The 114499-nt window shown below is 61.1% G+C and carries 116 protein-coding genes and 1 tRNA gene (2 of these 117 only partly in view); 29 read left to right on the top strand and 88 right to left on the bottom strand.

Features of this window, described 5'->3' with window-relative positions:
- From EYW45_RS24230 to EYW45_RS24210, 5 genes are all read left to right on the top strand, one after another.
- Positions 1–2997: the end of a VCBS domain-containing protein gene (locus EYW45_RS24230; RefSeq protein ID WP_235939201.1), read on the top strand. 9432 nt of this gene lie to the left of the window's left edge; only the last 2997 of its 12429 coding nucleotides appear in the window; the start codon falls outside the window, past its left edge; its stop codon occupies positions 2995–2997.
- 140 nt (positions 2998–3137) lie between these two features.
- Positions 3138–3818: a transglutaminase-like cysteine peptidase gene (locus EYW45_RS24225; RefSeq protein WP_161137973.1), complete on the top strand. Its 681-nt coding sequence runs from the start codon at positions 3138–3140 to the stop codon at positions 3816–3818.
- A gap of 18 nt (positions 3819–3836) precedes the next feature.
- Positions 3837–5789, top strand: coding sequence for a bifunctional diguanylate cyclase/phosphodiesterase (locus EYW45_RS24220; RefSeq protein ID WP_161137972.1), 1953 nt, complete (start codon positions 3837–3839; stop codon positions 5787–5789).
- On the top strand, positions 5786–7288 hold the full coding sequence (locus EYW45_RS24215; RefSeq protein ID WP_235939200.1) for a sensor histidine kinase: 1503 nt from the start codon (positions 5786–5788) through the stop codon (positions 7286–7288). The genes EYW45_RS24220 and EYW45_RS24215 overlap by 4 nt, the downstream gene beginning before the upstream one ends.
- The gene (locus EYW45_RS24210; protein WP_161137971.1) at positions 7285–8367 is read left to right on the top strand and encodes a GGDEF domain-containing protein; all 1083 of its coding nucleotides are present in this window, start codon (positions 7285–7287) and stop codon (positions 8365–8367) included. The genes EYW45_RS24215 and EYW45_RS24210 overlap by 4 nt, the downstream gene beginning before the upstream one ends.
- Here the strand turns inward: EYW45_RS24210 and EYW45_RS24205 are convergent.
- The 3 genes from EYW45_RS24205 to EYW45_RS24195 form a co-directional block, all read right to left on the bottom strand.
- The gene (locus EYW45_RS24205) at positions 8320–9063 is read right to left on the bottom strand and encodes a response regulator transcription factor (RefSeq protein WP_161137970.1); all 744 of its coding nucleotides are present in this window, start codon (positions 9061–9063) and stop codon (positions 8320–8322) included. The two genes, EYW45_RS24210 and EYW45_RS24205, sit on opposite strands and share 48 nt — an antisense overlap.
- A 209-nt stretch (positions 9064–9272) precedes the next feature.
- On the bottom strand, positions 9273–10766 hold the full coding sequence (locus EYW45_RS24200; protein ID WP_161137969.1) for a protein adenylyltransferase SelO: 1494 nt from the start codon (positions 10764–10766) through the stop codon (positions 9273–9275).
- Positions 10759–11157 (bottom strand): DUF2069 domain-containing protein, encoded by a 399-nt coding sequence (locus tag EYW45_RS24195; protein WP_161137968.1) that lies wholly within the window; start codon positions 11155–11157, stop codon positions 10759–10761. Before EYW45_RS24195 ends, EYW45_RS24200 begins: the two co-directional genes overlap by 8 nt.
- Positions 11158–11174: 17 nt before the next feature.
- Here EYW45_RS24195 and EYW45_RS24190 point away from each other — a divergent pair, with 17 nt between their 5' ends.
- Positions 11175–12533: a YihY family inner membrane protein gene (locus EYW45_RS24190; RefSeq protein WP_161137967.1), complete on the top strand. Its 1359-nt coding sequence runs from the start codon at positions 11175–11177 to the stop codon at positions 12531–12533.
- Entirely contained in the window at positions 12520–12969 is a 450-nt protein-coding gene (locus tag EYW45_RS24185; protein ID WP_161137966.1) for a CBS domain-containing protein, read from the top strand. Before EYW45_RS24190 ends, EYW45_RS24185 begins: the two co-directional genes overlap by 14 nt.
- On the opposite strand, the gene dusA is transcribed toward EYW45_RS24185, so the two are convergent.
- Positions 12933–14024 carry a tRNA dihydrouridine(20/20a) synthase DusA gene (gene dusA, locus EYW45_RS24180; RefSeq protein ID WP_161137965.1) on the bottom strand — a complete coding sequence of 364 codons (1092 nt, stop codon included), beginning with the start codon at positions 14022–14024 and terminating at the stop codon, positions 12933–12935. The two genes, EYW45_RS24185 and dusA, sit on opposite strands and share 37 nt — an antisense overlap.
- A 152-nt stretch (positions 14025–14176) precedes the next feature.
- Here dusA and EYW45_RS24175 point away from each other — a divergent pair, with 152 nt between their 5' ends.
- Positions 14177–15145 (top strand): homoserine kinase, encoded by a 969-nt coding sequence (locus EYW45_RS24175; protein ID WP_161137964.1) that lies wholly within the window; start codon positions 14177–14179, stop codon positions 15143–15145.
- Positions 15146–15204: 59 nt separating this feature from the next.
- The gene (locus EYW45_RS24170) at positions 15205–15999 is read left to right on the top strand and encodes a BPSS1780 family membrane protein (RefSeq protein WP_161137963.1); all 795 of its coding nucleotides are present in this window, start codon (positions 15205–15207) and stop codon (positions 15997–15999) included.
- A 30-nt stretch (positions 16000–16029) separates the two neighbouring features.
- Here EYW45_RS24170 and EYW45_RS24165 read toward each other — a convergent pair whose 3' ends face one another.
- The 11 genes from EYW45_RS24165 to EYW45_RS24115 all read right to left on the bottom strand — a co-directional run bounded on the left by EYW45_RS24165 (position 16030) and on the right by EYW45_RS24115 (position 26445).
- Positions 16030–16356, bottom strand: coding sequence for a hypothetical protein (locus EYW45_RS24165; RefSeq protein WP_161137962.1), 327 nt, complete (start codon positions 16354–16356; stop codon positions 16030–16032).
- Complete coding sequence (locus tag EYW45_RS24160; protein WP_161137961.1) at positions 16340–16747, bottom strand: DUF192 domain-containing protein; 408 nt, start codon at positions 16745–16747, stop codon at positions 16340–16342. Before EYW45_RS24160 ends, EYW45_RS24165 begins: the two co-directional genes overlap by 17 nt.
- Before the next feature lie 22 nt (positions 16748–16769).
- Entirely contained in the window at positions 16770–17684 is a 915-nt protein-coding gene (locus EYW45_RS24155) for a type II secretion system F family protein (RefSeq protein ID WP_235939199.1), read from the bottom strand.
- Positions 17681–18526: a type II secretion system F family protein gene (locus tag EYW45_RS24150; protein ID WP_161137960.1), complete on the bottom strand. Its 846-nt coding sequence runs from the start codon at positions 18524–18526 to the stop codon at positions 17681–17683. Before EYW45_RS24150 ends, EYW45_RS24155 begins: the two co-directional genes overlap by 4 nt.
- Positions 18523–20586 carry an ATPase, T2SS/T4P/T4SS family gene (locus EYW45_RS24145; RefSeq protein WP_161137959.1) on the bottom strand — a complete coding sequence of 688 codons (2064 nt, stop codon included), beginning with the start codon at positions 20584–20586 and terminating at the stop codon, positions 18523–18525. The genes EYW45_RS24150 and EYW45_RS24145 overlap by 4 nt, the downstream gene beginning before the upstream one ends.
- Positions 20583–22145 (bottom strand): type II and III secretion system protein family protein, encoded by a 1563-nt coding sequence (locus EYW45_RS24140; protein WP_161137958.1) that lies wholly within the window; start codon positions 22143–22145, stop codon positions 20583–20585. Before EYW45_RS24140 ends, EYW45_RS24145 begins: the two co-directional genes overlap by 4 nt.
- Entirely contained in the window at positions 22142–23122 is a 981-nt protein-coding gene (gene cpaB / locus EYW45_RS24135; protein ID WP_161137957.1) for a Flp pilus assembly protein CpaB, read from the bottom strand. Before cpaB ends, EYW45_RS24140 begins: the two co-directional genes overlap by 4 nt.
- 2 nt (positions 23123–23124) lie before the next feature.
- The gene (locus tag EYW45_RS24130) at positions 23125–23958 is read right to left on the bottom strand and encodes a hypothetical protein (protein ID WP_161137956.1); all 834 of its coding nucleotides are present in this window, start codon (positions 23956–23958) and stop codon (positions 23125–23127) included.
- Between the two features lie 185 nt (positions 23959–24143).
- Positions 24144–24767, bottom strand: coding sequence for a hypothetical protein (locus tag EYW45_RS24125; protein WP_161137955.1), 624 nt, complete (start codon positions 24765–24767; stop codon positions 24144–24146).
- Entirely contained in the window at positions 24764–26185 is a 1422-nt protein-coding gene (locus EYW45_RS24120; RefSeq protein WP_328703685.1) for a hypothetical protein, read from the bottom strand. Before EYW45_RS24120 ends, EYW45_RS24125 begins: the two co-directional genes overlap by 4 nt.
- Positions 26182–26445 (bottom strand): hypothetical protein, encoded by a 264-nt coding sequence (locus tag EYW45_RS24115; RefSeq protein WP_161137954.1) that lies wholly within the window; start codon positions 26443–26445, stop codon positions 26182–26184. Before EYW45_RS24115 ends, EYW45_RS24120 begins: the two co-directional genes overlap by 4 nt.
- 147 nt (positions 26446–26592) lie before the next feature.
- On the opposite strand from EYW45_RS24115, the gene EYW45_RS24110 reads away from it, so the two are divergent.
- A complete protein-coding gene (locus EYW45_RS24110) occupies positions 26593–26982 on the top strand; it encodes a DoxX family protein (RefSeq protein WP_161137953.1) in 390 nt (129 codons plus the stop codon).
- Positions 26983–27170: 188 nt separating this feature from the next.
- Here the strand turns inward: EYW45_RS24110 and EYW45_RS24105 are convergent, their stop codons facing one another.
- The 12 genes from EYW45_RS24105 to metE form a co-directional block, all read right to left on the bottom strand.
- Positions 27171–27866, bottom strand: coding sequence for a fumarylacetoacetate hydrolase family protein (locus EYW45_RS24105; protein WP_161137952.1), 696 nt, complete (start codon positions 27864–27866; stop codon positions 27171–27173).
- Between the two features lie 108 nt (positions 27867–27974).
- Positions 27975–28508 (bottom strand): inorganic diphosphatase, encoded by a 534-nt coding sequence (gene ppa, locus EYW45_RS24100; protein WP_161137951.1) that lies wholly within the window; start codon positions 28506–28508, stop codon positions 27975–27977.
- Between the two features lie 51 nt (positions 28509–28559).
- Positions 28560–30122, bottom strand: a complete 1563-nt coding sequence (locus EYW45_RS24095) for a heme biosynthesis HemY N-terminal domain-containing protein (protein ID WP_161137950.1) — start codon at positions 30120–30122, stop codon at positions 28560–28562.
- 5 nt (positions 30123–30127) lie between these two features.
- Positions 30128–31270, bottom strand: coding sequence for a uroporphyrinogen-III C-methyltransferase (locus EYW45_RS24660; RefSeq protein WP_407924954.1), 1143 nt, complete (start codon positions 31268–31270; stop codon positions 30128–30130).
- A 688-nt stretch (positions 31271–31958) separates the two neighbouring features.
- Positions 31959–32750: a uroporphyrinogen-III synthase gene (locus EYW45_RS24085; protein WP_161137948.1), complete on the bottom strand. Its 792-nt coding sequence runs from the start codon at positions 32748–32750 to the stop codon at positions 31959–31961.
- Between the two features lie 30 nt (positions 32751–32780).
- Positions 32781–33728 (bottom strand): hydroxymethylbilane synthase, encoded by a 948-nt coding sequence (gene hemC, locus EYW45_RS24080; RefSeq protein WP_161138073.1) that lies wholly within the window; start codon positions 33726–33728, stop codon positions 32781–32783.
- A 121-nt stretch (positions 33729–33849) separates the two neighbouring features.
- The gene (locus EYW45_RS24075) at positions 33850–34560 is read right to left on the bottom strand and encodes a TerC family protein (protein WP_161137947.1); all 711 of its coding nucleotides are present in this window, start codon (positions 34558–34560) and stop codon (positions 33850–33852) included.
- Between the two features lie 112 nt (positions 34561–34672).
- Entirely contained in the window at positions 34673–35377 is a 705-nt protein-coding gene (locus tag EYW45_RS24070; protein ID WP_161137946.1) for a TerC family protein, read from the bottom strand.
- Positions 35378–35622: 245 nt separating this feature from the next.
- On the bottom strand, positions 35623–36504 hold the full coding sequence (gene sucD / locus EYW45_RS24065; protein ID WP_161137945.1) for a succinate--CoA ligase subunit alpha: 882 nt from the start codon (positions 36502–36504) through the stop codon (positions 35623–35625).
- A gap of 131 nt (positions 36505–36635) precedes the next feature.
- A complete protein-coding gene (gene sucC, locus EYW45_RS24060) occupies positions 36636–37796 on the bottom strand; it encodes an ADP-forming succinate--CoA ligase subunit beta (RefSeq protein ID WP_161137944.1) in 1161 nt (386 codons plus the stop codon).
- 10 nt (positions 37797–37806) lie between these two features.
- A complete protein-coding gene (locus tag EYW45_RS24055; RefSeq protein ID WP_161137943.1) occupies positions 37807–38394 on the bottom strand; it encodes a DUF2889 domain-containing protein in 588 nt (195 codons plus the stop codon).
- 245 nt (positions 38395–38639) lie between these two features.
- Entirely contained in the window at positions 38640–40934 is a 2295-nt protein-coding gene (gene metE, locus EYW45_RS24050; protein WP_161137942.1) for a 5-methyltetrahydropteroyltriglutamate--homocysteine S-methyltransferase, read from the bottom strand.
- Positions 40935–41050: 116 nt separating this feature from the next.
- Between metE and EYW45_RS24045 the strand changes: the two genes are divergently transcribed.
- Entirely contained in the window at positions 41051–41968 is a 918-nt protein-coding gene (locus EYW45_RS24045; protein ID WP_161137941.1) for a LysR family transcriptional regulator, read from the top strand.
- Here the strand turns inward: EYW45_RS24045 and recX are convergent.
- Positions 41965–42588, bottom strand: a complete 624-nt coding sequence (recX, locus tag EYW45_RS24040) for a recombination regulator RecX (RefSeq protein WP_161137940.1) — start codon at positions 42586–42588, stop codon at positions 41965–41967. The genes EYW45_RS24045 and recX overlap by 4 nt on opposite strands.
- A gap of 93 nt (positions 42589–42681) precedes the next feature.
- Positions 42682–43749 (bottom strand): recombinase RecA, encoded by a 1068-nt coding sequence (recA, locus tag EYW45_RS24035; protein ID WP_161137939.1) that lies wholly within the window; start codon positions 43747–43749, stop codon positions 42682–42684.
- A 229-nt stretch (positions 43750–43978) separates the two neighbouring features.
- On the opposite strand from recA, the gene EYW45_RS24030 reads away from it, so the two are divergent.
- The 3 genes from EYW45_RS24030 (at position 43979) to EYW45_RS24020 (ending at position 48040) form a co-directional block, all read left to right on the top strand.
- The gene (locus tag EYW45_RS24030) at positions 43979–44659 is read left to right on the top strand and encodes a response regulator transcription factor (RefSeq protein WP_161137938.1); all 681 of its coding nucleotides are present in this window, start codon (positions 43979–43981) and stop codon (positions 44657–44659) included.
- A gap of 121 nt (positions 44660–44780) precedes the next feature.
- On the top strand, positions 44781–46172 hold the full coding sequence (locus EYW45_RS24025; RefSeq protein WP_235939255.1) for a sensor histidine kinase: 1392 nt from the start codon (positions 44781–44783) through the stop codon (positions 46170–46172).
- Between the two features lie 242 nt (positions 46173–46414).
- Positions 46415–48040 (top strand): MFS transporter, encoded by a 1626-nt coding sequence (locus EYW45_RS24020; protein ID WP_161138071.1) that lies wholly within the window; start codon positions 46415–46417, stop codon positions 48038–48040.
- A gap of 462 nt (positions 48041–48502) precedes the next feature.
- Here the strand turns inward: EYW45_RS24020 and EYW45_RS24015 are convergent, their stop codons facing one another.
- The 9 genes from EYW45_RS24015 to EYW45_RS23975 are packed head-to-tail and all read right to left on the bottom strand — an operon-like array spanning position 48503 to position 55972.
- The gene (locus tag EYW45_RS24015) at positions 48503–48919 is read right to left on the bottom strand and encodes a nuclear transport factor 2 family protein (protein WP_161137937.1); all 417 of its coding nucleotides are present in this window, start codon (positions 48917–48919) and stop codon (positions 48503–48505) included.
- The gene (locus EYW45_RS24010; RefSeq protein ID WP_235939198.1) at positions 48916–49695 is read right to left on the bottom strand and encodes an SDR family NAD(P)-dependent oxidoreductase; all 780 of its coding nucleotides are present in this window, start codon (positions 49693–49695) and stop codon (positions 48916–48918) included. The genes EYW45_RS24015 and EYW45_RS24010 overlap by 4 nt, the downstream gene beginning before the upstream one ends.
- Positions 49692–50237, bottom strand: coding sequence for a DUF3833 domain-containing protein (locus EYW45_RS24005; RefSeq protein ID WP_161137936.1), 546 nt, complete (start codon positions 50235–50237; stop codon positions 49692–49694). The genes EYW45_RS24010 and EYW45_RS24005 overlap by 4 nt, the downstream gene beginning before the upstream one ends.
- Complete coding sequence (locus EYW45_RS24000) at positions 50234–51505, bottom strand: MFS transporter (RefSeq protein WP_161137935.1); 1272 nt, start codon at positions 51503–51505, stop codon at positions 50234–50236. Before EYW45_RS24000 ends, EYW45_RS24005 begins: the two co-directional genes overlap by 4 nt.
- Positions 51502–52131 (bottom strand): chalcone isomerase family protein, encoded by a 630-nt coding sequence (locus EYW45_RS23995; protein WP_235939197.1) that lies wholly within the window; start codon positions 52129–52131, stop codon positions 51502–51504. Before EYW45_RS23995 ends, EYW45_RS24000 begins: the two co-directional genes overlap by 4 nt.
- Positions 52131–53345 carry an SAM-dependent methyltransferase gene (locus EYW45_RS23990; protein WP_235939196.1) on the bottom strand — a complete coding sequence of 405 codons (1215 nt, stop codon included), beginning with the start codon at positions 53343–53345 and terminating at the stop codon, positions 52131–52133. Before EYW45_RS23990 ends, EYW45_RS23995 begins: the two co-directional genes overlap by 1 nt.
- Positions 53332–54144, bottom strand: coding sequence for a DUF1365 domain-containing protein (locus tag EYW45_RS23985; protein WP_161137934.1), 813 nt, complete (start codon positions 54142–54144; stop codon positions 53332–53334). Before EYW45_RS23985 ends, EYW45_RS23990 begins: the two co-directional genes overlap by 14 nt.
- The gene (locus tag EYW45_RS23980; protein WP_161138067.1) at positions 54129–55433 is read right to left on the bottom strand and encodes an NAD(P)/FAD-dependent oxidoreductase; all 1305 of its coding nucleotides are present in this window, start codon (positions 55431–55433) and stop codon (positions 54129–54131) included. Before EYW45_RS23980 ends, EYW45_RS23985 begins: the two co-directional genes overlap by 16 nt.
- A gap of 8 nt (positions 55434–55441) precedes the next feature.
- Positions 55442–55972, bottom strand: a complete 531-nt coding sequence (locus EYW45_RS23975; protein ID WP_161137933.1) for a chalcone isomerase family protein — start codon at positions 55970–55972, stop codon at positions 55442–55444.
- 153 nt (positions 55973–56125) lie between these two features.
- Between EYW45_RS23975 and EYW45_RS23970 the strand changes: the two genes are divergently transcribed.
- Positions 56126–56740, top strand: a complete 615-nt coding sequence (locus tag EYW45_RS23970) for a TetR/AcrR family transcriptional regulator (protein ID WP_202444876.1) — start codon at positions 56126–56128, stop codon at positions 56738–56740.
- An 85-nt stretch (positions 56741–56825) separates the two neighbouring features.
- Here the strand turns inward: EYW45_RS23970 and EYW45_RS23965 are convergent, their stop codons facing one another.
- Positions 56826–57044, bottom strand: coding sequence for a hypothetical protein (locus EYW45_RS23965; protein ID WP_161137932.1), 219 nt, complete (start codon positions 57042–57044; stop codon positions 56826–56828).
- A 139-nt stretch (positions 57045–57183) separates the two neighbouring features.
- On the opposite strand from EYW45_RS23965, the gene EYW45_RS23960 reads away from it, so the two are divergent.
- Positions 57184–58086: a recombination-associated protein RdgC gene (locus EYW45_RS23960; RefSeq protein ID WP_161137931.1), complete on the top strand. Its 903-nt coding sequence runs from the start codon at positions 57184–57186 to the stop codon at positions 58084–58086.
- A gap of 141 nt (positions 58087–58227) precedes the next feature.
- Here the strand turns inward: EYW45_RS23960 and EYW45_RS23955 are convergent, their stop codons facing one another.
- From EYW45_RS23955 to EYW45_RS23940, 4 genes are all read right to left on the bottom strand, one after another.
- The gene (locus EYW45_RS23955; protein ID WP_161137930.1) at positions 58228–59010 is read right to left on the bottom strand and encodes a DUF4394 domain-containing protein; all 783 of its coding nucleotides are present in this window, start codon (positions 59008–59010) and stop codon (positions 58228–58230) included.
- 205 nt (positions 59011–59215) lie between these two features.
- On the bottom strand, positions 59216–60064 hold the full coding sequence (locus EYW45_RS23950) for an anti-sigma factor (protein WP_161137929.1): 849 nt from the start codon (positions 60062–60064) through the stop codon (positions 59216–59218).
- Positions 60061–60606, bottom strand: a complete 546-nt coding sequence (locus tag EYW45_RS23945) for a sigma-70 family RNA polymerase sigma factor (protein ID WP_161137928.1) — start codon at positions 60604–60606, stop codon at positions 60061–60063. Before EYW45_RS23945 ends, EYW45_RS23950 begins: the two co-directional genes overlap by 4 nt.
- Positions 60607–60624: 18 nt before the next feature.
- Positions 60625–61917, bottom strand: a complete 1293-nt coding sequence (locus EYW45_RS23940) for an aspartate carbamoyltransferase (RefSeq protein WP_161137927.1) — start codon at positions 61915–61917, stop codon at positions 60625–60627.
- Positions 61918–62143: 226 nt separating this feature from the next.
- On the opposite strand from EYW45_RS23940, the gene EYW45_RS23935 reads away from it, so the two are divergent.
- Both EYW45_RS23935 and EYW45_RS24380 read left to right on the top strand, forming a co-directional pair.
- A complete protein-coding gene (locus tag EYW45_RS23935) occupies positions 62144–62443 on the top strand; it encodes a hypothetical protein (protein WP_161137926.1) in 300 nt (99 codons plus the stop codon).
- Between the two features lie 53 nt (positions 62444–62496).
- The gene (locus EYW45_RS24380) at positions 62497–62763 is read left to right on the top strand and encodes a hypothetical protein (RefSeq protein WP_202444875.1); all 267 of its coding nucleotides are present in this window, start codon (positions 62497–62499) and stop codon (positions 62761–62763) included.
- Positions 62764–62781: 18 nt separating this feature from the next.
- Here EYW45_RS24380 and EYW45_RS23930 read toward each other — a convergent pair whose 3' ends face one another.
- Together EYW45_RS23930 and EYW45_RS23925 are read right to left on the bottom strand one after the other, a co-directional pair.
- The gene (locus tag EYW45_RS23930; protein ID WP_161137925.1) at positions 62782–63222 is read right to left on the bottom strand and encodes a BPTD_2524 family lipoprotein; all 441 of its coding nucleotides are present in this window, start codon (positions 63220–63222) and stop codon (positions 62782–62784) included.
- Between the two features lie 222 nt (positions 63223–63444).
- The gene (locus EYW45_RS23925) at positions 63445–63576 is read right to left on the bottom strand and encodes an entericidin A/B family lipoprotein (RefSeq protein ID WP_161137924.1); all 132 of its coding nucleotides are present in this window, start codon (positions 63574–63576) and stop codon (positions 63445–63447) included.
- A gap of 294 nt (positions 63577–63870) precedes the next feature.
- On the opposite strand from EYW45_RS23925, the gene EYW45_RS23920 reads away from it, so the two are divergent.
- Together EYW45_RS23920 and EYW45_RS23915 are read left to right on the top strand one after the other, a co-directional pair.
- A complete protein-coding gene (locus tag EYW45_RS23920; RefSeq protein WP_161137923.1) occupies positions 63871–64095 on the top strand; it encodes a hypothetical protein in 225 nt (74 codons plus the stop codon).
- 198 nt (positions 64096–64293) lie between these two features.
- Entirely contained in the window at positions 64294–65898 is a 1605-nt protein-coding gene (locus EYW45_RS23915) for an NAD(P)/FAD-dependent oxidoreductase (protein WP_161137922.1), read from the top strand.
- Between the two features lie 16 nt (positions 65899–65914).
- Here EYW45_RS23915 and EYW45_RS23910 read toward each other — a convergent pair whose 3' ends face one another.
- Both EYW45_RS23910 and EYW45_RS23905 read right to left on the bottom strand, forming a co-directional pair.
- Positions 65915–67144 carry a TIGR03862 family flavoprotein gene (locus tag EYW45_RS23910; RefSeq protein WP_161137921.1) on the bottom strand — a complete coding sequence of 410 codons (1230 nt, stop codon included), beginning with the start codon at positions 67142–67144 and terminating at the stop codon, positions 65915–65917.
- 170 nt (positions 67145–67314) lie between these two features.
- Entirely contained in the window at positions 67315–67491 is a 177-nt protein-coding gene (locus EYW45_RS23905; RefSeq protein ID WP_161137920.1) for a CsbD family protein, read from the bottom strand.
- A gap of 238 nt (positions 67492–67729) precedes the next feature.
- Between EYW45_RS23905 and EYW45_RS23900 the strand changes: the two genes are divergently transcribed.
- On the top strand, positions 67730–68047 hold the full coding sequence (locus tag EYW45_RS23900; protein ID WP_161137919.1) for a hypothetical protein: 318 nt from the start codon (positions 67730–67732) through the stop codon (positions 68045–68047).
- A 30-nt stretch (positions 68048–68077) separates the two neighbouring features.
- Here EYW45_RS23900 and EYW45_RS23895 read toward each other — a convergent pair whose 3' ends face one another.
- The 5 genes from EYW45_RS23895 to EYW45_RS23875 all read right to left on the bottom strand — a co-directional run bounded on the left by EYW45_RS23895 (position 68078) and on the right by EYW45_RS23875 (position 70408).
- Positions 68078–68362: a hypothetical protein gene (locus EYW45_RS23895; RefSeq protein ID WP_161137918.1), complete on the bottom strand. Its 285-nt coding sequence runs from the start codon at positions 68360–68362 to the stop codon at positions 68078–68080.
- Positions 68363–68383: 21 nt separating this feature from the next.
- On the bottom strand, positions 68384–68632 hold the full coding sequence (locus tag EYW45_RS23890) for a hypothetical protein (RefSeq protein ID WP_161137917.1): 249 nt from the start codon (positions 68630–68632) through the stop codon (positions 68384–68386).
- 9 nt (positions 68633–68641) lie between these two features.
- The gene (locus tag EYW45_RS23885; RefSeq protein WP_161137916.1) at positions 68642–68887 is read right to left on the bottom strand and encodes a hypothetical protein; all 246 of its coding nucleotides are present in this window, start codon (positions 68885–68887) and stop codon (positions 68642–68644) included.
- A gap of 2 nt (positions 68888–68889) precedes the next feature.
- Positions 68890–69075, bottom strand: coding sequence for a hypothetical protein (locus EYW45_RS23880; protein ID WP_161137915.1), 186 nt, complete (start codon positions 69073–69075; stop codon positions 68890–68892).
- A gap of 190 nt (positions 69076–69265) precedes the next feature.
- Entirely contained in the window at positions 69266–70408 is a 1143-nt protein-coding gene (locus EYW45_RS23875) for a 50S ribosomal protein L11 methyltransferase (RefSeq protein ID WP_161137914.1), read from the bottom strand.
- 124 nt (positions 70409–70532) lie between these two features.
- On the opposite strand from EYW45_RS23875, the gene EYW45_RS23870 reads away from it, so the two are divergent.
- Both EYW45_RS23870 and EYW45_RS23865 read left to right on the top strand, forming a co-directional pair.
- Complete coding sequence (locus tag EYW45_RS23870; RefSeq protein WP_161137913.1) at positions 70533–70868, top strand: hypothetical protein; 336 nt, start codon at positions 70533–70535, stop codon at positions 70866–70868.
- Between the two features lie 131 nt (positions 70869–70999).
- Positions 71000–72088, top strand: a complete 1089-nt coding sequence (locus tag EYW45_RS23865) for a DUF748 domain-containing protein (protein WP_161137912.1) — start codon at positions 71000–71002, stop codon at positions 72086–72088.
- A gap of 65 nt (positions 72089–72153) precedes the next feature.
- Here EYW45_RS23865 and EYW45_RS23860 read toward each other — a convergent pair whose 3' ends face one another.
- The 3 genes from EYW45_RS23860 to EYW45_RS23850 form a co-directional block, all read right to left on the bottom strand.
- Positions 72154–72366 (bottom strand): hypothetical protein, encoded by a 213-nt coding sequence (locus EYW45_RS23860; RefSeq protein WP_161137911.1) that lies wholly within the window; start codon positions 72364–72366, stop codon positions 72154–72156.
- A 159-nt stretch (positions 72367–72525) separates the two neighbouring features.
- Complete coding sequence (locus tag EYW45_RS23855) at positions 72526–72783, bottom strand: hypothetical protein (RefSeq protein ID WP_161137910.1); 258 nt, start codon at positions 72781–72783, stop codon at positions 72526–72528.
- A 131-nt stretch (positions 72784–72914) separates the two neighbouring features.
- Positions 72915–73865 carry an aldo/keto reductase gene (locus EYW45_RS23850; RefSeq protein ID WP_161137909.1) on the bottom strand — a complete coding sequence of 317 codons (951 nt, stop codon included), beginning with the start codon at positions 73863–73865 and terminating at the stop codon, positions 72915–72917.
- Positions 73866–74026: 161 nt separating this feature from the next.
- Between EYW45_RS23850 and EYW45_RS23845 the strand changes: the two genes are divergently transcribed.
- Positions 74027–76564: a glycogen/starch/alpha-glucan phosphorylase gene (locus tag EYW45_RS23845; protein ID WP_161137908.1), complete on the top strand. Its 2538-nt coding sequence runs from the start codon at positions 74027–74029 to the stop codon at positions 76562–76564.
- On the opposite strand, the gene EYW45_RS23840 is transcribed toward EYW45_RS23845, so the two are convergent.
- The 3 genes from EYW45_RS23840 to EYW45_RS23830 form a co-directional block, all read right to left on the bottom strand.
- Positions 76536–76775 (bottom strand): hypothetical protein, encoded by a 240-nt coding sequence (locus EYW45_RS23840; RefSeq protein WP_161137907.1) that lies wholly within the window; start codon positions 76773–76775, stop codon positions 76536–76538. The genes EYW45_RS23845 and EYW45_RS23840 overlap by 29 nt on opposite strands.
- 21 nt (positions 76776–76796) lie before the next feature.
- The gene (locus EYW45_RS23835; protein WP_161137906.1) at positions 76797–77360 is read right to left on the bottom strand and encodes a DUF4142 domain-containing protein; all 564 of its coding nucleotides are present in this window, start codon (positions 77358–77360) and stop codon (positions 76797–76799) included.
- 240 nt (positions 77361–77600) lie between these two features.
- Positions 77601–77975: a hypothetical protein gene (locus EYW45_RS23830; RefSeq protein ID WP_161137905.1), complete on the bottom strand. Its 375-nt coding sequence runs from the start codon at positions 77973–77975 to the stop codon at positions 77601–77603.
- Between the two features lie 202 nt (positions 77976–78177).
- On the opposite strand from EYW45_RS23830, the gene EYW45_RS23825 reads away from it, so the two are divergent.
- Together EYW45_RS23825 and EYW45_RS23820 are read left to right on the top strand one after the other, a co-directional pair.
- Positions 78178–78387: a hypothetical protein gene (locus tag EYW45_RS23825; RefSeq protein WP_161137904.1), complete on the top strand. Its 210-nt coding sequence runs from the start codon at positions 78178–78180 to the stop codon at positions 78385–78387.
- A gap of 327 nt (positions 78388–78714) precedes the next feature.
- Positions 78715–78981, top strand: a complete 267-nt coding sequence (locus EYW45_RS23820) for a hypothetical protein (RefSeq protein WP_161137903.1) — start codon at positions 78715–78717, stop codon at positions 78979–78981.
- A gap of 261 nt (positions 78982–79242) precedes the next feature.
- Here EYW45_RS23820 and EYW45_RS23815 read toward each other — a convergent pair whose 3' ends face one another.
- Both EYW45_RS23815 and EYW45_RS24375 read right to left on the bottom strand, forming a co-directional pair.
- On the bottom strand, positions 79243–80436 hold the full coding sequence (locus tag EYW45_RS23815; protein ID WP_328703684.1) for a GGDEF domain-containing protein: 1194 nt from the start codon (positions 80434–80436) through the stop codon (positions 79243–79245).
- Positions 80437–80896: 460 nt separating this feature from the next.
- Complete coding sequence (locus tag EYW45_RS24375) at positions 80897–81079, bottom strand: hypothetical protein (RefSeq protein WP_202444874.1); 183 nt, start codon at positions 81077–81079, stop codon at positions 80897–80899.
- Positions 81080–81221: 142 nt separating this feature from the next.
- Between EYW45_RS24375 and EYW45_RS24655 the strand changes: the two genes are divergently transcribed.
- The gene (locus EYW45_RS24655) at positions 81222–81536 is read left to right on the top strand and encodes a hypothetical protein (protein ID WP_235939195.1); all 315 of its coding nucleotides are present in this window, start codon (positions 81222–81224) and stop codon (positions 81534–81536) included.
- A gap of 347 nt (positions 81537–81883) precedes the next feature.
- On the opposite strand, the gene EYW45_RS23800 is transcribed toward EYW45_RS24655, so the two are convergent.
- From EYW45_RS23800 to ndk, 21 genes are all read right to left on the bottom strand, one after another.
- Positions 81884–82408 carry a DUF4142 domain-containing protein gene (locus tag EYW45_RS23800; protein WP_161137901.1) on the bottom strand — a complete coding sequence of 175 codons (525 nt, stop codon included), beginning with the start codon at positions 82406–82408 and terminating at the stop codon, positions 81884–81886.
- 311 nt (positions 82409–82719) lie between these two features.
- Positions 82720–82798 (bottom strand) — tRNA-Ile (locus tag EYW45_RS23795).
- A gap of 13 nt (positions 82799–82811) precedes the next feature.
- A complete protein-coding gene (rpoD, locus tag EYW45_RS23790) occupies positions 82812–85073 on the bottom strand; it encodes an RNA polymerase sigma factor RpoD (protein WP_161137900.1) in 2262 nt (753 codons plus the stop codon).
- Between the two features lie 457 nt (positions 85074–85530).
- Positions 85531–87870, bottom strand: a complete 2340-nt coding sequence (gene dnaG, locus EYW45_RS23785; RefSeq protein WP_161137899.1) for a DNA primase — start codon at positions 87868–87870, stop codon at positions 85531–85533.
- 13 nt (positions 87871–87883) lie between these two features.
- Complete coding sequence (gene rpsU / locus EYW45_RS23780) at positions 87884–88096, bottom strand: 30S ribosomal protein S21 (protein ID WP_161137898.1); 213 nt, start codon at positions 88094–88096, stop codon at positions 87884–87886.
- 236 nt (positions 88097–88332) lie between these two features.
- A complete protein-coding gene (locus EYW45_RS23775) occupies positions 88333–88875 on the bottom strand; it encodes a phosphoribosyltransferase (protein ID WP_161137897.1) in 543 nt (180 codons plus the stop codon).
- Positions 88876–88959: 84 nt separating this feature from the next.
- Positions 88960–90258, bottom strand: coding sequence for an adenylosuccinate synthase (locus EYW45_RS23770; RefSeq protein ID WP_161137896.1), 1299 nt, complete (start codon positions 90256–90258; stop codon positions 88960–88962).
- A gap of 70 nt (positions 90259–90328) precedes the next feature.
- Complete coding sequence (locus tag EYW45_RS23765) at positions 90329–91486, bottom strand: ATP phosphoribosyltransferase regulatory subunit (protein ID WP_161138064.1); 1158 nt, start codon at positions 91484–91486, stop codon at positions 90329–90331.
- Positions 91487–91609: 123 nt separating this feature from the next.
- Positions 91610–92602: a protease modulator HflC gene (gene hflC / locus EYW45_RS23760; protein ID WP_161137895.1), complete on the bottom strand. Its 993-nt coding sequence runs from the start codon at positions 92600–92602 to the stop codon at positions 91610–91612.
- Positions 92603–92622: 20 nt separating this feature from the next.
- The gene (gene hflK / locus EYW45_RS23755; protein WP_161137894.1) at positions 92623–93954 is read right to left on the bottom strand and encodes an FtsH protease activity modulator HflK; all 1332 of its coding nucleotides are present in this window, start codon (positions 93952–93954) and stop codon (positions 92623–92625) included.
- Positions 93920–95026 (bottom strand): GTPase HflX, encoded by a 1107-nt coding sequence (gene hflX / locus EYW45_RS23750; protein WP_161137893.1) that lies wholly within the window; start codon positions 95024–95026, stop codon positions 93920–93922. Before hflX ends, hflK begins: the two co-directional genes overlap by 35 nt.
- An 84-nt stretch (positions 95027–95110) precedes the next feature.
- A complete protein-coding gene (hfq, locus tag EYW45_RS23745) occupies positions 95111–95350 on the bottom strand; it encodes an RNA chaperone Hfq (protein ID WP_161137892.1) in 240 nt (79 codons plus the stop codon).
- Positions 95351–95503: 153 nt separating this feature from the next.
- Positions 95504–96574 carry a histidinol-phosphate transaminase gene (gene hisC / locus EYW45_RS23740; protein WP_161137891.1) on the bottom strand — a complete coding sequence of 357 codons (1071 nt, stop codon included), beginning with the start codon at positions 96572–96574 and terminating at the stop codon, positions 95504–95506.
- 12 nt (positions 96575–96586) lie between these two features.
- Positions 96587–97969: a ribosome biogenesis GTPase Der gene (gene der, locus EYW45_RS23735; protein WP_161137890.1), complete on the bottom strand. Its 1383-nt coding sequence runs from the start codon at positions 97967–97969 to the stop codon at positions 96587–96589.
- A gap of 22 nt (positions 97970–97991) precedes the next feature.
- Positions 97992–99155, bottom strand: a complete 1164-nt coding sequence (bamB, locus tag EYW45_RS23730; RefSeq protein WP_161138063.1) for an outer membrane protein assembly factor BamB — start codon at positions 99153–99155, stop codon at positions 97992–97994.
- The gene (locus EYW45_RS23725; protein ID WP_161137889.1) at positions 99155–99793 is read right to left on the bottom strand and encodes a YfgM family protein; all 639 of its coding nucleotides are present in this window, start codon (positions 99791–99793) and stop codon (positions 99155–99157) included. The genes bamB and EYW45_RS23725 overlap by 1 nt, the downstream gene beginning before the upstream one ends.
- Positions 99794–99798: 5 nt before the next feature.
- Positions 99799–101085, bottom strand: a complete 1287-nt coding sequence (gene hisS / locus EYW45_RS23720) for a histidine--tRNA ligase (RefSeq protein WP_202444873.1) — start codon at positions 101083–101085, stop codon at positions 99799–99801.
- 57 nt (positions 101086–101142) lie between these two features.
- Entirely contained in the window at positions 101143–102447 is a 1305-nt protein-coding gene (gene ispG / locus EYW45_RS23715) for a flavodoxin-dependent (E)-4-hydroxy-3-methylbut-2-enyl-diphosphate synthase (protein WP_161137888.1), read from the bottom strand.
- The gene (locus tag EYW45_RS23710; protein ID WP_161137887.1) at positions 102448–102954 is read right to left on the bottom strand and encodes a helix-turn-helix domain-containing protein; all 507 of its coding nucleotides are present in this window, start codon (positions 102952–102954) and stop codon (positions 102448–102450) included. It lies immediately after the preceding gene.
- Entirely contained in the window at positions 102951–104117 is a 1167-nt protein-coding gene (gene rlmN / locus EYW45_RS23705; protein ID WP_161137886.1) for a 23S rRNA (adenine(2503)-C(2))-methyltransferase RlmN, read from the bottom strand. The genes EYW45_RS23710 and rlmN overlap by 4 nt, the downstream gene beginning before the upstream one ends.
- A 45-nt stretch (positions 104118–104162) precedes the next feature.
- Positions 104163–104588, bottom strand: coding sequence for a nucleoside-diphosphate kinase (gene ndk, locus EYW45_RS23700; RefSeq protein ID WP_161137885.1), 426 nt, complete (start codon positions 104586–104588; stop codon positions 104163–104165).
- 205 nt (positions 104589–104793) lie between these two features.
- Between ndk and EYW45_RS23695 the strand changes: the two genes are divergently transcribed.
- Positions 104794–107685, top strand: coding sequence for a valine--tRNA ligase (locus EYW45_RS23695; RefSeq protein ID WP_161137884.1), 2892 nt, complete (start codon positions 104794–104796; stop codon positions 107683–107685).
- 199 nt (positions 107686–107884) lie between these two features.
- On the opposite strand, the gene EYW45_RS23690 is transcribed toward EYW45_RS23695, so the two are convergent.
- Positions 107885–108790 carry an SAM-dependent methyltransferase gene (locus EYW45_RS23690; protein ID WP_161137883.1) on the bottom strand — a complete coding sequence of 302 codons (906 nt, stop codon included), beginning with the start codon at positions 108788–108790 and terminating at the stop codon, positions 107885–107887.
- Between the two features lie 292 nt (positions 108791–109082).
- Here EYW45_RS23690 and EYW45_RS23685 point away from each other — a divergent pair, with 292 nt between their 5' ends.
- Positions 109083–109466: a response regulator gene (locus EYW45_RS23685; RefSeq protein ID WP_161137882.1), complete on the top strand. Its 384-nt coding sequence runs from the start codon at positions 109083–109085 to the stop codon at positions 109464–109466.
- 88 nt (positions 109467–109554) lie between these two features.
- On the opposite strand, the gene trmD is transcribed toward EYW45_RS23685, so the two are convergent.
- The 6 genes from trmD to EYW45_RS23655 all read right to left on the bottom strand — a co-directional run.
- Positions 109555–110382 carry a tRNA (guanosine(37)-N1)-methyltransferase TrmD gene (trmD, locus tag EYW45_RS23680; RefSeq protein ID WP_161137881.1) on the bottom strand — a complete coding sequence of 276 codons (828 nt, stop codon included), beginning with the start codon at positions 110380–110382 and terminating at the stop codon, positions 109555–109557.
- A complete protein-coding gene (gene rimM, locus EYW45_RS23675) occupies positions 110382–111035 on the bottom strand; it encodes a ribosome maturation factor RimM (protein ID WP_161137880.1) in 654 nt (217 codons plus the stop codon). The genes trmD and rimM overlap by 1 nt, the downstream gene beginning before the upstream one ends.
- Before the next feature lie 7 nt (positions 111036–111042).
- A complete protein-coding gene (rpsP, locus tag EYW45_RS23670) occupies positions 111043–111303 on the bottom strand; it encodes a 30S ribosomal protein S16 (RefSeq protein ID WP_161137879.1) in 261 nt (86 codons plus the stop codon).
- Between the two features lie 86 nt (positions 111304–111389).
- Positions 111390–111635, bottom strand: coding sequence for a sulfurtransferase TusA family protein (locus EYW45_RS23665; protein ID WP_161137878.1), 246 nt, complete (start codon positions 111633–111635; stop codon positions 111390–111392).
- Entirely contained in the window at positions 111635–114259 is a 2625-nt protein-coding gene (gene alaS, locus EYW45_RS23660) for an alanine--tRNA ligase (RefSeq protein ID WP_161137877.1), read from the bottom strand. The genes EYW45_RS23665 and alaS overlap by 1 nt, the downstream gene beginning before the upstream one ends.
- Before the next feature lie 90 nt (positions 114260–114349).
- Positions 114350–114499: the 3' portion of a bactofilin family protein gene (locus tag EYW45_RS23655; RefSeq protein WP_161137876.1), read on the bottom strand. Its footprint extends 1203 nt past the window's final position; only the last 150 of its 1353 coding nucleotides appear in the window; its start codon lies off the right edge, out of view; its stop codon occupies positions 114350–114352.

Below are 114499 nucleotides of genomic sequence, written 5' to 3'. Positions count from 1 at the left end.
CAATACCTGAATAGCGATACGACGCGGATCGAGAACTTCACCGTGACGAGCCAGGACGGTACGCAACAGGTCATCAGCGTCACGATCAAGGGCACCAATGACGCCCCCGTATTGACGTCGTCCTCGGCCACCGTTTCCGAGGAAGGTCTCGATGGCGGCTTGAAAGACACCGCCGGCACCAGCGACACGACCGACTCGGCCACCTTCACCGGCAAGATCGGTATCGTGGATGTCGACAACACGACGTTCAAGGTCAGCTTGACCCCGCCGACGACAACGCTCACGTCGGGTGGATTGACCGTGACATGGAAGGTCAGCAGCGACGGCATGACGTTGACCGGCAGCACGACGGCCAAGGATGTGATCAAAGTCGTGATGGACGCCTCGGGCAATTACTCGGTGAACCTGCTCGGCGGCCTCGACCATCCTGTGAAGGGCTCGGAGGACACGCTGTCGTTCAACGTTGGGGTGACCGTGAACGACGGTTCCGCATCGTCCACGACGCAACTGGCGATCACGGTTGAAGACGACTCGCCGATCGCACAATCCTCCACGGCCAATATCTTCCAGCCGACAGCCACGACCAACCTCCTCCTGATGCTGGATACATCGGGCAGCATGGCCGAGAAATTCACCAACTCGGCAGGCGTGACGATGACGCGCCTGGATGCCATGAAGGCCGCCGTCACCAGCATGCTCGACAAGTACGCCGAGCTGGGCGACGTGCGTGTACAAGGGGTGTCGTTCAACAGTACCGCGCAAAACGCCACCTCGTGGATGACGGTGGCCCAGGCCAAGACCTACCTCACCTACCTGACGGCAAACGGCGGCACGAACTACGACGACGCTTTGGCGAAGGCGCAAACGGCGTTCAACACCTCCGGCAAGCTGGCCGGCGGCAACAACGTCGCGTACTTCTTCTCGGACGGCGAGCCGACGATGTCGAACCAGGTCAACAGTGTCAATAATCCGGGCAACACGACGGATCCGACGCTCGGCGACGGGATCGATGCCAAGGAGCAGGCTGCCTGGGAAGCCTTCCTCGTGGCCAACAAGATCAACACATTTGCCGTGGGCATGGGCTCCGACGTGAGCGCCACTTATTTGAACCCGATCAGCTACGACGGCCAGAAGTCGGTCGACAACAACGCGACGGGTACGGTGATCGTGTCGAATCTGAGCCAGTTGACGTCGACGGTGTTGTCCACGGTGCCAACGCGCGAAGTGACGGGTGGATTGGGCTACGACGGCACGGCACAGACCGGCCGCTTCGGTGGCGACGCCGGATCGATCAAGACGATTACCGTATCGGGCCTGACGTACACCTACGACGCCACCAAGAATACCGTTTCCACCACGGGCACCCTGTCTGGCGGCACGAAGGGTACTTTCGACGGCACGAGCTACGCATTGACGATCACGACGGCGTTGGGCGGCAAGTTCGTGATCGATATGGTCGAAGGACGCTATTCCTACACCGCCGCCGTCGACAAGACGGGCAAGGAAACGTTTGGCTATACGCTTACCGACAACGATGGCGATACGGCCAGCAGCACGTTGACGGTCAACGTATACGGCGCCAGTTCGACGACGGCCATTACGGCTGCGCAAGGGCTCACGGGTGAGTTCTACGGCTATAACGACAACAAGGCCGCGACCACGGCGTTGGGCTACCGTGTGCACTCGGACGACGCCAAGTTCGGTAACTTGAGCAGCATTTCGTCGGTCGAGACAATCATCAACGGCCGCGCAGGCGTGTCAGTCACCGGTACGTCGACGACCGTGGCCACCACAGCGACCGATGCATCGTTCATCGCCAAGAATCTGAACTACGGCGGTGTGTCGAACGACCTCGGCTACAACACCAAGACCACGGGCACAACAACAGGCACCGCGGTGGCTGCGGGCACGTCGAGCCGGCCGGCCAACCTTTATACGTTCCTGGATAACGCCAATGCCACCGACGACGAGAAATCGCTGAAGGTTTACCGCTCAAGCGAACTGGGCCGGACCACCGATGCCGCCATCCGGATGGTGGGTGCCGCCTACTTTGCCGACGGCTTCTACGACTTCAAGATCACGGCCGACGACGGTTATCGCCTGGTGATCGATGGGGTTTCTGTATTGGCGTACGACAGCAATACGTCGGTCGCCAGCAAGACGGTGACGGGTGTCGACATCAGTGCCGGCTTTCACACGATCGAACTGCTGTATTGGGACCAAGGCGGCGCTGCCAGCATGAAGGTCGAGTTCAAAGCCACCGACGCAGCCACTTTCGACGTGGTGTCGACCGACAAACTGGCCATGTACTCGTCGGCGATCAGTCTCTCCGCGTTGCAGGACATCGTTCAAAACGATGACGGCACATACTCGATCCGCACCGGTCAGGAACTGACGGGTTCGGAAGCCAACGACATCATTCAGGGCACGGACGGCAAGGATGTCATCACTGGCGGCCTCGGGGACGACACGATCTACGGCGGCAGTGGCGATGACATCATCGACGGTGGCGCCGGTAACGATATGTTGTACGGCGGCACAGGTGCCGACACCCTCAAGGGCGGAGAAGGTAACGATGTGCTGTACGGCAATGAAGGCCGCGACACCTTGATCGGTGGCAAGGGCGACGACATCCTTTACGGCGGGACGGGCAGCGATACCTTCAAGTGGGAGCTCAATGACCAGGGAACGAAGAGCGCCCCGGCCGTGGACACGATCAAAGACTTCTCCACAGCGACCGTTGCCGCGGGCGGCGACGTGCTGGATTTGAAGGATCTTTTGGTCGGCGAGAACGATGGCAACCTCACCCAGTACTTGAACATCAAGAAGGATGGCGCGAATACCGTCATCGATGTGAGTACATCGGGCAACGTGGCGACCCAGGTGGATCAGAAAATCGTGCTGGAAAACGTCGACTTGACCAACAACAACGCGTTGACCAATCAGCAAATCATCAACGACCTGCTTCAGAAAGGAAAACTGCAAACGGATCACTAAGCCATCGGCAAGTTTTTTGCTTACAGCGCCGGACTCGCATTTGAGGCCGGCGCGCAACGACGCTAAAACGACCTGTATTCAATTGTGATTAACGTAACTGTATAGTTAACTTGTATTACTTTTGAATTACACTATGTTTCATGCGCCTACGCCGCCATCGCATCGTTTCGGTTTTTCTGGTCGGCGTCACGCTTCAAGTCCTGGCACTGCTTATTTCGAGCTCCAACGCGATCGAAATCGACACCGGCCAGCTGGAGCGAACCGCCGTTACCCGATATGGGCCGCGCGCAGCGAGCGTGGTGGCGGATTGGCTACGCCTCATGCAGCAGCATGCCAATGCGGCTGAGGGCGAAAAATTGACTCTGGTGAATCGGTTCTGGAACCAGCGCGTTCGCGAAGCGGAAGACCTTGCTGTGTGGGGCCAAGTCGATTATTGGGCAACGCCTCTGGAGTCGCTTGCCCGCGGCGCAGGCGACTGCGAGGATTTTGCCATTGGCAAATACTTTTCGTTGGTCCGCATGGGGGTCGATAGTGCCAAACTTAGATTTATTTACGTGCGTGCGAAATTAAACGACGGCTCGCCGAACGGCATTGCACATATGGTGCTGGGCTATTACGCCACCCCGTCCGCTGTGCCCTTGGTGCTGGATAGTTTGAACAAGGAAATTCTGCCGGCAAACCGTCGGCCTGACCTTACTCCAGTCTTTAGCTTTAATGCCGAAGGCGTATACGTCGCGGGCGCGGCGACCGCGCCGGTCGATCGGGTCAGTCGTTGGCAGGATTTACTCGCGCGCATGCAACAGGAAGGATTCAAGCCGTAGGCTTGGGATACACCGATTATGTCCATACTTCGTCAACTGCTCATCAGCGTCACTCTGGCGATTGGCATCGTGCTGTTGGGTACGCTCGTCCTGAGCGTCACCTCGGCGCGCAGTTATCTGAATGATCAGTTGAAGGTGCAAAGTGAAGACGGCGCCACCTCGCTGGCGCTCACCCTGTCTCAACCGGCCAACAACAACCCGGTTACTCAGGAGTTGCTGATCTCCGCGATCTTCGACAGCGGCCACTTCGAATTGGTGCGTCTCGACGATCCGCAAGGCCGCCCGCTGATCGAGCGCCGCAATACCGACATCCAGGTCAACACCCCCGCATGGTTCCGTCAATTGGTGCCGGTCAGCGTTCAGGCCGCCACGCGCGGCGTGTCCGATGGATGGACGCAACTGGGCTCGGTGACCCTGGTTGCGAACGCAGCCTACGCTTTGGAAACCTTATGGCGAAACAGTCTGCGCCTGGTCATGCTGGCCATCATCGCCGGCCTGCTCTGGGCATTGTTCGCGGTGGCGCTGGTGCGATGGCTCGAGCTGCGTCTCTTGCGCGAAGTGAGCGAGCAGGTGCGCGCGCTGGGCACGGGCGGCTTCCAGGGTGAGGCGCGCCCCCGTGTGCGCGAATTCTCGGCGGTTGCCGAGGCCGTGAACGAAACGCGGGATGTCATCAAGGCAACTGCAGTCGAACACAGCGCCAAGATCGAACTGCTTACGCTTGAACTGAACCGCGACCCGGTCACCGGACTGGCGAACCGCAAGTATTTCGTCAACGAATTTCGGCGCGCGCTGGCCCCAGGCGGAGGCAATCACCACGGCCGCGGCCACTTGATCTTGTTCCGTCAACGCGATCTGGCCGCGATCAATCGGCACATGCCGCGCGACTTTACCGACCAGTGGCTGCGCTCCGTAGGCGAACGGACCACGAAGCTGCTGCAGTGGTTGAATGCCGGACAGCATGTGCTGGCTCGCCTTAACGGTTCCGACTTCGCCGTGCTTTTGCCGGGTACAGAAGCCCCGCAAGCCACGGTGATTGCCGAGCGCATCCGCCTCGAACTGCGATCGGCGCGGATTCCGGTGGGCGAAGGGGCACTTTGCCGCTGGGCGCTGGCCGTTGCGGATTTCACGCCAGAACAATCCGCCGGCAACGTGCTTGCCGAGCTCGACCACGCATTGATGCAGTCTGAAAGCGCCGGTGAGGACGCCATCATCATTACGCAGGATGTGTTCCACGTTCGGCCGGGCACGGGCGAGTACGCGTGGAAGGATGCCATCCTGACGGCACTTGAACAACACCGCTTTTCGTTGACGACCGAGCCGATTCGTTCGATCGATGGTGTAACGGTGCGCGAAGAAGCGACACTGGCTCTGCATAGCGACGGTTCGCCAGAGCCGATTCCGGCGACGCTTTTCATTCCACCGGCCGTGCGCCTCGGTCTTGCCGCCGAATGCGATATCCAGGCGGTGCGCCTGGGATTGGATTGGCTGGTGTCCAACCCTGCGACATCGCTCACGGTTCGCTTGTCACTGCCTTCGTTGGCGCAGCCTCGCTTTCTCGAGCGTCTGGATGCCATGCTGGCCGACCGCCCTGAATTGACGGAACGTCTCTTTCTGGAAGTGGACGCACATGGCCTGGTGGAACAGCACGACCTCGTGTGCCGCCTTGCCACCGACGCGCAGAAGCACGGTGTGCGAATCGGTCTGCGCCGCCTGGCGCAACAGTTTGGTGCGTTGACGCAGTTGCATACCCTGCCGTTGAGCTACTTGAAGATCGGCGGCGGATTCGTGAGCACGATGACGCAAAGTCCAGGTAGCCAATTGCTGACCGCATCGGTGATAGAAACCGCCAAACCATTGGGAATCGAGGTGTACGCGGAGGACGTCCCCGACCGGGAAACGCAGCAGATTCTGACCGCTCTGGGTGTACACGTCATGCGTGGCCCTGGTGTTGCGAACGCCTCGATCACATGACTTCGAACGTGATGTCACAGGTCTTCGACTCGGCGATTCTTGCCGGTGTCCTGGTGCCGATCATGTTTTTCATCGCGTATTTCTGGCATCGCGGCAAGCAACGGATTCATCTCGTTGCCATGGCATTCGTGGTGTTCGAAATGGGCCGTCTGTGGTTGTACTTCGGCAGTCCCTCGTGGGGCCCCCACCCGTTGATGCTGACCTTCCCCGCTGCGGGCCAGGCCGCCACCGCAATCAGCTACGCACTCACGCTTTACGTGGTGCCCATCATTCTCGGGTATGACTCGTCGGGTGCCATCGCCCGGCTCTATCGCATCGGGATGTGGATCCTTGCGGCGTTGGCGACCTATCTGCTGTTCGGGTATTCGATCGCCTCGATGCATGGCTTCATCATGGTCGGCTGTGCGTTGATCGGCATCCTGCTGGTGGTTGCCAGCGCCCTCGCCTTTCTGAGGGCGCCTGAGGGATTCCGCCTGGCACCGCTCTCGTTGGGCCTTGGCTTTTTCGTCACGTCGCTGATGATCTGGCCAATGTGGGACATGATGCAGGGCAATGCGGCACCCAATCCCATCTGGCTGACAGGTTCGATCGCACGCGTGCTCTTCTTCGCTGGAGCGGTTCTCGCCTACACCGGCGCGACGTATTCCGCCGCGGCCGTAAATGGCCGGAACAAAGGTGCACTGCCCCCTGCGCCTACGGTCGGGGCGGCTGTGCCGATCGACGCACCCGACATGCCACCGCTGACCGGCAACGCCGCGCAAGTCGAACAGCGGCTGACGGATACCCTCGCCGAGTTGACCAGCGCATTGGAGATGCAGCGTCAGATGAATGCACTGATGTCGCACGAGCTGCGTGTCCCTGTCTCCACGATCAGCGCTGCCACGCAGTCGCTCGAGATGATTCTTCTGGGAAGCGGCGAGATGGTCGATAGCCGTCTTGCGCGGATTCGCCGGTCCATCACGCGCGTCACCGAATTGCTCGAACAGTTCCTGAGTCCTGACCGTCTGGCCGAAACACAATTTCGATCCCTGAAGCAACAGGTTGATCTTTCGCAGTTGGCTTCCGACGTCGTCGCCAATTTGCAGCCTGACGCGGCGCACGCACTGATCGTCGAGGCGGTTGGCCCCGTCGTGGCGTGGTGCGATCGTCCGTTGACCGCCGTCGTGCTGCGCAATCTGATCCACAACGCAATAAAGTATTCGCCCGCCAATCAGCCGATCGTCGTTCGCTGCACTCTCGTTCGCGAAGAAGGTGTGTGCCAGGCCATGCTGGCGGTAGTGGATCGCGGGCCCGGCATCGGCGCCGAGGATCAGGCACGCATTTTCGAGTCGCAGTTTCGTCGAGCGTCGCATCGCGAAATTACGGGCATGGGCATCGGCCTGTATCTCGCGCGCCGCATTTGCACGCACCAAGGTGGCACATTGAGTGTTGACAGTACCCCGGGGCGCGGCTCCCAATTCATCATCACACTCCCGTGTGTCGACGAAGGCAAAGCATGATGATTGCCGCGATCGCCATCCTTCTGGGTGCACTCGTCGTACTCGTAGGACTGTTCCTGCGAGAGCGCAAACGCACTCGCGAGTTGCTTCTGCGTCATCAGGCCCTGCGCGCGCACTTCGACCTGTATGAAACCATTGCGCATCAGTCGTCCGATATCGTGGCGCTTACCACCGCGACCGGCCATTGGCAGTTTGTCTCGCCCTCGATAGAGAACGTACTGGGATGGACGCCTGACGATCTGAAGGACAGGCGGTGGCAGGACTTGGTGCATCCCGATGATCTGATGCTGCTCCGCTCGGATGACGATACGACGGCAATGGCGCCCAACGTGCCCGTCATCCACGAAAACCGATTCAAGCACAAGGACGGCCAATGGATCTGGATGGAGTCTTACACCACACAGGTGATGCATCCTTCGACGGGTCAGCCGAGCTTGCTGTCCAAGGCGCGCGACATCACTCAGCGAAAAACAGTCGAAATTGCGCAAGCCCTGGCGAACGCCAAGCTCGCCGAGCAGGCGTCAATCGATAGCCTCACCGGTCTTTTCAATCGCCGTCACCTGTTGATGGCGTTCGATCGTGAGTATTCCCGCGCATTGCGCACGTCGCGTCCCATTTGCCTGCTGTTGGTAGACGCCGATCACTTCAAGCCGCTCAACGACCACTATGGGCACCAGGCAGGCGATCTCTGCCTGACGCGCATCTCCGATCAGATCATGCGCTCTTTGCTCAGACCCGGCGATCTGGTGGGCCGGTACGGCGGCGAGGAGTTCATCGTGTTGCTGCCTGAAACGGACGCGGCTGGGATGCTCCACGTGGCGGAGAAAATACGCCGCAACGTGGAAGACCTCAAGCACGAGCACATCCTGTCGCCCTTCAAGGTCGCAACGGTAAGTGTAGGTGCGGTATACATCCCCGCGGGTCTGCGTGAGGATCGCGAAACACTGATCGGCTATGCAGACGAAGCGTTGTATCAAGCCAAGCGGCTGGGACGCAATCGCGTCATCTGCCGATATCTTGAAAACGGTCCGTTACCCCGCGAACACGTAGCCTTGTCCGCGCACGGAAAGCACCGGTAGCTTGATGCCGCTCGATTGCGCCTTCGTACGAAGGCGGCTGACCAGCACATCGATCCGCCGCAGCTCGAAATCGCTGGGATTTTCAGGGCTGAACAATTCGGACAAGCGTTGACGACTGACGACCGAGCCGCTGGCGTTGATGAGCGCCGTGAGAAACGTGCGTTCCTGCGCGCTCAGGTGCAACGACAGTCCGACCGGATCGACCAGAATCCAGCCGCCCTCCTGGAGCGACCACACCTGGCTGCTGACGACCGTTCGCGGCGCGCGCTCCTCCGCGACCACGGGCTGCTCGGCTGCGACGCGACTCAGGCGCATGCGGCGCGCGAGACTGCGAATCACCGAACTCAATTCGAGCAGGTCGACGGGCTTGGTCATATAGATGTCGGCCCCACCCTCGAGGCCACGGACGCGGTCCTCCAGCGCTGTGCGGCCGGTGAGCATCACGATGCCGACTGTATGCAATGCGCGCAATCGAGTGGCGACGGAAAAGCCGTCGTCGCCAGATACGTTCGCGTCGAGGATCACGATATCGACCGGATCCGTCTCGAACAGCCGCAAGAACTGGGCGGAATCACCAGACGTGAACGCCACCTCAAAACCGTAACCACCGAGACCGAGTTCGAGCTCCGTGCGGAAATCGACATCGTCTTCCAGCAGTCCGATGCTCAATACACCTTCTTTATGCTGCGCATGCACGATCCGATACTCCTGTTTTCGTCCCCGCGCGTGCCAATAGATTCTGCAGCGTGCGCGATGGCAGTCCGGATTTCCGAACTGTTAACAGCTTATCATCGACACTAGGGAAAACACCCGAAAGCGTACCAAACTATAACAAATTGCTTCCGGAATATGAAACTATTACGCACCTTTGCAGACTTTATTATTACGGCAGTTCGCGGGCCAACTTAAGAAGAACAGCTCACTTCAATATCATGCGCCCAATCCGGCGGTATTGCGGCAAACCGTTCAGCACCTGAAACGGGCTGAAATGGACTTCTTAGAAGCTTAAACAATTGATCCAGCTCGTGGAAGTCACCCGTTTGTGCGGCTTTGATGGCTCCCTCAGCCAAATGATTGCGTAACACGTACAACGGATTGACGGCGTCCAACTGTTGTGCCGTTTCCACAGATGTTTTTCCGACGCGTCGCAGCCGCCCTTCCAGACGCGAAAGCCACTCGGCGGCCGTTACACGGTCGACAAACAAGTCCTTGAAAGCTGCTGGATTGCCGGCAACCGCTTCAGAGAGTGACCGAAATGTAAGCGTGAAGTCTGCACGATCACGATGCATCAGTTGCAGCAGTGCTTCGAGCAGCGCCTCGTCCTCTTCACCGCCGAAGTCTTCGAGCCCGATCTTTCGCCCCATCTTTGCGTGAAAAGTCGTTGTGAACTGACCTTCGTAGGTTTCGAGCACGGCCCGCAACCCGTCGGCATCGGGCAACAGCGGATGCAACGCGCCTGCCAGCCGATAGAGATTCCACAGGCCCACCGACGGCTGGCGGTTCCAGGCATACCGTCCCTGCGTATCGGTGTGATTGCAGATATGGCCCATGTTGAAGGCATCCATAAAGCCGTAAGGGCCATAATCCAAGGTGAGACCGAGGATCGACATATTGTCGGTATTCATCACGCCGTGGCAGAACCCGACAGATTGCCAATCGGCCATCAATTTCGCCGTGCGTGCGGTGACCTCGGCAAATACACCAAGTGTTGTCTGCACGACGTCGAGTTCGCCTGATATATAGACGCAGCGTTCCGGGTAATAGCGGGTCGCCACGTAAACCAGCAGCTCGCGCAGCCGCTCCGTATCGCGTGCGGCGGCCCAATGCTCGAAGGAGCCAAAGCGCACGAAGCTGGGTGCCAGTCGCGTCACCACGGCGGCGGTTTCGACCGTTTCACGTACCACGGGATCCGGCGACGACACCAACGCCAGCGCTCGCGTGGTCGGAATGCCCAGGCCGTGCATGGCCTCGCTGGCGAGATACTCGCGGATCGACGATCGCAGCACCGCACGCCCATCCCCCATGCGGGAGTACGGGGTCATGCCTGCGCCTTTGAGCTGAATCTCCCAACTGCCTTGAGCACCTGCAACTTCCGCCAGCAGATGCGCACGACCGTCTCCGAGTTGACCCGCCCAGACCCCAAACTGATGACCGCTGTAAACGGCGGCCAACGTGTCGCCCCCCGGCCAGGGCGCACGACCGGACACCACATCCAAAAACGCCTCGGAAGCCAGGGCTGCTGGGCTCAGTCCGATAAGTGCGCCGACCTCGGGATTGACGTGCACAAGCGTGGGTGCGCTCACCGGACGCGTCGGCACCCGGCTGTAGAACGCGTTGGACAAGGCGGCAAAGCCATTGCATGGGGCAATCGCGTCGAGGCGATCGTTCAACTTATCCATGGCGGGCTCCAGTTTGGCCGGCCCGACGCGCCAATCGCGCGGCACGCTTGGCGGGCCGGACATAAAAAATCGCAGAAAGGAAAAATACGCTGGAAAGCACGATCTCGCCCCAAGCCATCATCACCGACATCGTGCCGGGATCGGACATGGCGCGCACCACGCCTTCCATCAGATACAGCAACGCCAGCATGCAGGCCCATTGATAGGTGTACAGGTTGCCGCGGGCAACACCGCGCACGGCGAAGGCCAATGGCAACGCTTTCAGGATCAGCAACGACCCGCCGGGACGGATCGGCGCGACCACGGACTCCCAGGCCACGCAGAGGACGATCAACGCAAAAAGCGAAGCGGTCGCGACGACGCGCAACACCGGGTTGAGTTCAGTTTGCATGCTGCTATTATCACCCGATGAACGATTTAGCAGAGCAAGCGACCGCTGGTGGGGACCCCGGTCGCAAACCCGACGAAGTGCGCGCCTCGTGGGCTGCGCGGGTGCTCAAGGTTTTACGCTTTGCTGGCGCGCAGGCCGAAGAACAAAAACTGATTCAGGTGGCTGCGAGCCTCACGTTCACGACAGTGCTCGCGATCGTGCCCATGCTGGCCGTCGTGCTGTCGCTGTTCACAGCGTTTCCGGTGTTTCAGGAATTTCGCCTGGCGCTGGAGGACTTCCTCACCAATAGCCTGATGCCACCGACCGTGTCGGAAAACATCATGGAGTACCTCAACCAGTTCGCGCGTCAGGCATCGCGGCTGACCGCGATCGGCGGCGGCTTTCTGTTGGTCACATCGATCCTGTTGATCATGACGATCGATCAGACGTTCAACGATATCTGGCATGTCACGCGGCAACGGCCGTTGCCGCAACGCGCGTTGGTCTATTGGGCGATCGTCACATTGGGCCCCGTCGTGGCGGGCGGCAGTCTGTGGGCCACCTCGTACCTTGCGCGCGAATCCATGGGACTGGTGCGCGACGTTCCCGGACCGCTCCAGCTCGCGATCTCGGCTGTGCCCGTGCTGCTGACCGGACTCGGCTTTGCCGCCCTGTTCGTGCTGGTGCCCAACCGGCGGGTGTACTGGCGCGATGCCCTGGCGGGGGGATTCGGCACCGCAATCGTGCTGGAAATCATGAAATCGGGATTTGCTTACTACGTTACCCGCTTTCCCACGTACACCGTGATCTACGGCGCATTCGCCACCCTGCCGATTTTCCTGTTGTGGATTTACCTCTCCTGGTTGGCTATCCTGCTCGGCGCCACGATCGCGGCAAGCCTGCCGCTGATTCGGCTGGGCCGCTGGGATGTCGATCGTCACCCGGGTGCGGCACTCATCGATGGCCTGGGCGCGTTGCGCTTGCTGTACGAGGCCCAGGGAACCGCCATGCCCGATCGCGGCATCGATCAACTTGCGCGCGACCTGCGGCTGCATTACGACGAGTTGAATCGCGTGATGGAAACACTCGAGTCATACAACCTCGTTGCGCGCACGCAGGACAACCGCTGGATTCTCGCCTGCGATCCCCACAAGACGTCGCTCGCGCCGCTCTTCGATGCGCTATTGCTGGATCGGCGCCAGAAGCGCATTCTGGAAGATCCCAGTGCTGTCAGGCTGGCGCAGGCCGCGCTTTCGGGGCAGACCGACGTTACACTAGCGCAGTTGATTGCGACCGACGATGCACCGGATGAAGCGCCCTTGCGCCTCACCGACGCGACGGCCCGGCAGGATGAGGGTGTGACCGCGGAGCGGGAGAGAGACCATGTTAAAAGTTAGCGAAATTCTGCGCGTCAAAGGCGATACGCTGTATACGGCGAGTCCTGACGCATCGGTGGCCGGCGCCATCCAAACCATGAGCGAGCAGGATATCGGTTCGCTGGTCATCATGGAGTCGGGCATGCTGGCGGGCATGCTGACTTTTCGCGAAATCATCCGCGCGCTGGACAAAAATGGCGGCGTGGTGGGTGATACCACGATTCGCGCCATCATGGACGACGCGCCGGTAAGCGTCTCGCCCAACACCAGCGCCGACGAAGTGCAGCGCTTGATGCTCGAAAAGCATGCGCGCTATATGCCGGTGATGGACGGCCCCATGCTGATGGGCGTCATCTCGTTCTATGACATGGCGCAGGCCATCGTGGCTGCTCAGCAATTCGAAAATACGATGCTGAAAGCCTATATCCGAGACTGGCCAACCGACTCGGCCGCCTGAGAAAGAGGCGCCTCGGCGCAATAGCCGTCGTTCCCCTGCAGCACGGTCTCGTTGTGTTCGCCATCCAGAGCGTCAACCGCCTGCCGCCCTCCGGCATCGAGGGCGCGCCAGGCGTCATAGAACACCTGGACACCCTTGGCCAACTGCGCAGGGTCCGATAACACGCGGCGCCACCGCCGTGCCCCCGATTGCCCCGTCACCAACCCGAGCATGGGCCGCGTGATGGCGCGCAACGGCACACCCTTCGAAAGTTGCTGCTCCGCATACGCGGTCATCGCATCGATTACCCGTGCGTCGCTGGGCAACCGGGTCTGCGGCCACAAGGCCATCGATACTTCCGACAACACGCGCGGGCTGTGCCAGGCGGCACGCCCCAGCATGACGCCATCCAGCCCGCGTCCGGCCTCGAGCGCTTGCGCGGCCGTCGCCAGACCGCCGTTCAAGGCGATCGTGGCATCGGGAAAATCGCGCTTGAGCTGTCGCACCGCGTCGTAGCGCAAGGGCGGGATATCCCGGTTGTCCTTGGGCGATAGTCCTTTGAGCACGGCGTTGCGCGCATGAACGACGAAAACGCGGCAGCCGGCATCGTAAAGGGTGCCGACGAAATCACGCACGAACGCATATCGGTCGTCGTAATCGAGGCCAAGGCGATGCTTGACCGTCACGGGCACCGAGACGGCATCCTGCATCGCCTTGATGCAATCGGCCACCAGTTGCGGCTCGGCCATCAGGCACGCGCCGAATGCGCCCCGCTGCACGCGCTCCGAAGGACACCCGCAGTTGAGATTGATCTCGTCGTAACCCCACTCTGCGCCAAGTTTGGCGGCGGCCGCCAACGCATCGGGTTCGCTGCCGCCCAACTGCAAGGCGACGGGATGCTCCGCCTCGTCAAAGTCGAGATGGCGGGGAACATTGCCGTGCATCAGTGCGCCGGTCGTGATCATCTCGGTGTAGAGACGGGCACGCGGCGCCAGCAGGCGGTGAAAGTATCGGCAGTGACGATCGGTCACGTCGATCATCGGCGCAGCGCAAAGCTGCCAGTCATGAGGAGCCAAGAGAATTCCGGAGAACGGGTGGAATAACGCGATTTTATCCTGACCGAGCCGCTCGCTTAAGTAATTCGCGCCGGAGGGGGCGATCACTGGTCTAAAATGCGGGTCGGTCGTGGGACTTCCCGGCTGTTCCTCAACTTACCGCTTCTGCTTTCATGGCCGTCTTCACTTCCGTTACCGACGACGACGCTCGCGCGTTGCTCAAGCACTACAACCTCGGCGAGTTTGTCTCCTTAAGAGGCATTACGGCGGGCATCGAAAACACCAATTTCTTTCTCGCCACCACTCAAGGCGAGTTCGTGCTGACGCTGTTCGAGGTGTTGACTCACGAGCAACTGCCCTTCTATATCGAGTTGATGCATCACTTGTCGGTGCGCGATGCCCAAGTGCCGCAGCCGCAAACCCTGCGCGACGGCACGCGGATCACCACGGTGCATGGCAAGCCCACCGCGATCGTGCAGCGCTTGAATGGGGGTTACGAACCCGCGCCCGGCGTGGCCCATTGCGCCCTGGCAGGCCGGGCGATGGCCCGTATCCACAATGCCGCGCAGGACTTTCCGCTATCGCAGCCCAATCTGCGAGGACTGTCGTGGTGGCTCGAAACCGGGCCCAAAGTGATGCCCTTCCTGGATGCTACACAGGCCAACATGCTGAGCGACGAGCTTCGCACGCAGTCGCAGGCCGCCGCGGGCGACGACTGGCAAGCGCTGCCGGTGGGTCCTGCTCACTGCGACTTTTTCCGCGACAACGTGCTTTTCGACGGTACATTCGAGTCGCCCCAATTGGGCGGGGTCATCGATTTCTATTTCGCGGGTTGCGATCATTGGCTATTCGACGTGGCCGTGGCGGTAAACGATTGGTGCATCGATCGCGCGACCGGCGCCCTCGACGCGCCGCGCGTCGAGGCCTGGCTTGCGGCCTACGCGCAGTTGCGCCCGTTCACGGACGCCGAACGGCGCGCCTGGCCCACGATGCTGCGGGCCGCAGCGTTGCGTTTCTGGGTGTCCCGGCTGTACGACTATTTCATTCCCCGACAGGCGGAAACGCTCAAACCGCACGATCCACGCCACTTCGAACGGCTATTAACACTGCGCCGAAATGTAGCGCCGCCGCCACTGCCCTAATATAGCGGTTCCCGTACTTCCGCCGTCAACCCTCGACATACAAGCCTAGACCGACGTTCATGCAAGCTGCTTCTCTTCCCGCTACCGCCGGCTGGCACTGGGTGCTCGATGGTTTTCGCCTGTTTCGCAAGCAGCCGCTAGCCATGTTCACCTGGGCCATGGCCATCAGCCTCCTCCTCAGCATCGCGCTCAATACGCCGCCGTTCGGTCCGCTGATCGCCCTGCTGCTCATGCCGACCATCACGCTGATGACCCTGTCGGCCTGCAAGCATGTCGAGGCGGATCGCGTGATGCTGCCGTCCATGTGGATCAAGCCGCTTAAGCAACCGGGGGTATTCAAACGGATGTTCTTGATGGGCATCGCCTACGCGAGCGCTGCACTGATTGCGGGCCTGGCTTCGTTTCTCCCGTTCACCCGCGACCTGGTCGAAGGGCTGCGGGCCGCGTCGGTCACGGACAGTCTCGTGCCGTTTCTCGAGGCCGCGCGCGTGCCGCTGGCGATCTTCGCGGTGCTCTACCTGATCATTGCCGCCCTCTTCTGGCACGCGCCGGCGCTCAAAGCGTGGCACGGCACCAAAATGGTTCAGGCGCTGTTCTTCTCCGGTATCGCCTGCTGGCGCAACAAATGGGCATTCCTGGTTTATGGCTTTGCCTGGTTGGCCGTTTTCATGGGTCTGGATCTGATCACCGGGGTATTGGTGTTTGCCGGGGTGCCGCTTACCTTTGCCAGCACGCTGAAGATGCCATTTACGATTGCCGCTGCCGGCGTGATGTACTGCAGCTTTTACCCGGCTTACACCTCGGTATTCGGCGGTGGCGAGTATCCGCGAGGCGCGACCGAACAGCCGGTGTGACACCGGGCGTCACACCAGCGCGTGGCGCGCTCAAGGTGTGGGCGGTGCCCACTCCACAGCCCGTGCGCGGCGCGTTTTGCGATCATAGAGGCACAGCATCGTGCCCGCCTGCCCCTTCATATGCGCTTGCGGATATGTCCCCTTGACCAGCACGGCGGTCAGCGGCGACGTGTCGTCGAAGATCGCAGGCTCACCCACCACTTTCACGTCGCGCAGACCGCTTGCTTTGCCACATGCCGCTTGAGCCTGGGCCGTTGCGGCCTGCCATTCCTTCGTGGTGCTGGCCGTGGCCGTCGCACCGGTTAGCGTCAGCCCGGCAGCAATGAGCGCCAGCACACCATTACGTAAGTTCGTCATCGAGCGGATCTCCTGCCTGTGTTGAGGGAACCAGCATACCCGCCCCGCGCAACGCACGCCGAAACGCAATGTGCCATTCGTGCCATTCGGCAACGGTAATGGGCGCGGCCCCGGCCGCCATTTCGACCACATGGCGGGCCCGGCAACATCCGCTTGCCTGCCAGGGTACGAGTTCGCGTACCACTCGCGTCACGCGCAGCGCTGCGTCGACGAATACGATGTCGATCGGCATACGCATGCCGCAGGTGTGCACACTTCGGCATGGCGTCAGAATCACCCCTGCGCCCGGCAGGAGGGAACGTCGGCCCAGCAAACCACGCAGGCGTTTCCAGGGCGTCTCGAGGACAACGAAACCGTAACGTCGCCGGCATGGCGGGATTGAAGGATGCATGAAGGTATGCCAGGCTGCGGATCTATTCCAGACCCAGAATCGACACGGCCAGCGGAAAGCCAATCATCAGAAACGTGCAGGGGAAGATGCACACTGCCAGCGGCAAGAGCATTTTGACCGGCGCCTCCTGGGCCAGACGTTCGGCTCGCTGGTACTGGTCGGCACGTCGCTGCTCGGCTTGCGCGCGCAACGTGGTACCCAGCGGCAATCCCAGCGATTCCGCTTGTGCCAGCGCGCCGACCCATGCGCGCAACGCCGGCGAGTGGGCTCGCCGCGCCATCTCGCCAAGCGCCTGCATTCGACTCCCGCCCGCTCGAATATCGAGCAAGGCGCGCGCAAGCTCCGCGCGCAGCGGTCCCACGGGGCCATGCTGCGCGGCCTGCACCAGAGCGCCATGCAGGCTCAAGCCACCCTCAACGCACAACACGGTGATGTCGAGATAAAACGGCAACGCGCGTTCGATCGCTGCCGTACGCTCACGCGCACGCCGGTTGAGCCACTGCAGCGGCCATCGGCTGGCGGCGAGCGCTGCCAGCCCACTCAATGCCAATCGCGAGGGCGCTGTCAGCACCTGTATCTGACTATCGACAAGCCATACGCTGACCGCGGCGACGACCGCCATCATCCATGCCCCCGCGCACACGTGGCCGACCGAACATGCCGCAGGAAGATCGGCCTGCACGCGCCTGTCGTCGAGCCGTTGACGAACGCGCCAGGAGACGAAGCGGAGGCACACCGGCGCCAGAATGACCAGCCATGGCCACGCCAGACGCCACAGCCACGGCAACGGTTGTCGTCCGTGCACGCCTGGTGTTGCGGCATCGGCAGGCCCTGCCGCCACTGGGCGCGCCAGGATCAACACCAGCAACATCGCACAGCAACCCCCGCCAAGCATCGCAAGCCACATTGCGAGCGACCCATCAGCATCGTCAGTCATACATCGATCCTGACAATGCGCCGAATCATCAGCACGCCGGCCGTTTCAAGACCGGCAATGATCGCAAGCGTGGCCCATCCCAATGGCGTGTACCAGAGCGGCTGCATGCCGTGCGGGTCGAGGGCCGTGAGCGCCACACCAAGCGCGAGGGGCAAGGAACCCACGATCCATGCCTGCAGTTTGCCCTGCGCCGTGAGCGCTTGCACACGTGCGCGAAGCCGCTGCTGAGCCGTCAAGCTGGCGGCAATGCGATCGAGTGTTTCGGCGAGATTGCCGCCGGTTTGCGCCGCAATGCCAAGCGCCGAAGCAACCAGCGCCGTGGAGGATGACGGCATGCGTGTACAAAGTGCCGCCAGCGCGTCATCGAACGATCGCCCCATGCGCTGTTCGCGAAGCATCAATCCGAACTCTTGTGACAGCGGTGGCTCGGCGTGCGCCACAACATGCGCGAACGCGACCGGCACACTGGCCCCTGCCCGAAGCGCAGCCGCCAGTGTGACCAACGTCACGGGTAGCTGGTGATCGAACTGAGCAAGGCGGCGTCGACGCAGATACTTGACCCACCATACAGGGATGCGTGCCACGCCCAGCGCCATCAACGCAGCCAGCGGCGCGTTGTCCAACACTCCGTACATCACCACGCCAACCACCGCGCAGAGCAAGACCGCGCCTGTCCATAGATGCACTGGATCCACGAACAAGAACAATTCCCCAAGTCGCACACTCGCATCCTGTGTGTAGACGTCGCGATAGCGCTTCATCGCCGCCAGAAAACCCGCATGCAGGAGAAACAGCGTCAAGCCTGCCGCGATCATCGCGCCGATCGTCGCGAGCCAGATCACGGCATCCCTCGCATGCTGTCCGTGCTGGAAAAGAACATTGCGGTATCGATCACATGCCCCTCGTCGCGCCAACGCTGAACGATCCCGGGCAGCACCCCGCCCCATGCGAAGCCGTCGCTTGCCGCAGAGAATCGAAAGAGCGACTGCGACTGAATGCAGCCGCTCTCCATGCCGGTGAGTTCAACGATCTCGGTGACCACGCGCCGACCATTGGCCAGTCGACGCTGCTGCACGATCAGATCGACGCTCGATACGACGTGCTCACGTACAACCGAAAGCGGAAGCCCCATGTTCGCCATCATGATCATGGTTTCCAATCGCGCAAGCGCATCGCGCGGTGTATTGGCATGCAGCGTCGTCATCGACCCCTCGTGCCCGGTGTTCATGGCGGCCAACATATCGAATGCCTCCGCGCCGCGGCATTCGCCCACGACGATCCGGTCCGGACGCATGCGCAGTGCATTGCGTACCAGATCGCGGATCGTGATCAACCCGCGACCTTCCACATTCGGCGGGCGCGCTTCAAGTGCCACCAAATGCATATGACGCAACCTCAGCTCCGCCGAATCCTCAATCGTCACGATCCGCTCATCCGGCGGAATCGCGTCGGCCAGAATATTGAGCAGAGTTGTCTTTCCCGACCCGGTGCCACCCGCAATCACAATGCTGGCGCGATGCTCGACACAAAGTTGCAGGAAGGCCGCCATTGCCGTACTCATCGCACCGGTGCGAACGAGATCGGACATGCCCAGCCTGCTCCGCATGAACTTGCGAATCGTGAGCACCGCGCCATTCAAGGCGATGGGGGGCAGTACCGCATTGACACGCGATCCATCCGAAAGACGCGCGTCGACCATCGGCATGCTTTCATCGACGCGTCGCCCCACACGCGACACGATGCGATCGATAATCCTGCGCAGCGCCTGCTCGGAAGTAAATCGGAGGGCCGCGGCATGCAAACGCCCTGCCCGCTCGACATAGATATCATCGTAGCGGTTGATCATGATCTCGGAAACGCCGTCGTCTTCGAGCAATGACTCGAGCGGCCCGAGCCCCACAACTTCGTCCAGCACACGTCGACACCGTGCCTGCTTCTCCTGAGCGCAAGCCCCACGATCTTCGTCCAGGATCTGCATCAGCAGATCGCCGGCGACATGTCTGAGTGTGGCGTCACTCATCGCGGCCACATCGTGGCGGCGCAGATCGAGCGCTTGCAGCAATGCATCGTGAGCAGATCGGTCGCGCGCATCCTGCGCCCGTCGTGCGGAAGAATCGAGCGGAGCCGTCTTGGCGTGCGGGGTCATGAGGCTTTCCTCTACGTTCCGCGGCGCATGACGAGTCGCCGGACACTGTGCAGCGGGGTCAGCCGCCTCAAGGCGATCGACGGTCACGCCAGAAGCGATCGTTTGATCGTCGAGAAGCGACCGACTTACGCACACATCGTGGGCTACTGCGTTGACGAATACATTGGTTGCCGCGCCGCTGGCTTTGACTGAGATCTCCGCGCTGCCGGCTTCTGCTGCGCGATCGGTGCCGCAACCTGCTACCGCGATATCCACTTCACGACGTGCGAACGCGATATCCACGTCGCCGGATGCCAAGGCGATCGTCGCGTCGCCAGATTCCGCTGCAATGGCAGCGTCGTCGGGTTCCGCCGTGATATCTATGGCGACGTTCGCAGTGCTGTTGGGCGGCGCGCTCGCGTTGCGTGACATTGACGACTGGCTCGATCGGCCGTGCAGGCGGTGGCTCTCCGTGTCGACCTGCGCACCTCCGGTGGCACGCATTTGCATCAGGCAGGGTCCGATCACGACACGATCTGTGGCAAGTAAAGGTGCATGTGTGGCAATGCGTCGATTGTTGACTGCGGTGCCCATCAGCGAACCATGATCCTCGAGGGCCAGCGTGTCGCCGATGACGACAATACTCGCGTGACGTTTGGCTACGCGCCAATGCCGAATGCGGACGGCACATCCAGCGTCGCGACCGATGTGCACCGGCGCGCTCGCACACACTTTGGCCTGCCTGCCGTCTTCGTACTTCAGGAGAATCTCGATCATGGCTCGGGATCGAATGCATATTGGTTCATGCCTTGGCCCGCCGACCCCATCGGTCGAACGGTTCCGATAGGCGCCATCCTCGATGTCGTCTCGACGAACGCCGTGGCATCGGCACGCCATTGCGAGCCGGCGCCAGCGGACGCATGCCAATCTTCACGCTCGCCCGACTGCTCAACGCCTAGCGGCGTGTTCAGACGCGGGGCGTCGTCGAAACTACTGTTCAAGATCGCGTTGCTGCGCGACACGCGATCCGCGAGCGCACGGTTGTCCTGCCCGATCACGTACGGTGTCACGAAAATGGCGAGTTCCGTTTCCTTCACCTCGTTGCGTTGCGAGCCGAAGAGGTAGCCCAATACCGGAATGCGAGACAGCCCGGGAAGCCCATTACGCATATCGTTGCGCTCGCGCGCCAGAAATCCCGCGAGCACCAAGGTTTGACCCGACCGCACGTTGAATTCAGTGGCTGCGCGACGCGTTTTCAGCGCAGGGCCGCTCGGCGAGGGGGTGGTGGCATCGACCGAACTGGCTTCGACCTCGATGCGCGAACGCACCGCGCCGTTGCCGTCCGCCTGGGGTGTGATTTTCAACGCGACGCCGTAAGGCTTGAAGATCGTCGTGGTTTTTCCGTTGGCATCCGTGGTGGCATAAGGCACTTCACCGCCGGCCAGAAACTCCGCCGTCGCGCCGCTGCGCGCCATGAGCTGGGGCTGAGCGAGCACCACCGCTTCGCCCGACTGCGCCATAGCATCGATGCGCGCCGACAGCGCCGCGTTGACGCCAAAGAAACCCAATGCCGGTGCGACCCGCTGCAAGATGCCCGACGAGATGCCGTTGGGATCGTCGCCGCCCTCCATCTCATCGATCCGGCCGCCACTGTTTACAGCCGGCACCAGCGCCGCTTCACCGGGACGCCGTCCGAGGCGATTGATGGCAGCGCTATCCCACACCACACCGGTATTGAAGCCGCCCGTGGTGGCACCATCCCAACGCACGCCCAGCTCACGCACGCGCGAACGCGGCAGTTCGACGACCTGCACGTCGAGCATGATCATGCGCTCCCACCCCATGGGATGCGTGAAATCGATCAGCCCTGGATACGTCGCGGCAAGACTGGCGATCCGATCGCGATCCCGATCCGAGATGTCGCCGCCCTCGATTACGATTTTGTCACCTACCGTCATCGCCTGGGCACCGGGGATCCTGGCGAGCAGCGTATCGATATCGTCTCGGATGCGTTTGAAGTCTGCCGGCACGACGCGAATACGATAGGCCAGCGGACGAGCACGCGCCGTCCAGATATGCAGCGAAGACGTGCCTGCCTGCTTGGCAAATACAATCACTTCACGCGCTTCGGCCGCCGATGCGCTGACGATCTGGCCATTGCCGACGGCGATGCGTTTGACATCGCCAGGGGCCAGCACGCGCGTCTCGCCAACCTGCAGTTCCATCTCGCGCACGTCATCGGCAGCACGCACGTTGCCGGCCAACAATAAGACTGCAAGCACAATCCAGATGAGACGATGGGGCGCTCGATCGAGATGATCGCCGACCGTCGTCATGGCGCACCGACCGTGAATGCCGGCGCGGGTATGCCCGCTTGTACAGGACGCGATCCACCTGCCGCTGCACGACGGCTGGCCAATTGCGGCGGAAGATCGAGTTCGAAGAAACCTGATTCGGCAAAACCGCCGAGCGCAGCAGGCTGCTCGAGCAGGGAGCCAGCGGCGTCGCCACCGTTGCCGTACAGCACGGGAACGTCACGAACCGGCGCAGGCTGATCGGTCTCCAATCCCAACAATGCCGCAAGATCGCCTCGCGTTGCCGCTCCCACCACCCGATCGTCCGAGTCGCGTCTAAGAATGGCCGACATCGTGCCGTTGCGGCGCGCAGCAACCAACTTGAGCGCATCTTCCGGCGACACATCCAGGGTGACCGTGGAGAATGCACCGTGTGCCATGCTGGCGCTTCGGGGCATGCCATCCTCATCTTGCCCGATCGCCAATACCCTGACGCCTTGCAGCAGGGGTGCCGTCACATGACGCCCTTCGTGGTCGAACGACACATACAGGTCGATGAAATCGCCCGACTTGAGCAGCCCGGAAAGTGAGCTCAAATCGTCCACCGGGATCGTCACTGCACGGCGTCCGGACAAAATGCGGGACGCCAATGGCAGTGCCGATCGCGGCTTCAGATGAACCGCCGAAATGGCATCGCCTTGCTTGAGCGGCACCGCCAACAGGGGCTGCGTGAGCTGCGCGAAATCTTCTGGCGTCAGCGTGTCGCTGGCGGCGTAAGCCGCGGGAATCTCGCGCACGGCCACATGCACACCCTCCAACACGGTTGCGGCGTCCAGATCGAATGCAGCCACCACCCGGCTGACCATCGGCACGCGCGCATCCGCATCGATTTGCGCCAGGCGCTGCGTGACCTGTACATGCATGGCCCAGGCAGCCAGTGACCCGGCGCAAAGCGCCGCTGCCCAGACGCCATTGCGACGCGCATGGATGCGGCACCACTCCAGTATGTCCCGCCTCATGTTCATTCCTTGCTGAGATGCATAAAAATCAAGGTGTTGCTACCGTCGGGCCGGCAGTACGTCGTTGCCACCTCCCGATCGCGCCGCCACGACGCCATCGTCGTCGCCAACGTTGCGTCCTGCCGCCATCCCATCTGTTGCAGCGATGCCCCCAGGTCGGCACAAGGTGCCTTCCACGCACCAGGTACACGCCACACTTGCAACGCCGCAGGGAGCGCCGAGTCGGCATCGTCGATCTCGAAGATCAAGCGGGCAGCCGGCGGCATCGGCAGCGCGTCGAACAGCGGCACGATGCGATGAGCCCCTCGGACGCCGCTCGGCACCCACACCGATAGGTAGCCACGAGTCGCCACAGGGCCATCAGGAGCAGTGCTGCCCGTGCCCAGTGACGCCAGCCAATTGACGTCACCTTGTCGACCGGAAAGCAACACCTCGCCGGCCCTCACATTGAGATGACTGACCCAGGGTCGGGCCTGCGTCAGTGCCTTTGCAACGGCCGCCACAGGAGCCCGCACATCGATCGATACCCTGCTTATGCGTCCGCCGAACATCGTCCACACTTCAGGAGCCGACACGGTGGCGGGTCGCGGAAGTGCGTCGGCCCACGTCAACAGGTCTTTGGCGTTGAACTCGGATTGCTCCGCGGATGAATGCGATCGCGAAGCTCGTGCAGGAAATGTGATCGCGTGCCCTTCGAACGTGCGCGATTGGGCAACGGGCGCGTTCTGAATCGAGATGCTCGGCAGGTGCACCGAATGAATCGAGGCAACGGCATCATCGGCGGCGGTATCACTGGCAGCGACAGCATTGGCAGCACAAGCAGCGGTGAGGCTCATGCAACTCACACCGATGAACCGGATGGCGTCGGCGGCGCAGAATCGCTCGGTGACGCAGGCAGTGCAGAGTCGTCCGATCAAACCAGCACCGTGGCCCGAAGTCGAACCGATATTTCCGAGGCCAGAGCCAATCATCGCTCCAGTGTGGCAAATACCATCGAATATGCTATGCACGATAGTAGGGTTCATCGGATTGCCCCTCTGGTCTCAGACCGATAAACGGGTGCGGTTCGCGACTTCACATCCGTGGGCACGATATCGGGCCAGCGCTGCAGCCAATCGACCGTCGATGAAGCGCGCTTCCAGCCCGCGTCGGTGCGCGCCATGCGTGCGCCCACTGTGCGGGCCAGCGAAGACGAGCGATCGTAAACACGGCCCCAGGCAGCACTGGACTGCGCCACGCGATGCTGCGTGGCGGCGTCGTCCGCGGTATGACCGGCATCGGTAAGCAGCGCCGTGCGCGATTGCGCTACTGCCGCGCGCAGTATGCCGGTATCGGCAAGCTGCCATTCGCGGCGCAACGTGCGCGCGGCGGCACCGTGACCGCCCGGCTGCAACCAGCCCATTGCCTGTCGTTCAAGGGCAGCCGATGTGCGTTGCGGCGCCATCGCATCAAAAGAGGCAGAAACATTGGCCTCGCCGCGCGCGGCCCGAAACGCAGCCTCCCGCGACTGCTGTTGTGTATGCGTGAGGTAAGCCAGACCGCTGCCCACGTACGCACTGCCCGCGAGCAACATGGACAACAATGCGAGCACAATCACCGCCTCCGTGGCAGCCTGCCCGGCTTGCCTGCGCCCGATGCCGATCATGGCCGTGCTCCTGGAGATGGCAATCCAGGTTCAGCCTGAGCGAGACGCGCTTGCCAGAAGGGACGAAATGCATTGGCCCACTCATATAGGCCGTCGTCTCGCGCCACGAGTCTTGAGTAGTGGGCCTGCGCGCTGGCGTCGACGCGGACGGCATCTCCGCGCACGAAGCCCGCGTGCCCAAAGCGGGACGCCGCAACACGAACGGCGCTGGCCGCGCCCGTGGTGCGCAGTCGGCTTGCTGGAAGCATCAGTTGGAGGCGAAAACCAAGTAACTCGTCCCGCCGATCGGGGTCGATGTCGAAGGTGGTCGGCAGGCCGCCGAAACGGCCACTGCTGGCGTTCGCCAACCCATACGAATTGGCGAGCGGATTGGCACTGCCGTCAAAAATATCCCAATCGGTTTCGCGCTCCACCCAACGCCAGAAATCGATTTCGCTGAAGTCCGATGGCGGGCGATCGACATGCGGCAGACCGGTACCGGTGGTGCCGGCACGCTCATTGACGATGCCCCAACCCATGGCGTACTCACGGTAGTAGCAACCGATGTATTTGTTCGACCGAAGCGCGTGATAAGACTGGGTATCGGCGCTGCGCCACACGCCGTGCTTGTCGAGCCATGTCGTGCCTCGCCGGCGCAACTCATGACGCCGCATGGGACAGCGGTGACTCACCGGCCATGGATTGCGAGCCGTGTGGTTGCGCGCATCCAGAAATCCGTATCGCTCGACTGCCCGGCGCACCACACTTCCGAAACGGCTCGCTGTGCGATGGGAACGTCGCGCCAGGAAACCAGCGGTGTTGTCACCCACCACCGTGGCGCGAATTGCGTCCCCCTGCATATCCGCCGACGCGTCGACAGCGGCGACCGGAATATCGGGGTAATTGACGCGCAGAACAGCATGGATGGCTTCGTTGCGCGTTTGCGTCAGCTGATCGGCAATCGTCGCGGCAGTCGCGGCGAGCACGTCGTGCACCACCGCATCGTGTGCCGCCATCGACTGCATCAATGCGGAGGCGTCTCCGAGCGCGCCCTGCGGCTGCCGATAGGCCATCGCGTGTTGCGCACCGAAGAACATCGCGATGACCGTCGAGGGCGGGTTGCCGCGCGCACTTTGTTTGGATTGGGTAGCCATGAAATCGGCTGCCGACGCGAGCGTTGCCAGGTGCGCCATCGCAACCTGATGCCCCACTTGAGCACGGTTGATGTACGCCATCATGTTGAGCGCACGCGCCTGCACCAACGCGCCACTGTACGCCGCCGCATCCGCCGCATGCGTCAGCCGTTGACGAGCAAGTATCGTTTGCCCAAGGTCGTACAGCAGCACGAGTGCGAGCGACCCCGCACCGGCAAGCACCAAGCCGAGCGCCAGCGCCTGGCCGCGCTGCACGCTTTCGACACACGCGCCGGCGCACTTCACTTTGCCGCTCCGGCTTGGCCGGTAAACGACTTCAGCGACTTCGCCTTGGCTTGAGCGGCTGCCTTGCCTGCGGCATCCTGTGCCATGCGACTTTGATCGCTGCCGTCTTCGCCTGCCAATTCACGCGCCATCGCAGCGGTCTGCGATCGGACGACTTGCCCAAACAACTGATAGACGCCGATTGCGGCGACCGCGACCAGTGCCACGATCACGATGTACTCCGTCATCCCTTGTCCGCCCTGACGATGCTTGACGTTCATGCTGTGTGCTCCCAATGCGACATCACGGCAATGAGTCTGATCGGACGGCGGCGCGGTCACAATCCGCAAAAACCGAGGTAGCTAAAAACGCAGCGTGATTTACCGCACCGGGCAGCAACGCACTAAGATGGCGACAGGAGGCCCACCATGCATTGGTTCACGCGCACGTTCGTTTTCTTGTGGTTCTTTATCGGCGGCGTCGCGCACTTTGTCGCAGACGACCTTTTCGTGACGGTCGTGCCCCCCGCGATTCCGTGGCAGCTCGCCATGGTGTACATCAGCGGTGTGTTTGAACTCTTGGGCGCCTTTGGCCTGCTGCTGACGCGCACCCGATATGCGGCGGCACTGGGGCTGATCCTGCTGACGATTGCCGTCACGCCGTCAAACGTCTACATGCTGCAGCATGCCGAGAATTTTCCGAATATTCCGCACGCGGTGCTGGTGTGGCGGTTGCCCTTCCAGGTGTTGCTCCTGATCATGATTGCGCATGCCGGCAGCATCATCGGCAAGCGGTCGGCCCGTCCCGCGCGCCCATGAAAAAAGCTGCCCGAGGGCAGCTTTTCGTACGATCACGATGATCGGCCATGCGGCCAGTGTGCAGGATCGGTGATGGGCTTGCAGGCGACATCGTCATTGGTCGCCGCACAACCGGCCAGCACTGTTGTGCCCATGACGAGCGCTACGATGCCGACCAGGCGCCTCAACGATATTCGCACGCCGCGCATTTAAACGATGCGGACGCTGAGTTCGCCCAGGCCTTCGACACCGCCCGTGATGATGTTGCCGCGAACCACCGCGCCTACACCTTCCGGCGTACCGGTAAAGATGAGGTCGCCGGGTTGCAGCTCGAACAATCCCGACAGATACGAGATGCTTTCCGGAATATTCCAGATCATTTGGGACAGGTCGCTGCTCTGCTTGCGTTGACCGTCGACGTCAAGCCAGATCGCGCCTTTATCCAGCACGCCCGTCTTGCTCTTGGGGTGGATCGGACCGATCGGCGCCGACTGATCGAATGCCTTGCCCACTTCCCAGGGACGCCCCTGCTTCTTGGCTTCGCCTTGCAGGTCGCGACGCGTCATGTCCAGGCCCAAGGCATAGCCCCAGACCAGTTCGTTCGCTTGCTCGACCGGCACATCCTTGCCGCCTTTGCCCAACACCACGACCAGTTCCATTTCGTAATGGAGGTTGGCTGTCTTGCTGGGGTACGGCATTTCGCCGGTGTCGCCATCGGCGATTGCCAGAATGGCATCGGCCGGCTTGCAGAAGAAAAACGGATCTTCACGACCCGTGAAGCCCATTTCCTTGGCGTGCTCGGCATAGTTGCGTCCAACGCAATACACTCGGCGCACCGGAAAGCCTTGCTCGCTGCCCACAACCGGCACGGCGACAACGGGTGCCGGCTCAAACACATATTCCATGATCACATCCACCTGAGTTGACCTACGACTTGAATAAGCAATGCCTGACGTGCCGGGCTGTGGCCGAGCGGATTGGAGGCTGAACGCATCAATCCGCCGTTACGGCGCTTACTTGCCCGCGTTGTATCGATCGCGGCTGCGAATGATCTCGGCGCGCGCTTCGTCGGCGCCCTTCCAGCCCTTGACCTTGACCCACTTGCCCTTTTCGAGATCTTTGTAGTGCTCGAAAAAGTGCTGAATGCGAGACAGGTCTTCGACCGGCAGATCTTCAGGCTTGGTGATATTGCGGTACGGGGGATAAAGCTTCTCGACCGGGACGGCCAGCAACTTGGCATCGCCACCTGCTTCATCGTCCATCTCGAGCACGCCGATCGCGCGGCAACGGATGACTGCACCGATCTGAATCGGGAACGGTGTCATGACCAGCACGTCGGCGGGGTCGCCATCGTCCGAAATCGTCTGCGGAATGTAGCCGTAGTTGCACGGATAGTGCATGGCCGTCAGCATGAAGCGATCGACGAAGATGGCGCCCGAATCCTTGTCCACTTCATACTTGACCGGATCGGCGTTCATCGGGATTTCAATAATGACATTGAACTCGTCCGGCAGCTTGGCGCCGGCTTCGACACGATCGAGACTCATCGATAAAACCTTTGGAAAAGAGAAAAATAATCTGAGGGCGACATGCCCGGATCAGTGATTGGAACCACGGCGGTCGGTGCGATCGTCGCTACGCCGTTTGCCGTCCTCCAGCGCCGCTTCATCGATCTCAGCCAGCGGAATCGGGGCGCTATCGAAATACTCTTCGATGTCGACCGATGACGCCGGGGCGATGACGGCATCGGGTGGCGGCGCAGGTGAATCCATGCTGCGTGCGTCCGGATCGAGCACATAGTCCGATGCGGTGGCGGGAACGGGCGCCACGCGCGGCAACTCGGGAGCCTGGAACGCGCCGGACCGCGCGAGTTCGTCGCTACCATCCTCGTCAAAGGCACCTTCGGCATCGAGCCGGTGCGGATCGGCGCGCATATCGGCCGCCGGCAGCGCCGTATCGAAAGCCAGGCTGGGCAGCGCCATTCCTACGGCCGTCGCCAGACGCCAGTGACGCATCGCGTCGTTCGGCCTTTCAAGACGATCGTACAAGCTGCCAAGCAGCGCATGCGCCTGCGCGTCGCTGCGCAGTTGCACACTGCGGCGCAAATAACGCTCGGCAGGCCCCCAGAGCTGACCCGTCAAACACAGCACGCCGAGGGCAGTGAGAATATCCGGGTCGTTCGGGCGGGTCTGCAGCCAACCTTCGGCCTTTTCCAGCCGACGCGGCACTTGTGAAGTGTCGCATCGCGCGTAAGCGGCAACCAGTGCGGGCAGGAATTGACGGCTGATGGCAGCCTCGAGAATGCGCGCCGCTTCATCCGGCTCGCCGGCCGCTTCGAACGACATCGCACCCGCCAAGGCAATCTCAGGCAGCAGCTTCTCGTCCGACTTGAGTTCCTTCCAGAGGAGGCGCCAGTTTTCACCAGAGGCCGCCTGAAGACGTGCGGCGCTAGCCGTTCCGATCAAACGCTCGGCGTCCGCTTTGGACATGGCGTTGCGACGCGACAGCGAACGCGCCAAGGCGAAGACACGTTCATGATTACCCAACTCGCGTTCGGCACGCAGCACCAGACGCAAGGTATTCAAATGGCGCGCACCGCCGTCTTGCAACGGTTCGAGCACAGCCAACGCTTCGCGGGCCTTACCCTCTTCCAGCAGCAGGTCGGCCGTGACAGTCGCAACCGCCTCATTCAGTCCCGCGTCGCCGCCGGCACTCTCGCGCGCGCGATCGAGCATCAGATCTCGGCGCACGCCCTCACCCAAACCGTGCGCGGCACGGGCGGCAGACAACGCGGCCAACACGCGACGGCTTTTGACCTTGGTCTGATCGTAGAGCTTGGCCAGATCCTTCTCGGCGTGCGCAAAGCGGCCTTCGAGCAATTCGGTCCAGCCGCGTTCGAGCAGTTCGTGGTCACGGGCCTGCGCGCGTTGGCCACGCCACGACCGCACACGTGACGGAATGGCAATCAGCCATGCAAAGAAGCGCAGGCCGACATAAACCAGGACGAAAGACGCGATGATGAGCAGGACGGCGAGCGTGAGCGACAGCTCGATACGCCACGGATACACCAGCAGCAATACATTGCCGGCGTGCGATTGCAGCGTCACAGCCAGTGCGACCGCGACCACCGCCAATAGGAGGGTCCAGAACCAGGTGCGCATGGTTTTTAACCTTGTTCGCGTGGCGTTGCGGTTGCGGCCCGCATCGCCGCCACGGCATTCAAACTGTTGGTCACGTCGGGCAACGGATCGGCGATCCGGGTTTGCTCGAGTTCACGCGCCAGCGTCAATGCGGCGGCGGTGTCCGCAGCGCGGGTATCGAAATAGCGCGTGAGCGTCGTGACGACGTTTTGCATTTCACTCTGCCAGATTGCGGGCTGACGCATCAGCAGCGAAAGCTGCACAGCCAACAGCCGCTGACGCACCGTGGCGCGCAATTGATCGGCCTGCTCGGGCGACAGAATCAATGCTTCGGGCTGATCGACACGCTGAACGCGAATCAGATCGCCGAGCTCATGCGCCAAAGACGATCCGGCGCGGCTGGGCCAGGAGGCGATCTCGGCGCGCCAGTGCTGATACCACGGCGCATCGGCGGGTAACGCGGGTTCGACCGCGACCGCTGCGGCCGGCAAGCCGGCGGACAACGGCGTACCGGTGGCCATGCCACCCGGCACGGCGCCATCGGGTACAAGCAACGGAGCACGCATGACCATGGCAGCCAACCGATCGATGCGCGCGGATTGCGCACCGACGTCGACAGTGGCCACGCCGCGCAGACGATCCAGATCGCCGTTGATCGACTCCTGGAGGCTGGCGAAGCGCGGACGATCCGCACGAGCGAGACGGGACTGCGCCGTTTCAAGCGCGACGATTGCGTTATTGACGTTGCCAGCCAACCGCAACTGCTGGCTGGCGATCGTCAACAGGCGATCGATATCGTTGAGCAAAACATCGTCACTGCCGGTGTCGTTGAAGCTTTGCCAGGCTTGCTCAAGTGCGCTGTACTGGCTCTGCGCTTCGCGCAAGGCATTCTCCAGACCCGCGACCTTCCCGGCCTGCGCTTGCGACAGCGCGAGTGATTCGCGTGCGCTGTTTCGCGTCTGCTCGAGTTGCGTGCTCAACCCATCCAGCCTGGACGCGATCTCGCGACCGGCTTTTTCGGATTGCTGACGTTGGAACCAAAGTGCCGACCCCATCGCCAGGCAAAGCAGGACCAGAATGATCACCGTAACGGGCAAGCCGCCGCGCTTGCCCGGCTTGCCAGGGCCTCTGCCGGACGGCGGAGGCGGCGGCGGAATGGTACGACCGATTCCGCCATCGGAAGACTTGTCCAGCTTCACGCCTGCGTCACTGACGCCAGGCTTTTCAGTGGCAAACGGCTTATCGGTCGATGCGCTACTCGACGGTGCTTTGTCGCCGCTTAGTGGTTTGTCGGCGCTGAACGGTTTTTCGATGCTGTTGGACCGATCGAGGCTGAACGGCTTTTCGAGGCTGGACACCTTTTCGCCACGCAACGGCTTGTCGGTGCTGGACGCCTTGCCCGCAGGGCCAATCGACTTATCGGCGCTGAACGCCTTATCCGACGCAGTCGACCTGTCCGCGGCGAGCGGCTTGTCCGCTATGACCGGTTTGTCCGTTATGACCGACTTGTCAGCGCTGAACGGCTTATCGGTCGCAAATGACTTATCCACCGCCGGCGTTCTATCTGCCGCGATCGGGGGCACAGCGCCGGCAACCGGAGGCGTCACTACGGGTGCAGTCCCCGCTTCAGTGGCGGGCCGATCGGCCGACGGCACCGCTTTAGTGGTGACCTGTACCGGCGCAACAGGCTTGTCGCCGCCAGGAGGTACGACAGGCGTCGAAGCGACGCTTGCCGAAGAGGACGCGGCCGAAGCCCCCTCTGACTTGCCGGAGGCGGCGGATGATGCTGCCGGATCGAGATCGGATGTCGTTTTTGTCATGTCGCGATTGTAAGCTGTCGCAGCGCACGCAATGGATTCAAGTCGCAACGAAAGCGTTGAACATTGCGGCATCTGTGGGTAAGCAAGTTTTTACCACTGGCGCGCCTGCCCCGCCAGTCGGCAGAGCGCGCAAATAGGCGGCCAATTTTTCGTGCGTGACTACGCAAGTGCAATGCCGCCACCACTGCAGCGCACCGGCGCGGTTGAGGTTGGCCATGATCGAGTCGATGCTCTCGCGGCTGGTCAGGAGCCACGTCGGCGAAATGCTGCGCGCCGCCCAGCCTTGGACGCGCTCGATTTCGGCGGGTGTCCAGATCACGGCGTGGCGACCGTAGGCCGCATGAATCGTCACCGACGCCCCCGTATCGCGCAGACGCTGGGCAAGCCATTCGCGACCCGTTTCCCCGCGGACGATCAGCACGCTTTTGGGAAAGGGCTGAAGCGCCGCGATGGCGGGCCACAGCGACTCGGAATCGCGGGAGGCGCCAAGCGCGTCGGGCACCACGATTTCATGCTGCCCGACGCCCAATCCAGCCAAGGCAATGGCCTGCGCGGTCGCTTCCCCCACGCCGGCCACTCGCGAAGCGACGGGCCAGCGGCCTGCCGGGTCGCATGCGCGCCACTGTTCGGCGTAGGCGCGCGCCGCCTGGCCGCTGACGAACACGATCAGATCGAACGCACTGGGATGTGGAAACGCAGCCGCATTGGGCGCGAGCCGCTCGATGCGCAGCGCAGGCAAAATCACCGGCGTCCATTGACGGGCCGCAAGCAGTGCCGCCAACGCATCGTTGCGCCCTGCAGGACGCGTCAATACGGCGATCGGAGACATGCCTGCCCCTCCCTTGGATACAGCGGAACGCTAGGACGCGTCGGGTGCGTCGATCAGACGGGCCAGAATCGCCCGCGCGCCACGATCGAGCAGCGCCTGAGCTGCACGTTCGCCGATCTGAGCGGCCTCTGCAACCGGACCGGCGTCGCTGGCACGGACGATGTCGACGCCATCGGGCGACGCCACCAAGGCGTCGATCGACAACTGCCCCGCGCCATCGAGCTGCGCAAATGCCGCGAGCGGTACCTGGCAAGACCCGCCCAGCACTCGCGAGACGGCACGTTCAGCGACGCTGCACGCGGTCGTATCGGCACATGACAACGGTGCCAGCCATTGCCGCAGATCGGCACGATCGGCACGAATCTCGATGCCTAAAGCGCCTTGACCTGCGGCCGGCAGACTTTCGGCAGGCGACAGGTAGCCGCGAATGCGCGCGGCCAGACCGAGTCGCTCGAGGCCCGCGGCAGCCAGAATGATCGCGGCATACTCACCCCGGTCGAGCTTGCCGAGCCGCGTGTCGAGGTTACCGCGCAAAGGCTTGACCACCAGATGGGGAAAGCGCGCACGAATCTGCGACTCGCGCCGCAGGCTCGATGTGCCGACGATCGCGCCGTTTGGCAGCTCTGCGAGAGAAGACCAGTCGTTGGAGACCAGCGCATCGCGCGGGTCGGCCCGCGACATGATGCACGTTAGTTCGAACGGCTCGTGGAGGTCGACGGGAACGTCTTTGAGGGAATGCACGGCCAGATCGGCCCGCCCGTCAAGAAGTGCTGTTTCGAGCTCTTTGACGAACAGTCCCTTGCCACCCACTTTGGACAACGTGCGATCAAGGATCTGATCGCCACGCGTCGTCATGGTCAGCAACTCGACCGAACAATCAGGGTAGTGTTGGCGCAGGCGGTCACGCACGTGCTCCGCCTGCCAGAGTGCGAGCCGGCTGGCTCGCGTCGCAATGATCAAACGCTTCGGATCGGTCACGATCGCGGTCACATGAACTGCTTCGCGACGATCGTGACGATCACTCCAAGAATAGCCAGCACGGTCAGACCCTGCAGCAGGCTCAGGCCCGACTGCTGGGAACTCGAGGATTTAAAGAAGCTCATGCAACATGTTCCTTGGAGGCTTTTTTACGGCGCGCCAGGAAGATACCGAGACCCATCACGAACAGCGCGCCAATGACTTCAGCAGCGATTTTAACCGAAGTTGGCTGCACACCGAAGTTGTTGACGACATAAACGTCCGTAACCAGCATGCCGCCGGCGATCCAGCCCAGCAACCCGGCTCCGAGGGTGACGACCAACGGGAACTTGTCGATTAGCTTGAGCACCAGGGTGCTGCCCCAGACGATGATGGGCACGCTGACGACCAGGCCGAAGATGACCAAACCCAGTTGATGATCGGGGTTGGCATTCTGCGCGGCGCCGGCAATGGCGATCACGTTGTCCAGGCTCATGACGAAGTCAGCAATGATGATGGTCTTGATCGCCGAGACGATCGAACCGCCGCCATCGATGTTCGAGTGGGCGTCATCTTCGGGAATCAGGAGCTTCACACCGATCCAGACCAGCAGCAGTGCGCCGACGACCTTGAGGAACGGAATCTGCAGGAGCTGCATGGCAAAGAAGATCAGGATGACGCGCAGGATGATGGCCCCGGCGGTACCCCAGATGATGCCCTGCATGCGCTGCTTGGGCGCAAGATTGCGGCATGCCAACGCGATGATGACGGCGTTGTCGCCACCCAACAGAATGTCGATCAGAATGATCTGAAAAACTGCTGCCCAGCTTAATGTTTGGAAAAACTCAAGCACTTGAAATGCCCCCGGTAACGTTTATAGAAAAACTGCGGCCGCTGCTGGACCGTGCCCTGCCCGAGCAGCCGAATCGGCAATTTCGAACAGGGCAAAACCGGAGGATTGTAATTCAGGTTTCGTTAAGCTTTCGTCTTGCTAACAAGATTTTTCCAATGGCAAGCACAAGGATTGCGCCGATCGCGCCTGCCATGAGTGCCAATTGGTGCTCCGAAACACCCAATGCCGTATCCAGACGAGCGACCGGCGCTTGCAGCGCAGGATCGCCGACCAGCAGCTCGCCGGCGATGAAGCCCAGCAATGCCGCTCCCACCCAGACGATGATCGGGAAGCGCTCGATGACTTTGAGCAGCAAGGTGCTGCCGAAAATCACCAGCGGAATGCTGATGGCCAGACCGAGGATCAACAATGTGTTGTCGCCCATCGCCGCAGCCGCAACGGCCACCACGTTGTCAAGGCTCATGACCAAATCGGCGATCAGGATCGTGCGGATCGCCGCGAGCATGGTGCCGTGCTTCTTGTGACCGCCCTCGTCCTCTTCCTCCGGCAGCAGTAGCGTGATGCCGATGTACAACAACAACAGGGCGCCGATCAACTTGAGCCAAGGCAGCAGCAGCAATTCGGCCGCCACCAGGGTGAGCACGATACGCATGACGATCGCCGCGGCGGAGCCGATGACGATGGCTTTTTTCTGCAGATCCTCGGGCAGTGACCGTGCCGCGAGTGCGATGACGACAGCGTTGTCGCCCGAGAGAAGAATGTTTACCCAAATGATCTGGAGCAATGCGATCCAGAATGCTGCTGACGAGAGTTCCATACGCCTCTTTACCTAGAAGCGATCCCCGATTTATCAATCCAATAATGGCCGTAGGCGCCGGCTCCGCTTGCTGCGAGCAATAGCGGTTATTTGTGCACCCTTCTCTTATGGGCGCCATTATAGGTTACGTTCTGCTGTCACTCTGCTTTCGCGGTAGTGTTCGGTCGCACGAATGCAACGCGCAGTCGGCGGACGAAAAAAAACCGGCCTTTCGGCCGGTTTCTAATGGCTTGATCGGATGACGATCAGAGCGCTGCTTTCAACAGCTTGGCCATCTCGGAAGGATTGCGGGTGGTCTTGATACCGCACGCTTCCATGATTTCAAGCTTGGCATCGGCCGTATCGGCACCGCCCGAGATCAACGCGCCAGCGTGACCCATGCGTTTGCCGGCAGGCGCCGTCACACCGGCGATGAAGCCGACGACGGGTTTCTTCATGTTGTCCTTGGCCCACTGAGCGGCCTCGACCTCATCCGGACCACCGATTTCGCCGATCATGATGACGGCGTCGGTTTCGGGATCGTCGTTGAACAACTTCATGACGTCGATGTGCTTCAGGCCATTGATGGGGTCGCCACCAATACCCACGGCGCTCGACTGGCCCAGACCCAATTCGGTCACTTGCGCCACGGCTTCATACGTCAACGTGCCCGAACGGCTGACGATGCCGATGCGGCCCTTGCGGTGAATGTGGCCGGGCATGATGCCGATCTTGATTTCGTCCGGCGTGATGAGACCCGGGCAGTTGGGGCCCAACAGCAGGGTCTTCTTGTTTTGCGCGCGCATGCGGTTGCGCAATTCAAGCATGTCACGGACAGGAATGCCTTCGGTAATGCAGATCACCAGATCCAGATCGGCGTCAACGGCTTCCCAGATGGCGGCGGCAGCGCCGGCGGGCGGCACGTAAATCACCGATACGGTCGCGCCGGTTTCAGCCTTGGCGTCCTTGACGGAGGCGAAAATGGGCACGCCTTCGAAGTCCTCACCGGCCTTCTTGGGGTTCACGCCAGCCACGAAAGCTTCGCGGCCGTTGGCGTATTCGCGGCACATGCGCGTGTGAAACTGACCAGTCTTACCCGTAATGCCTTGGGTGATGACCTTGGTGTCCTTGTTGATCAAAATCGACATTTGCGAATCCTTGACTATTGTTCGGATATTCGAGCGTTAGACACGCCGGAATGGCCGATGGCTTGGGCGAAGGGCTAGGGCCACGCTTCCAGCGTATTGCCCGCCCCGCCGCCGATCAGCCACGGCGACAATTATTTGGCGGCAGCGACCACCTTGGTCGCGGCATCGGCCATCGTATCGGCGCTGATGATGGGCAGACCCGATTCGGCCAGCATCTTCTTGCCCAGCTCTTCGTTGGTGCCCTTCATGCGCACGACCAGCGGCACGCTCAGGTTCACGGCCTTGCACGCTTCGATCACGCCTTGGGCGATCACGTCGCAGCGCATGATGCCGCCGAAAATGTTGACCAGAATGGCCTTCACGCCCTTGTTCTTGAGCATGATCTTGAAGGCTTCGGTCACTTTCTCGGCCGTGGCGCCACCGCCGACGTCCAGGAAGTTGGCCGGCTCGCCGCCGAACAGCTTGATCGTGTCCATGGTGGCCATGGCCAGACCGGCGCCGTTGACCAGGCAGCCGATGTTGCCTTCGAGCTGAATGTAGGCCAGGTCGAACTTGCTGGCTTCGATTTCGGCGGGATCTTCTTCAGCCAAGTCGCGGTAAGCGACGATGTCCTGATGGCGGAACAAAGCGTTGGAGTCGAAGTTGAACTTCGCGTCCAGAGCGACGATGTCGCCGCTGCCCGTAAGGATCAGCGGGTTGATTTCGGCCAGCGAGGCGTCGGTATCCCAGTAAGCCTTGTACAGGTTCTGGAATTCCTTGGCGGCGCGGTCGACCGAAGCTTCGGGCACGCCGATGCCACGCGCCAATTCGGCGGCGTCCTTGTCCGTCAGGCCCGTTGCGGGGTCGACGAATACCTTCAGGATCTTCTCGGGGGTGTGCTCGGCGACTTCTTCGACGTCCATGCCGCCTTCGCTCGACGCCATCACGCACACGCGCTGCGTACCGCGATCGGTCACGATGCCGACGTAGTATTCCTTCTTGATATCGGCGCCGTCTTCAATCAGCAGGCGACCGACCTTCTGACCTTCAGCACCGGTTTGATGCGTGATCAGCTGCATGCCGAGAATCTCGGAGGACAATTGGCGCACTTCTTCGATCGAGCGCGCCAGCTTCACGCCACCGCCCTTACCGCGGCCACCAGCGTGAATCTGGGCCTTCACGACCCACACCGGACCGCCGAGCTTTTCAGCAGCGGCAACGGCTTCGTCGACGGAGAAAGCGGGTATGCCGCGCGGTACGGCGACGCCAAACTGCTTGAGCAGTTCCTTACCTTGATACTCGTGAATTTTCATGTATGACCTGTCAGGACGGATGAGAAATGGGAGGGATTGCTTCCAGCGACGCGTCTGTGCCGGTGTACCACTGAGGGTAGTGCACCTGCGCAACCGCGCCATCCGAACGCAAGGCGTGACAACCGTCGAGCTGGAATGGCTTGACGTCGGCCCGGCGTTCGGTGCGACGGAGCTTGGCCATGGTTTGCACCGCAACCGTGGGCAAAATCTGGGAAAGCTCGGTCATGTGCGTACAGCCCGCAGAGCGGGCATAACGATCTTTGACCTGATGGCGAAAACCCTTGAGCAGGTTCATGCCGACCAGATCCGCGTACTCGGGAGCGATCGCGCTGCAATGGGCGTTGTAAGGCGCGTCATCGTAGGCTGCTTGAGCCGCCACGATCGTGCAGTCGAGATCGATCGTGATACGCAGATGCATGTGATGCACCGGGTCGCCCGCGACATGCACACCGCCGTCGTTGGACGGAAAGTCGTAGCCTTTGACATCGATGAGCTCCGCCTCGAGGTCGATCAGACCATCGTCACGGCCATACGACTGCACGCGCACGGTGCGCGTGTGCAGCGGCTGGCGAGGTGAGTCTGGCGGAGGCAAAGGCATGCGTAGGCCCGATATCGGTGCGTTTTTGGTGCGTAGCGGCAAATCCGGTCAAGTATAGCGCAGCCAGATTGCCGGGGCGCACGCCCGCGTCCGAGGGGCAAAGACAGGCCCCCATGCCGGGGGCCGTAAACCGGGGTGAACGGGGGCCAAGGCGGCTTGTGTCGCGCAACGCGCGCCGGGGCCGTTGAGGCGCGAGCCGCCTCAGGCCACACGCCAATGACCGGCGCGGCCGCCCTACCGACCGTTTATGCTGCGCGCAGCGCGCGGGCCGCGTCGACCATGCTGATCAATGCCGCTTCCGTTTCAGGCCAGGCACGCGTCTTCAAGCCGCAATCCGGATTCACCCACAGGCGCTCCTTGGGCAGCCGCTTGGCGGCCTTCTGCATCAGCGCCACCATCCAGTCCACGTCGGGCACGTTGGGCGAATGGATGTCGTACACCCCGGGACCGATGTCGTTGGGATAGCTGAAGCCCTCGAAGGCGTCGAGCAATTCCATGTTGGACCGTGATGTTTCGATCGTGATCACATCGGCATCCATGGCGGCGATCGAACCGATGATGTCGTTGAACTCCGAATAGCACATATGGGTGTGGATCTGCGTGTCATCGGCCACGCCAGCCGTGGACAGGCGGAAGCAATCGACGGCCCAATCGAGATACGCCGCCCATTCCGTTTGACGCAACGGCAAGCCTTCACGGAACGCGGGTTCATCGATCTGGATCACCCGGATGCCGGCCTGCTCGAGGTCGACCACCTCATCGCGCAGCGCGAGCGCCAACTGGCGGCAGGTCTCTTCGCGCGGCTGGTCGTCGCGCACGAACGACCACTGCAGGATCGTGACCGGGCCAGTCAACATGCCCTTCACCGGTTTTTCGGTCAACGACTGGGCATACGACGACCAACCCACCGTCATCGGTGCGGGCCGCGCCACATCGCCAAAGATGATCGGCGGCTTCACGCACCGCGAGCCATAGCTTTGCACCCAGCCGTTCTGCGTAAAAGCGAACCCCGCCATCAATTCGCCGAAGTACTCGACCATGTCGTTACGCTCGGGTTCGCCATGAACCAATACATCCAGCCCAATTCGCTCTTGAAAACGAACGACTGTTTCGATCTCCTGGCGGATCGCCTTCTCGTAAGCCGAATCCGTCAACGCCCCCGTCTTCCAATCGCGACGCAGCTTGCGGATTTCGGCCGTCTGAGGAAACGAACCGATCGTGGTCGTGGGATAGGCCGGGAGATTCAAGCCCTTTTGCTGCGACGCAATGCGCGAGTCGAAAGGTGCGCGGTCACGCGACACCTCGGCGGCGGCGGCCATCCGGCGCGTCACCGCCGCATTATGAATGCGCGTCGACGTGCGGCGCGCGGCGATCGCAGCCGCCTGTTGCTTCAGTGCCGCCGTGGTCGCCTCATCGGCAACACCGTCCACGGCCAGTCGCAGGCCATTCAATTCGTGCAGCTTTTGCGTCGCGTACGACAGCCAGCTCTTGAGCTCTGCATCGAGATCCGTCTCGAAAGCGAGGTCGACCGGCACATGCAGCAAGGAGCACGACGGCGCCAGCCACAGTCTCTCACCCAGATTTCGAGCAGCCGCCAATGTGGACTGCACGGCATCGAGGTCAGTACGCCAGATATTGCGCCCGCTGATCACCCCGGCCGACAGCACCTGATCGTCGCGCAGCACGCTCAGCACAGCGTCCAGCTGCTCGGGTGCGCGCACCAGATCGATATGCAGGCCGGCGACGGGCAAGGCGCCCGCCGTGGCCAGATTGTCGCCCAAGCCACCGAAGTACGTGGCCAACAACAGCTTGGGCGCTGCAGTCGCCGTCAACTCGGCATACACGGATTCGAACGCGTCGCGCCACGCCTGGGGCAGGTCGAGGACGAGAATCGGTTCGTCGATCTGCACCCACGTCACGCCTTGCTCAGCCAGGCGCGCCAGGACTTGCTTGTACACGGGCACCAATGCGGTCAACAGATCGAGTTTTGCGGTATCGCTGGCACCGCCACCGAAGGCGTCGCCCTTGCCCAGCCACAACCAGGTCAAGGGACCCGGGATGACCGGCTTGACCGCATGGCCCAGCGCCTGGGCTTCTTTGACCTGGTCGAACAACGATTCGCGCGCAATGCGGAAGGTCTGCTGGGGCGTGAGCTCCGGCACGATGTAGTGATAGTTGGTGTCGAACCACTTGGTCATTTCGCACGCTGCTGCCGGGGTGCCTGTCGGGGCGCGTCCCCGGCCCATACGAAACAAGGTATCGAGCGAAACCGGCTGGGCTGCCGCCTGGGCAAACCGGGCAGGTACCGCACCCAGCAGCGTGGACCATTCGAGGATATGGTCGTACCACGCGAAATCCCCGACGGGAATCAAGTCGACGCCGGCCTCGGCCTGAATTGCCCAGTGCCGCGCGCGCAGGTCGCGCGCTGTGGATTCGAGGGCAGCCGCATCCGACTTCCCGGCCCAATAGGCCTCAACTGCGTGCTTGAGCTCGCGCTGGGCGCCGATTCGGGGAAAGCCAAGATTATGAATTTGGGTCATGTCGTTATCTCTTTAAGACAAATTATCTTCAACACACGACATTCTGAACACGTTTTCGCTTGAATCAAAATCAATGTTTTCGTCTAATGAATGAATTAAATTCATACTGATTCCCCATGCTCGAAGTTCGACACCTGGAAACCTTGGCTGCCATCCGTGATGGCGGCAGCCTGCTCGAAGCTGCCGAGCGGCTGCACCTCACGCAGTCGGCCTTGTCGCATCAGCTGCGTGAACTGGAATCCCGGTTGGGCACCCCGCTGCTCAATCGCCGCACGCGGCCTGCACGGCTGACCACAGCGGGGTTGCGGGTGCTGGCGCTGGCCGACGACGTGCTGCCGCGGATCAAGGCCACGGAGCGGGAACTGCAGAAACTGGCGGCTGGGCGAACGGGGCGTCTGCACTTGGCGATCGATTGCCATTCCTGCTTTCAATGGCTGATGCCGGCTCTGGATGCGTTCCGCGTGCAGTGGCCCGACGTGGCACTGGACTTGTCGGCGGCGTTTTCCTTCGCCCCCCTGCCCGCGCTCGTCCGGGGCGATCTCGATCTGGTGATCACCTCGGACCCACAACCGCTCGAGGCGGTGCACTACGCGCCGCTTTTCAAGTACGAGTTGGTATTGGCGGTATCGTCGGCAAACCCGTTATCCGCACACCGCCACATCGCGCCAGAGCAACTTGCCGATCAAACCTTGATTACGTATCCCGTGGATCGCCAGCGGCTCGATATCTTCACGGCGTTCCTGGACGACGCCGACGTGGAGCCGGCAGCGATTCGCCGCGCAGAGCTCACCCCCATCATCGCGCAATTGATTGCGAGCAATCGCGGTGTGGCGGCATTGCCCAATTGGGCGCTTACGGAGTACATCGATCAGGAGTGGCTGCGCACCTGCCATCTGGGACCACACGGCGTGTGGCGTACCCTCTATGCGGCGGTACGCGTTGAAGATGAAGCGTCGTCGTTCATCTCGGATTTCCTGACGATAGCGCGCGAGGTGTGCTTTCGGGATTTGACCGGAATCAAGTCGGCCCGCTAGTCCATATCCTCGACGTCGCCCCCGCGGCCACCGACGATATTGCGCACGACATCGGAGGAAAATCCGCGTGCCGCCAGAAAGCGCGCCTGCTTGGCGTACTGGGTGGCGTCTGCCGGGCGCTCGCCTTTGAATTTCTTTTGCCAGACCTCGCGCGCGCGCGCGGGTTCGCTATCTCGCAACGTGGACTTGAGCTCGGCGATCTGATGATCGTCGACGCCGTTCTGGCGCAACTCCGAGACGATGCGCGAGGTGCCGCGCGATGTGGACCTGCGATGCACCAGACTGAGCGCGTAGCGCTCGGTGGACAGCCACCCTTCGCGCTCGAGCGCATCGAGCGTGGCATCGAGGTTATCTGTCTCTTCCACGTGCGGCTTCAATTTGCGCGCGAGCTCTTGACGCGAATGCTCGCGGCGCGACAGAAAGCCGACAGCGCGCGCTTTAAGCGAAAGCTGCCGACCCTTGCGAGCTTTGGGTTCGATCTTTCTTTCCGAGGTGCGTTCGAATGCAGGCGGATCGGCGGGCGCGGCTTCGCGCGCCGCCCTGCCGGTTACCTTAGCGGCAACTGCAGGCGCCAGCGTTTCGAAATCTTCATCGTCGTCATCGTCGACATCACGCGACATCCCTACCCCTCATCCCATACAACGCAAATCGCCGGCTGTAGCCCTGAGACCAGCCGGCGATCGACGTCGAACGCGTGCATTCCCGCGAACGGCTTACTCGGCTTCTTCCTTCTCGACTTCAGAGGCCGGGAAAGCGGCGGCGCGGCTGACGATGCCCTGATTCTCGCGCACCTTGTTTTCGATTTCGATGGCGATATTGACGTGCTCTTTCAGGTACTCACGCACGTTGTCCTTGCCTTGACCGATGCGATTGCCGTTGTAGCTGTACCAGGCACCCGCTTTATCAACCACGCCGGCTTGCACGCCCAGATCGATGATCTCACCTTCACGCGAAATGCCTGCACCGTACATGATGTCGAACTCGGCCTGCTTGAACGGCGGCGCGACCTTGTTCTTGACGATCTTGACGCGGGTTTCGTTGCCGATCACTTCTTCGGCCTTCTTGATGGCGCCGATACGACGAATATCCAGGCGCACCGATGCGTAAAACTTGAGCGCATTGCCGCCAGTGGTGGTTTCGGGGTTGCCGAACATTACGCCGATCTTCATGCGAATCTGGTTGATGAAGATCACCATGCAGTTCGTACGCTTGATGCTGGCCGTGAGCTTACGCAGCGCCTGGCTCATCAGACGGGCTTGCAAGCCCGGCAACGAATCGCCCATTTCGCCTTCGATTTCGGCCTTGGGCACAAGTGCCGCCACCGAGTCGATAACAATCAGGTCCACCGAACCCGAGCGCACGAGCGCGTCGGTGATCTCAAGGGCCTGTTCGCCCGTATCCGGCTGGGAAATCAGCAGGTCGGTGAGGTTGACGCCCAACTTGTTGGCATACTGGACATCGAGCGCGTGCTCGGCATCGACGAACGCGCAGGTGCCGCCGATCTTCTGCATTTCGGCGATGACTTGCAGCGTGAGCGTGGTCTTACCCGACGATTCGGGACCATAGACCTCGATCACGCGGCCGCGCGGCAGGCCACCGATGCCCAGCGCGATGTCCAGGCCCAGCGAACCGGTGGAGACGACCTGGATGTCGTGCGACACCTGATTGTCGCCATACCGCATGATCGACCCTTTGCCGAACTGCTTTTCGATCTGCGAAAGCGCGGCCGCCAACGCCTTGCTCTTTTCGGCAGAAGCGGCTTTGCTGGTCTTGTCGTCCATGTGTGTGCTGTCCTTGACTGATCCGGGGGTGAATGATCCGGGTGAAGATAAGGCCCGCTCGGCAAATCCTGCGGGCTTGAATGACGAAGCCATTATTGCATCGCATTATACTGTATAGAAAAACAGTATGCACTAAATTGCCACGCGTCGGACGCTGTGCAGGCCGCTGGACCTATGCCAGAATCCGTACCCTACTCCTTCCTCATGGACGTTACGTGTTGCCCACACCATGCGCATTCTGATCGCCGAAGACGACAGCATCCTGGCCGATGGCCTGTCACGCTCCCTGCGGCAAGGCGGCTATGCCGTCGACGCCGTCAATGACGGGCTGTCCGCCGACTCCGCGCTGACCGCCCAGGAATTCGATCTCCTGATCCTCGATCTTGGTCTGCCTCAACTGACCGGGCTTGAAGTACTGCGCCGGTTGCGCGCCCGCAATTCACGCTTGCCCGTATTGATATTGACGGCAGCCGACGGCATCGATCAGCGCGTGAAAGGACTCGATCTCGGTGCTGACGACTACATGGCCAAGCCATTTGCCCTCTCTGAGCTCGAAGCGCGCGTGCGCGCGCTCACTCGCCGCGGCGCGGGCGGCGGCGCGACCGTCATCCGCCACGGCAAGCTGGTGTTCGACCAGACGGGCCGCGTGGCGACGGTGGGCGACCAGCCGCTGGATCTCTCGGCGCGCGAAGTCAGCCTGCTCGAGATTCTGCTCACGCGCAGCGGCCGCATGGTGAGCAAGACACAGGTCGTCGATCACCTCTGTGAATGGGGCGAGGAAGTGAGCACCAATGCGATCGAAGTCTATGTGCATCGCCTGCGACGCAAGCTCGAACCCAGCGGGGTCAAGATCATGACCGTGCGTGGCCTGGGATACTGCCTCGAGCGAGAACCGGGTGCGTCTGCCTAAATGGCGCCGGCCGGCGCCCGGGCCCATCAACCCGGAGGCGCTGGCTGTCATGCGCCGCGGCGCCCGCGGGCCCACTTATGCCAAGGCAAGACGCTCGCTATTGGGCGAGATTCTCGACTGGATGCTGGCGCCGCTGTTCCTGCTGTGGCCCATGAGCGTTGCCATCACCTATGTGGTCGCGCAAAACATTGCCGACGTGCCCTACGATCAGGCCCTCAGCGACCACCTGGCGGTGCTGAGTCAGCAACTGCGGGTGGAAAACAACCGCACCGTGCTACAGATGACGCCCTCGGCCCAAGCCGTGCTGCGCGCCAATGAAACCGAAAGCGTGTTCTGGCTCGTGCTGGGCAACCGCGGCGAGTACCTGGGCGGTGACCGGCAACTGCCGTTGCCGCAGGCGTCGATGACGCCGCGACCGGGCAAGGTGATCTACCGCAACGACGCCCTGCGCGGCTTTGGCCTGCGTCTGGCGTATACCTGGGTGGACATGGGCTTGCCCGACACCCGGCCCGCCCTGATCGTCGTGGCCGAAACCACCGAAAAGCGGACCCAGCTGGCAAATGACATCATCAAAGGGGTGATCATTCCGCAGTTTGCCGTCCTGCCGATCGCCGTGCTGCTGGTGTGGTTCGGCCTCTCGCGCGGCATCGCACCGCTCAACGCCCTGCAGCAGCGTCTGCGGGCACGGCGGCCCGATGACCTCTCCCCGATGGAGGAGCACACCGCGCCAACGGAGATCGCCCCCCTCATTGCCGCAATGAACGATTTGCTGGAACGGCTCTCGGGCACGGTATCGGCGCAACGGCGTTTCGTGGCCGACGCGGCCCATCAATTGAAAACCCCTTTGGCCGGCTTGCGCACGCAAGCCGAGCTGGCGCTGCGCGATGCCTCACCCGAAGAGATGCAGTCCAGCCTGCGCCAACTCGTCAAAGGATCGGAGCGTGCCACCCGCCTGGTCAACCAGTTGCTGCTGTTGGCGAATGCCGAGAACCCGAGCACCATCGGTCTCGCATCGACCGATCTGAATGCCGTTGCCTGCGAGCAGACCACCGATTGGGCGACCAAGGCGCTGGCGGTGGGTACCGACCTCGGCTTCGAGGGCGATGAAGACGTTTTGCTCATCAAGGGCAACCCCATTCTTCTGGCGGAACTGCTGAACAACCTCATCGACAATGCTTTGCGCTACACGCCCCACGGCGGGCGCATTACCGTTCGGGTAATGCAACGCGGCGACCGCGTTGTGCTCGAAGTCGAGGATTCGGGGTCGGGCATCGCACCGGAGGATCGCGATCGTGTGTTCGATCGGTTTTATCGCGTACTGGGCACCGGTTCAGACGGCAGCGGTCTGGGACTGGCAATCGTCAAGGAAATTGCTTACACCCACCATGCCACGGTGTCGATTACCGACAACACGCACGATGGCAGGGTCATTCCCGGCACGCGCATCTGCGTCGTTTTTCCCTCTGAAGGTGCCGTGGATCGGGACGACAGCGAGCATCACGCCTCGGACTAACCCTAGGATGCCCGCGATTTGAAACGTCTGATTACAAATTTGTAGCTATCTTTCCTTCTCCGTCAGAGTGTCGTCAGGCACCGCCCATAACGTGTCGTTACGCATGCAGGCCCGCACTCACAAAGCAGCCGCAACGCGTGATCCGGCGCTCGATCGCCGGTGGCATAAAACGAGGAGACAATCAGATGAGTACAGCAAGCAGCATGGCCCGCCCCGGCGCGCCACAGCCCGCAAACCGTGACATGACCAAGGAAGAACGCCGCGTCATTTTCGCGTCGTCATTGGGCACGGTGTTCGAATGGTATGACTTTTACCTTTACGGCTCGCTCGCGGCGATCATCGCGGTTCACTTCTTCTCGGGCGTCAATCCCACAGCAGCATTCATCTTCGCCCTGCTCGCCTTCTCGGCGGGCTTTGCCGTTCGCCCCTTCGGCGCTCTGGTTTTCGGCCGGCTGGGCGATCTGGTCGGTCGCAAATACACCTTCCTCATCACCATCGTCATCATGGGCGCGTCGACCTTCCTGGTCGGCGTGCTGCCCAGCTATGAAACGATTGGGATTGCCGCACCGGCGATTCTGATCGTTTTGCGACTGGCGCAAGGTTTGGCGCTGGGCGGCGAGTATGGCGGCGCAGCCACCTATGTGGCCGAGCATGCGCCACAAGGACGCCGGGGCTTCTACACCAGCTGGATTCAAACAACGGCCACGTTGGGTCTGTTTCTCTCGTTGCTGATCATTCTCGGCGTGCGCAGTGCGCTGGGCGAAGAGGCGTTCCGCGCCTGGGGCTGGCGCATTCCGTTCCTGCTGTCGGTGGTGCTGCTGGGTATTTCAGTCTGGATTCGCCTGCAACTTTCGGAATCGCCGACCTTCAAGCGCATGAAAGAAGAAGGCAAGGGTTCGAAGTCGCCGCTGAAAGATTCGTTCGGCCAATGGCCCAACCTCAAACTCGTCATCCTGGCGTTGCTGGGCCTGACCGCGGGCCAAGCCGTCGTCTGGTATACGGGTCAGTTCTACTCGCTCTTCTTCCTCACGCAAACCCTCAAGCTCGACGCCAACGTAGCGAACATCATGATTGCCGTGGCGTTGCTCGCGGCGACCCCGTTCTTCGTAGTGTTCGGGATTCTTTCGGACAAGATCGGTCGCAAGCCGATCATTATGGCGGGCTGCCTTATCGCGGCACTCACCTACTTCCCGATCTTCAAAGCCATCACCCACTTTGCCAATCCGGCCCTTGAGACCGCGCAAGCGACCGCTCCAGTGAAGGTCACGGCAGATCCGAAGACGTGCTCGTTCCAATTCAACCCGGTGGGCACCTCGTCCTTCACCAGCTCGTGCGATGTGCTCAAGTCGTTCATGGCGCGCAACTCGGTGAACTACGAGAACGTCGCCGCGCCGGCAGGCACCGTCGCAACGGTGCAGATCGGCAACGAATCGTTCTCGTCGTTCGAAGGCGCGGGCCTGGCCCCGGCGGATTTCAAGGCGCGCACGGCGACGCTCGAAAAATCGTTGACCACGTCCATCCGCTCGCACGGCTACCCCGCCAAGGCTGATCCCGCGCAGATCAACTATGTAATGACGACCGTGATGCTGTTCATCCTCGTGCTCTACGTGACGATGGTGTACGGACCGATTGCCGCCATGCTGGTTGAAATGTTCCCGACCCGTATTCGGTACACGTCGATGAGCCTGCCGTATCACATCGGTAATGGCTGGTTCGGGGGCTTTCTGCCACCGGTCGCGTTCGCCGTGGTGGCGGCTACCGGCAACATCTACGATGGCTTGTGGTATCCGATCATCATTGCCGTAATGACCCTCGTCATCGGCGTACTGTTCGTCAAGGAGACGAAGGACAATCGCATCGACGACTAATCAAACGCTTCCCCTGCCGGACGAGACCGCTGCGCTCGTCTGGCCTTAAAAAGCCCCTTCTGGGGCTTTCTTTTTTTGCGATCGTGTATCTTCAGAATCGAATCTCACGGCATACAGAGACAGCTCAGCGCGGGCGCGGCCGCAGCCGGCACATTTAAATCGTCTCACGCCGCCAATATTCAGGCCATTGTCAGACGTCCCTCAGTAGACTGCAGTCTTGGTTGGTGGCTCCACTTACCGCTATCGAACGATTGATCCCCCTGTTCGAGAGCGATGGAGTAGCCGTACCAACACCGATGGCGCGCTCCCCGCGAGCTTTAAATGGCGCGTCATTGTGTGCTCCCGTACCGGCTCGGCTTTCAATAAGCCGGGCCGTTTTTTTTCGCTGAACGGATCAGCGGGAGAGCGACGAAACGAGCGGACCAGTGGGAACGTGAGGAATAAGGCGCGACCCGTGGCGGGTCAGCCGGCCATCCGCCGCTTCAGCATCCGCAAGATCCCACCCAGCACCGGAATCCGCTCGAATACCTCCTCGGACGTATCCCAGTAATCGCGATGCGTGGCGATCAGTCCCTCGCGATCGAGCACCAGATGCGTGCTTCCATGCACCGTGATCGGCCGGCCTTTGAACGCACAGCACAGCCGCCAGATCAGGCATCCCTGATCGCCCTGCCCAATCACACTGTCGACGATGAATTTCGGATGGTCGAGGTTATCGAACATGTGCTGATACACCTGCCGAATCCGTTCAAGGCCGATCACATCGTTGAATTGATCCTTGAACGCAGCATCCACTGCGTACACCGTGCCGATCGTCGGCAGCGTCTCATCGGTCAGCGCCTCGAACCATTGTCCGATCGCCTCAAAACGTTCACTCATAAACCCGTGGTCCTATGCAAGATCGAAAAGCGCAGGAGATACGGCAAGCGGCTCAACACCCGCAGCCCGCCTGCGAAACTACGCGGAAATCTGATTTCGAAACGCCCGCGGCTGATGCCTTCGACAATCGCATCGGCCGCGGCAGGCGGCTTCATCAACCCCGGCATTTTGAAATCGTTGGCCGCCGTCATGGGCGTCTCGACAAAACCCGGATTGATGAGATAGATGGACAAGCCTTTCGGTGCCAGTTCGAAATACAGTGACTCGGCCAGATTGATCAGCGCGGCTTTGGTCGCGCCATAAACCAGGGCCTTGGGCAATCCGGTGTATCCGGAAATGCTGCCGGTGATGGCAATGCCGCCCGAGCCCTGCTTCAAGAGCGCCGGCACCAGTGTGGCCAGTGCGCGATACAGCGAGACCACGTTCAGATCGAAACTCTTCTGCACCGCCTCGGCGTCGATTTCCCAACTGTGCTGCGCGTCGTAGCGGCCGGCAAGAAACATCACCAGATCCAGCCCGCCCAGCTTGTCCGACACCTCTTGAATCGCGCGCGGCCAGATGTCGTCGCCCATCACATCCATGGGATAAAGGATGGCATTTGCGTGCCCTGCCGCAACCTCGGCCAGTTGCTCGGGGCGGCGTGCCGAGAGCACCACGCGTGCGCCCTCTTTCAGCAAGCGTTGTGCGGTGGCCGCGCCGATGCCGCTCGAGGCACCGACGATCCACACGCGCCGCCCGCGCCAATCTTCCACCCGAGGGTTCAGGTCGAACATCATGACGGATCCTTCTGCGCGTCGCGTTTGCGGAAGAACACCGTGACGTCGCCCACATGGAAACCGAACTTCGTCAGCACCGAGCGATTCATCATCGTCTGCTCGTCCATCTGCCACATCCAATCGTCGAAATTGATGTCGTACGTGGTGTCGTCGACCGGAATCCGCAGCACGTAGGTCCAGTGCAGCGCATTGCCCGCAGTGTGGCCGACGGCTTCGCCGATCACATCGCCCGCCGTACCGCGCCAACTGCCGTCGCCTTGGCGCTTGAGCGTCCACACCCGATGCTGCAGCTCGCCGTCGTCATAGACGAAGCGCTCGTCCAGCGTGCCGTTATTGGCATCGGTCCACGATGGCGTGACGGTCACATGGAACCGCCGCGACACCTCGCCGCTGCGCTTTTGCACAATGCCCCAGGCATCCATCACGCCACTGAAATACATGGGCAACTCGAGCTTCGGATTTTTATCCGCATAGCGCGAGACGTCGACGTTGCCGCAACCTGCCAGCACCGCCAGCACAAGAACTGCCAGCCATTTTTTCATGATGTCGATTCCCGTTCGGTTGATTGATTTCGATTCGGCGCGTTGCCGCGCCACAGCACCCATGCCGCGCCCAATTTGAGCGCACACGGTAAAGCGGCATAAATCCATGCGAGGGCCCTGACGCCCCCCCCGTCTCCAGCCCGGTAGCCGGCCAGATCGAGCGCCGGCAACGCGACGCCCGCAGCAAGCGCAAGCGCGAGTTTGCCCACCAGCGTCCACATCCCGAGATAGAGTCCTGTATCGCTGCGGCGCTCGGCAGGAATCGCATCGGCCAGCATGGCTGGCGGCAGCGCGAGATCGGCACCTAACGCGAGTCCGGAGAGCAAGCAGATCACGCCGAATGCGATGGTTTGGCCTGGCTGTATCAGCACGGCCCACACGAACGCGCAACAGGCCAGAATGGCCGCGATCAACCACGCCGGCCGCTTGCCGATTCGATCCGAAAGTTTGACCCACAGCGGCAAGGCCGCCGCCCCGCCCAGAAAATAGATCGCCAGAAACACACCGGCCTGCGCGGAAGCATTGACCACGTCATCGACGAAAAAGAGAAACAGCGTGGCCGGGATCGACACGGCAAGCGAGTTGATCCCATAGAACAATGTCAGCCGTCGCAAAGCCGGTACAGCCCATGCCTGCCGCCAGGGCAAAGGCTCGCTGTGCGCAGGAATGACCGGTGTGGGCGCGGCCTTGAGCAGGGCGATGAGCGCGGCGGCAAGCAGCAGTGCAAAGACCGCACAGTAGATGAGATAACCATTGGCCTCGCCGAAGCGCCCTGCCAGCGCAATTGGCGCCACCGACGCGAGCACCACACCCGCAAGCCCCGCCCCCTCTCGCCAGGCCGAGACGCGGGCACGCAGGTCGGGCGCATCGGTGAGTCGCACCCCCCACGCCAAGTAGCAGATATTGACGAGGCTATGCGCGGTGTAGACCACGATGAACGCCAATGCGATCCAGACATAAACCCCGGGGGACGTGCGCACCGGCGGCGCAAACACCGCAAACATACCGGCGACCAGCAGTACGCTTCCCAGCACCAGCAGGCGCGCCCAGGCATACGTCTTCCGCTGTAGACGATCGACCCAACGACCGATGAAAGGGTCCTGGACGGTATCGACCACCCGAGCAAGAAGCAACACCAGTCCCAGGGTGAATAGGCTGACGCCGGGAAAATCACCATAGAACTTCGGCGCGATGACGTACACCGGCAGCGCCGCCATCGCCAGAGGTGCGCCGAGACCTGCATAGGCACTCAGCGATCGGGCTTTCACGGTGCACCACCCATCAACGATCGGCGCAGGTCGGGTTCACGCGTATCGCGTGCCAGCCAGATCGCAAAGAAACGCTCCGCAAAGCGAGGATCGTCGATCGACGCCGTGAGGCGACCGTTGGCGTAAAACCGCACGCCGCGTCCCGGCAAAGACACACCGGTCATCGTGTCGCCCTCGCGGACGTCCACGAACGCGCGATCGAGATACGGCGTCCAAATATCCAGGCTGGCTTGATCGGCACCTTGCCGTTTGAGTTCATCCACAGTACTCGACACCAACCGTGCACGTTCGATATCGCGTGCATAAGTGAGCACCAAGGCATACGGCACCTTGGGATCGAATGCAGGCGCGGCGCTCCACAGGGCGGCGTCGTACAACCGCATGCCGAACCACGTCATCTTGCCCTGCCCCAGACGACGCGCATTGGGCACGTCGGCTTGCCAGCCTGCAACCGCCGGCGCGTTCGTCGCGGCGGGAGCAGCTGTGGCTGCGGTCAGCGTCGGCAGGGGTACCGAAGCGGCATGCATCACCGGCGCCGCTACTGCATCGCGCATCAGCACCGACGGGCCAGCAACAAGCGACACCGCAAGCGCGGCCACCGCAACGAGGACGCGACGGGGGTTCATCAGCCGAGCGTCCATTGGCGCACATCCGTGCGGGCTTCGCGGAAGCCCGCCTCGCAGTAAGCCAGATACATACGCCAGATGCGAATGAACGCATCGTCGAATCCCTGCGCCATGATCGTCGGCACGCGCGCTTCGAACAGTACGCGCCATCGTTTCAGCGTCTCGGCATAGTCCAGACCGAAGGCTTTGACGTTCAGCACCTTGAGCGAGGTGGCCGCCACCTGCGCCTCGAATACCGCGGGCGACGGCAGCATTCCGCCGGGAAATACATATTGCTGAATAAAGTCGGTGCCTCGCCGATAAGCATCGAAGCGGGCATTATCGATATCGATCGACTGCACGACGATACGACCGCCAGGCTTCAGGCACCGCGCCAATGTTTCGAAGTAGAGTGGCCAGCGGCGCTCGCCAACGGCCTCGACCATCTCGATCGACACAATATGATCGAACCCTGCATTGGGCAGATCGCGATAGTCGCGAATTTCCAGTGTGACGCGGTCGTTCAGGTTTTGACGTGCCACGCGATCGCGCGCCCAGGCCAGTTGCGCATCGGATAACGTAATGCCGTGCACATTGATGCCACGCAGCGCGGCGCGCTCGGCGAACCCGCCCCAGCCGCAACCGATTTCAAGCACCGTTTGCCCAGGCTTCGCATCAAGCTCGTCGAGAATGCGGTCGTACTTCGCGTCTTGCGCTTCGGCCAGGCTCAAGGCGTCATTGCCGTCGAAGAGCGCCGACGAGTACGTCATTCCGGCATCGAGCCACTGCGAGTAAAAGGCGTTGCCCAGATCGTAATGGCTGAGGATATTACGGCGGCTGCCGCGACGGCTGTTGTCGCGCAGAATCAGATGGCGCAGTCGCTGCACCACCAATGCCCACCAGCGCCCTTGTACCGCCTGATCGACCGCAGCTTCATTACGCAGCGCCAGCGTGAACAGCGCCACCATGTCTTGCGAATCGGCCCATCCGGCCTTGAGACTGTCGGCAAAACCGATATCGCCGCGGCGCAAAATGGCATTCGCCGCACGCCAGTCGCGGATGGTCAACTGTGCATGCAATCCGTGCGCAGCATGGCCGAACACCGTCACCTCACCCGCCGGATCGGTGAGGCTCAAGGCGCCGACCGAAATGCGTTGCAACAGCCGCAAAAACAGACGAGCGCCCAAGGGCATCTTTTGCGCCCCCATGTCGGCGGAGACGTCATTGGATCTCATGGTTGACCTCAATATTGTGAGACACATCGTTTTCAGGAGGACGTGGCTTGGGCACGTAGCGCACGCGGCGCAGCCACAACTTGAGCGCCTGCCAATGAATCCGGGCCATGACGCCAAACGTTTGAAAAGGCGCACGCAGCAGCGCAGCCATCACCCGCGCATTCGTGAGCGCCGCACCCCGGCACCACACCGCCGTCTTGAGAAGCGGCCGACTATGCGCATCGTCGTCGAAATAGTCGATCGCCACACGATGCACATCGCCGGTCTCAGAAAGGGCAAAGCGATAGCGGCCATGCGTTTCGCAAAAGGGCGACACGTGAAAGACCTTGCGGCAGTCGAGCGGCGTGCCCGCGCCGATGGCAGCGCCCTCAGCCGCTTGCAGCACATACTGATGGCGCTCGCCGAACGTATTGTTGACGTCGGCCAGCAGCACTTTCAATTGCCCTTGCGTATCGTGCACATACCAGAAACTGACTGGATTGAAGACGTAACCCAGTACGCGGGGAAAAGCCTGCAACCACACGGCGCCGATCTCCATCTGCACGCCTGCCTGCGCCAGCCGCGCACGCAACCACGCCATCAAATCGCCGCCATCACGCCCGCCGTGGTCGCACGCCTGAAACGAGACCGCGCGGCGGCGATTCACGCCGAAGAGCCACGACGTCGCACGAGCGACGTCGTGCATCCGATCCACGCGCACCCGTACACAAAAAATCGGGTAGTCGAAACGATTCTCGACGGGCCGCGACCGCGCATGCATCACGCGCCCTGCGCACCACTGGATCAGGCCGGCTGACATACCGCCTCCTTCCAGGGCGCCTTCACACCCAAGCGGCTGGCGACGTCCATGCCGGACATCAAGCCATCTTCGTGAAAACCGTAGCGCGTCCACGCCCCGCAAAAATAGACACCGTCCCGACCCTGTATGTCGGCCACGCGGCTCTGTGCCTGGATGGCCGCCACGTCGAAAACGGGATGCTCATAGTCGAAGGTGCGCAAAACGGTTTCGGCCGCGGGCTCGCGTGTGGGATTGAGCGTCACGATCACCGGCCGTTTGAACGGCAACGGTTGCAGCATATTGAGCAGATAACTCACCGCGACGGGCCCGCTGGCCTCGGGCGTGTGTCCGCCTTCTGCCAGATAGTTCCACGCCGACCACGTTGATCGACGACGTGGCAGTTGGGTGATGTCGGTGTGCAGCACCGCGCGATTGGGCTGATAGCGAAAGGCCCCCAGCACCGCGCGTTCGGCAGGCGATGCATCCAGCATCGCCAATGAGGTTGGCGCATGGCAGGCCAAGACGACGGCATCGCAGTGCAGCGGGCCGTCGGCGGTGTGCACGCGCACGCCGTCGATGTCACGTCTTACGGCCTGCACCGGACAATTCAATCGAATATCGGGCAACTCGGCGGTCATCGCTTGCACGTAGCTGCGTGCACCGCCCGCCACGGTGCGCCACTTCGGACGGCCTTCAATCTGCAGCAAATGGTGATTCAGGCAAAAGACCAGGAAGGTGCGCGCTGGAAATTCGAGAATGTCCTTGATCGATGTCGACCAGATGGCCGCCGCCATCGGCAGAAGATACCAATCGCGCATCGCGCGACCGTAGCCTTGATTGTCGAGCAGTTCGCGCAGCGTGACGGTGCTTTCGATCGTCGCCACGTAGGAGGCGGCTTCCCGGTTGAGCCGCGCAATATCGCGCAGCATGCCGAGAAACGCCGGCCGCACCATATTGCGGGGCTGGGCAAACACCGTTTTGATATTCGTACCGGCCCACTCGATATCGGGCTCGCGCACCGACACGCCGAAAGACATATCGCTTTCGTGGGTGGCTACGCCCAACGTCTTGAACAGCGCAATCAGATTGGGATAGGTGACATCGTTGTGAACGAGAAAGCCGGTATCGACCGGATGCCGCAACCCATCCACTTCGGCATCGACCGTATTGGTGTGACCGCCAAGATAATTTCCGGCCTCGAACAGCGTGACCCGATAACGGCTGTTCAGCAGCCAAGCCGCCGAGAGCCCGGCAATGCCGGAACCCACCACGGCCACGCGCGATCCGGGCGCCACGCGAGAGGAGATCATTGCCATGATCAGTGCGCCGCTTGTGTCGAGCTGCCCAGAAGCGCCGCGCGCAACGATGGGCTACGCGTTTCGGGAGACAGCCAGATCGAAGCGAAGGCGCGCGCGAAGGCATCGGACGGTAATTCGCCGCACAACACATCGTTATTGAAAAATCGTACGCCAAAGCCCGCTATGAAAACGCCCAGAAGACGATCACCCTTCTTGACGTCGGGCAGCACGCTTTGCAGCACATCGCTCCAATCGGCAAGCATCTCGGCGTCGGGTGACGCCAGCCGTTCCATTTCAAGCGCCGAGGCCGCCACGATCTGGTCCGCGGGCAGATTGCGCAAGTACGTCAATTCGAGCGCAAACGTGCCGCCAGGGTAGAAATCATCGCCGACAGCCAAGAGACGGGCTTCGTACATACGAAACACGCTCCAGGTCAGCACGCCCTGACCCACTTCACGCCATGGGCCTGCGATCCCGGTCAACGCCGCCATGCTGGCCACGCCGCCTGCCGCCTGCGTGTTTTGCTCGTCACCGCCTGAAGATATGTGCATAATCGGCTACCAGAAGGTCTAAAATCTGAACTCAGTAGTTCCTATTAGACCATCAAGTCTATTTTGTGACTAGTCAGTTCATATTTCTTCCGACTAGTATTTACCCGAACCGTAATGCGGCATGCGCGCCGTACACGACGCCTTCAACCACCTATGCCCCAAGCCCCAATAAAAAAACTCACCCTCAAACAGCAGCAACTCAAGCTGCGCGAAGATGCGATTCTGGATGCCGTCAATCGGTTGCTCGCCACCAAGGGCTACGACCTGATGACGATGGATGAGGTTGCCGCCGAGGTGGGCATTGCGAAAGCCAGCCTGTACAAGCACTTCGAATCGAAGGATGCGTTGGCCGCGTCGTCGATGACGCGCCTGCTGGAAGACACACTGGCGCATATGCAGCGTCAGCCAGAGACGCTGCCGCCGATCGACAAGCTGAAGGCTGTCGTGCGCTGGGCGGTGACCACCCATTTGCGGCAGGAAATGCCCCTTCTGCCCTCCACGCGCTCCAGCATTCAACATGCGCTGGTGGTCCATGAACCCTATACCGAAAAGCTCTCTGCCGTGACTGAGCAGCTAGGCGAGTGGATTCTGGCGGCGCAGGACAACGGCAGCCTGTCTGCGAAGCTCCCCGGCGAGGTGATCCTCTACACCATCTATGCGCGGTCTTGCGATCCGGTGGCGGACTTTCTCCGGATGGGCGGCGCATTCACCGACGAGGAGATCGTCGAGCACCTGATCACCACCTGCTTCAACGGCCTGCGGGACTGACCGATCGCGCAATGAGGGCAAACGGGACGAAAAAAAACCGGGCCAGTTCGGCCCGGTTTCTCAAGCGATCGCTGCCGCGATCCGCTTAACGGCGCTTGCCCGCAAACAGGACGAGCACGCCGGCCACGATCGCCGCAATGCCGGCCCAGTTGGGAATCGGCACCGATTTCTCGGTTTCGGCAGTCGCTTTCACCGAGCCGACCTGCAGCACGGTTTCTTCCGAGGTGTAGTTGAACCCTTTGTAGACGAGCGCCGCAGCGCCCAGGACGATCAACAGTGCGCCGATGACGGTGGTGGCTTTCATGAATTCTCTCTACAGGTGAATGAGGTGCGCCGGACGATACCGTAGGCGCTCCAACCTGTCAGTGACAGAAGGTGACGCACGAATGAGCCCTTACCGAAGTCGCGACCTGTATTAGAATCGACCCTTTTGCCGATCGCCCATGTGGTTCAAAAATCTCAAGCTGTATCGCCTCTCGCCCACTTGGGCCTTGAGCCCGGAGCAGGTCGAAGAAGCCCTCTCCAAATACGCCTTTAAGCCTGGAAACACGTCCGAGATGCAAAGTCTCGGCTGGCTGCCGCCGCGTGAAAACGGTGGATTGGTGCATGTCGTCGGTAAGCAGATGCTGATTGCACTGCGCGCCGAAAAGAAACTCCTGCCAAGCACGGTCATCAATCAGTTCGCGAAAGCACGCGCGCAGGAAGCCGAAGAGCAGCAAGGCTACAAGCCCGGCCGCAAGCAGATGAAGGAAATCAAGGAGCAGGTCACTGACGAGCTGTTGCCGAAAGCCTTCAGTGTCTATCGTGATACGCGAGTGTGGATCGATCCCGAACACCGTTGGTTGGCCATTGACGCCGCAGCGTCCGCCAAGGCGGATGAGGTGTTGGGGTTGCTTGCCAAATCCATCGACCCCTTCCCCGTCGAAAGCCTGTACGTCACACAGTCGCCTGCGGCGGCCATGACGGGTTGGCTGGCCGAAGACGAAGCGCCGTCGAACTTCAGCATCGATCAGGACACCGAGCTGCGCGCCTCGGGCGAAAGCGGTGCGGCGATCCGTTACGTGAAGCACTCGATCGATCCCGACGACGTGCGTCGCCATATCTCGTCAGGCAAGCAGTGCACCCGCCTGGCCCTGACGTGGGCCGACCGCATCTCGTTCGTGCTGACCGAGTCGCTCGACATCAAGCGGGTCGCCCCGCTGGACGTCATCAAGGAAAACAACGATGCCATGTCGCAAAACGACGATGAGCAGTTCGACTCCGACATGACCTTGATGGCGGGCGAATTGGCCAAGTTGATTGCCGACCTGGTCGAAGCCTTGGGTGGCGAAAAAACCAGCCCTTAAGCCCTGATTGGTGTCAGCACCGCAAATAAACCGGCCCTCCAGACGCTCATGCATCTGGAGGGCCGTGTCATGCCGGTTGCCAGCCGCCCTGCCATCGTCAGCAAAGCGCCAATGGCGGGCGTGCCGGCCGGCTTGTCGGGATTACATCGCGCCCGGAGCAGCCAGATCGATCACGCCCTTGGGCAGACCGCTGATCTTGCCGACCATCGTGGGCTTGCCCGTTTCCAGATCGACCGTGTGCAATGCGCCGTCCAGCAACAGGTAAGCCTGGTTGCCGCCCTTGCCGTCGGAGACGATGTCGAAGGCCGGCTTCGACAACTTCTTGACGATCTCGCCCTTCGCAACCAAGGTGCCGTCGTTAGGCGGCGCTTGCAGCAGCAATTGACCCGTCGCAGCGTCCAGATCGAACAGTTGCGTGGCCTTGGTGCCCGCAAACGAATTGGTGTATGCGCCCGCCACGACCTTGGGCGTCTTGCCGGCGTAGGCGCCGTCAGCCGCATAGTTCAACGGCTTGTCCAGCACCACTTCGCCCGTATCGACGTTGACGCGGAAGTTGGTGCCATCGGACGCGATCAAACGCAGGCGATCGGCGACAGGGTTGAAATCAACCACGGCCGAGCCCTTGCCGGGCAGTGCCTGATTGAGCTTCGCACCGGCAGTGGCCGTCGCGGTCGACGGATCGATCGTGTAGAGGACATTGTCGTCGCCAACGGCATACAGCTTGCCATTGGACGGGCGCACGTCGATGCCACGCAACGGCGTCTTGATGTTCTTGATATCCCAGGTACCCGTCACTTTCTTTGCGACGGTGTCAATTTTCGCCAGCTTGTTGCTGCTGGACAGCGCCCACAGATCGGCGGCTTGTGCGGCGCCGGCCATGGAGAACGAAGCGATCAAACCCGCGGCAATCATTGTGAATTTCATGTGATATCCCTTCCAGGTGGATGACGTTTAGGTTGCGGTGTCGACATCGGCCCGCGCCAATGTCCCTCCGTTCCCTGTTAACGCGCCAACCCGCCGACTGGATGTCGCAACTTACACATTGTTTCAAACGGGACTAATCCAGGTGCCTGAAAGCACACGACCCCTTGCGCACAAGGGGTCGTGTCGCTCACATGCCGAGCGTTGACTACCGCGTCGGTTGCGGCGCCATTGCGGCAGCTGCGGCCACCACGCGACCGATGAACAGCACGGGTCCCGTTGGTCTACCGGTTGGCGATCCGCCTTGCGGCTCGAGCGTCATCTCGAACAATTGCCCTGGCTGGATCTTGCCGACGGCGGCAGCCGCCACGTTGATCGTATTGCTGCCAGCCACGAGTCCCAACGAGCGCGGACGCGTTTCACCTGGCGCCAACGTCCAGAGCTGAACGGCGCGATCCGACGGCGCGTCCAGGCCCACAAGCGGATCGATGCGGACGTCGCCCGAGCCCATCACCGTCAGTACCCAACCCGGTTTGGCGGCTTCGCCTGGCGCCTGCAGCACAGCCACCTGCGGCGGCACAGGTGCCTCGCGATTCGGGAAGATGGCCAACATGATGGCGGCCGCAGCGAATCCGGCGCTGACCCAACGCCAGGTTGGCACGCTGTCCCAAAGACGGCTGCCCCACGAGGCAGGCTTGCGGGTCGAGGCTGGCGCCGATCGCGGCGCAGCCGGATGTGACGTCGAGGAGGTTTGCGGCGCGGCGGCATCCGGTGCGGCATCGGTTGCCGCTTGCGCGCCGGCCGATCCGGCACCAGCAGACGCGGCGCGCTGTGCGACCGATGCCTGAATCCGCGTCCATACGGAAGCCGACGGTGCAAGCGCCGGCACACGGGCGGCCAGCGCGAGCAGATCGTCTTCCCACTGCAATGCCATCTCGGCCGCTACGCGATCGCGTGCGATCAACGTCTCGACCTCCTGCGCATCCGGGCCCTCGAGCAAACCCAAAACATATTCGCCGATCAATGCGCGGCGTTCGAAAGTGTTTTCTGGAATCATGCTGACAGGCACTCCTGCAGCGCGCGCAGCCCGGCACGGATACGGCTCTTGATCGTACCCAGGGGCGTTGCAAGTTTTTGCGCGATCTGTCCGTGCGACAAACCTTGGTAATAGGCGAGCATGATGGGACCGCGGCGGTCGTCCTCGAGATAATCGAGACACCGATCCAGGCGATGCACACCCTGCGCCTCGGTGGCAAGGCCCTCGGGCCCGGGAGCGTCATCAGCCACCGCGTGAATCACCTCGTCGTCGACGACGATCTCGTCGCGGCGTCGCAGGCGGCTCAGCACGCGATAGCGCAAGATGCTGTACATCCAGGCGCGTCCGCTGCCGAGCGTGCGGTCGAAGCGATCCGCGTTATCCCAGATCTGCACGAACGCATCGTGCAGAATTTCTTCGGCCTCGTCACGCCGGCCCAGCATCTTGGCAGCCAGGCCCAACATGCGCGACGATTCGCAGTTGTAGAGGGCATCGAATGCCGGCTCGTCGCGGCGCGCACAGCGCTCCAAATGTGCTTCGTAGTCGAAGTTCTCGATAATCATCCGCCCCCCTGACGGCAATTAGTCCAGACCGTGGAAGGACGAGTCGTCCGGCCCCACATGCGATGGATGCTGCCAGGTGACATCCCGCATTGAATGCTGCACCAGGCTCTCCACGCCCAACAGTACCGCGAAAATCGCCATGCGAATGGGAATACCGTTGTCGGTTTGCCGGAAAATGGCCAGGCGGGGGTCGTGGTTGAGGTCAATGCTCAGGTCGTTGGCATCGGGACGGCTATCGCGTGGCAACGGATGCATGACGATCGTGTCCGGGCCGCAATGTGCATCGATCATGGCGCGATTGATTTGAAAATCGGGCGTGTACCCTTCCTGTTCTTCATTGGCGAAGCGCTCTTTCTGTACACGGGTAGCGTAAATCACATCGGCGCCGCGCAAGCCTTCGCTCATCGAATTCGTCGATACGATCACGTTGTCGTTGCGACTGGCCTGCTCGATGATGTAGCTGGGCATCTCCAGGCCTTTCGGCGAGATCAGCGTGAATTTGATGCCGCGGTACGCTGCCATCAGCTTGATCAACGAATGCACGGTACGGCCGTACTTCAGATCGCCAACCATCGCAATGTGCGCCCCATCGAGCAGCTTTCCAAGACGCGAAAACTCGGTCAGGATGGTGTACAGATCGAGCAGCGCCTGGCTGGGGTGCTCGCCGGGGCCGTCGCCGCCGTTGACCACAGGGATATTCGTGGCGCGCGCAAACTCGGCGACCGAGCCTTGTTCGGGATGCCGGATCACCATGGCATCCACATAACCGCTCAATACGCGGCTCGTGTCGTAGATCGACTCGCCCTTGGCCATCGACGAGAACGTGAATCCGGTGGTGTCGCATACGGAGCCACCCAGGCGGCAGAATGCGGCGCCAAAACTCACCCGAGTCCGCGTGCTGGCTTCGAAGAATAAATTGCCCAGCACGGCGCCCTCGAGCACCCGCGAAACTTTCTGACGGCGCGCGATGGGCTGCATCATGTCTGCGATGCGGAACAGATCTTCAGCGGCTTCGCGCGTGAACTGATCCACAGACAGAAGCTGTGGCCGGCCCTCGACCGAGATGCGATCACGCAACGCTCCGGATTGGCCCGACTGCGTATACTTTTCCAGCAATGCCGTGTTTTGCGTAATCTCGGAGACGAAGCGCTCCACGACTTCCGGCATGGCACGATACTCCTGCGATCCCTCCGGCAACAGCCACGTATCCAGTGCGCGTCGCTTGACGCCGATCCGCGAGGCGAAAACGTCACGCGTCAGATTCATGCGGCGCATCGCGTCGCGAAGGAAAGCTTGCTGGGAGATCGACATGTCGGCACCTAGGTTATGTACGCGATGCGTATATTAACGCTGCGAAATAGCGAGGCACCATAAAATTTTTGTGACATCGATCGTCGGGTCACGCACGGGGCAATCGCAGGAACGGCGTGCCAACGCGAGGTGGCCACATCGACGCGCCGCGGCATAGGAAAACCCAATGGGCACAGGAACGTGGGTTGCGAGATCACGCGCATCGATTGCAAAACGGAGCCGCACCATGACTGATACGAAAGACGCACGCCCGACCGCCCAGACGACTGCGAAAACGCCTGGAAACGAGCAAGCAACCACCCATGCGCACGTCGCCCCTGAAAATGCCCGGGCATTTCCGCCAAATGATCCGGTCGACGTGCCCAACCTGCCTAAAGCAGTCAAACCAGCCGAGCGCGCGCCTGCTGGCGAGCATCCGACCGACGCCGCGCAGTCCAACCCGGATGTGGATACCACCAAGCATAGCTGGGCCGATAACACACAGCCCGCGCCCGACAAGAAGAACGCCCGCTCATCCATTCTTTGACGCACTGCTCGTGCGTTGCTTTGGCGACCCACTCAATAACAGGAGACGACACCATGTCCGACAAGACACCGAAAGTGATTCCGCCCGCGCATAATCCCGCCGATACGCGCCCGGCGGCGGGTAAGGACGACCCAAAAATGAAAGGGTCCGGCGAGTTGCCGATGCCCTCAGACGCGCCGAAGGTTGCGGGAATGGAGCGCGCCAGTCGCGTGCATACCGAACCTGGCGATCCAGGCGTCCCGGCACCTGAAGGACAAATCGCGGGAGGAACGCCTCCCGATACGCTACAAGCCGAATCGGACGATGCGCCGAAGCGCTAGCGTCACCGCCTCTGGCGTTTAGCTTGCGAGGGGATTCTTACCATCGCGGCAGATGGGTGTGGCGGACTGAATCGAACGAATCGCCGCATCCATCTCCTGCTGGTCGAAGGGCGCAATGCCCATGATCGTCAGCGTCGCCTTGGATGCACGGTCCCCGGCGGGGCGCACGGTAAACCGCATGAGTGCGCGCGCCGGCTCATTTACCGTAAACAGACGGGTTTCGCCGGTGGTGGCTTTCGGATCAACAGACCCCGTAAAGTCGTAGGCGATATTGAAGGGATGTTGGCGATCGACGTAGCACGCCTTCAAATACTCACGCACGCGCCGCTGGGCTTGATAATAATCCGTCGAGACATCGAAAGCTTGAGTCGGAAACTCGCCAGTGGCGTCGACACCGCGACTGGCGCACCCCGACAGCAACGTGGTGGCGCAAAGACCTGTGAGCAGCAAGCGACGCATATTCATTCCCGATAAGAGCTTCATGCGACAGGATTATGCCGCAATGCCGCGACGACAGCGAAATAGCGGGTCCCACATCGGCATTTTGTAACTGCCGATCGCAGGCTCACGTAACCAAATCCCTCTGGCAGCGATGCCGTGTAAATCGATGCCCACGTTAAAAAGCCTTCGCGCTCGATGCGCGAAGGCTTTTCAAACCGCAGTACTACTGGCTCAACCGGATTAACGGTTGGCAGCGCCCTGGATTTTTTCTCCGCCACGCTCAATGTCTTTCCCTGCACCGCCAATGGTGTTGCAGCCCGCGGTAAGCGCGGAAATGGCGAGCAGCACGGCGAGAATGGCTTTGTTCTTCATGACTTTCTCCTTCTGGCGCACGTATATCCATACGGCGTAATGGGTCGATCGAAAGCGCATCGATTGCGCACGCTCAGAATACATGAGCCCTGCAGCGATGACAGCGAAACACGCGCGCAATTCGGATGCAAACCACACTGAAGTAGCAACAACCTATTTCCAGCGGGTTGCAAATGGCGAAGCAGCGGGAACTGCCGTCCCAATCACTTTAGACAACGCGAGGGCATTGCCTGGCAAAACGGGCACGCGGGTTGCGAACACGTCAGCAGCTTATCCATACGAAGGAGACCCATAATGTTCAAGATGCCTAGCGGTGCCCGCAGCGTGCGCCCTGCCATGACGATCGTTCCGCCCGTGCGATTCAACAGCACGCCCGGCAATCCCGATAACCCGGACTCGCCGATCCCCGGCGAGCATCCGATTCCGGGGCAACCGCCTTCACCGGGTGCGCCCCCCACACCGTCCGATCCACCGGTCGTGCCGCCCTCGCCCGCTGCACCGCCAACGCCGATGGCGTGATCCGACACGACGACGCATCGTCACCGAGATCCGTGTTGATCGCAAGAATCGGTGTTGATCGCAAGACGCACATCAGCGCTCCGGGATGCAGGCCTATGCCGCCTGCCTCGGGGCGCTTTTCATTGGGCTGGACTACACTGGCGCGTTGCCTGAATGCCGCAGCCCATAGCTGTGGATGAACGCCCCGGAATTGCCCGCATGATACGCATCTCACAACTGAAACTCCCCCTCGATCATCCCGAATCGCAACTCCGCGACGCCGTGGTCGCACGTCTGAATCTTGCAGACGCCGATGTGCTGACGTTGAGCGTGTATCGGCGGGCCTATGACGCCCGTAAACGCACGGCGATCCTGCTGGTGTATACGGTCGATGTCGAGCTCGTCGACGAGGCTGCCTGCCTGCATGCGTTTGCACAAGACAACGACATTCAGCCGACGCCGGATATGTCTTATCGCTTTGTGCGTCAGGCACCCGCCACCTCATCGGGCCCGCGCCCCGTGGTAATCGGCATGGGGCCTTGTGGCCTGTTCGCCGGGTTGATCCTCGCTCAAATGGGATTCAAGCCGCTTATTCTGGAACGCGGGAAAGCCGTGCGGGAACGAACGAAAGATACTTTCGGACTGTGGCGCAAAGGGGTGCTCAATCCGGACTCGAATGTGCAATTCGGCGAAGGCGGGGCCGGCACGTTCTCGGATGGCAAGCTTTACAGCCAAATCAAGGACCCGAAATTCTACGGCCGCAAGGTGCTCGACGAGTTTGTGAAAGCCGGCGCACCGGAGGAGATACTCTACGTCAGCAAGCCGCACATCGGCACATTCCGACTGGTGAGCATGGTCGAGAAAATGCGCGCCACGATCGAATCGCTGGGCGGTGAAATCCGTTTCGAGAGTCGCGTGGAGGATCTCGAGATCGTGGACGGCCAAGTGCGCGGCATCACGCTTGCGGGCGGCGAAACCATTGCGTGCAATCACCTGGTGCTGGCTGTGGGCCACAGCGCACGAGACACCTTCGAGATGCTGTTCGAGCGCGGCGTGCATATCGAAGCCAAACCGTTTTCGATTGGCTTTCGCATCGAACACCCGCAGAGCCTGATCGACGACGCGCGTTTCGGCCAGTACGCCAAGCATCCGATGCTGGGTGCTGCTGACTACAAGCTCGTGCATCATGCCAATAACGGACGCGCGGTTTACAGTTTCTGCATGTGCCCGGGGGGCACAGTGGTCGCCGCTGCCTCTGAGCCCGGACGCGTGGTAACGAACGGCATGAGTCAATATTCCCGCGCCGAGCGCAATGCCAACTCCGGCATCGTTGTGGGTATTTCCCCGAAAGACTATCCCGGCCATCCCCTGGCCGGAATCGCATTCCAACGCCACTGGGAAAGCCGCGCATTCGAGTTGGGCGGCAGTTCCTATCAGGCGCCAGCGCAGCGGGTAGGTGACTTCCTTGCCAAGCGTGCCTCGGTGTCATTGGGGGATGTCAAACCGTCATACACCCCAGGCGTAACGCCGACCGATCTCAGCACCGCGTTGCCTGACTATGCTATCGAAGCGATCCGCGAAGCGCTTCCCGCGTTCTCGCGCAAGCTGCGCGGCTTCGCAATGGATGATGCGTTGTTGACGGGCGTCGAAACGCGTACATCGTCCCCCATCGGGATCAAGCGCGGCGCCGATTTTCAAAGCGTCAACGTACGTGGACTTTTTCCGGCCGGTGAAGGCGCGGGCTACGCCGGCGGCATCTACTCCGCCGCCATTGACGGCATTGAAGTGGCAGAGGCAGTCGCCACAGCCATCATGGCGCCATGACTGCACGCCCTTCCCGTCATGACGCCAGATAGCGCGCCATCCCGTGGCCCGCGACCACACCGCTTGCCATGACGGCCGTAAGCAGATAGCCCCCTGTAGGGGCATCCCAGTCCAACATCTCGCCGGCGCAAAACATACCCGGCATGGCCCGCAGCATCAGATTTTCGTCCAGCGCCTGACGCATGACGCCGCCCGACGTACTGATCGCTTCATCCATGGGACGCGGGCGCAACAGTGCGATCGGCAAGGCCTTGATTGCGTTCGTCAACGCGATCGGCGACGACATGACTTCGGGCGTTACGCATTCGCGCAACACGCCCCACTTGGCCCCCGTCAATCGAAGCCTGCTTTGCAAAAAGCTCGACCACGACCTGGCGCCGCGCGATACCGAGAGCGCGGCCAGCACCTTTTCACGTGACCAATCCGGCAGCAAATCGATGAAGAGTTTTGCTTGGCCTTGCGATGCACACGTTTTTACCAGCGATCCCGACCACGCATAAACGCCGCCGCCTTCAATACCGGTGGCCGTCAACATGCATTCCCCTGCCCGAAACTCGCCGTCGGAAGCCGTCGACAGCGCGATGTTCTTGAGCGGCTGCCCCGCCCACTTCTCGACGAATGGCGCGCTCCACGCCACGTCGAATCCGCAGTTGGCGGGCGCGAGCGGGGCGATCTCTACGCCTTTAGCCATCAGCACATCGACCCACGCGCCATCGGAACCCAATCGCGACCAACTGCCGCCGCCCAATGCGAGCAAACACGCCCGCGGCTTGACCGTCAGCGCATCGCCAGCGTTGAGAAAGCACAACCCGCCATTCGCGTCGAACCCCTGCCAGCGGTGCCGCATCCGAAACTCGACCCCACGCGCACGCAAGCGCGCCAGCCAGCCGCGCAACAGCGGCGCCGCTTTCATTTCGTGGGGAAACACGCGACCCGACGTGCCCACAAACGTGGCAGCACCCAATTCATCCGCCCACGTTCGCAACGCTTGCGGACTCATCGCATCGAGCCACTGAGGGACCGTGTCGTCAAACCCCGAGTAGCGACGCGAGAAAGCGTCGAGCGGCTCACTGTGGGTAAGATTGAGGCCACCCCGTCCGGCAAGTAAAAATTTCCGTCCGCCCGACGGCATGCCGTCATAGACCACCACCGAAAAGCCCTGCATGCTGAGAACGTCGGCGGCCATCAGCCCGGCCGGGCCGGCGCCGATGATTGCAACGACGGGATGGAGTTCGGGGGAAGTCATGAACGTATTGGCGGCAACGAAACGCGGCAAGCATAGCCTACATGCCGCCATGCCGATGAATGCCTGCTCACTTCACCGATACAAACCGCCCCTGACCGGGGCAAGGGCGTGGCCCGGGCGTAAAAAAGGCGGCTATGAAGCCGCCTTTACATCACACTCACGCAACCTGCTTACGGGCGCTTTTTCGCGTCTTCTTTTGCATCGCCATAAGCGGCTTGCGTCTTGCCGGCCACTTGCTCGGCCTTGCCCTTCAGTTCCGTGGAAGTGCTGCCCGTTACCTTGCCGGCAACTTCCTTGACCTTCCCTGCGACTTCCTCAGCGCGGCCTTTAACTTGGTCTTTGTTCATTCTGCACTCCTTTAAAGATACGCCAATCTGGCATCTCCTTTCTAGCAAGCAACAGGCCCGGGCATCGAAAACGGGCCGGGAAAACCCGTCAACTTTTCGCCTGGAAACGGGATTTACGCTGCGTTACCCAGCTCACGCAAAGGCTGCGCAATTGGGCACCCCAACACCCTCCTGTCCTTCCTCAGCGCACCTGCAACAGCTTGGTTAGAATGACCGGCTACTTATAGAGCAGAGCATTATGGAACTCGTCAGCACGCATCTCACAGCCGCCCCCGGTGGCGTGGTACTTACCACCGCTATCGAAGGTGAAACCATTCAGTCGTATGTGGTCGTGGCACCGCCCGACATCAACGCCGTCGCCGACATTGTTCCGGCCAGCGAATTCGAACGCGGTGCGGACGTGCACGCCACTGCCGTGATCGAGCCGGGCGAAGCCTTGGACAAAATCGAAGAGGTGCTGGAAAACGTTCAACCGGGGGACGTGGTGGTATTTCTGTGCGCGAGCGATGCCGTATATGCTGAAACGCTATCCGGGCTCGGCTATAGCGCGGGTTGATGCGCTGCGTGCAGGCTGAGAAATGCGTCTTCAGCCGGCGCGCGTGGATTGAATCCACCACACGATGAGCGGCGGTCCGATCAACAATAGGGCCACCAGGGCGATGCGCCAAGGACGCCATTCCCACTTCGGGTCGTCGTCCTCCTCTTCTCCGGCCACGCCTGCCTGCAATTCGGAAGGCGCTTCGAGATAGGCTTGCGCCACCTCGAAGCTTTTGCCGCTCAATGTGCGCTGCTCGACAGCTTCGGCAAGTGCCGCGTGGCCATTTTGGCCGACCCAGCGGCGCACATCTTCAAAATCGTTGAAATTAGCCATAGCAGTGTGACGGCGACGCCATCACGCTTTCAGTGCAATGGCGATCAGATCCCTAAGTCGTTCGAAGCCTGCGACGTAGTCTGAATTTTCAGAGCGCGCCAGCAAGCCCGAATAGTTGTGCTCGAGCTTCTGCTCGATCACTTCACGCAAGCCCGGCGTATCCTTGGCCAGATGCAGCATCGACAACAGCGCGGTTGCCAGCGCATCGATCTGGCCACTTTGTTGCGACACGGTTTGCACCAAGACGGCGATTTTATCGTCGGTATCCATGACCTGTCTTCAACCCTTCAGTGATTGCAATTCTGCCAGCGCCAAGAGGCGCGTTTTGGCAATATCGGCGCGTTCGAGGGCGCTACGCCACGCCGTAATGTCGTGATCGGCAACGGCAGGCCAGCGAACAGCCTCCGCACCTGTCAACGCAGCAGCGGCAGCGGTGCGCCACTCGGTCATGGCGGCATCCCAGTCGCCCTGATCGACGCGAACGTTTTGCATGCCATGCGCATCGGATTCGTGGGTGTCAGTCATGGCTACTCCTGGTGAACAGCAATTTGCGGAAGCACCGGCAGCGGCTCCCAATCGGCCGAAATTTCCGGCGACGTACGTTTGGTCAATTGCCAGCAGGTGCCATCATCGGCCAATGCGAACAGCAACGCCGCGCCATTGCCCGGATTCTCGGCCGCGCCTGAGGAAATCTGAATAATTTTTCTGGTCATAGTCTTCCCATGTCAACGTCTGAACAGCCGCGTGCTATCCAGCAGGAGAAGACAGACAGCACGAAATGCGCCCACCTATTGTGAGGGTCGCATTGTGCGAATAGGGATGAGCGCCATGACGGGTTGTAAGGGATTATGTGCTGCGATGCGTCATTTCAGCCCCGCAACCCAGGCGCGGCGTCAACCTGCGTCAGGCGCTGCTACGTTTTGTAGATAATCTCCAAAGCGACGTTACTTCCTGAGTGCGCGCAAAGGCGAGCGGATCGGCCGCATCGCTCGCCTTGCCGTGGCGCGGCCGGATGGTCAGGCGATCGACTACCACCAGATCGGCAGAATCGATCATTGCCTCCAGGGCCCCTGGCGCACGCAGGCCAAGATGCTCGGCCAGATCCGACATGATCAGCCAACCCTCACCTTGCGGCGCAAGGTGCGCCGGCAATCCGCGCAAAAAGGCGTTAAGCATCTGGCTCTCGGGGTCGTAAAGCGCGCCTTCGATCGGCGTCGTAGGCCGTCCCGGCAACCAAGGGGGATTGCACACAATCAGGGAAGCTCTCCCCTCGGGAAACAGATTGCCCGACGTCAAGACACGCACATCTGCGTGCGGCACCACACGCGCAATGTTCTCTCGTGCGCACGTCACAGCGCGCGGATCGATTTCGGTCGCAATCACGTGCTTCATACCGCGCTTGGCCAGCGCGATGGCCAGCACGCCGGTCCCGGTGCCCAGGTCGAAAGCCGTGTCGCCTTCAGGCAAAGGCGCGCGCATCACCAAATCAATGTATTCGCCACGCAGAGGCGAATACACACCGAAGCGTGGATGAATGGTCGCGTCAAGTGCAGCAACCGGAATGCCCTTGCGCTGCCACTCGGCAGCACTCAACACTCCTTGGACGGCCCGCAACGCCATGATGGCGGGCCCGGCGCCTGGCCCGTGCCACGCACTCAACGCCGCGCGCGTATCCGGCGCACGGCGCAACGCCACCTGCCAAAGCGCATCGACGGGCACCAACACGGCATTCATGATGTGCGCGCGATGCGATTGCGCCTGCCGATGCGCGTTGAAGCGATCGATCGCCGGCGCCGCGGGGTCAGGTACGCGCCGACGCTTCTGGACCCTGCGGCCCAACGCATCGACCAACGCCCGGGCATTGTGATAATCGCCTTGCCACAATAACGACGTGCCTTCACAAATCAGCCGATATGCCGCGTCTGCCGACATACGATCGTCTGCAAGCCGCACGCGTTTTGGCGCCGCAGCGCCACTTGGTGATTGCCAAGACACCGCAGGCGACCCATCTTCGTGCATCCATTCGATCGTGGCCGTAGCCGTCATGCTGATATCCATAAACAGAGTCACCGCTCGCAATTGGCACGGCGTGCGCCGATTATAGGTAGGAAGCCCCAGGCACGCCGTTTGCGTTGATCCCATCACCTTAAACACGTATCGGAGATACTCCATGAAAATTCGTCAAATCGCTGCGACACTGATGGTTGGTGCATTGATGGCTTCGGGCCCGGTCATGGCGCAATCCACGATGGGTGGCAAGCCTGTAACGACCTCGCCGTCCAACACGCCTAATGACGGTACGGCTGTCCCCCCCAACCAACCCGTGCCGGCTGGTCAGCAGTCGCCTGCGCCCACGGGGAAGGGCAATGACGTGTCGACCAAGAAGGGCACGCAAACCCAATCGGGCATGACGCACAAGAAAGGCGACATGAACCACAAGAGCAGCACCAAAACGAATGCGGCTGAACCCGGCCAGCCGATGCCCAAGACGGGTGGCGGCAACTAAGTTGGTTTTGACGACGCACGCGGCTGATTAGTCGTGCGCGGGTTGAAGCGAGGCGCACCCGTTGGTGCGCCTTTATTTTTGTACGATACTCCCTCCACCCCATTACAGGCGCTTGAACGCCCTCTTCCGCCATGCGCAAAATCGTCGTCCGGTCCATTGTTGCCGTGCTGGTTCTCGCCGCGATTGCGGTTGCCGGACTCATGATCAGCGTTAGATTCGTTGAAAGCCGCATCGCCGACTTCGTCGGCCCTATAGGAAAGATCGAACGTATCCACGTTGGGTTTTCTTCAGTCGTACTTGAAGGCGTTACGCTCGATGGCGAAGACGATTGGCCAGCCGATAATGCGCTGAAGGCGGCGCGCATCGTCGTTCATCCGGACTGGCGCGCGTTGATTGCCAAGCGCAATGTCTACGACAGCGTACGCGTCGAAGACTTCGTGCTGACTGCCGTTCGGCGCGGCAATGGTCAGATCGACGCACTCCCATCGCTGCGCAAACGCGCCCAGCAGCGAAGCGAAGAAGCCCGCGCACGCGGAGAGACCGAAAAGCGGGAAACCCGCATCGGCAAACTCGAATTCGCGGACGGACGTATTGACTACTACGACGCCGTGGTCAGCAAGAAACCACCGCATCACATTCCGATCGGCAATGTGAACGCCACGATCGCACCACTGCATTTTCCGCTCGACGATGCGCGCACCGATATTCGGATTACCGGTAATCCAACCACCAAAATTTCGACTGGAAAGTTGAATGTGGAGGGATGGATTGCCCTCGCCTCGCGCAACGCTGATGTAAACATTGCACTGTCCCAGGTGGACGTCGCACTGTTTTCACCTTATCTTCGCCGCGATTCACCCTTGGCGTTCAATGGCGGCAGGCTCGATATGCGGATGCGCTCGCGCGTCGATAATCAAAAGCTCAATGCCAGCGGACAATTGGTGCTGCACGATTTGAAGCTGCGGGATGAAGGGCTTGCGGCACTACCCAAAAAGGCTGCGCTGGCGATGCTGGAGGACAACAAGGGCCGCGCCATTTTCGATTTCACGATGACGGGTACGTTGAAATCGCCTCAGTTCAAACTCGACGACGATATATCCACCCGAGTCGCCGGGGGCCTTGCCTCGGCCTTGGGGATCAGCGTCGAAAACATGGCCGGCGGCCTGGGAAGCGCCGTGGAAGGCATCGGTGGTGCGCTGTCCAATCTGTTCGCGCAGTAGTGGCGAAATGCGCCTGCCTCATTTGGAGGCTGCAGCGCGGATGTGGTTCGCTCGAGCCCGGTATCTCAAGGGGCGAGTTTGAAACCCATGTCGATACCCCAGCGGTCGGTTTCCCGCAGCCACTTCGTTTCGCAATGCACGCAGCGATAGCGATCTTCCCGGTTCAGCTCGCGACCCTTCTGCGTAGGCGTCACATACCCCTGATGCACCAGACCCGGATGTGAGGATTGACCCGCTTGACCCGCCCTGATGGTTTGACATGCCGTACACGTGCTCATGCGCGTCGCGCTCCCTAAACGAGGCTTACACAAGCCTCTCGTGAATTCATTTTAATACAAATAAAACATTAGCTTACCTCGTGCTCAAAATTAAACCCGCACGCAGCGGGTGATGGAATATCGACGGATTGGCAGGGGAATGGCCAATTTTCTACCGAGTCAAACCAAAGTGCTGCGATGCCGTCGGATACGCTGAGTAACAAGTGCGAGCGCCGATCCGATCACGGTGGAAAACAAAAAGGTTGCTGCAGCCGCGACCACGTTAAGCGACGTATAAGCCCCCATCGGTTGTGCTATCGCCACCCCAAACGCGGCAACAGCCGCCCAGATCACGCAAACGCTCAAGGAACGGCCCACCCGATCGGTCTGGCCCGCTGCAACGCCGACCGCCATCGCGCTGATCACCACGGCCAACATGCCCCAGAAAAGCGTTTCATCCACCATTACGATCTCTTTCGTTATCAAGGCGCATGCGCATCGCATCCGCTCACTTCGCTACCCGGACTGCGGGCTCGCCGCATTCTCGAAGAAAGCCGGACACATTGTAGTCAAGCCGTTTTCTCTACCGCTTCTGCGATGCGCTGCGCCATTGCGCGATCGACCGGTGGCCCGTATCCAGCCTGAGCATTCGACCGCATGTGACGGACATTGCTGGTGCCCGGGATCGCACACGTCACCGCCGGGTGCGCAAGCACAAACTTGAGCAGCAATTGCGCCCAGTTCTCGCATTGCAACTCGGCGGCGAAGCCAGGCAAGGGCTTGCCGGTCAACCGCCGCAACAGGCCACCACCGCCGAAGGGTTGATTCACGATGACGGCGACACCCCGATCGGCCGCAAACGACAACAAGCGCTGCTCGGCCGCACGATCATCCGCCGCGTAGTTCAGTTGCACGGCATCGATCTGCGCCTCGCGCATGACCGCAATCAAATCATCGTGCGCCCCAGGGGTGTAATGCGTAATGCCCAGATAGCGAATTCGGCCTGTTGCCTTCCATTCCCGCAGGGTTTTGAGGTGCGTGCGCCAGTCGACGAGATTGTGGATCTGCATCAAATCCACGCGCGACACTTGCAGTGCACGCATCGAGGCCTCCATTTGCGCAATTCCCTGCTCGCGTCCGCGCGTCCATACCTTCGTCGCGACGAACACGCGGTCGCGCAGCCCGGATGCGGCGAGCACATCGCCCGCAACCCGCTCGGCGCTGCCATACATCGGCGACGAATCGATCACACTGCCCCCGGCGTCCACAAGGGACCGCACGACAGCGATGTGCTCGCTGCGGTCGGCGTCGCCGATGTCGAACGTGCGATACGTGCCGCACCCGATGACCGGCAACGTTTCACCCTTCGAACCGATGGGACGGCGCGACATGCTGCGGCCGGCCTCGGCCGCGCGCATCGTTGTCGGCAAGGCGGCATACACGGCGGCTGCCCCCGCCCAGCGCAAAAAGGTGGCACGCCCCGGATTTTCGGGTGGAATCGGCAGATCGTGGCGGCCCATGCAGTGTTTCCTTACGGGTGTAGCAGACAGTTCATTGTGCCAGACGCGGTATTCGGTCATTCTGTTGGCTTAAGATCGAATGACACTGTTGCCCGCCCGCCAGGTGGGTGCAGTCAGGGCGTGTTGCCTGCCGCCATTCAACGAACGCTTGAGGATCTGCTTTGAAAGATACCGAATCCCCTCTCGTCACGGCATCCCTCAAATATCCGGAAGAAGATGCGCGCTCGTCTTCTTCTCGCGCCGCCATCACGCGGGCCTTTCTCGATCATCTGCTGTACACCCAGGGCAAGTCGCTTGAGTTGGCGTCCAACAAGGACCTCTATCAAGCGCTGGCCCACACCGTACGTGACCGGATGCTGCGCTTGTGGTCCGATACCTCGACCACGTACAAACGCCGGGGGGCACGCACCGTGGCGTACCTCTCCGCCGAATTTCTGATGGGTCCGAGTTTGGGCAACAACCTGCTCAACCTGGGGATCACCGATGAAGTGAAAGGCGCGATCACCGATCTCGGCCTGGATTTCGATCAATTGCTGCACCAGGAAGAAGAGCCCGGATTGGGCAACGGCGGGTTGGGCCGGCTCGCGGCCTGCTTCATCGATTCGCTCGCCTCGCTTGAAGTGCCGGCCATCGGCTACGGCATTCGCTATGAATACGGCATCTTCTTTCAAACCATCATCGATGGCTGGCAGGCGGAAAATACCGATACCTGGTTGCGTTATGGCAACCCCTGGGAGATTCATCACGCCGAATGGGGCGTGGAGATCAAGCTCGGCGGCGCCACCGAACAATATATCGACGATCAGGGCCGGTTCCGCGTGCGCTGGGTGCCGGAAAAGACGGTTACCGGTGTGCCGTTCGATTCCCCCATCCTGGGATACAAGGTCGGCACGGTCAACACCCTGCGCTTGTGGCGTGCGGAAGCCACTGAAGAGTTTGACGTATCGGTTTTCAATCAAGGCGATTACCTCGGGGCGGTCAGCAAAAAGGTCACGTCCGAAAACCTGACCAAGGTGCTCTACCCCAACGACGAAAGCGTGCAAGGCAAGGAACTGCGGCTCGAGCAGCAGTATTTCTTCGTGTCCTGCTCGTTGCAGGACATGCTGCGCATCCAGGCGCATCGCGGCTTGCCGATGACGCAGTTTCACGAATCGTTTGCGATTCAGTTGAACGACACCCATCCGTCGATCGGGATTGCAGAGTTGATGCGCTTGCTGGTCGATGAGCATCTGGTCACCTGGGATGATGCATGGGATGTGACGCGCCGCACCTTCGCCTACACCAACCACACGCTCCTGCCCGAAGCGCTCGAGCGTTGGCCGCTTGATCTCTTCGGCCGCATTCTGCCGCGCCACCTCGAAATCATCTACGAAATCAACGAGCGGTTTTTGCACGAGGCACGCATCCATTTCTTTGGCGATGCGTCGAGAATTGCCCGGATGTCGTTGATCGACGAATCCGGCGAGCGGTATGTGCGCATGGCCCATCTGGCATGCGTGGGCAGCTCGGCCATCAACGGCGTGGCCGAACTGCATTCCGAACTGTTGCGAAACGATTTGCTGAAGGACTTCTATTCGATGTGGCCCGAGCGGTTCACGAGCATGACCAATGGCGTCACTCCACGCCGCTGGGTCGCGCTCAGCAACCCGCGCCAGTCGGCCCTGGTGACCTCACATATCGGCGATGGCTGGATCAAGGATTGGTCGCGCATCGCCGCGATCGAACCGCTGGCCGATGACGCGGCCTTCCAGCAAAACTGGCGGCAAGTGAAGCGCGACAACAAGGTCGATCTCGCCCAGCTGATTCAGCAAAAAACCGGCGTCATCGTCAATCCGGATTCGATGTTCGATGTGCTGGTCAAACGCATCCACGAGTACAAACGTCAGCATCTGCAGGTGCTGCACATCGTGGCGCTTTATCACCGCTTGAAGACGGATCGCAATCTGGACATTGTGCCGCGCACCTTCATCTTCGGCGGCAAGGCTGCGCCGGGCTATCACCGCGCCAAGCTGATCATCAAATTGATCACGGCCGTGGGCGAAGTGATCAATCATGATCGCGACGTACGCGACAAACTGAGTGTGGTGTTTCTGCCCAACTTCAGTGTTTCGCTGGGGCAGTGTGTCTATCCTGGCGCTGATTTGTCCGAGCAGATTTCACTTGCCGGCAAGGAAGCCTCCGGTACGGGCAATATGAAATTCGCCATGAACGGCGCGCTTACGATCGGCACACTGGATGGCGCCAATATCGAGATCCGCGAAGAGGTGGGTGCCGATCAGTTCTTCATGTTCGGCCACAACGCGCAGGAAGTAGCCGAGTTGCGCGAATCGGGCTACGACCCCAGCACTTATTATCACAGCGATCTTGAATTGAAAGCGGTAATCGACCTGATTCGCTCGGGATATTTCTCCCGCGGCAACGTCGATTTGTTTGCACCCATCGTCGATGAGTTGCTGACGACCGACCGCTATATGCTGCTGGCCGACTACGCCTCTTATGTGGCGTGCCAGGATCAGGTCAGCGCGGCTTACCAGAATGAATCGGCCTGGACGCGCATGTCGATCATCAATGCGGCACGGTCTGGCAAGTTCTCGTCCGACCGCGCGATCCGCGAATATTGCCAACGCATCTGGCAGGTCGAACCGGTACCCGTCAAACGCACCGGCGTATTCAGCCGGTTGAATCCGGCGGAGGAATAACCAGCGAGCCTGCGCGCCACTGCGTAACCGCGACATCTGCGGCGTGGCGCGCTTGCTCCGGTTCAGGGTAAAACGTGTCGCCGTAAATCGGCGCACCACGTTCCGCGCCGGTGTCGCTATCGCGAAACACGATCCGCCATGAATAGGATCCCGGATTTTCCTCGACCACTTCCACATGCGGTTCGCCGGGTTGGGTAATGGGTTCCAGCATAACGAACTCCTTTTTTCAAATTCAGCGAGCTGGGCGCTTCAGTTCTTGAGCTAAAGCCTGCCCATGATCCAGGTGCGCTTGCAGGCTGGGCAACGTCTTGGCGGCAAACGCCCGCACATCGCTATCCTTTGCGTCCGCAGCGGCATTCTTGAACAGCTTTACGACGTCCCTGTGCGCGTCCACCGCCACCTCGCTGACGTATTCCTTGTCGAAATTCATGCCGGTTTTCTCTTTCGCCAGGTCGTCGAGATCGTTCTTCTGGTCTCTTGTGATCGTGGGTGGAAGCGGCGCGCCCTTTCGATTGGCCAAGTCGGCAAGTTCTCGACCCACCGACAAATGCGCCTGAATCATTTCGTCTGCATAGCCTTTGACGGCTGGATGCGTGGCGCGCTGCTGCGCCAATTCACTGGCCTTGACTTCAAGTTGCCCAGCTTCCCCCGCCTTGCGAATGAATTCCACATCCGACTTGGCCAGTTGGCCTGCATGAGCGGCGCCCATGGCCGCAAAGGCCACGGATACGGCCGCGACGATCTTTTTTATGGTGTGCATAAGCACTTCCCCGAAACACGATGATGTGGCGCGCAATCTCGCAATCTTCGTGCCGTATGGTGCGGTGAATGCACGGCGAACGCGTGGCGAATGCGGTGCTTCAGAAAGGCGCAGCGTCCGTCAAAAAACAGGACCAGCTCAACAATCGGCGCCATCAGGCAAAGGGGCTTTACCCGCCGTGATCGATAGGGCTGATCGGGCCTGATGGGCTACCTTCGTGTCACCACGGCCGCCGATGCGTCAACGCCGGGCGCCATCGCCCCCGAATGCGTTTTCTTAGCCGCGATCGCCCGGCGTGGGCGCGGGCGCAGATTTATCCGGCATGGGGAGACCAGGCATCGGACTCGGGCTGGTGGGGGCCGGCGCAGGGGCTTGGATCCCGTCATTGGGCGGTGGCACCGTAGGCGGTGTCACGTCGTTCGGAAATGATCGCTCGCGGCTGCGCATGCTGTCGGAGCGCGATGGCGTCGACAATGGCGCCGTCGTCGGCGTTTTGCTTTTCAGTTCTTCAGCGGGCCGCTGCTGACGCTGTGCCCCGTCGCCTTGCGCAGGTGTGGCGGGTACTTCGGGAATCGTTCCAGGTGCCGCCTGAGCGGCGACGTTTGCTGTCCAAATAAACATCAACGATGCAACGCCCATAGCGATCTTCATATCTGTCTCCAGCCCCAGTGGGAGGCAACTGCGCGGCAACCCGCGTGCCCGTTTCAAAGCCGCCAGCCATTGCACCTCCACATGCGTGTGAGCACGCTTGTTAACACCTCATTAACACGCACGACACCAATTCTTACGGATACCTGAACGAATCGTGCCTATTCTAGAGCGCATCGATATCAAACACTCGCAAGGAGCGCGCATGGATACCTACGATAAAGATCTCACCCCCGTTGAAGGCAAGCCCGGTTGGTTTCACGGCTGGGGCGTACTGCGCCATGAGCCCTTTCATCTCGCTGGCGTCTTCAAATCGGAGTCATACGCCAAGGAGCAAATCGCCAAGGCAGGTGACAACTACGAAGTGAAACGCGGCATTTGGGAAAAAGAGTCGACCGATTTTCAGATCGAATAAGTCGCCTATGGGCGCAGACGCGCGGTATGAAGATGAATATGACCGGCATATCGCCGGTCATATTATTTGTAGGTCCCGCGACGCGTATCTGTAGGCCAGCGGCGCGCACGGATAGCATTTTGCCTGGAATCGACACTGCAGCGAACACCGCGATTTTTTTGCTCTGGGTCGCCGATGCATGAATGCACCTCGTCCTCCGGCTCGTGACACGACCCGAATCGAGCCCTATCTTGCCGACCACCAAGATCGCGCTTTATCTTGGCGAACTACAATAAACGCGAAGCCAGTCATCCAAAGCCGATGCGTGTCCAAGGCGGCCCCGGGCGTATGCTGCCCAGTACAGCGGGGCCCCAGGGTGCACCCCGTCTCAACGCCCTTTTAGTGAGTGATATGCCACATCTGGAAGCCACCTTTCAAGATACGCCGTACGCCATTGATATCGTGCATCGCGCTGACGGCTGGACATGGTCGTGCGTCGTCGACGGCTTGCTCAAGGGCAAAAGCATGAGCGCATTGAACAGTGAGGCCGACGCCGAAAGGGCGGCTCACGCCGAAGCGAAGACGTTGATCGCGGATTTCTTCTCCGCGCGATAACTTTCTCTTCTCGGGATAATGTGCGGGCAGCCGTTCGATGCAGGCAGCAATGCGCGGGCGGGCCACTCAATGCGGGCCGCTGCTCACGGGCATTGGACACATCGAAGTCCGATAATGAGACCCTCCCGCGCATTCAAATCGAGTTCCAGCAGCGAGTCACGCTGCAGTGAGTCACGCTGCAGTGAGTTACGCCGCAGTGAGTTACGCCGCAGTGAGTCACACTGCAGTGAGTTACGCCGCAGTGAGTCACGCTGCAGTGAGTCACGCTGCAGTGAGCGCCTCGTCCTGACAAAGCGCCTCGGCCGGTTCACCATCTGCAGGTGCGATGGCGCAGCAATTGCCACCGAGAGACTTGGCGGCATATAACGCGCGGTCGGCCGTGGCAAACAGCGTCCGGTTGTCGAGTCCGTGCTCCGGGATCAGCGCAATACCCACGCTGATGCCGACCGTCACAAACGTTTTGCCATGCAGCAGGATAGGCTGCGTCACATCGCGAATCATGCGATCGGCAAACCGCATGGCTGAATGACGGTCCATCCCTTCAGCCAACACCACGAACTCGTCGCCCCCGATGCGCGCCGCAAGATCGTCCGTGCGCAACGATTGCCTCAGGCGATCAGCCACCACTTTAAGCACTTGGTCGCCTGCCGGATGACCATACGTGTCGTTGACGATCTTGAAATCGTCGAGATCCATATAAAGCAATCCAACCGACGTGGCCCCTGCTCGCACGCGCGTGCACTTGCGCTCGAGCGCATAGTTCAGCCCAGTGCGATTGGCCAGTCCCGTAAGCGCATCCTGACTGGCGCGCCGATCGTTCTCACGCTCGGCCAGCATCGTGGCCACCAGAATATGGTTGAGCCGATAAGACGCGCTGCTCATGCTCAACAAATAGAACGGGATCTGAATCAACGCGATGAAAAGGATCGGCTCGCCGGCGAAAAACGTCGCCCATACCATCGGCCCCATGCTCAAGAAGATCATGGCCCCGACCAGACGCGGCGCACCGTAATTGCGAAAGCAAATGCCGCCGGCCATGGCAGCGCTCGACACGCCCGCCAGCGTAGCGGCGACCCAATCCCCACTCAGGTACGTCACCATCACCCCATAGCCGACGCTGAAGGCCCACAAAAGCGCCAGGATGATGTAGTAGTCGGTGTGGGTGGAGCGACCCGCCCGCGCTGCGCGTGTGGCCGACACCAGAAACGTGACGCGGACCATTCCCAGCACCACCTCCATCACGAACCACCAAATGAAGACGGGGTCGGGGCGGCGCAAGGCGATGAACCCTGAAACCATCAAGGTATTGATCACACCACCGGCGAAGATTGGAAGCGTACCGAAAAGACTGGCGATAAGCGCGGTGCGAATATCGAGCGGCACGTTATCGCCGCAATGCACGAGCCACTGAGTGAAGCGCCAGCGCGGCAAACTGTACTTTAAACCGTTGTCCACGCAGCCTCCCTGAATCCGAGCCGCGTCATAAAAACGCATTGCAGACAAACACGAAGGCGTTATAGCAGACTCAGAAAGGTTTCGTAAACTATTGTTTTGATTGGTTTGCGGGCCAGTGGGTGCAACGCAACATGCTCTGCCGTAGCGCCGGTCGTTTCGGACATCGACATATCGACGGTCCTTGCCGTTCCCGTACTTGCATCCGCTCCCGTACTCGCACCAGTTCCGGTACTTGCACCAGCTCCCATACGTGCAGCTCACGTACTCAAATCCGCTCCCGCAGACGCCTCCATCCACACCGACACCAGCGCTAGCACCTGCAACTGAACCTGCACCCCTGCTCGGACGGTTGTGCACCGAGAGGTGCCAGGAATCCCCTCGCAGCTTCCAATAAAAACGCGCCCCAGGGGACGCGTCGATTCAGAAACGGTTCGTTCAGGCACCCTTAATGAATTGCAGCTTACTTACCGCCGGACTTGCCGTCGGTTTCCTGCGCCTGACGTTTCGTATCTTCATTTTTGAAGCCGCCGTAGCTGCTTTGCCCAGGATCGGCGCTGCGGCTTGCGACTTTTTCATCGCCTTTGGCCTCGTGCGCGCCCTCACGCGATTTGGTAGGTGCCTGATCTTTCTGCTGATCGCTCATTGCGGTCTCCTTTGCTAATGCGGTATGGCATCGACCACCGTGCCGCAACCTGCATACCCGCGGCCGTTACGAAGTTGCGTGGCACACCAACGATCGTACAGGCTTATACTGTGTTTTTATACAGTACTATTTGCTTGCCATCATGTTGATCTGCACCGTTCACCGCACCCATGAAGCCGGCAAGCCCAAGCAAAGAGGGATACTTGGCGTGGGCTTGCGGGGAAACGTCAGCATGTACGCGATTACGCATGCGGATATGAAGCGAAATGTGCGCGTGATGCAACTCATCCAACCCGGGGAGGAAAGCATGCCGGGGGTTCAGCCGCTCATCCCAAATCTGTTCGATCCCGAGATCCTGACCTTCTCATCAATGCGGGGCATGATGGTCGTGGGCTTCGAAGAGTTGCACGGCCACCGCTATTACCAAGGGTGGTTGCTGCATTGGGATGGGCGATAGCAGCGCCCCACCCCATGGGTTTTCAGTTTCCCGAACTGCGAAACTTGATCGAGGACGCCCTGTTCAGGCGTTTGGCTTCCTCTTCGGCATACTGCGCCTCGCCGGGTTCGTATGACCCTTCGTACATGCAGGAACTCCGGTTCCATTTGCACTTGTTGACCAAGCTTGAGGCGCCCGATCCGCCCGAAGCGCACCCGGATACAAATGCGAGAAGGAGGAGCGCGGCACCACTTCGTACAAACGTTCGAACAAACATATTCACGGCCTTACAGATTTTGCTACAGCATCGTTTATAACAAACGCTCAAATCTGAGCCGTCAGATGCTCGCCATCCTGCCGCGTCGACCTTATTTCTTCATCGCTTCGACCGCAGTTTCCAACGCCCGGCCCTGCTCGAGATGAGCCTGCAAGCCGGGAAGCGTTCTCCAGGCAAACGCCCTGATATCGGCATCCTTGATATCGTCGACCGCGTCTTTGTACAACTCGTACACTTCTTCATGCGCATCGACCGCCACGTTTTCGGCGTAATCGACGTCGAACTCGCGACCCGACTTTTGAGTCAACGCCTCAAGATCCTTTCGCGGTCCGCGGGAAAATTCGGTCGGCAATGTAAAGCCCTTGGACGCCGCGAGCGCCTTCAATTCACCATCCAGCTTGGTATGGTCGGCGATCATCATCTGGGCGAATGCCTTGACCTCTGCCGCCTGGGCATTCTGAACGGCAACTTTGCCTGCACCGATCTCAAACATCTCAGCTTCGGCCGCCGCTTCCAGAAAATTGCGGTCGGCACGCGCCAGGTCGGCGGCCGACGCGCCGCCCGCCAGGCCCACAGCCAATAGCACTGCGACCGCGGTCAATCGAATCTTGTTCATGGTATTTCCTCATCAAGGTGTCAATCCCATGCAAGCCATGTGCCGCTTGGCGCGCGCCGACCCGATATTCACGCGACCCTCGTATCCCCGATGCCAACCCGGGAACCGAATCGGCATTGCCCTCGGACGCAGACGACAAAACGCCGCTTATGAAGCGGCGTGTGTGTTCGTACCGTCGACATTTATTCGTACCGTCGACATTATTCGTACCGTCGACATTTATTCGTACCGGCGACTATTCGTAGCGGCGACTTTATTCGTCCAATAAAAAACGCGGGATCCAGCACTGTGCTGGAAACCCGCGTCGCTATTGGTAGGCCCCCCGAGAGTCGAACTCGGCACCAACGGATTATGAGTCCGCTGCTCTAACCAGGCATGAGCTAGAGGCCCATCATCTCAGGTCTTATTGACCCTCGAGGAAACTCTTCAGCTTGTCGGCCCGGCTCGGGTGGCGCAGCTTGCGCAGCGCTTTGGCTTCTATTTGGCGAATGCGCTCACGCGTCACGTCAAATTGCTTACCCACTTCTTCCAACGTTTGATCGGTGCTCATCTCGATCCCGAAGCGCATGCGCAGCACCTTGGCTTCGCGCGGTGTGAGCGAATCCAGCACTTCTTTCACCACGTCGCGCATCGAACCATGCAGCGCCGCATCCGACGGCGCAAGCGTGGACGTATCTTCGATGAAATCGCCGAGATGCGAATCGTCGTCGTCACCGATGGGCGTTTCCATCGAGATCGGCTCTTTCGCGATCTTCAAGATCTTGCGGATCTTGTCTTCGGGCATGTCCATCTTCTGCGCCAATGTTGCGGGATCGGGCTCGGCGCCCGTTTCCTGCAAGATCTGACGGCTGATGCGGTTCATCTTGTTGATCGTTTCGATCATGTGCACCGGAATACGGATGGTGCGGGCCTGATCGGCGATCGAACGCGTGATGGCCTGACGAATCCACCATGTGGCGTACGTCGAGAATTTGTAGCCGCGACGGTATTCGAACTTGTCCACCGCCTTCATCAAACCGATGTTGCCTTCCTGGATCAAATCCAGGAACTGCAGACCGCGGTTGGTGTACTTCTTGGCAATCGAGATCACCAGACGCAAGTTGGCTTCGGTCATTTCGCGCTTGGCCTTGCGGGCTTTCGCCTCGCCGGTGGCCATCCGCTTGTTGACGTCCTTCAAATCCTTGAGCGGCAAGACGACGCGCGTTTGCAGATCGATCAGCTTTTGCTGCAGTTCCTGCACGGCAGGCACCTGGCGCTCGAGCGTTTCGGCATAGGGATGGCCGGCCGCAACTTCGTCCAGCACCCATTGCAGGTTGGTTTCGTTACCCGGGAAGACCTTGATGAAGTGCGATCGCGACATGCCGGCGCGGTCGACGCAGGTGTAAAGCACGGCGCGTTCGAGCTGACGCACTTCTTCCACTTGCGCACGCAGCGTATCGGCCAGCTTCTCGACCATCTTGGCCGTGAAGCGAACGCCCATCAGCTCGTTCTGAATGATTTCCTGTGCCTTCAGGTAGTCGTCCGACTTGTAGCCGTTCTTCTCGTACGAGCTGCGCATGTTGTCGAACTGCTTGCTCACGATGTCGAACTTGGCGAGCGACTTCACACGCAGATCTTCGAGCTGCTTGCTGCTCATGCCGCCTGCCGGGCCGTCTTCGTTCTCGTCCTCGTCGGCCGTGACACCGGCACCAGCGTATTCGGTACCGTCTTCGGCATCGACCAGACCATCCACGACCTCATCGATCTGCGCTTGCCCTTCACGGACGCGCAAGACGTGATTGATGATTTCGTTGACCGTGGTGGGGCACGCCGAAATGGCCATGACCATGTGCTTCAGGCCGTCTTCGATCCGCTTGGCGATTTCGATTTCGCCTTCGCGCGTGAGCAGTTCGACCGAACCCATTTCACGCATGTACATGCGGACGGGGTCAGTCGTGCGGCCGAAATCGGAATCCACGGTGGTGAGCGCAGCTTCGGCCTCGTCTTCGACGTCATCGTCGCTGGACGCCACCGGTGCGTTTTCGCTCATCAACAACGTTTCTGCGTCGGGCGCCTGGTCGTAGACCGAAATGCCCATGTCGCTGAACGTGCTGATGATGCCGTCGATCGCCTCGGCGTCGACGAGATCGTCGGGCAGGTGATCGTTGATTTCGCCATACGTGAGGTAGCCGCGATCCTTACCCAGCTTGATCAGTTGCTTGAGACGATTGCGGCGGGCTTCGTATTCTTCGGGGGTGACGGGGCCGCGCGCGATCAGATCCTTCGCGTCGCCTTTGCCGCGTTTGCCGCCGCGCTTGGGCGGCTTCAGATCGGGCAACACTTCACCTTCGCCATCGCCATCATCGAAATCGCCAGCATCGTTGTTGGCGTTCTTGGCGGGGCGTCCCGGACGGCGACCACTGGGCACCGGACGGCTGACCATTTCGGCGAGCTTGTCCTCAGCCTTTTTGGATTTCGCGGTCTTTTCGCCCGGCGCAGCCTTCACGGCCTTCTTGGCAGCGGTTTTGGTACCGGCAGTTTTGGCAGCGGTCTTGGAAGCGACTTTGACCGCGGTTTTGGCGGCCGTCTTTTCCGCGGCACGGCTGGTCACACGCCGCTTGGGACTGGCAACGGCGTCTTCGCCCTGAGCGTTGGCGGAGGTGTTCTTATCGATGGGTGTCGTCATAGTCGCTTCCGAGGCCGCCGCCATGCTGTTTGCACGCCGGCATGCCGCAAAATAGGCGCGGACACGTGTCCTGAGCCTTTAAAAAATATCGGTAGTGAGTTGCCTGGCGCGGGGATCGGTCTTTCGCCTCGTCATGCCGTCTGCCTGATAAGGCGAGTTCCCGAGTGGTCTATGCCTGGTGGGAACAAAATGCGGCAATACATAACGCAAAAAACCCGACCTTGCGTACCGGGCAATATCTTGGCACTACCGTCTCACTGCCTGCGGGGTAAGCCGCAGCTTCGCACTTCCTGCGCTGGACTCAGGGCCGAAGCCTCAAAACACGCTCAATCCAATCCGTGACCGGTTGAGCCGTTTTTAAGCCGCGAGCGTAAATCCACCGCGATACATCCAACTTGCCATTGACCTATAACCACAATCAAGGCGTGGAATTTCAAAACCCTTGATTTTACCGTAATTAACGTATTCCGGCACCTTTTAACACCTGCAAGCGCCTGGAGAGATCCTGATAGCGCTTACGGCCTGCTTCATCGGCCAATCCGGAAGACGCCAGATCCTGCATTTCAACCCGAATCGCATCAAATTCGATGCGATGCAGGGCGTCGTCCCACTCTGCCTGCGGGTCTGGCAGATCCTCACCTGCCAGCACCGAGGCGCGCATCATTCGCAGTAGCCCCGACAGGTCAGAATCAGGCTCGGCCGCTTCAAGCAGCGCTCCCACATGACGCGCCCCGCTGGTCTGGGCCAGCACGATCAATTCTCTTACCAGTCCCAAATGGGGCCCGGAGTCCAAAACTTCAAGCTGTTGATCGCCCATCCCATCAACAAGTTCCGGATGCAGCAATAAAAGAAACAGCAAACGCTTGGGCAACGTCGGCACCGGGCGCGGCGGCTCAATCACGCCCTGGTCACGATCGCGATCGCGCCAATTGCCTTTACCCTTGCTCCAGTTGCCCTGACCACCGCCACGATCGTTCTTGCGATACCCGCCGCCCTGACCTTTACCCTGCCCGGAACGGCCGCCATAACCGCCGGCACCGCCTTGCCGCGGACCGCCATATTGGCCGCCGCCCTGCCCGGCGCCATACTGACCGCCCTGACCGGTCCCGTACTGATTGCCCTGGCCGCCGCCGTACTGACCTTCGCCCCCATACGGTGGGCCCCCGTAGCCCTGCGATGGGTCGATTTCGCCGCCCTGCAGGCCCGAATGATCCAGATCGTAGCCACTGATCAGATACTCGACGTCCTGATCTGAATACTCGCCTGCCGAATACGCTTCGAGCGGGATGTCGTCCATCGGATGCGATGCATTGCCCGCATCCGTGGGCGCGCCCGGGTGCCCGGCCACACCGCCCACCAAGCCGCCCGCTGCGCCGCCTGGTGCACCATCCGATACGCTAGCGCCCGCCGGCCCAGAACCGGGGCGGCGACCTCGATCGCTTGCCGGAAACTTGGCAACGCCATCCAACTTCGGCCCTGAGTTTGGCTGACCGTAAGGCTGCGCCGGCGCCTGGGCGATCAAATGCGCCATTTCTTCCGGCGTGAGCTGCACGGCCCGAGCGATTTCGCGCTCGATCTGCACGCGCAAGGCGCATTCGGGCATTGCCGCCAAGAGCGGCTTGGCCTCGTGCAGACACGCGGCACGGCCCTCGGCCTCGTCCATGCGATGACGGGCACCCAGTTCATCGAGCAAAAAGCGCGACAAGGCAGATGCTTCGCTCACACTCGCCCGAAACGCTTCGGCCCCCAACTCGCGCACATACGAATCCGGATCATGCTCCGAGGGCAGAAACAGAAACCGGATCGAGATGTCGTCCCGCAACACGGGCAAGCATGCCGTGAGCGCCCGCCACGCCGCCTTGCGACCTGCCTTGTCGCCATCGAAGCTGAACACCACACGATCGCTCGTGCGCAGCAGCTTCTTGATGTGATCCGGCGTAGTCGCCGTGCCCAACGTGGCCACGGCATTGGCGATGCCCTGCTGCGCCAGACCGACGACGTCCATATAGCCTTCGACGACCAGCACGTGCCCTTCCTTGCGCACCGCCTGCCGCGATTCCCACAGGCCGTAAAGCTCCTGGCCTTTGGAAAACACGGGCGTCTCGGGCGAGTTCAGATACTTCGGCTCGCCCTTGCCGATAATGCGGCCGCCAAACCCGACCAGCGTACCCTTCTGGTTGCGAATCGGGAACATGACCCGCTCGCGAAACCGATCGTAGCGGCGGCCATCGTCCGAATCGATGACCAATCCGGCTTCCACCAGCACGGGATCGTCGTAGCGCTCGAACACCTGGCCCAGGCCCTGCCGGTCGGTGCCCGACCAGCCCAACCCGAATTGCGCCGCGATTTCGCCGGTGAGCCCGCGACCTTTGAGGTAGCGGATCGCCGCGGTGGATGCCCGCAATTGCTTCAGATAATGCGCCTGCGCTGCATCCAGTACTTGGGTGTAGCGCGACACCACCTCTTTACGCTTGGCATCCTCGGCCTGCTGACGCGGATTGCGCTGCTCCTCGGGGACGTTGAGTCCAACCGAACCAGCCAGCGTACGCACTGCTTCAGGGAAGTTCGCGCCGGTGTGTTCCATCAGGAACGTAATGGCGCTGCCATGGGCACCGCAACCGAAGCAGTGATAAAACTGTTTGGTGGGGCTTACGGTAAACGAGGGGCTTTTTTCGTTGTGAAAAGGACAAAGGCCAAGCAAGTTGGCCCCACCCTTACGCAACTGGACGTAGCGCCCGACGACATCAGCGATGTCGACGCGGGCTAAGAGATCCTGGATGAATGATTCGGGAATCATTCAAGACCAGAGATCAATACATACGCGGAGGCAGCTGTTGGCTACGGATGCGCTTGTAGTGACGCTTGACGGCGGCAGCTTGCTTGCGCTTGCGCTCAGCCGTAGGCTTCTCGTAGAACTCGCGCGAGCGCAGTTCGGTCAACAGACCAGTCTTTTCAATCGTGCGCTTGAAGCGACGCAGGGCGGCTTCAAACGGCTCGTTTTCTTTCAGTCGAACGATAGGCATGGATGGTAGGGCCTTAAGTATTGCTTTCTGAGAGCTGTCTTAACCGGCTTAATTCGGTAAAAAAACCCGTCGGTTGGAAAAACCGGCTGCACCAAAGGGAACCAGGTATTTCAAACCGAGCCGCGCGACGCCCCTAACAGGACACCTGCACGGCGCATTAAACCCGGCACATTAAAAATCCGGCGCGAGGAAATTCGCGTACGCTAATGTTAGCCAGTGATTCTAGCACGGCATTTTTAGTCTTGCGAGCCTTTTCTCACCCAAGACTCCAACTGATGCGGCCGGAGGCTGTCGTAATCCTCGAACGGCTGATGGATCCATGGGTTGGTCGGCAGTTTGTCGACGTAATAGTCGGGCGTGACCAGCGAGTGCCCCTTCCACCACAGGACGGCACTCTTGAGTTCGGTGATTTCAGGAAACTGCAATTTCAAGTGGTCGTAGACTTTGAGAAAGGTCGATCCCGTGTCGACCATATCGTCCACCAGCAACACACGTCCGGACAACGATCCGCGCGTGATGGTGATGAATTGGGCAATATCCAATGCGCCCTGCTGCGTGCCGGCCGCCTCACGATAGCTGCTGGTGGCGAGGATGCCGAGCGGCACATCGTAAATGCGCGACATCACGTCGCCCACTCGCACGCCGCCGCGCGCCAGACACAGAATCTGGTCGAACTGCCAACCCGATGTATGAACGGCAAGCGCCAACCGCTCGATCAAGCGGTGGTACTGCTCCCAAGAGATCCAAAGATCGCGATCGGTAGTGGGGGGAACGCTCATCGGGCGACAACTCCTGTACTTTTGAAAAATGGCGGCCCCGGGTCGTCGCCGGGGCCGCCATCATAACGCGAGGCAATCAGTCTGTCAGACGGAAAGTGGGTCGCGCAAAACGATCGTTTCCATCCGGTCCGGACCCGTCGACACCATATCGACCGGCACGCCACACACCTCAGCCACTCGGGTGAGGTAGCGCTGGGCGTTGACCGGCAGCTTGTCGAACGACGTGATCCCTACCGTCGATTCGGACCAACCGGGCAATTCTTCAAACTCGGCCTGGGCTTGCGCCACGGCGTGCGCGCCGTAAGGCAGCACATCGCGGAAGGTGCCGTCGGCCGAGCGATAACCCACGCCCAGACGAATGGTTTCGATACCGTCCAGCACGTCCAGCTTGGTGATGCACAAGCCCGTGATGCCGTTCAACAGCACCGAGCGGCGCAGTGCGGCACCGTCAAACCAACCGCAGCGGCGCGGACGGCCGGTGACCGAGCCGAATTCCTTACCCACGGTGGCCAGGCGGGTGCCGATCTCGTCGACCAGCTCGGTCGGGAACGGGCCGGAACCGACACGCGTGGTGTAGGCCTTCGTGATGCCGAGGATGTAGTTCAGCGATTGCGGACCCACACCGGCGCCGGCCGAGGCCGCGCCCGCCAGGCAGTTGCTGCTGGTGACGAACGGGTACGTGCCATGATCGACGTCGAGCAGCGCGCCTTGCGCACCTTCGAACAACAATCGATGACCGGCTTTTTGCGCGGCAAACAAATTGCTCGACACATCGGCCACCATCGGCGCGATGATCGGCGCAAGCGCCATGGCCTGGTCGCGCACGGCTTCCGCCGACACGGCTTCGGCGCCGAGGTATTTCGTCAACACGAAGTTGTGATAATCCAGCGCTTCAGCCAGTTTTTCCTCGAACAGCGGCGGATTGAAGAGATCCTGCACGCGCAGCGCGCGGCGCGCCACCTTGTCTTCGTATGCGGGGCCGATGCCACGACCGGTCGTGCCGATCTTGCCCTCGCCCTTGCGCGCTTCGCGCGCCTGGTCCACGGCGATGTGATACGGCAGAATCAGCGGGCAGATTTCGGAAATCTGCAGACGCGAGCGCACATCCAGACCGGCGGCTTCGAGCTCTTCGATTTCCTTGAGCAACGCTTCCGGAGACAGCACGACGCCGTTGCCGATATAGCAGGTGACGTGCGGGTGCATGATGCCCGAAGGAATCAGCCGCAGAATCGTCTTCTTGCCATTGATCCACAGGGTGTGGCCGGCATTGTGGCCGCCCTGAAAGCGGACCACGCCTTGAACCGACTCAGCGAGCCAGTCGACGATTTTTCCTTTGCCCTCGTCACCCCACTGGGTGCCGATCACTACTACGTTCTTGCTCATGTCAGGGAATCGATATCGAGTGTCTTGGGAAACATTGATTTCCACAGGCCCTCCCGCGAACGGGAGGGAATCAGATTGAAGTCACGACCCAATCGCCGTTCTGGTGAACCAGTTCGCGATCGCAAATGAATTCTTCCTGGTCGTGCTCATGACCGGGTAAGGCCTGAATGACGATTTCGCCTTCGCCGCGCAACGCGCGCACGGCCCCGGCAAGATCGGGCGCCTGACCCCACGGCGCGCGAATCGCACGCGCCGGTTCGGCAGGCGGTAGGCCCGCAGCAAGCTTGCGCAGATCCAGACTGAAACCTGTCGCAGGCCGGGCCCGGCCAAAAGCGTGACTGACGTCGTCGTAGCGTCCGCCCGTCACCAACGCGCTGTGCCAACCTTCGGCGTACAGCGCGAATTTGATACCTGAATGATAGGCATAGCCGCCGACATCCGCCAAATCGAGACTGACGGTGACATCGGGCAGCGCCTCGACCAGACGCTGCAACGCATCGAGCGCCGTGCGAATGCCCGCCAAAGCGGGAAGCCGGTCACGTGCCTCGGCCAATACCTCGGTGCCCCCGTACAACGTGGGCAGCGCGACCAGCGCGGCGACCGTATCGGCACGCAGGCCGCAGTCGGTTTCGCTCAGTTCGCGCAAGCCGGGCACGTCCTTCTCACGCAAGCGCGCAATCACACGCTCGGCGCAGGCGGCCCCTTGCGGATCGGCATCGAGAATCGCCCGCAGCACACCGGGATGACAAATATCGAGACGCGGCTGGCGCACGCCGGCCACATTGACCGTGGCCAACAGCAATCCGATGATCTCGAGATCGGCCTCGATGCCGGCATGCCCATAGATTTCCGCGCCGATCTGCAACAGCTCGCGGCTGGAAAGCAGATCGGTAGGACGAGCGTGCAGCACCGTGCCGCAATAACAGAGGCGCGTGACGCCCGCACGATTGAGCAGATGCGAATCGATGCGCGTCACCTGTGGCGTCATGTCGGCCCGTACCCCGAGGGTGCGACCCGACAGCTGATCCACCAGCTTGCACGTCTGCAGATTCAGATCGCTGCCCGTACCGGACAGCAATGAATCTATGTATTCCACCAGCGGCGGCGCGACCAACTCAAAACCATACGTACGGTATAGATCGAGAAGCTCGCGACGCAACTCCTCGATGCGCCGGGCCTCGGCCGGAAGAATATCGGCGAGGCTCTCGGGCAGCAACCAGTTGCCCATCATAGTTACCTGATAAAGCCAGTGACGCGTAAAAGCGTCGCCCAAACAAAAACGGCTGAGGGGCGTAAGCCCGCTCAGCCGCTGCGGAAATGTCTTTTAAAGCTTACGCAGTATTGTACACGTCTACTGAGCCGGTGTCGCCGCCGGTGCCCGCGGCGCTACCGCTGCAGGCGGCGTGGCAGCGCTGGCCGCCGGCGGTGTGGTCGCCGCAGCTGCCGCACCATTGCCGTTGTTGACGCCCATACCCGCACCCACCGATTTCATGTACTGGAAGAACTCGGAGCTGGGATCGACGACCAACACGTCACGACGATCGGAGAAGGCTGCGCGGTAAGCCTCGAGACTCTTGTAGAAGGTAAAGAACTCGGGGTTCTTGCTGTAGGCATCGGCGTAGATATTGCTTGCCGTGGCGTCGCCCTCACCCATGATGGCTTGCGCTTTACCGTAGGCCTCGGCGAGCAACACTTCGCGCTGACGATCGGCGTCGGCACGAATGCGCTCGCTATCGGCGGCGCCTTGCGAGCGCAGCGCATTGGCAGCACGCAGACGCTCGGCTTCCATACGGCGATAGACCGACTCCGAAATCTCGGGCGCGTATTCGATGCGGCGCAAGCGCACATCCACGACCTCAACACCCAGCGGCTTGGCGCGTGCTGCCACGTTGGCGAGAATCTCGCCCATGGCCACATCGCGTTCGGACGAAATGGCTTCCGACACCGTACGACGGTTGATCGACGCATTCAAGGCATCGCGAATCAGGGCTTGCAGACGCTCGCGCGCGCCGCCCTCCGTGCCGCCAAAGGTGACATAGAACAGACGGGGATCGGCAATGCGCCACTTCACGTACGAATCGATCAGCAGGTTCTTCTTTTCCTTGGTCTGGATGCGCTCGGCATCGTCAGATTCAATGGTCAGGATCCGCTTATCGAGCGTGACGATATTCTGGAACGGCGGCGGCAGCTTGAAATACAGGCCGGGCTCGCCGATCACGCGGCGCACTTCACCGAGCGAGAACTGAAGGGCGTAATCGCGTTCGCGCACGATGAACATGCAGGAGGACAACACGGCCAGGATGACGAGCAGGCCAATGAAAATAGGAAATAAACGACGTTGCATAATTATTGGTCTCCGACCGATTAGCGCGCTTGACGATCGCGGGTCAGAGCATTGCTGCTGGGACTACCGGAATTGCCGGAAGACGACGTGTTGGCATTGCCGCTATTGGTATTGCCAGATCCCACACGCGGCATGGCAGGCAACGAAGGCGCGGTGCCGCCCGGCAAACTCAGATTCGAGTTGGCCGGCTTGCCACCTGCTTCCTGCGCGGACTGCTGCATGATCTTGTCCAACGGCAGGTAGATCATGTTGTTGCCGTTCTTGGTGTCGACCATGACCTTGCTCGAACCGGCGTACAGCGCCTGCATCGTTTCGAGGTACAGACGTTCCCGCATGATCTGCGGCGCCTTGTTGTACTCGTTCAAAATGCTGGTGAAGCGCGCAGCGTTACCCGTTGCATCGCCAACGGCACGAGCGCGATAACCCTCTGCATCTTCGAGCATGCGCGAGGCCTGACCCGAGGCAAGCGGCACCACCTGATTGGCGTACGCGTAACCTTCGTTGACCTGACGCTCACGATCCTGACCGGCCTTGACCGCGTCATCGAACGCCGCCTGCACTTGCTCCGGCGGCTGCACGTTTTGAATCGCGACGGATTCGACCTGAACGCCAGTGTTGTAGCGCTCGAGGATGTCTTGCATCAGCTTCTGCACGGCGATCGCGACTTCGGTTCGACCTTCATACAGCACCGAATCCATCGGCCGCTTGCCGACGATTTCGCGCATGGCCGTTTCGGCCGCCTGACGCACGGAGGCATCCGGATCGCGCGTCTTGAACAGATAATCGGGCGCGCCATCGCCGCGCAGGCGATATTGCACGACGAACTGCATGTCGACGATATTTTCGTCAGTGGTGAGCATCAGCGCTTCGGGCAACACCTTGGTGCGCGCGCCGCCACGGAAGCCGACCTCGAACGTGCGCAACTGCGACACGTTGACCGTTTCGGAATTTTGGATCGGATACGGAATACGCCACTGGAAGCCCGGACCGGCCGTCTTGGTGTACTTGCCGAATTGCGTCACGACCGCAACCTGCCCTTCCTGAACGATGTAGAAGCCGCTCGCGAGCCAGACCGCGACGAGCACGCCGACGATCACGCCACCGCCGATGCGCATGCCGCGCGGCGGGATATTCGGGCCGCCGCCACCATCAGGCGAATTCGGCGGACGACGATTATTATTCTTGCGACCGAACAAACCGCTCAGACGATTATTGAAATCGCGCCACACCTCATCGAGGTCGGGCGGACCGTCATTGCGATTCTGCGGCCGCTTGGGCGGTTCATTGCCGCCGTTGCTGCCACGTCCCCAACCGGGGTCATTCAGATTGAACAGTTTGGTGATTTGACGCATTTCTTCCCGCAATCTGACTGATCTCTGCTATTGCCCCGCGCAACGCCTCAAGACCAGCGCGCTCCGAGGCGCTTACAAATACTCGCGCAATCGTACCATGCGCATCCCGCTCGACCCTGGGCTCGAAACCGGCCCGATCGATCTTGTTGTAGACCATGATGGTCGGAACCTCACCGGCGCCGATATCGGCCAACACCTTGTTGACCTCGAAGATCTGTTCATCGCGTTGCGGGCTCGATGCATCGACGACATGCAACAGCAAATCGGCGTGTACGGCCTCTTCGAGCGTCGCGCGAAACGCAGCGATCAATTGAGGCGGCAAGTCGCGAATGAACCCCACCGTATCGGACAACGTGACCGATCCAGCACCTTCGATCCAGATTCGACGCGTGGTTGTATCTAAAGTTGCAAATAATTGATCGGCAACGTAGGCACCGGCGTTCGTCACGGCATTGAACAGGGTCGATTTGCCGGCGTTCGTATAGCCAACCAGCGATACCGAGACGGCGCCGCCTCGCGCACGGGCGCGACGCTGCGTCTTGCGCTGGCGCTCGACTTTATCCAGACGTTCGCGCAGCAGCTTCACCTTGTCGCCGATGATGCGGCGATCCATTTCGAGCTGGGCTTCACCTGGACCACGCATCCCGATCCCGCCGCGCTGGCGCTCCAGGTGGCTCCACATGCGGGTGAGTCGCGTCGACAAGTGCTGCAACTGGGCCAGTTCGACCTGCAGCTTGCCTTCATGACTCTTGGCGCGCAGCGCAAAGATATCGAGAATCAAGGCAACGCGATCGACCACGCGCAGCGTGAACTCGCGCTCGAGGTTACGCTGCTGGGCAGGAGAAAGCGGTTGATCGAACAGGACGACTTCAGCGTCGTAGGTCTTGGCCTGGAGAACGGCCTCCTCTACCTTGCCGCTGCCGATGAAAAACTTGGCGTCGGGACGATCGCGGCGCACGCGAACGGTGTCGACGATTTCGGCGCCTGCACCGCGGGCCAACATGGCGAACTCTTCGGCATGGGCTTCGAAATCGGGATTGCCGAGATCGACACTAATAATCAATGCACGCATGCGAACCTCGCTTGGCGACCGGCGAGAAAATGCCCGCCGTCACGAAACGTGCGGCGGGCAGTAAAGGCCAAAGAAAGAAACGGATTATTCAGCGGGGACTTCCACCTGAAAATTGACGGCACGTGCAGGCACGACCGTGGAAATTGCATGCTTGTAGACCATCTGCGTTACGGTGTTGCGAAGCAGAACGACATATTGATCGAACGACTCGATCTGGCCTTGCAACTTGATCCCGTTGACCAGATAGATGGACACGGGCACATGATCCTTGCGCAACGTGTTGAGAAATGGGTCTTGCAGTGTTTGCCCTTTATTGCTGCTCATTGGCCAGGCTCCAGTTGTGTTGTTTTGAGTGGTGGAAATTGGAGAGAAAGTCTACTGTACAGGGTTTTCCCGGCAGGTGCCACTTAGGGCCCGGACGTTTGAAACACACTGTATACGCGGCTTTCGCGGGTGTCTCGATCGATTGCACCGCAGTTACGCAAGGATGGTATCCAGTGCACGAATTAGTGCATCGCACTCGTCCGGCGTGCCGATCGTAATACGCAAAAAGTCGCTGATCCGCGGCTGATTGAAGTGACGCACGATGATCCGGCGCTCACGTAAGGCGGCAGATAAGCCGGCCGCATCATGCGACGTATGTCGCACGAAAACGAAATTGGCGGCTGACGGCAGTATGTCGAAGCCGCGAGCCTTCAACGCCGCCACCAGACGCTCGCGCGAGGCGATCACCTCGGCGCGCGTACGCTGAAAATACGCCTCGTCCTCAAAGGCTGCGATGGCGCCTGCCTCGGCAAGACGGTCGACAGGATAGGAATTGAAGCTATTCTTTACCCGCTCGAGCGCATCGATCAACGTTTGCTGGCCGACCGCAAAGCCCACGCGCAAGCCGGCGAGCGAGCGCGATTTGGACAGGGTCTGCACCACCAACAGATTCTCGTAACGCGCGACGAGGCCGATTGCCGTTTCACCGCCGAAGTCGACATAGGCCTCGTCGACGACCACGACGGCCTGCGGGTTAGCGTTGAGCACCTGCTCAATGGCGGCCAAAGGCAATGCGAGGCCGGTGGGCGCATTGGGATTGGGAAAAATAATGCCGCCCGCGGGTGACGCATCGGCGGCGCCGAACGCCGCGGGATCGATCCGGAAATCGTCGGAAAGCGGTACCGTTTCGTAAGCTATCCCGTAGAGCCCGCAATACACCGGATAAAAGCTGTACGAAATATCGGGAAAGCGAAGCGGCAAGGGATGCTTGAGCAGCGCCTGAAACACATGCGCCAGCACTTCATCGGAGCCGTTGCCCACGAACACCTGGTTCGCCTCCACACCGTAATAACCGGCGATGGTGCTGCGCAGCCGCTCTGAACTCGGGTCGGGATACCGCTTCAGCGTGTCGCCCGCAGCCGCCTGGATGGCTTCGATCACCTTAGGCGATGGCCCGCTGGGATGCTCATTGGTGTTGAGCTTGATGAGATCCTGCACCTTCGGCTGCTCGCCGGGCACGTAGGGCTTCAACGTGCCGACGACGGCGCTCCAGAAACGGCTCATGCGAACGTGACCTTAGGCGTAAGGATTTTGAGAAGACTTGAACTCGACGCGCAGCGGCGTGCCATTGAGGCGGAACGCTTCACGAAAGCGCGTCTCGAGATAACGGCGGTACGAATCCGAAATTGCGTCCAGCGCATTGCCGTGCACGATGATGAGTGGCGGATTTTGCCCGCCCTGGTGGGCGTAGCGCATCTTCGGACGGAAAATGCCCTTGCGCGGCGGTTGCTGCTGTTCGACGGCAGCCTGCAATTCGCGCGTGAGTTTGGGCGTCGAAAGCTTGGCGAACGCCGCCGCATGCGCTTCGTTGATCGACTTGAGCACGGGCTTGATGCCCTGCCCCGTCAATGCGACCAGATTGTGCACGTTGGCAAACGAGAGGAAGCGCAACTTGCGTTGAAATTCCCGCTCGATGCGGTTGCGCTGGTCGGCGTCGGTATCGTCCCACTTGTTGATCGCCACCACCACCGCACGCCCCGTTTCGAGCACGAAGCCGGCGATGTGCGCATCCTGATCCGACACCTCTTGCGTAGCGTCGATCATCAGCAACACGACATTGCTGGCCTCGATGGCCTGCAAGGTCTTGATCACGGAAAACTTTTCGATCGCTTCGAACACCTTGCCGCGCTTGCGCAGGCCGGCGGTGTCGATCAGCGTATAACGCTTGCCGCCTTTGTCGAACTCAATCTCGATGGCGTCGCGCGTGGTGCCCGGCATATCGAACGCAATGACGCGCTCTTCGCCCATCAGCGTATTGATCAGCGTGGATTTGCCCACATTGGGCCGGCCCACGATGGCCAGCTTGATCCGGTGATCGTGAGGCAACTCGGGCATCTCGGGCGCGTCGGCTTCGTCGCCGTCGAAATCGGCTTCCGAATCCGTACGTTCGACCTTGACCTCGCCCATGCCTTCGAGCGCGATCTCGATCAGTTCGCCGATGCCGTCACCGTGCGCAGCCGAGATCGGATAAGGCTGACCCAAGCCGAGCTCATGAAACTCGGCGGTGGCATTGCCCGCGCCCATTCCTTCGGCCTTGTTGACCGCCAGCAGCACGCGCTGGCTGTTGCGACGCAGAAGCTGCGCGATGTCGTGATCGTGCCCATTGACGCCGGCACGCGCGTCGACAAGGAAAATCACCACATCGGCTTCGGCGATCGCCTGCTTGGTCTGGCGCGCCATCTCGAGCAGGATGCCATCCTTGGCAACGGGTTCGAAACCGCCGGTGTCGATGACGATGAACGGTTTGTCGCCAACCCGTCCTTCGCCATAGTGACGATCCCGCGTCAGACCGGAAAAGTCCGCGACGAGCGCCGCTCTCGATCGGGTCAGCCGATTGAAGAGCGTCGACTTGCCGACATTAGGGCGGCCGACCAGGGCGACGACAGGTTTCAATGACACGTTGTTTCAGACTTTCTAAGAGTTAAGGAGTGCCGATCAAGGCGATATCGCCATTGCCGGTTTGCACAAGCACACCTTGCGAGGTGGTCTGCAGCGGCGACACGATGGCGCCGCCGCCGAGCGACACGCGCGCCAGGAGCTTGCCGTCGGTGGACGACAGGAAATGCACGTAGCCGTCGTAGTCGCCATAGGCGACCGCGCCGCGCAATACGGCCGGGGCGCTGAGTTGACGATTGCGCAGCGCATTCTGCTTCCACAGATTGCTGCCGGCATCCAGCGAGAAGGCGTTGGCCACGCTTTGCGCATCGGCCGTATAGGCATTGCGATCGTCGACCGTCATGCCGCTCGAACTGGAAAAGTCTTTGGCCCACAACGCCCGGCCGCCTTGTGAGACGTCGAAGCAGGTAATGCGGCCCTGATAGGCGACTGCGCACAACAGGCGACCGGCAATCTGCGGCGCGCCGACCACATCGGTCAAACGCTCCAGATCGCTACCGCCCTTGGGCTGCGACACAGTGGCTTCCCACTGCACGTTGCCCGACGCCGTATTGATGGCGAGCAACTTGCCGCCAGGCAGGCCTGTAATCACCAACCCCTGCGCCAACACCATTTGCGAGCCGCTTTGCAGCGCCAGCGCCGGTCCCGGACGCTGCAGACTCCACATGCGCTCGCCCGAGTTGATGTCGAAAGCCTGGATGCGATAGTCGCCGCTGCGGATCACCACCACGCCGAATCCGACCACGGGCGGTACCGAAACATTGCTGGTCGCACGCGTGCGCCATTTTTCCTTGCCGCTGTCGTCGTACGCAATGACTTCGCCGCGCTCGGATGCGACGACGGTCACATTGCCATCGGTACCGACACCCGCCGACAGATCCGTATCGGCATCGGCGGTCCACACCGAGCGGCCGTCCGCCAGGTTGTACTTGCCCAGCTTGCCGTTTGGCGTCGCGGCATAGACGGCGTCGTTGATGACCATCGGCACGAAGCCGATGCCTGCACCGCGGCCCACCGACGTCTTCCAGACCTGCTTGACCGCCAGGCCCGGTGCGTACTCGGTCAACGGCGCCGGATCATTGCGTCCGTCGTCATTGGAGAAAATCGAGCAACCGGCCAGTACCGTCAGGCACAGGGCAGCCGCCGCCATCTTGGGGCCACGCGCGAACGTCGTCTTCCACAAAGCCATCATGCACCACCCAACGCATCAAGTTTCAAACGGACCACCTGGACCAGAGGATCCGTGTTGCCCAGCGTATCGATTGCCTTCTTCCAAGCCGTGCGCGCCTCGTTGGGCTTGCCCTGCGCCGCGAAGATATCGCCGCGGCGATCCTCGAACAACGCCACGAACGGCGCCGGGGCGTCGGTCAGCTGCGCAAGCGCCTGATCGTACTGCTTCAGGTCGAGCAACATGCCTGCAAGGCGCAGTTTTGCCACCGGTTGCAGGGGCGCATGCTGCTTTTGAGCGGCCAGCCACGTCAATTGTTCGCGGGCCGCATCGGGATCGTTTTGAGCCTGCAGGGCTTGCGAGGCAACCAGCGCACCACGCGCCGCATAGCCGGTGGCGGGATAGTCGGCGCGCAGGGTACCCACAGCAGCCTTGATGCGCACGGCGGCGTCGGCGCCGCCCAGGCGTGCGGCATCTTCCAGCGCTTCAAAGTAACCCATGGCCTGATTGGCACGATGATTTTGGTAGGCTTTCCAGGCGGTCCAACCGCCCCAGGCCAATGCCGCCGCTGCCACGACCGCCATGATCAGGGTGCCGTACTTCGCCCACCACGCTTTGAGCGCGTCGAATTGTTCTTGTTCTTCCAGATCGTAAGCCATGCTGCTCAACCCTTCGATTTCAGTACTTCGGGCAAGGCCGCCAAGGGCACTTGCTGTTGTGCCGGTGCGGCGTCGCCCGCGCCGCGCAGATATTTGACGCTGGCCGTTTCGGACGCCACTTCGTCGGCGCCAAGGATAACCGCAACCCGGGCACCACTGGTATCGGCACGCTTGAATTGCGCCTTGAAGCTGCCGCTGCCGGCATGCACGATGACGGCGAGTCCCACGTCACGCAGGCGCTCACCCACTTTCGCGGCCAGCCGCTGCGCGTCTTCGCCCTGGTGCACGATGTACACGTCGCACTCGGGCTCGGCCTCACGTTCACCCGCCTGTTCCCATAACTCGAGCAGGCGCTCCATGCCGATGGCAAACCCCACCGCAGGATTGGGTTTGCCGCCGAGCAAGGCGATCAGGCCATCGTACCGACCACCGCCACACACTGTGCCCTGGGCGCCGATGCGATCGGTGACCCACTCGAAAACGGTGAGATTGTAATAGTCCAGGCCTCGCACCAGACGCGGGTTCAGGCGATAGCCGATGCCCGCATCGTCCAGCCTTTTGCACACGCCGTCGAAATGCGCGCGCGATTCGTCACCCAGAAAATCGAACAAGCGCGGTGCGGCATCGGCCATCGCCTGCATGGCCGGATTTTTCGTATCCAGCACGCGCAGCGGATTGCTGTACATGCGGCGCAGGCCATCTTCGTCCAGCACATCCTTGTGCGATTCGAGATAGGTGATGAGCGCGGCGCGATGCGCAGCACGTTCCTCTGCCTGACCCAATGAGTTGAGTTCGAGGCGCACATCGGTCAAGCCCATCCGCTGCCACAACCGGCCAAGCATGACGATCAATTCGGCATCGACATCGGGCCCGGCGAAACCGAGCGCTTCGACGTCGATCTGGTGGAACTGGCGATAGCGGCCACGTTGAGGACGCTCGTGACGAAACACGGGACCCATCGCATAGACGCGCTGCGGCCGGTCGTACAGCAGATTGTGCTCGATGGTGGCGCGCACCATGCCGGCCGTCATTTCGGGACGCAGCGTGAGCGAGTCGCCATTGAGCGCATCGGTGAAGGTGTACATCTCTTTTTCGACGATGTCCGTGACTTCGCCAATGCCACGCGTAAACAATCGCGTGTATTCGAGTACCGGCGTGCGCAGATTGCGATAGCCGTAACCGGCGAGCCAATCGCGCACGATGGCTTCGAGTTGCTCCCAGCGCGCGCCCACTCCGGGCAACGCGTCGTTCATGCCACGCAGGGCCGAGACTTTTTGAAACGCTTGCGTCATGTCCATCATGCCGTCGGACGATGCGCTACGCACCCCGTTACGGCAATGTCCCTCTGCTTAGTGTTGCGCGTGCTGGCCGCCGTAACGGCGCACGACGTAGTTTTCGACGATGGTCTGAAACTCTTCGGCGATGCGATCGCCTTTGAGCGTGACCGTGCGTTCGCCGTCGACGAAAACCGGTGCGGATGGCACCTCGCCGGTGCCCGGCAGGCTGATGCCGATGTCGGCATGCCGGCTTTCGCCCGGTCCGTTGACGACACAGCCCATGACGGCCACGTTCATCGACTCGACGCCAGGATATTGCGTGCGCCAGACCAGCATTTGACGGCGCAGATAGGACTGGATGCTATCGGCCAATTCCTGGAAGAACGTGCTGCTGGTGCGCCCGCAACCCGGGCAGGCCACCACCATCGGCGTAAACGCGCGCAAACCCATGGTTTGCAGAATTTCCTGCGCCACCACCACTTCACGTGTGCGGTCACCGCCCGGCTCGGGAGTGAGCGAGATACGGATCGTGTCGCCAATGCCTTGCTGCAACAGCACCGACAGCGCCGCCGTCGATGCCACGATACCCTTGCTGCCCATGCCGGCTTCGGTCAGACCGAGATGCAGGGGATAGTCGCAACGCGAGGACAAATCACGATAAACCGCGATCAGGTCCTGAACGTGACTCACCTTGCACGACAGAATGATGGCGTCGCCCGGCAACCCCAGCAACTCAGCCCGCTGCGCGTTGCTGATCGCAGACACGACCAGCGCATCGCGCATCACCGCCTGCGCTTCCCAAGGCTGCGCGCGGCGGCTGTTTTCATCCATCTTGCGGGCCATCAACTCATGGTCGAGGCTGCCCCAGTTGACGCCGATGCGCACGGGCTTCTGATGCCGGCACGCCACTTCGATCATCTGGGCGAAATTATCGTCGCGCTTCTTGCCGCCGCCCATGTTGCCCGGATTGATGCGGTACTTCGACAGTGCCTGCGCGCAATCGGGAAACTGGGTGAGCAGCTTGTGGCCGTTGTAGTGAAAATCGCCGACCAGCGGCGTGTTGACGCCCATCCGGTCGAGCTGCTCGCGGATGGCGATCACTTCTCGGGCGGCTTCAGGCGTGTTGACCGTGATCCGAACCATTTCGGAACCGGCTTGCGCCAGCTCCTTGACCTGGATGGCGGTTGCAATCGCATCGGCCGTGTCGGTATTGGTCATCGACTGCACCACCACGGGCGCGCCACCGCCGATCGACACCTTGCGATCGCCCCACGACACCGCAACGGCGCGGGTGGCGCGACGGCCTGCAGCACCCACGAGGGGCGGTTCGGCGTCGCTCAGCGTCGACGACAGATCAATCGAAGTCGGTTCGTTCATTCAGGGGGTATTCCGGGGTATCCAGCCGGCAGGCAACCATTCGGCGGGCAACCAGCCCTGCCAGAAAGCATAGGCCACACCTGCCAGCACCACGACGAGCAAAATAAACAGCCAGCCCCAGGGCATGCCGGAACCGGTTTCTTCTTCAGCCGGCATGGCCGCACGACCTTGGAGCGGCGTGCGGGGCGCGTCATTGACGAGACCGCGCGACTCGCCGGTGCGCGCAGCAAGCGATGCCACAATCGCGGCATCGTCAGCGCCGAGCAGGCGCGCGTAGTTGCGGGCCAGACCCCGCAGCGACACGCCCGTGGGCAATTCGTCCCAGCGCTCATTTTCGAGCGCGTCGATCTGACGCGGCGCGAACTTGATTCGACTGGACACTTCTTCCAACGACCAACCGCGCGTTTGACGCAGCGCGCGCAGCGAACCGCCGAGCGTCGTGGGCACACCGGCCCCGCCAGCGGGGTCGAGCGTTGCGGAAGCGGAATCTGAAACCGGAATACTCATGCCGCCACCTGCTTGATGGGAATGGAAAGGCGTTGCGTTGCCATGCGTTCGGCGATCCGCGTGCGGTCGCGTACTTCGCCGGCGAGCTGACCACAGGCGGCGTCGATATCTTCGCCGCGGGTCTTGCGCACCGTTGTGATGACCCCCGCATCCATCAGCCGCTGCGCAAACGTGCGCACCCGCGCCATCGGCGAGCGGGTCAGTCCGGACTGGGGAAAGGGGTTGAACGGAATCAGGTTGAGCTTGCAGCGCACCTGGCGCGCAATCTCGATCAGTTCGCGCGCATGCGCATCGCTATCGTTGATGCCGTCGAGCATCACATACTCGAAGGTGATGAAGTCGCGCGGGGCGAACTCGAGATAGCGATTGCACGCGGCAATCAATTCTTTGAGCGGATACTTCTTGTTGAGCGGCACCAGCCGGTCGCGCAAGGCGTCGTTGGGCGCGTGCAGCGATACGGCCAAGGCTACCGGACAGTCTTGCGACAGCCGATCCATCATGGGCACGACACCCGATGTGGACACCGTGACCCGGCGGCGCGACAAGCCATATGCGTTGTCGTCCAGCATCAGCTTGAGCGCGGTTACGACAGGCACATAGTTGAGCAACGGCTCGCCCATGCCCATCATCACCACATTGCTGATCACGCGCGGATCGGCCGTAGATTCGACCTTGCCCTCCGACCCTGCCAGACGGGCGCTACCGATGTCGCGCTCGATCTCGCGCCGTGCCCACCACAGCTGACCGATGATCTCGCTGGCGGTGAGGTTGCGGCTGAATCCTTGATAACCAGTGGAGCAGAACGGGCAACCGACGGTGCACCCGGCCTGACTTGAAATACACAGCGTGCCGCGGTCGTCTTCGGGAATGAACACCGTTTCGACCGCATTGCCTGCACCCACGTCGAACAGCCACTTGCGGCAGCCGTCGGTGGCGTGCTGAACGGTGGACACCGTGGGCGCTTGCACGACGCAATGCTGCGTCAGTTGCTCGCGAAAGCCACGGGCCAGATCGGACATATCCTCGAAGGCGTCGGCGCCGCGCTGGTGAATCCAGCGCTGCAACTGACGGGCGCGAAACGGCTTGCCGCCCCACTGGACGACGAGGTCGGCCAGTGCGGTGGCATCCATGCCCAACAGATTGACGCGTTCGAGGTTGTCCATGTCGTACTTGAACCGATTGGAAGACTGACGAATCAGTCTAGCCAATTAACGGCTGTGGATATTGATTTCGGGGAAAAAGAAGGCGATTTCCACGGCGGCGGTTTCGGCAGCGTCCGAACCGTGAACGGCGTTGGCGTCGATGCTGTCGGCGAAATCGGCGCGAATCGTGCCTTTTTCAGCTTTCTTGGGATCGGTTGCGCCCATCAGGTCACGGTTTTTAAGGATGGCGCCTTCGCCTTCCAGCGCTTGCACGAACACCGGACCCGAGATCATGAAGTCGACCAGATCCTTGAAGAAGGGGCGCGCGCTGTGAACGGCGTAGAAACGCTCGGCATCGGCACGCGACAGTTGCAACATGCGTGCGGCGATGACTTTGAGGCCGGCCTGCTCGAAACGAGCGACGATTTGACCGACAACGTTCTTGGCCACGGCATCGGGCTTGATGATCGAGAGGGTACGTTCGATGGACATGAAAACTCCGCAAATACAGTCTGGGGTGAGAAATCGGGCGGCGTGTCCGCCACCAACCGATCAGAATTGTCCAATAAAAACAGGGACTTCTAAAAGGTTTACAGTAACCCGGCATTCTAGCATGTCAACATGACCTGCTCCATCATAGAATTACGGGTTTACCCAGGCCGAAATTCAGGCCGATCGCCCGCCCGCAGGAACACTGATGAACGCACCCGCCCCGACCCTTTTGTCCCAGGAACTGTCCAAAAGTTTCGAACCCGCCGAGATCGAAGCCCATTGGTACAGCACCTGGGAACAGCGCGGCTACTTCCAGGCTGGCCAGCACGTCGCCCAACCCGGCGCTGCAGACCAGAGCGCGACCGCGCCCACGTTCGTGATCCAGTTGCCGCCGCCCAACGTCACCGGCACGTTGCACATGGGCCACGCGTTCAACCAGACGATCATGGACGCCCTCACCCGCTACCACCGCATGCGGGGCTTCGACACGCTCTTCGTGCCAGGTACGGATCACGCCGGCATCGCCACCCAGATCGTCGTCGAGCGCCAGCTCGATGCGCAGAAAGTGTCGCGCCACGACCTCGGCCGCGAAGCCTTCGTCGAAAAGGTGTGGGAATGGAAGCACAAGTCGGGTGACGCGATCACGCAACAAGTGCGTCGCCTGGGCGCATCGATCGACTGGAAGCGCGAGTACTTCACGATGGACGAGCGCATGTCGCGCGGCGTCGTGGAAACGTTCGTCCGCCTGTATCGCGAAGGCCTGATCTACCGCGGCAAGCGCCTGGTGAACTGGGATCCGAAGCTGCTCACCGCGGTGTCCGACCTCGAAGTGAGCTCGGAAGAAACCGACGGCCACATGTGGCACATCCTCTATCCGTTCGTCGATGGCCCCCAAACCATTGTCGACAAGGAAGGCGAAACGGTCACTCTCAAGGGCATGACGATCGCCACGACGCGACCCGAAACCATGCTGGCCGACGGCGCGCTCTGCGTGCACCCCGACGACGCCCGATATGCGCACCTGGTGGGCAAGCAGGTCGAGTTGCCGCTGTGCGACCGCACCATCCCCATCATTGCCGACGACTTCGTCGATCCGGAATTCGGCACGGGTTGCGTGAAGATCACGGGCGCCCACGATTTCAACGACTATGCCTGCGCGCAACGTCACAACCTGCCGTTGATCGTGATTTTCACGCTCGATGCGCATATCAATGAGAACGGCCCCAAGCAATTTCAAGGCTTGTCGCGCGAGGACGCCCGGCGGGCCGTCGTGGCCGCGCTCGAGGAAGACCACTTCCTCGTCAAGGTCGAGCCGCACAAGATGATGCAGCCGCGCGGTGACCGCACTGGCGTCGTGCTGGAACCGATGCTCACCGACCAATGGTTTGTGGCCATGAGCAAGCCGGCGCCCGAAGGCACGCACCATCCGGGCAAGAGCATCACCGAAGCCGCACTGGACGTGGTCGCCAACGGCGAGGTCACCTTCTACCCGGAAAACTGGACCACGATCTACAACCAGTGGCTCAACAACATTCAGGACTGGTGCATCTCGCGTCAATTGTGGTGGGGCCACCAAATTCCCGCCTGGTACTCGGACGACGGTCAGATTTTCGTCGCCCACACAGAAGAGGACGCCCGCGCGCAAGCCGCGGCAGCCGGCGCCACGGGCGAGTTGAAACGCGATCCCGACGTGCTCGACACCTGGTTCTCGTCCGGACTGGTGCCGTTCACGACGATGGGCTGGCCGGATGAAACGCCCGATATGCAGCGTTATCTCCCTTCCAGCGTGCTGGTGACGGGCTTTGACATCATCTTCTTCTGGGTCGCCCGGATGGTGATGTTGAGCACGCACCTGACCGGCAAGATCCCGTTCAAGCATGTGTACGTGCACGGGCTGATCCGCGACGCCGACGGCCAGAAGATGAGCAAGTCCAAGGGCAATACGCTGGACCCCGTCGACCTGATCGATGGTGTCGATCTGGACACGCTGATCGCCAAGCGCACCACCGGCCTCATGAATCCCAAGCAGGCGGGCGCCATCGAGAAGGCGACGCGTCGCCAGTATCCGGACGGCATCCCGGCGTATGGCACGGATGCGCTGCGCTTCACGATGTCGGCTTACGCCACGCTGGGCCGCAACATCAACTTCGATTTGAAGCGCTGCGAAGGCTATCGCAACTTCTGCAACAAGCTGTGGAACGCCACTCGCTTCGTGCTGATGAATACCGACGGCCACGCCCTGCATGGCGATGAGGTCGGCGAAACGTCGTTTGTGGATCGCTGGATCGTCAGCCAGCTGCAGACGCTCGAAGCCGATGTTGCGCGTGGATTTGCCGACTATCGCCTCGATAATGTCGCAAATGCCCTTTATCGCTTCGTCTGGGACGAGTATTGCGACTGGTACGTCGAACTCGCGAAGGTACAGATCCAGACGGGCACGCCGTCCCAGCAATTGGGCACGCGCCGCACCTTGATTCGCGTTCTGGAAGCGGTGCTGCGTCTGGCCCATCCGGTCATTCCGTTCATCACTGAAGCGTTGTGGCAGAAGGTGTCGGTTGCTGCCGGCAAACGCGCGGAAGGCGATGAAACCAGCGTCAGCGTCCAGCCGTTCCCCCAGCACAACCCCGCTGCGGTCGATACCGCTGCAGAAGCCGACGTGGCCACGCTCAAGGCGCAGATCGATGCGGTGCGCGCCTTGCGCAGCGAAATGAGCCTCGCGCCTTCGCTGAAGGTGCCGCTGATTGCGCAAGGCGACGCGGCAGAACTGCAACGCAATGCGCCTTACCTGGCAACGTTGGCCCGGCTCGAAAAAGTCGACATCACGGATACCCTGCCGGACGTGGGCGCACCGGTACAGGTGGTCGGCACGACGCGACTGATGCTGCACGTGGAGATCGACGTCGCGGCCGAACAGGTACGCCTGGACAAGGAAATCGCCCGCATTGAAGGTGAAATCGCCCGTGCGCAAGCCAAGCTCGGCAACGAGGGCTTCGTGGCCCGCGCGCCGGCAGCCGTCGTGGAACAGGAGCGCACACGCGTGGCGCAGTTCAACGACACGCTCGCGCAAGTGCGCGAACAACGCGCGCGCCTGAAGTAATTGCCTGGCGTGAATCACGGTCAGGGCCAAAATCCTGAACGGCGATGAAAGAAGCCCGCGGCCTCATGAGGCAGCGGGCTTTTTTTGTGGCGCGCCGGCGGGCACGGCAACCGCATGCGGCACGAACTGCAATGCCCACTCGGTGATGCGCCCGTGCTGTGTGGCGCCACGACGACCGGGGCCGTCGCGGCGCTGGCGATCACGCGCGGGATGCAGTCCAAGCGCCTGTCGACGTACCGGCTTTGTTGCCCTTGATCGACTTGCCGTTGACGGTGCCGGTATAGCGCACGCCATTGACCGTAAACATGATCTCCGTGCCGTTGACGCGCGCATCGGAAATCGCCGTATCGCCCAACTTGCCGCTCAGCACTTGAAAGTTTTGCGTGAGCGTCAGCGGCTGGCCGGCGACTTGCCAAGTGCCGTCGACCTTGGCCGGCACGATCCACAGGAGCGCTGTGCAGTAGTTGGTGCAGCCGTCGGTGACGGTTTCGGATTGATCGGGCTGCCAGTCACCCATACGGAAAGAGTTCGAGACAATGCGCGTGCCCGGCTTGAGATCGAGGATCTTGGGACGCAGCTTTTCGTTGATCGACGGCAGCAGGAACATCGTAATCACGTCGGCCTTAGACAGATCCGTCTCAAACAGATCCGCCGTGCTGAAGGTGGCGCGATCCTTGACTTTTTCCTTGCTGGCGTTTGCGCGCGCGAGCTCAGCCATTTCAGGGTTGTACTCGATGCCTTGGGCCGTCAACCCGCGCTTCGCAGCGGTAATGACGGTGCGGCCATCGCCAGACCCCAGGTCGATCAGATAATCCTTGGGCGTGACCTTGGCGATATCGAGCATCTTCTCGACCAGCACCTGCGGGGTCGGCACCCACACCACATCCTTGCCGTTTTGCCCCACGGTGGGGTTGTAGCCGGCGGTAGACGCGGCGACCGGTGCCTGCGTCTTGGCCTGGGCCTGGGCCGCGAGCGGGACGGCGGCAAAAGCCAGCGCTGCAACCAGCGCCGAGGCATAACGCGTGGCGCGCCGGGCACCAACGGGACCGAGCTGATTGGACGCGCAATCGGCGTTCTCGGCCGACGGAGTGAGCGACAAGAGCATGATGACTTTCCTGTTCAAGATAGGCTGACGAAGGAGATGTGCATTAACGCTGAAACGAAATCTGTGTTGGCGGACACGGCAATCTAGTGACACGGACCGCCCGAAGCGCACGCAACCTGAAATGTGCCTGAATGCGCGCCGTATAGGATGACCTTATTCCGGCTGCGAAGTTCCGGCAAGCATGACGTACACGCGTGCTTTGCCTCATACCGACGACGCCAGCAATGTCGGCAGCACCCAGGCCCGCGACTTGCTAGGGGAGCGCCGACCCCACACTGAGCAGCACGAGTAAATGAATTCCGCCACTGCGCGTCCAGAAATCAGCGTTCTCGCCGTTGACGATGAGCCCCTTATCCTCGATCTACTGGTCGAATCGCTACGTGAACTCGGGTTTCAACCCGTGGCGGCCAGCGACGGCACCCGTGCCGTGCAAGTGCTTGCAGAGGGCAATGCCGTCGATCTGTTGATCACCGATTTGCAAATGCCTGGGATGGATGGCGTCGAATTGGCGCGCAAGGCGCGCGAACAACGCCCGAACATTCCCGTACTGTTCATCAGCGGCTATTCGCCGCAATTTCACGGATCGGAATTCAATCTCGGACGCGGCACGTCTCTGCTTACCAAGCCGTTTACGCACGAACGACTGGCGCGCGCAATCAAACGCGCGCTGGAGTAGCACGACGTCAAGGCGTTAAGCTGTCGTGAGGCTGGCGTACCGATCGTTTCGGCAAAACGCCCGCGTGCGCGTGGAGCGGCGTATCAGGCTATGCCGCCAGCTGCTTCAGAAAGGCTTCGTCAGCAGCAGTCAAACTACCCGCTTTGCGTGCGCGGCGGATCAGATCCGGGCGCAGCCGCGATGTAAGTTCAAGCGAGCGCTCACGACGCCAACGTGCAATTTGAGCGTGATGCCCAGACAGCAATGGGGCCGGCACGCTCATGCCGTCGAAGGATTCTGGGCGCGTGTAGTGCGGGCTATCGAGCAGCCCCGACAGATTTTCGTGAAACGAATCCTGGCGCGCCGATTCATCATCGTTGAGCACACCCGGAATCAGCCGGACCGCGGCGTCCATGACTGCCATCGCCGCGATTTCGCCGCCGGACAATACGAAATCGCCTAGCGAAATCTGCTCGGTTACCACCGATTCGACGAAGCGCTGATCCACCCCCTCGTAACGGCCGCAGATCAGCACCGCACCACCCTGCTCGACCAAGGCCTGCGCGCGCTGCTGATCGAATCGCGGTCCGGTAGGCGAGAGCAGAATCACCGGCGCCGCTGGACGCGATGGCGGTGAGGGGGAAGCCCCTTCGGCGGATTTATTGGACACCACCGCAGGCGAGCCGTCGGAAGCGTGCGCGCGACGCTCCGCCTGCGCTGCGGCGACCGCATCGCGCAGCGGTCCAGGCATCATGACCATGCCGGGACCACCGCCGTAAGGCCGATCATCGACGGTACGATGAACATCGTGCGTAAACGTGCGCGGATTCCAGGCGCGACAAAGCCAACGCCCTTGTGCGTGCGCGCGCCCCGTGACCCCGGCATCGGTGAGTACACCGAACATCTCCGGAAAAAGGGTAACGACGTCGAAACGCATTAGAAGTCGACCGGCCAATCGCTATCGATACGGCGCGCTTGGAGGTCGACCTTCTGGATGTGCGCACCTACGAAAGGTACTAACGTCTCGACGGCACGACCTTTAGGATCGAGGGTCGGTTCGAACGTGACGCCATCCAAGCCGAAGGTGCCGGTCACGACTTTGAGCACGCCATGCGCACCGTTGTCGACGACCTCGGCAACCTCGCCGATGAGTACGGATTGGCCATCACGATCGCCATAGAGCCGGCAACCGATCAAATCGATCCAGTAGTACTCATCGTCGTCAGCTTTGGGAAACGTACTGCGAGCTACGCAGATCGACATCCCGCGCATGCCTTCGGCAACATCGCGATCATCGATGGCAGCCAGCTGCGCAACCAGATTCGATCCCTGCGACCGCACCGTTACCACGCGATGGGCAACGGCGTTGGCCGCCAAAGCGAGACCTTCGCTTGCAGCAGATGTGACAACGCCCTGAGCCACGGGGGACGCAGGGCGTGCAAGCCACCACTGAGGTGCGGCCAGGAGTGCTTCGGCAGTTGCCGAGTGCGACTGAATTTTGATCCAGCCGCGCACACCATAGGCCGAGAGCACACGGCCTACTTCAACCAAGTCGGCAGGCGCTGCCTGCGAAGAGACAGCGTTTACCACACCAGACTCAGGCTGCAGCCGAAACTTTGGCGGCGTAGTCTTTGACCAGACGCTCGACTGCGGGCGACAGCTGGGCGCCGTTGCTCGTCCAGTGCTTGACGCGGTCCAGCGAAATACGCAGCTTTTCGTCGTTTTCACGGGCTACGGGGTTATAGAAACCCACGCGCTCGATGAAGCGACCATCACGGCGATTACGCGAATCGGTAGCGACGAGGTTGTAGAACGGACGTTTTTTTGACCCACCGCGGGCCATACGAATCACCACCATAGGTAATCCCTTGAATATGTTGTGACAAGCCGACTACTATAGCATCGCTAAGCCGTAGCTGGCAAATCCTATTGAAAAATAAACGCTTAGCGTCGTCGAAGAAAGTGCAGGCAGCCCCCTGCTTCGTCGGGCTGTTGCAACACCAGCTCGTTTTTGGTCTGACGGGCAAAGGCCTGAAAATCGCGCACCGCATTGCGATCGGTGGTGACGACTTTCAGGACTTGACCGCTTTCCAACTGAGCCAAGGCCTTCTTGGCCCGCAAGATGGGCAACGGGCACAGCAAGCCCGAAGCGTCCACCTCAAGATCGGCCGTGGGAAGCGGAGTCGTCATCAGAGCCGCTCATCCACCCACTGATGCACACTGGCGATCGCGGCGGGCAAAGCCGCCACATCGTTGCCACCGCCCATCGCCATATCAGGGCGGCCGCCACCCTTGCCGCCAACCTGACTCGCCACAAAACCGACCAGATCGCCGGCCTTGATGCGATCCACAAGATCGGGCGTCACGCCGCCGACCAGGCTGATCTTCCCGTCGGGCGAGCCCGCGGCAAGCAGCACAACCGACGACTTGAGTTTGTTCTTGATCTGATCGACCATGCCGCGCAGGGCCTTGGGATCGACATCGCCAATGCCTGCGGCCAGGAGCTTGATGCCTTTGATCTCGACCGCGTTTTGCGCGGCAAGATCGTTGCCGGCGCTCGAGGCCAACTTGGCGCGCGCCTGCTCGAGTTCACGCTCGAGGGCCTTAATTTGCTCCTGCACATGAGCAATGCGATCGGGCACCTCGGTCGCCGCACTGCGCAGCATGCCTGCTGCCCGATTGAGCACAGCGGCCTGATTTTGCACCCAGACCACCGCGTTATCGCCCGTGATCGCCTCGACGCGCCGCACACCCGCTGCCACGCCGCCCTCGCCCACGATCTTGAACAATCCGATGTCGCCCGTGCGCGCGACGTGCGTGCCGCCGCAGAGTTCTTGCGAAAAGCCGATATCCAGCACGCGTACGGTATCGCCGTATTTTTCGCCGAAAAGTGCCGTCGCACCGCCCTTGACGGCGTCGTCGAACGCCATCACACGCGATTGCGTGGCGTGATTGGCCAACACTTCCGCATTGACGATGACCTCGACTTCAGCGATCTGTGCCGGCGTCATGGGTGCATCTTGCGTGAAATCGAACCGGGTCTTATCCGGATCGACCAACGAACCACGCTGCTGCACATGACTGCCGAGCACCTGGCGCAATGCCTTGTGCATCAAATGGGTGGCCGAGTGGTTGCGCATGGTGCGCGCACGCCGCACACCATCGACCACAGCGCGCACGGTGTCGCCGACTTTCAGGCTGCCCGACTCGAGTTTGCCATGGTGACCGGATACGCCGACCTGCACCTTCAAGGTATCTGCGACGGCGAAGCGCACGCCGTCGGCTTCGAGCACGCCGGTATCGCCGACCTGGCCGCCGGATTCGGCGTAGAACGGCGTGGCATCCAACACCACGACGCCCTCCTGACCGGCCGCAATGCTGTCGACCTTCGTGCCACCCACATACAGCGCCGTCACGGCGACGTCATCGAGGCTCAATTGCTCGTAGCCTTCGAAACGGGTCGATGCGCCCTCATAGCTCAGGCCTTCAGCCATCTTGAACTTGCCTGCGGCACGCGCCTGTTCGCGCTGACGCGTCATCGCGACCTCGAAACCTTCGAGATCGACCTCGACGCCACGCTCGCGGCAGATATCCGCGGTCAGGTCGACCGGGAAGCCGTACGTGTCGTACAAGGTGAACAAGGTGGTGCCGTCCAGGGCACTGCCTTCGGCAACGCCGGCAAGCGCGCCGTCGAGAATGCGCATGCCGTTTTCAAGGGTTTCGCCGAAGCGCTCTTCTTCCTGCTTGAGCACCTGCGCCACGCGGTCGGCGTTATTGGCCAACTCGGGATAGGCCTCGCCCATTTCCTTGACGAGATCGGGAACAAGCCGATAGAAAAACGGCTTGGTCTGGCCCAGCTTGTAGCCGTGGCGCAGCGCCCGGCGAACGATGCGGCGCAGCACGTAGCCGCGGCCTTCGTTGCTGGGAATGATGCCGTCGACCACCAGGAACGAGCAGGCCCGGATATGGTCGGCGATGACCTTGAGCGAATTTTCGGCCAGATCCGTCACGTGCGTTTCGCGCGCGGCGGCGGCGATCAATGCCTGGAAGAGATCGATCTCGTAGTTGGAGTGCACGTGCTGCAGCACTGCCGATACGCGCTCAAGGCCCATCCCGGTATCGACACACGGTTTGGGCAAGCGCGGCATATTGCCGGCGGCGTCGCGTTCGAACTGCATGAACACGAGGTTCCAGATCTCGATATACCGGTCGCCGTCTTCTTCAGGCGAGCCCGGAGGGCCGCCCCACACATCAGGGCCGTGATCGTAGAAAATTTCCGAACATGGTCCGCAAGGACCCGTATCCGCCATCTGCCAGAAGTTGTCCGATGCGTAACGCGCACCTTTGTTGTCGCCGATGCGGATGATGCGCTCGGGCGGCACACCCACTTCCTTGGCCCAGATATCGTAGGCTTCGTCATCCTCGTGATAGACGGTGACCCACAATTTCTCGGCCGGCAGGCCGTAAACCTTGGTCAGCAGTTCCCACGCGTACTGGATCGCGTCGCGCTTGAAGTAATCGCCGAAGCTGAAGTTACCCAGCATCTCGAAAAACGTGTGATGGCGTGCGGTGTAGCCGACGTTTTCCAGGTCGTTGTGCTTGCCGCCCGCGCGCACACTGCGCTGCGAGGAGGTGGCACGCGTGTAGCTGCGCGCTTCCTTGCCGGTGAATACGTCCTTGAACTGGACCATACCGGAGTTGGTGAACAGCAGCGTGGGGTCGTTGGACGGAACCAACGACGACGACGGCACGATCTGGTGCCCTTTCGATTGAAAGAACTGCAGAAACTTCTGGCGAATCTCGGAGGATTTCATCTTGCGTAAATCGGCGTTAGGCGAATCGACCATTATAGAGGGATGCCGGGGGGGCCGTGCCAGCACCCCCAGGCTGCTGTTGCAACTTGGTCACGGCGGCGCGATGCAGACGAAGCCTCGCGTCAAACCGCTCGTGTCATCCAGCGAATTGCCCCAGGAGGTCGGCACGGCGGAAAAGCCAGCCGGGCAGGAACATGCTCCCGTAAACGGATTGGCCGTGGACTCGTAGAACGGCGACCG

It is taken from the genome of Schauerella aestuarii (assembly GCF_009866805.1).
Classification (GTDB): Bacteria; Pseudomonadota; Gammaproteobacteria; order Burkholderiales; family Burkholderiaceae_B; genus Schauerella; species Schauerella aestuarii.
This window is presented reverse-complemented; position numbering and strand designations above follow the sequence as displayed.

Bases quoted from the DNA above. Each gene is read 5' to 3' on its own strand.
- trmD (WP_161137881.1), bottom strand. From the start codon at position 110,382: ATGCGTTTCGACGTCGTTACCCTTTTTCCGGAGATGTTCGGTGTACTC.
- EYW45_RS23820 (WP_161137903.1), top strand. From the start codon at position 78,715: ATGCTGCCCAGTACAGCGGGGCCCCAGGGTGCACCCCGTCTCAACGCC.
- EYW45_RS23825 (WP_161137904.1), top strand. From the start codon at position 78,178: ATGGATACCTACGATAAAGATCTCACCCCCGTTGAAGGCAAGCCCGGT.
- EYW45_RS23975 (WP_161137933.1), bottom strand. From the start codon at position 55,972: ATGCACATATCTTCAGGCGGTGACGAGCAAAACACGCAGGCGGCAGGC.
- ispG (WP_161137888.1), bottom strand. From the start codon at position 102,447: ATGAACGAACCGACTTCGATTGATCTGTCGTCGACGCTGAGCGACGCC.
- EYW45_RS24195 (WP_161137968.1), bottom strand. From the start codon at position 11,157: ATGCAAACTGAACTCAACCCGGTGTTGCGCGTCGTCGCGACCGCTTCG.
- EYW45_RS24105 (WP_161137952.1), bottom strand. From the start codon at position 27,866: ATGGAATATGTGTTTGAGCCGGCACCCGTTGTCGCCGTGCCGGTTGTG.
- hisC (WP_161137891.1), bottom strand. From the start codon at position 96,574: ATGAGCCGTTTCTGGAGCGCCGTCGTCGGCACGTTGAAGCCCTACGTG.
- EYW45_RS24110 (WP_161137953.1), top strand. From the start codon at position 26,593: ATGCATTGGTTCACGCGCACGTTCGTTTTCTTGTGGTTCTTTATCGGC.
- dnaG (WP_161137899.1), bottom strand. From the start codon at position 87,870: ATGATTCCCGAATCATTCATCCAGGATCTCTTAGCCCGCGTCGACATC.
- EYW45_RS24030 (WP_161137938.1), top strand. From the start codon at position 43,979: ATGCGCATTCTGATCGCCGAAGACGACAGCATCCTGGCCGATGGCCTG.
- EYW45_RS23665 (WP_161137878.1), bottom strand. From the start codon at position 111,635: ATGACGACTCCGCTTCCCACGGCCGATCTTGAGGTGGACGCTTCGGGC.
- EYW45_RS24375 (WP_202444874.1), bottom strand. From the start codon at position 81,079: ATGAGCGATCAGCAGAAAGATCAGGCACCTACCAAATCGCGTGAGGGC.
- EYW45_RS24160 (WP_161137961.1), bottom strand. From the start codon at position 16,747: ATGCATCCTTCAATCCCGCCATGCCGGCGACGTTACGGTTTCGTTGTC.
- EYW45_RS23855 (WP_161137910.1), bottom strand. From the start codon at position 72,783: ATGTTGGCCGTGGTGATCAGCGCGATGGCGGTCGGCGTTGCAGCGGGC.
- EYW45_RS23870 (WP_161137913.1), top strand. From the start codon at position 70,533: ATGAAAATTCGTCAAATCGCTGCGACACTGATGGTTGGTGCATTGATG.
- EYW45_RS24380 (WP_202444875.1), top strand. From the start codon at position 62,497: ATGTCCGACAAGACACCGAAAGTGATTCCGCCCGCGCATAATCCCGCC.
- EYW45_RS23800 (WP_161137901.1), bottom strand. From the start codon at position 82,408: ATGAACAAGATTCGATTGACCGCGGTCGCAGTGCTATTGGCTGTGGGC.
- EYW45_RS23980 (WP_161138067.1), bottom strand. From the start codon at position 55,433: ATGATCTCCTCTCGCGTGGCGCCCGGATCGCGCGTGGCCGTGGTGGGT.
- metE (WP_161137942.1), bottom strand. From the start codon at position 40,934: ATGACCCAAATTCATAATCTTGGCTTTCCCCGAATCGGCGCCCAGCGC.
- hfq (WP_161137892.1), bottom strand. From the start codon at position 95,350: ATGAGCAGCAATAAAGGGCAAACACTGCAAGACCCATTTCTCAACACG.
- EYW45_RS24175 (WP_161137964.1), top strand. From the start codon at position 14,177: ATGGCCGTCTTCACTTCCGTTACCGACGACGACGCTCGCGCGTTGCTC.
- EYW45_RS23875 (WP_161137914.1), bottom strand. From the start codon at position 70,408: ATGACGGCTACGGCCACGATCGAATGGATGCACGAAGATGGGTCGCCT.
- EYW45_RS23860 (WP_161137911.1), bottom strand. From the start codon at position 72,366: ATGAGCACGTGTACGGCATGTCAAACCATCAGGGCGGGTCAAGCGGGT.
- hflK (WP_161137894.1), bottom strand. From the start codon at position 93,954: ATGCGTCAAATCACCAAACTGTTCAATCTGAATGACCCCGGTTGGGGA.
- EYW45_RS23775 (WP_161137897.1), bottom strand. From the start codon at position 88,875: ATGAGCGTTCCCCCCACTACCGATCGCGATCTTTGGATCTCTTGGGAG.
- EYW45_RS23895 (WP_161137918.1), bottom strand. From the start codon at position 68,362: ATGGCTAATTTCAACGATTTTGAAGATGTGCGCCGCTGGGTCGGCCAA.
- ndk (WP_161137885.1), bottom strand. From the start codon at position 104,588: ATGTCCATCGAACGTACCCTCTCGATCATCAAGCCCGATGCCGTGGCC.
- EYW45_RS24045 (WP_161137941.1), top strand. From the start codon at position 41,051: ATGCTCGAAGTTCGACACCTGGAAACCTTGGCTGCCATCCGTGATGGC.
- EYW45_RS24185 (WP_161137966.1), top strand. From the start codon at position 12,520: ATGTTAAAAGTTAGCGAAATTCTGCGCGTCAAAGGCGATACGCTGTAT.
- rpsP (WP_161137879.1), bottom strand. From the start codon at position 111,303: ATGGTGGTGATTCGTATGGCCCGCGGTGGGTCAAAAAAACGTCCGTTC.
- EYW45_RS23725 (WP_161137889.1), bottom strand. From the start codon at position 99,793: ATGGCTTACGATCTGGAAGAACAAGAACAATTCGACGCGCTCAAAGCG.
- EYW45_RS24020 (WP_161138071.1), top strand. From the start codon at position 46,415: ATGACCAAGGAAGAACGCCGCGTCATTTTCGCGTCGTCATTGGGCACG.
- EYW45_RS24115 (WP_161137954.1), bottom strand. From the start codon at position 26,445: ATGAACGTCAAGCATCGTCAGGGCGGACAAGGGATGACGGAGTACATC.
- ppa (WP_161137951.1), bottom strand. From the start codon at position 28,508: ATGAGTCTCGATCGTGTCGAAGCCGGCGCCAAGCTGCCGGACGAGTTC.
- EYW45_RS24015 (WP_161137937.1), bottom strand. From the start codon at position 48,919: ATGAGTGAACGTTTTGAGGCGATCGGACAATGGTTCGAGGCGCTGACC.
- EYW45_RS23925 (WP_161137924.1), bottom strand. From the start codon at position 63,576: ATGAAGAACAAAGCCATTCTCGCCGTGCTGCTCGCCATTTCCGCGCTT.
- EYW45_RS24165 (WP_161137962.1), bottom strand. From the start codon at position 16,356: ATGACGAACTTACGTAATGGTGTGCTGGCGCTCATTGCTGCCGGGCTG.
- EYW45_RS23950 (WP_161137929.1), bottom strand. From the start codon at position 60,064: ATGATTCCAGAAAACACTTTCGAACGCCGCGCATTGATCGGCGAATAT.
- EYW45_RS24125 (WP_161137955.1), bottom strand. From the start codon at position 24,767: ATGATCGGCATCGGGCGCAGGCAAGCCGGGCAGGCTGCCACGGAGGCG.
- EYW45_RS24220 (WP_161137972.1), top strand. From the start codon at position 3,837: ATGTCCATACTTCGTCAACTGCTCATCAGCGTCACTCTGGCGATTGGC.
- sucC (WP_161137944.1), bottom strand. From the start codon at position 37,796: ATGAAAATTCACGAGTATCAAGGTAAGGAACTGCTCAAGCAGTTTGGC.
- alaS (WP_161137877.1), bottom strand. From the start codon at position 114,259: ATGAAATCCTCCGAGATTCGCCAGAAGTTTCTGCAGTTCTTTCAATCG.
- EYW45_RS23900 (WP_161137919.1), top strand. From the start codon at position 67,730: ATGGAACTCGTCAGCACGCATCTCACAGCCGCCCCCGGTGGCGTGGTA.
- EYW45_RS23690 (WP_161137883.1), bottom strand. From the start codon at position 108,790: ATGCTCTTGTCGCTCACTCCGTCGGCCGAGAACGCCGATTGCGCGTCC.
- EYW45_RS23935 (WP_161137926.1), top strand. From the start codon at position 62,144: ATGACTGATACGAAAGACGCACGCCCGACCGCCCAGACGACTGCGAAA.
- EYW45_RS24190 (WP_161137967.1), top strand. From the start codon at position 11,175: ATGAACGATTTAGCAGAGCAAGCGACCGCTGGTGGGGACCCCGGTCGC.
- EYW45_RS23765 (WP_161138064.1), bottom strand. From the start codon at position 91,486: ATGGGCAACTGGTTGCTGCCCGAGAGCCTCGCCGATATTCTTCCGGCC.
- EYW45_RS23945 (WP_161137928.1), bottom strand. From the start codon at position 60,606: ATGATTATCGAGAACTTCGACTACGAAGCACATTTGGAGCGCTGTGCG.
- EYW45_RS24155 (WP_235939199.1), bottom strand. From the start codon at position 17,684: ATGACTGACGATGCTGATGGGTCGCTCGCAATGTGGCTTGCGATGCTT.
- EYW45_RS23850 (WP_161137909.1), bottom strand. From the start codon at position 73,865: ATGGGCCGCCACGATCTGCCGATTCCACCCGAAAATCCGGGGCGTGCC.
- EYW45_RS23840 (WP_161137907.1), bottom strand. From the start codon at position 76,775: ATGCTGGAACCCATTACCCAACCCGGCGAACCGCATGTGGAAGTGGTC.
- EYW45_RS24655 (WP_235939195.1), top strand. From the start codon at position 81,222: ATGTTGATCTGCACCGTTCACCGCACCCATGAAGCCGGCAAGCCCAAG.
- EYW45_RS24095 (WP_161137950.1), bottom strand. From the start codon at position 30,122: ATGCGCACCTGGTTCTGGACCCTCCTATTGGCGGTGGTCGCGGTCGCA.
- rpoD (WP_161137900.1), bottom strand. From the start codon at position 85,073: ATGACGACACCCATCGATAAGAACACCTCCGCCAACGCTCAGGGCGAA.
- EYW45_RS23830 (WP_161137905.1), bottom strand. From the start codon at position 77,975: ATGAAGATCGCTATGGGCGTTGCATCGTTGATGTTTATTTGGACAGCA.
- EYW45_RS24070 (WP_161137946.1), bottom strand. From the start codon at position 35,377: ATGGAACTCTCGTCAGCAGCATTCTGGATCGCATTGCTCCAGATCATT.
- EYW45_RS24010 (WP_235939198.1), bottom strand. From the start codon at position 49,695: ATGATGTTCGACCTGAACCCTCGGGTGGAAGATTGGCGCGGGCGGCGC.
- EYW45_RS24025 (WP_235939255.1), top strand. From the start codon at position 44,781: ATGCTGGCGCCGCTGTTCCTGCTGTGGCCCATGAGCGTTGCCATCACC.
- EYW45_RS23970 (WP_202444876.1), top strand. From the start codon at position 56,126: ATGCCCCAAGCCCCAATAAAAAAACTCACCCTCAAACAGCAGCAACTC.
- EYW45_RS24055 (WP_161137943.1), bottom strand. From the start codon at position 38,394: ATGCCTTTGCCTCCGCCAGACTCACCTCGCCAGCCGCTGCACACGCGC.
- hisS (WP_202444873.1), bottom strand. From the start codon at position 101,085: ATGACGCAAGCGTTTCAAAAAGTCTCGGCCCTGCGTGGCATGAACGAC.
- EYW45_RS23985 (WP_161137934.1), bottom strand. From the start codon at position 54,144: ATGTCAGCCGGCCTGATCCAGTGGTGCGCAGGGCGCGTGATGCATGCG.
- EYW45_RS24170 (WP_161137963.1), top strand. From the start codon at position 15,205: ATGCAAGCTGCTTCTCTTCCCGCTACCGCCGGCTGGCACTGGGTGCTC.
- EYW45_RS23885 (WP_161137916.1), bottom strand. From the start codon at position 68,887: ATGACTGACACCCACGAATCCGATGCGCATGGCATGCAAAACGTTCGC.
- EYW45_RS23770 (WP_161137896.1), bottom strand. From the start codon at position 90,258: ATGAGCAAGAACGTAGTAGTGATCGGCACCCAGTGGGGTGACGAGGGC.
- EYW45_RS24210 (WP_161137971.1), top strand. From the start codon at position 7,285: ATGATGATTGCCGCGATCGCCATCCTTCTGGGTGCACTCGTCGTACTC.
- recA (WP_161137939.1), bottom strand. From the start codon at position 43,749: ATGGACGACAAGACCAGCAAAGCCGCTTCTGCCGAAAAGAGCAAGGCG.
- EYW45_RS24140 (WP_161137958.1), bottom strand. From the start codon at position 22,145: ATGACGACGGTCGGCGATCATCTCGATCGAGCGCCCCATCGTCTCATC.
- EYW45_RS23995 (WP_235939197.1), bottom strand. From the start codon at position 52,131: ATGAACCCCCGTCGCGTCCTCGTTGCGGTGGCCGCGCTTGCGGTGTCG.
- rpsU (WP_161137898.1), bottom strand. From the start codon at position 88,096: ATGCCTATCGTTCGACTGAAAGAAAACGAGCCGTTTGAAGCCGCCCTG.
- recX (WP_161137940.1), bottom strand. From the start codon at position 42,588: ATGTCGCGTGATGTCGACGATGACGACGATGAAGATTTCGAAACGCTG.
- EYW45_RS23890 (WP_161137917.1), bottom strand. From the start codon at position 68,632: ATGGATACCGACGATAAAATCGCCGTCTTGGTGCAAACCGTGTCGCAA.
- hflX (WP_161137893.1), bottom strand. From the start codon at position 95,026: ATGCGTGCATTGATTATTAGTGTCGATCTCGGCAATCCCGATTTCGAA.
- EYW45_RS24225 (WP_161137973.1), top strand. From the start codon at position 3,138: ATGCGCCTACGCCGCCATCGCATCGTTTCGGTTTTTCTGGTCGGCGTC.
- EYW45_RS24145 (WP_161137959.1), bottom strand. From the start codon at position 20,586: ATGATCGAGATTCTCCTGAAGTACGAAGACGGCAGGCAGGCCAAAGTG.
- EYW45_RS23955 (WP_161137930.1), bottom strand. From the start codon at position 59,010: ATGAAATTCACAATGATTGCCGCGGGTTTGATCGCTTCGTTCTCCATG.
- EYW45_RS23695 (WP_161137884.1), top strand. From the start codon at position 104,794: ATGAACGCACCCGCCCCGACCCTTTTGTCCCAGGAACTGTCCAAAAGT.
- EYW45_RS23960 (WP_161137931.1), top strand. From the start codon at position 57,184: ATGTGGTTCAAAAATCTCAAGCTGTATCGCCTCTCGCCCACTTGGGCC.
- EYW45_RS24005 (WP_161137936.1), bottom strand. From the start codon at position 50,237: ATGAAAAAATGGCTGGCAGTTCTTGTGCTGGCGGTGCTGGCAGGTTGC.
- bamB (WP_161138063.1), bottom strand. From the start codon at position 99,155: ATGGCTTTGTGGAAGACGACGTTCGCGCGTGGCCCCAAGATGGCGGCG.
- EYW45_RS23940 (WP_161137927.1), bottom strand. From the start codon at position 61,917: ATGTCGATCTCCCAGCAAGCTTTCCTTCGCGACGCGATGCGCCGCATG.
- EYW45_RS23910 (WP_161137921.1), bottom strand. From the start codon at position 67,144: ATGACTTCCCCCGAACTCCATCCCGTCGTTGCAATCATCGGCGCCGGC.
- EYW45_RS24200 (WP_161137969.1), bottom strand. From the start codon at position 10,766: ATGGATAAGTTGAACGATCGCCTCGACGCGATTGCCCCATGCAATGGC.
- hflC (WP_161137895.1), bottom strand. From the start codon at position 92,602: ATGCAACGTCGTTTATTTCCTATTTTCATTGGCCTGCTCGTCATCCTG.
- EYW45_RS24215 (WP_235939200.1), top strand. From the start codon at position 5,786: ATGACTTCGAACGTGATGTCACAGGTCTTCGACTCGGCGATTCTTGCC.
- rlmN (WP_161137886.1), bottom strand. From the start codon at position 104,117: ATGGACAACCTCGAACGCGTCAATCTGTTGGGCATGGATGCCACCGCA.
- EYW45_RS23880 (WP_161137915.1), bottom strand. From the start codon at position 69,075: ATGACCAGAAAAATTATTCAGATTTCCTCAGGCGCGGCCGAGAATCCG.
- cpaB (WP_161137957.1), bottom strand. From the start codon at position 23,122: ATGAGGCGGGACATACTGGAGTGGTGCCGCATCCATGCGCGTCGCAAT.
- EYW45_RS23685 (WP_161137882.1), top strand. From the start codon at position 109,083: ATGAATTCCGCCACTGCGCGTCCAGAAATCAGCGTTCTCGCCGTTGAC.
- sucD (WP_161137945.1), bottom strand. From the start codon at position 36,504: ATGTCGATTTTGATCAACAAGGACACCAAGGTCATCACCCAAGGCATT.
- EYW45_RS23965 (WP_161137932.1), bottom strand. From the start codon at position 57,044: ATGAAAGCCACCACCGTCATCGGCGCACTGTTGATCGTCCTGGGCGCT.
- EYW45_RS23710 (WP_161137887.1), bottom strand. From the start codon at position 102,954: ATGAGTATTCCGGTTTCAGATTCCGCTTCCGCAACGCTCGACCCCGCT.
- EYW45_RS23920 (WP_161137923.1), top strand. From the start codon at position 63,871: ATGTTCAAGATGCCTAGCGGTGCCCGCAGCGTGCGCCCTGCCATGACG.
- EYW45_RS24085 (WP_161137948.1), bottom strand. From the start codon at position 32,750: ATGTCTCCGATCGCCGTATTGACGCGTCCTGCAGGGCGCAACGATGCG.
- EYW45_RS23865 (WP_161137912.1), top strand. From the start codon at position 71,000: ATGCGCAAAATCGTCGTCCGGTCCATTGTTGCCGTGCTGGTTCTCGCC.
- EYW45_RS23990 (WP_235939196.1), bottom strand. From the start codon at position 53,345: ATGAGATCCAATGACGTCTCCGCCGACATGGGGGCGCAAAAGATGCCC.
- EYW45_RS24130 (WP_161137956.1), bottom strand. From the start codon at position 23,958: ATGAGCCTCACCGCTGCTTGTGCTGCCAATGCTGTCGCTGCCAGTGAT.
- EYW45_RS23905 (WP_161137920.1), bottom strand. From the start codon at position 67,491: ATGAACAAAGACCAAGTTAAAGGCCGCGCTGAGGAAGTCGCAGGGAAG.
- EYW45_RS23930 (WP_161137925.1), bottom strand. From the start codon at position 63,222: ATGCGTCGCTTGCTGCTCACAGGTCTTTGCGCCACCACGTTGCTGTCG.
- EYW45_RS23915 (WP_161137922.1), top strand. From the start codon at position 64,294: ATGATACGCATCTCACAACTGAAACTCCCCCTCGATCATCCCGAATCG.